Genomic DNA, 90,559 nt, shown 5'->3' with positions numbered 1-90,559 from the left:
CAGCCTTAATCGCAGTATCAACATTTGCTATGGCAGCTAACAAACCAGTATCAAAAACTGAAAAAGCAAACGTAAATCTTTCTACCGCAGACTTCGCACTAGATCACTATGTTGCAGTCACTACCGAAGGCGAGTCAGCTGGCGTAGAGCAATTATTCGCTGAAGATTTCAGCCAAAAGATCCAAGCTTCCAATGCACAGTCTCATAGCCGTAGTGCAGTTGTCAAATCCTTGAAAAAACAAAAAGGAGAGAAGCTAAACTGTGTGATAAGTACCGATATCATCGAAGAGTCAGCAGACTACATGGTTGCTAAAGTGACGCTAAAATTTGAAGACTTTACAAAGACTGATCTAGTGACTTTGGTGCGCGAAGGTAACGACTGGAAAGTGGTCAAATCAATCAACTCATATAAGTAGTTTCCAAACTAGTGGTGAGTCCAGTCAATTCAGGGCTGATCACTAGTGAATCATATGTTTATTAAGGCCACCTCGTGAGATGTGGCTTTTTTACGTCAAAAGGGTCTGATTCTCATCAGACCCTTTCTCTTAGCGTTTTTTGTACAGTAATTTTTATGTTTCCTATCGTTTCCTCATCCAATGTTTTTAAAGACAATTGGATTTTCACTGTACGAAGCCAATTTTTATGTTGAACCTTTCTTTCGAAAGGAAGCTTGTAGCCATTTTGTATAGTAAGAACAGCTGTCGATGTAAAATAGTTTTATTGGAGTAAATTATTTTTAATAACTTGAATTGGCTTATTACAATGGACAACGACTTATATCATCAAAAACTTTTAGCACATTATATCTCCAATTGGGGACAGGATTATAGAACGCTTACTTGGGAGAAAGGTCCATATCGGGACTTAGGCGATCATTTTCGGGTCTTGGAATTTCCCCCAACAGCCGAACGCAACATGTGGGCTTATGCCACTATGGGGATGTCCTGCTTTGAAGATGAATTTGCCCTCGAACTGCACATTTTTTCTGGTGAGCAAGACCAAACCCTAGTTGAGTCATTAATTGTAGTTGCTCATTTCCATAGATTCCGCTCGCGTTTAGGACACTGGCATACGATCAATTGGGGCAGAGGTTGGCGGCTGGATTCCTCCTGCGTTTATGGGCTGATTTCACTACCTTATCTAGATGGACCCCAACTAGAGATTCTTACCCTTGAAGACAATAGATCAGTCCATTTCTATTGGTTGGTGCCTATTACAGAAGAAGAAGTAGCCTTTAAAAAGGAATATGGTGCCGAAAAGCTTGAGGAAATATTTGAAGAAAGAGGGGTCGATTATTTGGATCCTTTGCGGGACAATGTAATTGACTGTAAAATTAATATAGAAGGCGAGTCGACCTGATCGTATTATAATAATGGGTAAAAAGATTTTATTACTAATTTGGATAATACTCGCTTTTGGAGGGTATTCATTTGCGCAGGCATCATTTGCTCGTAATGTTTCGTCCAAAATATCTAAAATTCAAATAAAGAATAAATTAAGAAAAAGAGGATATGATCTCGATGCAAATATTAGGCGACAAGTCATTGCTATCGATAGCCTGAATTTTATATCATCTTGTGACACTGTATTCTTTCTTGAGACATATGACTACCAAACTGGGATTTCTTATGGTTTGATATGGAATAAAATTAAATCAATGCATATGGATATTCGAACGATAATTTATTTTTTAATGCGCGCCCTATTTTTGACAAGTATATAATAGATTTGGTCGGTGTGTGGGATGTTGAAAAGATAAAAATAAATGGAGAAAAATCTGCTGTAATAAGCCCATTAACAATTTTTGCCTCAAGAGCTATCATCAAAGAAAAAGAAATATGGGTAGATTGTATCGCTTTTGACGATTTTTTGTCCCTTAGCAACCAATAGCCTATTCTTTCACCTCCCCATTCCCACCATTCACCGAGTTTTCCAGATCATTGGTCTAAAGCCCATAGGCTAGGGGCGTCTTGTGTTGTAGTTTTGAGTCAACAAATAAGAACAACAGAACTAACAATATAAAATAAAGACATTATGAACTCATTAGTAAAAACATTCGCAGCAGCAACCTTAATCGCAATTTCTACATTCGCTATGGCCGCAGAAGGTCCAGGTTCAAAATCAGCAAAAGCAAACGTTAACCTTTCCACAGCAGACTTTGCTCTTGAACATTATGTTGCGGTCACAACCGAAGGAGAATCAGCAGGAGTAGAGCAATTATTTGCCGAAGATTTCAGCCAAAAAGTTCAATCGGCAAATACAAAGGCCAACAGCCGGGATCAAGTCGTTAAATACTTGAAAAAACAAAAAGGGGAGAAACTAAACTGTGTGGTAAGCACCGATATCCTCGAAGAGTCAGCTGACTATATGGTTGCCAAGGTAACCTTGAATTTTGAAGACTTTACCAAGACTGACCTTGTGACTTTGGTACGTGAGGGGAATAGCTGGAAAGTGTCCAAATCGATCAATTCGTATAAGTAGTATCTCATTACTGGTGGTTTGCCAGTCATAAAAAGGCAAACCGAAGTGAATCATATGTTTATTTAAGGCCACGTCACGGGATGTGGCTTTTATATTTTCGTATTATTGTGAGTTGATAGCTATGCCTACCGAAATGAGTATATAATAATTAAAATGAAAAAAATACAGCACTATGGATTATTATAAAGTTTTCTTTGCTTATAGTTTCTTTTTATACACTTATAGATCTTATTTGTGGGAATATCAAGTGGTCTGAAATTCCGTCACATGTGCTAGATCTTATAATACGACTTTTTGTTAGTTTTTTTATGATCTCAATTATATATTTTATAATTGTTAAAGTATTCCGAATTAAATAGATTTTTAGTTGAGCAATATGGCACAATACGATATCAAATGGCTAACAGATAGATTTGAGAATGGAGATACTTTCAAATTTATCTTCTTTTGGGGACATACAAATAAGCAGAATCAAGAGGTTGGGAAATTTGTGTTTAGTCAATGGTATGAAAGCCCGTTTACGGTTAATAATATAACCTACAAGACTGCCGAACATTGGATGATGGCCCAAAAAGCATTACTTTTCGACGATATAAAGAACTTTGAGAAAATCATAAACTGCAATAAACCGGGAGAAGCCAAAGAATTGGGAAGACAAGTTGAAGGTTATGACGATCAGATTTGGAACGAACGAAAATTTGAGATCGTTAGGAACGGAAATATACACAAGTTTAATCAATATCCAGCGCTAGCAGAATATCTGTTAAAAACAGAACATAGAGTTCTTGTGGAGGCAAGTCCCGTTGACGTCATATGGGGTATTGGGCTTTCGCAAGATGACGTTGATATTCAGAATATATATTGTTGGCGAGGTCAAAATTTATTGGGTTTTGCACTTATGGAAGCACGGGATTTTCTAGGTCAATTTGGACAATTTCAAGTACTTCAGAATGCCCTCCCTCCCCCCTGGTCTAAGTTTCCGAGTAAAGATGCTATGGATACGTTTTGGAGAATGGGAACAGGGGAAGAATATATCATCGAATTCTCTAAGTATTATGGTGATTTGAATGAGCGAGAAAAGACAATTTATCAATTAACCAACCCTCAACCATATCAATGGGAAGGTTTTTATTCCTGACGAGATTAAGCACATTTCGAAGGATTTTTTATTAAAATACAATAAAAAATGTCCCAGTATTTAGATCTATATTTTTTAGTTGATAATCGAAAAACAAGTACTATCAGCGATTTTTTTAACAATTATGTCTTTATAAAAAGAGAGCTTGCTGATGAGTATCCAATACCTCATTTTTCTGATTTTGTCTATCAGACCTTTTATTCAGATAATCACCTTCTTGAATATCTGGAGGGACATGCTGATTGTGATTATATTATATATTGGCATAATCTTAATGAAAGATCAGATATTTATCAGTTTGTGGTCCAATATACCAGTGATGGAAAGATGATTGTAGGTATTACGGTTAAGGGTACACAACCATCAGACACCAAGGTTATTTCCACCTTTAAAGAAATGAAAGATTATTTTAACGCCTATTTTGGATGTATTACTTCGGAAGAAGCTCCTCCCGAAACAAGCGAAGCGTTTAAGCAATTTTGTAGGAAAAGATATTTTTATTGAGCTCAATTAGGTTGCGCCCAAAGTTAATTACTAATGAATCATATGTTTATTTAGGGTCATGTAGCGAAATAGGGCCTTAACTTTTGCGTATCATTGTGAGTGGATAGAGATTTCCAAGAATATATAGGAGATATCTAAATAATTAAAATGAAAAAAAATACGACACTACGGATTATTACAAAGTATTCTTTGATACTAGTTTCTTTCTATACAGTTTTGGACCTAATTAGTGGGGAATGAAGTTGCTAATATGTTATAAAATGGTCATTATGTTTCAGTTCTACCGAAGGCGAGTCAGCAAGAGTAAAGCAATTATTTGCACAGGATTTCAGCCAAAAGATCCAAGCGTCCAACACACAATCTAACGGTCATAGTGCAGTTGTCAAATCTTTGAAAAAACAAGGAGGAGAGAAACTAACTGTACAGTAACTACTGATATCATCGAAGAGTCCGCAGACTATATGGTAGCCAATGATAACGAAATTTGAGAACTTCACCAAGATTGACCTTTTAAAACGCGGATCAAGCCGGGGACAAAAGTCAAACTTCCAGAAGTTAGTGTTTCAGCGCCTTCAAAAAAATAAATAAAATGAAAAAAAATACATCACTATGGATTATTACAAAGTTTTCTTTGCTTATAGTTTCTTTTTATACGCTTATAGATCTTATTAGTGGGAAAATTAAGTGGTCTGAAATTCCATCACATGTACTAAATCTTATAGTACGGCTTTTTGTTAGTTTTTTTATAATGTCAATTATATATTTTATACTTGTTAAAGTATTCCGAGTTAAATTGTGATAGAATGAGGATAGAAAATGCCCTCTTCGTTTTCGTAGTCTTTCTAATCTGCCGGTGCATCGACTCGATAGCATTTGTCGTATATATAGCTCTGCGAATCAAAATCAAGAGGTTGGGTTCTTATTGCTGTTTTTTTTCATAGCTATGCCATACCCGATGAGCCCCAATATAATTGAACATGCGATCTGTAAAATGATGATAAACATCCATCCGATAATACCATATTGGTATAATTTTTTCTCAAATCCGCTGAAATTTGCTTCCAGCCATAGTGACAGAAGTAATCCGACTACACTATCATAAAGCCCTAGCTTGATAATAGACCAAAGGGTTGTTTTGAGATTTTGCTTCAATCCGATTAAATATGCTAGGCCGATATAAATAATTATCGATATGATGGAAAACCAACTGTAATCAATTTTGAGCCATCTGGATAGGAGTGAACCCACTATTGCCACTAATGTGACGGTAAATATCCCCTTTTCTAAGATTTTTTTATGTGGTTTTTCTATTGGTGTCAATTGGCTTTCCATTAGTATTAATAAATAGTAAGACAAAGATAGAAATTTCACCCGGCCATTCCCGCCATTCACCGAGTTTTCCTGATCGTTGGTCTAAAGCCCGTAGACTATAGGCGTGTTGTGTTGTAGTTTTGAGTCAACAAATAAGAACAAAAGAACTAACAATATAAAATAAAGACATTATGAAAACTCTAGTAAAAACATTCGCAGCAGCAGCTTTAATCGCAGTATCAACCTTCGCTATGGCCGCAGATAAAAAAGTTTCAAAAACTGAAAAAGTAACCGTTAACCTTTCTACAGCAGACTTTGCTTTAGCGCACTACGTTGCAGTTACTACCGAAGGAGAGTCAGCTGGTGTAGAGCAGTTATTTGCCGAAGATTTCAGCCAAAAGGTTCAATCGGCAAATGCCAAGACCAACAGCCGCGATCAAGTCGTAAAATACTTGGAAAAACAAAAAGGAGCGAAGCTAAACTGTATGATAAGCACCGATATCCTCGAGCAGTCGGGAGATTATATGGTCGCCAAAGTGACCCTAAAATTTGAAGACTTCACCAAGACTGATTTGGTGACTTTGGTACGTGAAGGTAATAACTGGAAAGTCTCCAGTTCAGTCAACTCCTATAAATAGTCTCTAATAACTAGTGGTCAGCTCGATTACAAAAGCTGGCCACTAGTGAATCATATGTTTATTTAAGGCCACCTCGTGAGATGTGGCTTTTTTACGTCAAAAGGGCCTACGTTAATCAGGCCTTTTCTCTTAGCGTTTAATTGTACAGTAATTTTTATGTTTCCTATCGTCTCCTTTTTTTGCTTCGTCATCCATGTGTTTTGAATACTATTGAATTTTTACCGTGCTTTATTCAAAGCTGAATCTGTAACGCTTGATACAGCTCGTCAGATGTATTTGCGGCCCTCTATTTGTTTGCATCATAGTTATAGCTATATCCGAGTATTAAGCTGCTATATTCGTTATATGAAGTTAAGATTCGTATGATATTTTGTTGGTCCAGATAACCTTTACTGCTGATAGGGTGGGGAGCTCAAGGCGTTGGTCCGTCAATAAGGCAAAATTATTTTTGGTATAAAATCCAAGCGGTGAGCGATAAGGTTTCTTATCCTGTTTGATTCCTAAGTCGTTATCGATTACCCATCCATTGAGCTCCTGCTCATCTTTTTTCAATTTGTTCATTAAGTCTAATCCCAAACCTCTTCCTTGTATAATATTTGAAAGTATGATTGCAAACCAACGCTGATTGTCGCGGTAAAACTTTACTGCCCAACCGATAAGATGATTATCTTTTCTAACCAAGATATGTACTGGCGCTAGAAGACTGCTTATATAGTCTTCAAATTCTGCTAAATTAGCGTAGGATAAACTCGCAGGATATTCTTGGTTCCATAAGTCCATGATTGCCATGCTTTCCTCTTCGCTAAGAGCCGTTACAAATTGAAAGTTTAACGTATTATTTACCATAACCAGTTAATATATTACAATATACCAACATATAAATTAATTCCAGATGATTGCATAAAAATAACTTATCTCTATATTCCCGCCATTCACCGAGTTTTCCTGTCCGTTAGTCTAAAGCCTATAGGCTAGGGGCGTATTCTGTNNCAGCCTTAATCGCAGTATCAACTTTCGCAATGGCAGCTGAAGGCCTAGGTTCAAAAACAGTAAAAGCAAACGTTAACCTTTCTACTGCAGACTTAGCACTTGACCACTACGTTGCAGTCACTACTAAAGGAGAGTCGGCAGGCGTAGAGCAGTTATTCGCGACAGATTTCAATCAAAAAATCCAAGCATCCAATGCACAAAATCATAGCCGTGATGCGGTAATCAAATCCTTGAAAAAACAAAAAGGAGAGAAACTGAATTGCGCAGTAAATACCGATATTATCCAGGAATCAGCTGACTACATGGTTGCTAAAGTAACTTTAAAATTTGAAGATTTTACCAAGACTGATCTTGTGACGTTGGTACGTGAAGGTAATGACTGGAAAGTGTCCGGATCAATAAATGCTTACAAATAATTTACCGAAGCTAGTTGTCAGCTCGGTCATATCGAAAGCTGACAACTAGTTAATCATATGTTTATTAAGGCCACGTCGTGAGAGGTGGCTTTTTTATGCTTGGATATTTTGATAGGGAGCATTACTGTTTTTGCATGAACCCATTTTGCTTATTCTCGATTTTTTGGCCTGCGTAGGTTTCAAAAATGTATTTGGTAGTTGCTTTGAGTGAGCGTCGAGGTTGGATGGGGTGATAACCCGGAGCGGTAAAAAACTCGATTTCGTTGTCAATCTTTGAATACCAAATATTACCCAGATCTTTTAAACCTAGTGTATCGGGCCGGGTTATTTTGCGGAACTGTTCCAGTTTTACTTTATCTAAGCCAACCACTTGATAACGTTGTGTTTGATCTTGACAATCCACTTGGATATATCTCTCACCGTTCCAGCACATACAATCTTCTGGAGTTAAATAATGCACTGCAAAAAAAATGGCAATAATCAGCGAAGCAATACCGGTGAATCTTAGGACATATTTATTATTTCCTATAAAAGATTTTTTTTCTGGTTGAATGATAATCTTTTCTCCTTGATCCAATTCTTCTGAAACAACTGCCTGATCATTTTCACTTAGCAATATTTCATCTATTTCGTTATTTTCCTCTTCATTTGTAGCGTAGGAATGATTGTTTTCATCTTTCTTAATTGTTGTTTCAATTGGCAGTTCTTCATGGTTGGTCAGATCATTTGAACTAGAATCTTTGCCATCATCTATACAATCTTCTTTATTTGCCTTAAAAGCTTTTGATCCTTCGTCTTGAGGTAAGTCATGTTTGCTTGAATTCGTTGTCTCGGATTGAAGTGAATTCCAATAATCAAAATTGTAAGGCCGCGGTTGAAAATTAATCAGTATAGCGAGGAATTTTACGACATCTCGTTCCGGGCTACGTTTTGTATCACCAATTATAAAATTTCTTAGTGCTCTAAATTTATCTGTTTCCGAATTTTTTATTATTTCCTTGAGTGACTTACCAAACTGCTTTTGTTGTTTCTTCTCATCTTTTTCTCTGAAATAGTCTGTGAATACTATTTCATCTTCAGTAGATAACCCCCTCTCGAAACATTGCATGGACCAATTCTTAAGATCTCCTGTCGAAGGCCATTCGCGGGAAAAATCAAGTCGTCTGTTCTCCTTTAAATCTAGGTAGCCGTTTCTTACAGCCTTTTGAAAATACTCAAACATGATTCCAAAATTAACGTCAATTCATTATTGGAAAATACGGGAAACCGTACTCAAAAACATCTTAAAAACAATCTCGATCATTTGGAAAATTTTGGAAAACCGTTGAAAACTTTTGAAACACTATGAAATGTTATGAAGCGTTGGAAACGTTTGATAAAAAGGGTTTTAACGGCTATAACTTTGTTTTCGAAATCAGATGATAGTCGATTAGTTTATGAGGCTAAGATACTAAACAGATTTCACAATGAGAAGATCTCGCGGTAGACATTAGCCGGTTTGGGAAGCAGCTTCTGCCTCCCGCGATTGACACTCTTACTTCCCAAAAAATTCAGAAGGCCTTCTGAAAACATTTGTAGCAATCCGGTGCATGGGGCACGCGGACCTACCAAGTTTTTGACTTTTAATTTTTTGAGTTATGTGGAGTTTAATCTTATATTTTTTGTTTGGAATCGGTCAACCTTCCAATGGACAACAAGGTAATCAAAATGGTTCAACTACTGTACAACCTTATGGAGACCACGGTGGAGAAACCGAAACTCCTCGTCCTCCTAAAGGATAGATAATTAAGCAATATTTTTTATTGAAAAGGTAGCCTTTGGCTAGTCATGGTCGGAAGATTTTTCTTCCGACTTTTTTGTTTTAAAAGATGTTAATTTTCACAGTTTAAATATCTGATAATCAATAATTTATATTGTTTTTCCTATTTATTATTTGTATCTTAAAGGTTGATAATCAACAAGGTATGGCAATATTTAAGAATCACAACGTCACCGTAAAACAACTACTTGGTTTCATTCCCGAAGCACTTTTGTCAAATTTATCGCTTAATACCCGAATCGACCATTACGCAAAAGTTCTGCAGGGCAATAAGCTGTTCTATTTACTGCTCTACGGTATTCTGGACAATGACAGGCTGAGCCAGCGGACACTGGAAGATACGTTTAATGATTCTGTCTTTAAGATGCTTTTCAATCTTGATGAAAGTGAGACTATACGCAGGAGTTCTATTTCTGAGCGACTGTCCAAAGTTGATCCTGACTATTTTAAGCAGATATATGATTGTATCTATGAGCAGTTTTCCAGGGCATATACATCAACAGAGAGAAAGAAGAACAACCTGATCAGGGTAGACAGCTCCATGGTCAGTGAAAGTGTTGGTAAGCTCATGGAAGGCATCGATAACAAAAGTGGTAAAAAGGCGGTAAAATATAGTATTGCCTTTGACGGTGTTTTACCCTGTCATTCAACTGTATTCACTAGTCCCGACTATGTAAACGAAGATAATGCGTTGCCGCAGGTTGTCAGGGAGCATGTAAAAAAAGACCCCGGCCACCAAAATATCTATGTGATGGACAGAGGGTTGCAATCAACCAGGACGATAGCTGCTTTCAGCAAGGAGAAGATCACCTTTCTCTGCAGGGCAAAGGAAAACAGGAAACTGGTCGAACTGGACTCATTTATTACCGAGGGCATGAAACTCGATCTGGGTGAATCTCTCCTAGTCAGCGACCGTAAGGTCCAGCTCTATACCGGTATCCCCATCAATAAAAACGGTAAAAAATATTATAGCGAAGAATTGGTAGATACCCCTTTTAGGCTTGTAATAGTTAAGAGCAAGGGGGAAGATCAGAAGGAGTATTGGTTATTGACCAATGACTTCCAAAGCTCAGCAGCAGAGATTTCCCAGGCATACAGAAGACGTTGGGACATAGAGGTCTTTTTTCGATTCATCAAACAGGAACTCAATGCAAGCAATCTGATATCACTTAACAAAAACGGTATACAGGTAATGTTATACATGACCTTAATCGTTGCCATGTTGGTACTCATCTATAAAAAAGCAAACAACATAGGGTATAAAACCGCCAAAAGGAGATTTGCATTAGAAGTAAGAGACCTTGCTATTGCCATGATCGTTGTCCAATGTGGCGGAGATCCAGGGCTATTTTTTAAAACATAAAATAAAAAATGGCCGGAATTTCTTCCGACCATGATTGGCCTTTGGCTACCTTTTTTTATTTATTATTTTATTAGCTCAAAATTGTCAATATCTTAGATAGAAATTAGCCAGATTTGAAATATCTATATTTATATTGTATTAGCGTCTTTCTGCTTTCTTGTGTTAGTCATGAAGAGAGGCAAGAAAATACGGTTAGTAGCCTAGACTATGACAAAGCTTATGAGTACATTGATGCAGGTAAAACGGACAGTTCCTTTTTCTTTTTCGATAAAGCGAGACAGGTGTTCTTGGATAATAAGGACAGCCTTGGAGTAGCCAAATGCCTTGTTAATATGGCAATTACATTAAAAGATCAAAATGATTTTTTTGGTGCCCAAGAAACTGCACTTCAGGCAGTTTCCTATATGAATACTAATGATCCCAAGCATTATATTTACTTAAGTACAAATTACAACAACTTAGGGGTTGCCAGTAGTAAACTTGGTCAGTATAAATCAGCATTATCTTTTTATGAGTTAGCGCTCAAATTTTCGAATGATTCGTCCAATACATTCAGTTATCAAAATAATATAGGGATTTGTTATCAAAATCTTAATCAGTACAATAAAGCGATTGAAATATATAATAGTCTACTTGGAAAAACAAAAAACAACCCAAAACGCTATGCGAGAATATTATCTAATTTGGCAAGAACTAAATGGCTCCAGAATTCAAGATATCCCGCCGAAAACGAGCTGTTAAAAGCTATGACTATTAGGGTGAGAGAAAAAGATCTTTGGGGATTAAATGCAAGTTACGTACACTTAACCGATTTTTATACTAAAAATAGTCCTAATATTGCACTATTATATGCAGAGAAAATGTATGAGGTTGCTAAGGAATTAAAAAGTGCTGATGATCAAATTTATGCCTTAGGTAAACTCGTTGAGCTAACTCCCTCAAATCTGGCCAAAAAATATTTTAGTATTTACCAGCACATGGCTGATAGTGTCCAGAAAACCCGCGCCGCAGCCAAAAACCAGTTTGCCCTGATCCGCTATGAAGTTGAAAAAAACAAGACCGAAAATCTAAGGCTCGAAAAAGAAAATGCTGAAAAGCAGAATCGCCTCATTAGGCAACGCGTTATCACTGGTGCAAGTATCTTTTTGCTTGTTCTAGTTGCAGGCGGTGGTACCCTCTGGTACAAACGTCGCAAGCAACGGCTCGAACTCGAAGCAGAGAACAAGGTCAAAGAAACCCAGCTTCATCTTTCGAAAAAAGTGCATGATGTCGTGGCGAACGATATTTACCACGTGATGACAGAAGTTGAATATAGAGATGATCTAGATCGCGAAGGACTGCTTGATAAACTGGAAATTATTTACAACCAGTCCCGGGATATTTCACATAATGTCGACCAACGGCCTACTGTTGAGGTACCATACAACGAGCAAATTTCCACTTTACTTAAACCCTATAGCTCGAACTATCGTCGTATATCGATAGCAGGGAATGATGCCGATCAATGGGACGATGTCAGTAAACGTATTAAAGAAGAAATAAAACATGTACTGCAAGAACTAATGGTCAATATGAAGAAGCATAGCGGAGCTGAGCAGGTGGTCGTGCGCTTTGAAAAATCGGGCCAACAGCTCAAAATTTTTTATAAAGATAATGGTGTTGGCCTGCCGACAGAGGGCGCCCAGGGAAAAGGTGTAGCCAATACGGTTTCCCGTATTGAAAACCTGGGTGGTGAAATTATCTTTGCCAGTGAACCGGGAAAAGGGCTCAGTATTACCGCCAATATCCCATTAATATAAAGATGATTATTGTATGTTTAAAAAAGTACTCATTGCCGAAGACCACGATACAGAAAACTTTGCCGTACAAGTAACATTGCGTGACTTGGGAGTAGTCGACCCTGACTATGTTTATTATTGCGATCATGCCCTCGCCTGGATCAAGAATGCCATCCGAGCTGGAGAACCATACGACCTTCTTATTACCGATATTAATTTTAAAGATGATGGTTCAACCCAAGAAATTAAGGATGGACTTTCCTTAATCAAAGCTATTAAGTCAGTCCATCCCGATATCAAGGTTGTTGTGATGACAGTTCAAGAGATAACTAATACAATCCATGAAATGTTTAAAGCTAAACAAATTGATGGTTATGTCTTGAAGGCACGCAGAGGAAGAGAACACCTTAAAGAAGCACTCCAGATGGTCTACCAAGGGAGAACTTATCAATCTGTGGATAACAAAAAACCTCTCCAAGAGCTAAATGCGTTCGAATTCACCCAGCTTGACCTACAGATCGTCAATTTATTATATCAAGGTATTCCCCAATATCAGATGCCCGAAAAGCTTAAGGCATTGGGTGCAAAAGCTTCCAGTTTGAGCACGATTGAGAAGCGCCTTAATTTGATGAAAGAATCCTATGGATTTACCAACAATGCGCAGTTAATTGCCCACTGTAGAGATGCTGAGCTGATATAATCTTATTTTAAGATTCCCTGTAGGATCATTTTTGTCGCGCATTATCTTCGAGTGGCGGATTTGTAGCAGGAATTATAGTTGTCGTTACACAAACGTAGCTGACGCATTCAAGATATTAGTGCCATATGTTAACCAATTAATGAACAGAAAAGGCTATCCTCCGATAGCCTTTCTTTTTTTATTGTCGTTTGAGATTTTAGCCTTCGGATAAATCCAAGTCTAGCACTTGAATAATGTTTAATCAGCCTTATTCGAAAACGTATTGATTGAATTTAGTGCATAATAAGCGATTCCGTTGTCAGGGTATTCTTCCAAAATTTCTTTGTAAAGTGTCTTCGCTTTTTCGGCTTGCCCGGTCTGGGAATAACTAAATGCGATATTACAAAGTCCCATTTCTCTAAAAGACATTTTTGAAGAACTTAATACCGTAATTACACGGTACTTATCTACCCATCTATTTCTTGTAAAATAATCAACACTCTCTTTAAAATGAGCTATTGCCGTTTCAAAGTCGTTTTGTTTGAATGCTTTCATTCCTTTTCGATGGCTTCTGGGGACAGTCATTCGCAGTACAATCGCTAAAATGGAAAAGATAATGACACCAATGAAAACATCATCTGTCTGAAAGATATATTCGAAAGCGAATAAAAAAGCCAAGGTTATCGCAAATACAATTGCGAATGCGGGCCAGGATATTTGTCGAACAATAGGGACATTTGAACTCATATTATCAAGATCTAATTAGTTGCCATCTGCTGCTAAATATAGTGAAACCCTCGCAAAGTCTTCCTTCTCAGTGTTGTTTTTATATTAAGTTTTGCCTAAAGACCAATCTGACCAATTCTTAAGCTGCGCTTTACGGGAAACCGTAGAATTAGCCCGTAATCATCCGCTAGATTTGTATCAACCATTAGGAGTTAACGATTATTAATTGCATATTTCAATGAAAAGTTATTTTTACATATTTGATGACAGAAGGGTAGGTCCCTTATCCTTTGATGAAATCAAAGCAGCCAATATTTCAGCAGAAACATTGGTTTGGTACGAAGGATTGGAAAATTGGCAACCTGCAGGGGACCTCGAAGAGTTTCTGTATTTTTCTAATCCTACTGAAGAGATTGAGACGCTGGTTGAGGATGATGATGCAGTTATCGAGGAAGTTACTATCCCTGTCCAGGAAGAGGCAATTTCAATTCATCCTGTTACTCGCGGAGATAATCCGGATTCAGCTGGGATAAGTAGCCCCATAGTTCAGAACAATAGTGTAGAAACCCAACTTAAGGCCTATTCCTCTCCTTTGAATCAATACCATGGGATTGACGACCCATTCGGTAGTGGACAACAGCAATTGATTTATCCAAAGCAAGCTATGTTTTCTGCTCCCTTTAGTTTTAAGGGAAGAATCAGGAGGACTGAATACTGGCTCAGTATTGTTATTGGCTACCTATATCTATTTTTTGTCATAGGATTGGTAGGATATAGTACTGGCTCGAATAACCTAGGTTCCGTAGGCTTCTTATTTTTAATCCCTTTTTATTGGTTTCTTCTTGCCCAAAATACCAAGCGCTGTCACGATCGTGGGAACTCCGGATGGTTCCAGATTATTCCATTATATGGACTTTGGATGGCATTTGGCGAAAGTGACAGATTCGTGAACGAATATGGCCCCAATCCCAAAGGCGATAATTTCCAAACAAGATTTTAACAAAACCATATTAGATAGATGAAAAGGATTTCTTTGATTGCTAATTCGAGTATTCAATATTACAAGTATGAGGTAAATATTGATCTCGAGTTTGGCAAGGAAAACAGATTTTATTACCACCAACCGTTCGATACCAATTTTTTTGATTTTATTCTCGATCCGATATTTAAAATTACAAAGGATGGAAACGAAAATTATTATCGGTTACAGGAACTGATTGACAAAGGTTTTGTGATCAATAAACGATTAAAGGATGAGGCCGATTTGAGTACCTGTAGTGATACATTGACAGAAGTTTACGAAGAAAGTAACCTCAAGCAAACACTCAAACAATACCAAAATAAATGGATTCCATTACCGGTATTTAAAGAAAATGCAATCAACCGTGATCTGCTGTACCCCACAGATTGGGTGCGCGTATTTTTTACCTGTGATGAGGAGTTCTCAACGGCAAAAATTGTAATTGCTGTGGATACATCCCTTGCCAGAAATGAAAACGATAAAACGGGACCTCAACTAAGTAATAATCCCGACGAGAATATTTTCCGGATTCAGTCCGATGAAATCAATCTCAGTAATTTTTTGTTCACCCAAGACAATTCGATCGGATGGATAGATCGGTATTTAGCCGATTTATTTTATGATAAAAACGAAGAAGACCGGTATACACACCCTATCAAGAAATATATAGCCAAATATATCCTTTTGGTCAAATGGTTGGCAGCGCAAGCCGAGTCTCCCGAGATCCAACTTTTTACGGACAATATCCGAAAAAAAACTGTTGACCTCGTAATTGATATTGGCAATTCGGCCACCTGTGCGCTATTATTCGAAAATAAGGATCACGATAGTTTTGACTTTGATAGTGTCAAGAAACTTATCATTCAAGATTATACCAATCCGCATTTGGAGTACAATAATTCATTTCCGATGAATATGTTGTTTAGCGAATCGAGCTTTGGAAACATTGATAAAGATAATTATCACAACAATAAATTTATTGTTCCCAGTTTGACGCGTATCGGTTTTGAAGCAGAAAAGCTGATCAATTCTGCGAGCACAAATCTGGATCTTGGCTACGAACTTAAGACCTATAACTCCAGTCCGAAGCGATACCTTTGGGACGATCAGATGAGCGACCGGGAATGGGAATTTCAGCCGATTAAATCCAGTCGGGTAAAGAAAGTATACCTGAATGGGATATCTGAACAATTGAGTTTAGACGGCAGTTTAAAGAGCGCAGGGTCGGCATTTGGAGCTAAATCCATGTTTTCGAGGGCTTCCTTGATGAAATTTGTGTTCCTGGAAGTATTGATGCATGCCCATGTACAGATCAATTCCTATAAGTTTAGAGAAGAACATGGCGAAATGACCATGCCTCGAACAATCAAACGGATTACAATATCATGCCCTACTGGTATGATTCAGCATGAGCAAATCGCGCTAAGGCAAGCAGCGGTAGAAGCGTGTGAATTGCTGGATGGTTACCAACGTTTCTACTTTGATCAGGATGAAAATACAAACTGGTTCAAAAAACCAGAGATTATTCCATCTATTCAGGATATCTCCAAAACCCTCAGCCAGCTGGAAGATAAAAAAGATTGGATGTATGATGAGGCGACCTGTAGCCAGCTTGTTTTTGTTTACAGCCTCTTTTCGAAAAAATTGAGAAGCAACAATTATGTGATTGACCATTTTTTATTCAATAATAAGAATGCGTTAAAGATTGCTTCGATTGATATCGGTGCGGGGACAACTGATATAATCATCAATCAATATCAACTTAAGACCTCAAATAAGATTCAGGAATTGATTCCACAACCGCTATTCTGGGACAGTTTTAAATTGGCGGGAGATGACCTGATGAAGGAGCTAATCCAAAAGCTGATTATTCGTAGTCCCTTAAAAATGGATGATTCAACCATTGAAGGATTGGAAAATTATGGGAGATCAAAGGGGATTGTAGACATCCAAAGTCGGATCAATGGATTTTTTGGAGAGAATTCCAATAACATGGGCTATCTCGCAAAGATGATGCGTAAGTCATTTGTTCATCAGGTGGCGCAGCCTATTGTACTTAAATATCTCCAGCAAGCAAATCATCAAGAATGCTTGGAAATGTCTTTCGAAGAAATCATTGGACGTAAATTTGAAAATAGTGCACTTGTCAACTATTTTGAACGGGTAATCGGTTTCAATTTTTTGGAAATTCGATGGACAATATCGGCTAAGGTCGTCAATGAGATCGTTTCGAGTGTATTTGAGGGACTGGTTCGTCAAATGTGTCTGGTGATTAACCAGTTTGAGTGTGACTTTGTGGTCTTGTCCGGAAAGCCTGCATCCCTGTTTAGCTATGAGGAGCTGTTCAAAAAATTCCTATTTGTTTCGCCGACCAATGTGATCAATCTCAATAATTATTGGATCGGAAAATGGTATCCGTTCGCGGACAATATGGGGAATATTGAAGATCCCAAGACGATTGTTGCTGTAGGTGCAATTATCGCTTTGATGGCTGCCAAATTGAAGAAGATACAGGACTTCAATTTAAATACGATAGAGTTGATTAAAAATCTGAATTCAACAGCCGACTATATTATTTCCAAAGAAGAAAATAGAAAAGAAGTCATATTGACTCCGCAAAAAAATGAACAAACCTTTCTACTTAAATCACTTCCTTTTGAGTTTGGCTATGCTAAATATCTATCGCGAAACTACACCTATTCTGGTCTCTACAGATTAAGTATAGATCATAGACAGATGGAAGAGATTGTCAAAAACCGTTTTGTTGGTCGCGATGCATCATTTTATGAAGAGCAAGTGGATAAAGAGCGCGGTGAAATTCTACGGCATCTGCCGCTGAAGGTGACCATTGCCAGAGATTGGGATGAAAGTAAGGAAATATTGAAGATCGAACATATCGAAGATAATGAAGGGAATGAGAAGCCGGGACGTTTCTTTCAGCTCCATTATCAAACCTTGGATAGCGTACAGGGATATTGGTTAGATACTTGTGAATTCGTTTTATAGCAAAGAAATGTCGAATAATTATTCTGAATTAGAAATCAAGCTTATCGAGGAATTTATTTCTGGTAAGATCGATCTTATACAGGGATCGATTCAATGGGCAGACAAAAATCTAAAATATGAAGAACGCAATAAAGTGCTTCTCATGTTGAAGAACAGTCTGAATACAATTAAAAAGGTTCAGGGCAATATCGGTAACAAACCGGTCATCGCTGTCTTCGGGGCAAGCCAGGTGGGAAAATCCTACTTAATCAAAAACTTGCTGAGTGATAAAAGCAAGCCTTTTGAAATTGAAAATGATGGTAAACAATATGATTTCCTAAAGCAAATAAATCCCCCGGGAACTGGAGCCGAAAGTACAGGATTGGTCACTCGATTTACGGTTGACCAAGATCCTTCGTTTCCAGATTTTCCGATAAAAGTGAATTTGCTAGCACCAAAAGACCTATTGTTGGTGTTACTTGATGCCTTTTTTCTGGATCTTAAGAAAATTACATCTTTTCCCTCAAAAGGAGATTTTGAAGCACATCTTAAAAAACTGGAACTTGAGCAAACGGAAGCCCAGCAGGATTTTTTAACTGAATTTGATGTGCTTGAGATTAAGGAGTATTTTGAGAAGAATCTTTCGCAACATACCATTTTGTTTGAAGGTCTCTATGAAACAAGGTTCTTCGAACGGATAGGACGTATCATCCGCCACTATGGAGTCGCAGATTGGTCGCGCATATTTGATATCCTTTGGAACAAGGAGATCTTATTGACAGAACTATTTATCAACTTGATCAATAAGCTGAAATTGGTACAGTTTACACACTACGGTTATATTAAGTTCGATAATGTCCTGCGCGAGGGGGGAGCTATTCTCGATGTTAAACGTTTGGGAGAACTCAGTGCTGATTCTGAAACGGGCATGGCAACTCTCAAATTGAGTAACGGTTCTGAGATTCAGATCGAAGTACCTGCATTGTCAGCTTTGATTGCCGAACTTGTTTTTTCGATTCCCGAAGGGCTTGTTGAATCCAAAGAATTTTTAAAATACAATGATTTATTGGACTTTCCGGGAGCCCGTAGCCGTCTGGCATTGGATCAATCGGATATTTCTACAAAGAATATTGATGCTTTGTTATTGCGGGGCAAGGTTTCTTATCTTTTTAATAAATACTCCCTTGACTTCAATATCAATAACCTTTTGTTCTGTACCAATGACAAGCAGCTGGAAGTTAACGAAATTTCTTCCCTGTTATACAACTGGATTGAGAACAATGTCGGGGGAAGTCTAGAAGAACGGTCAAGATCACTTCAGGAAGCCATTCTTCCACCACTGTTTGTCATCTTTACCTTTTTTAATAATCAGATTAAGTTTGATACGACAAACGATGGAGAATACCTGGAATCCCCTGAGAAGTTAAACTATAAATGGCATACGCGTTTTGAGCGTTTCTTCGAGCAGGAGATCGTTACGCAATCGCGCAACTGGCATACAAAATGGACATCCCAAGAAAATCTGTTCAAAAACTTCTATCTGTTGCGGGATTACAAGTATTCGAACGATACGTTTATGGGGTTTGAACAAGAAGGGCAAGAGATCGCAATTCATCCGGAAAGGGAGAATTTTTTGAAAGTCATGAAGCAGTCGTTTACACGATATGGTTTTGTCCAAAATCATTTCAAGGATGTCGAAAAAACATGGCAACAAGTCGCTTCCATCAATCATGATGGATCTGCGTTGATTATTGAGTCCTTGGCGAAGGTGTCAGGAAACAAAACCAAAATAAATCATAACCTTCAAAAGTTAAATACAATTCTAACTAAGATACAGCGGGATCTTGAACGTTTTATCCATAAAGACGATGTCACTATCATGCGGGAGACGCAGATGCGTCAGGTAAATCAGTTTCAGTTGGCTTTTAACAGTGCCTTAGTCAAAGATCTTGGATTGTTTAACGTTTTTATTGACAGTCTTTCGATTAACCCTACCGATATTTTTCAGTTGCTGAATGAACATATGGTGGTTGATACCAGTCGCCGCATATTGGATGAAACCACACAGGAGTCCATCTTATTGGTTCAGTATCCGGAGTTGAAACAAGCAAAAACGAAAGAAGAAATGCTGACCATCCTGCAAAAGCATCTTTGGCTTTCATCGCATGAAGCCGTTGAAGACTTTTTAAAGGATAGTGGTATCACAATCACTGATTTATTTCAACCGGAAGAGACCAATTCATCGAAGTCTGAGTATTATGTTCAATTGATTCTCGAATCTTGGTTAACGAAGATTAACAACTTGGATCAGTACAAAGATTTCATTGCACATGGTCTGAATAGAAACAGTTTGATTTTCGTTGTAAGTTACTTTAAGGAACTGCTTAAAAAGCGACATGTTGCTGCCAAAATAGTCATATTGCTGAATGATATCATTTCTGAGATAGATGTCAACCATGGTTATGAAATATTTTTGACCGAAACCTTCTCCCTAGTGATCAATGAATTAATTTTCAATTTTGATGTCAACTATTTTACGGAAGAAGAGAAAGAGGAAGCCAGAAACATCTTGGCTTCTAACCCCAATCGTTTTTTTGAACGACAATTTGATACATCAGCCAGCGCGGTATCCGCTTTGTTCGACGCCGAACATATTGATGTACGCGTAGTAGCCTTACAGAAATATAATAAGTGGATTGAATACCTACGGCTTTCTTTACTTGTCAACGCAGGATATATCGATTACGATGAGCAGGCCAATCAGGAATTAAAATTATTGGTCGAACAGTATTCACCTTTTCAATTGGTTTAAAAATGCAAAAATTTCACTCAATAGCAACGGATAGGTACATTCCATTATCGTTTGACAATGCTTACCTTTTTAATCAATACGATAGAATCAGTAATTTTTTAGTCTTTAACCTGGATAAAAAGTATCGGAATTTTTTGGCTAAGCCTGTCAAAAACAACTATGATATTGATTGGTACAGTGTGCATATGGAGCTTCAACCGGTAGAGCAGTCGCCTTACCGGGAATATGGTCTCAAACAATACTGGCTGGTTATGGAGGAACTCCAAAAACGTATAGAAGATCTTATGCGCAATAAAGACTCCAATGTTCAGTATTGGGGAGCAATTCTCCAAGCAGTCTTTAATCCAGAGGACAATCTTATTTTCACCAACGGACAGGATATCTGCATCATCTGGGGGTGGAAGTTTGAGAATAGCCACAATCGGAAACCTCAGCTTCTTGGCGATAGCTTTCAGGAGACAATGAACACGCAGGATACACCATTGCCACCGCAGATTCCAGATCTTGATCACTCAATAGCTGACATCGTTGCACCCAAAAAGCCCGAAAGACTGGAGTCTCCGCCTGCTATTGAAGTCCCTACTTCCTCTCCGGATATCCCAGAGGAATATTTTATGGCTGATGTCAAAGAGAAAAATATTGCTGTAGAAACAGCCAAGAAAGAAAGTTTTCTGGCCTTTCTAAAATATATAGCGGTGACTTATTGGTGGGTGCTGATCGTACTACTGGTATTGATCTGCTTTGTCTTCTTTTTTAAATCTCTAATCCACAGGTCGTAATGGAACATGTAAAAAACAAATCTCTCACCAATTATTGGTGGCTTTTTTATCCTCTATTGTTTTTGCTTATCGGTCTCCTTATTTATGCGTTGTTTTGGAACCCAAGTAGTTCGCTAGAAGTCCTAAATCAGCAATTAAAGGATTGTAGAGATAGCCATGCCCATACAGCTGCTCCAAAGGGCCAGTCAGGAGAAATTGAAAAACCGGGGGAGATTATGCAGACGCCAGAATTGTCAGACGAAATAGAAAATAAAGAAACACAGCTTGATCCGCGAGAACCTCCAAAAAATGCTGTTGTTAACTGCGATGCAAAGGTAAAATCCGGTGGTCAGGGAGTCACCAAGACCAAACATATTATGGGTGACCAATCAGGCAGGGTTATTTTGCAGTACGATACCAGAGAAATACCGGATGAGATTAAGGTATATTATAATGGAAAACTCATAGCAGAGACAGGGGGGCTTGTTGCTGGAGCGGGTCAGTTAGAATGGGCCTATGAAGCTATATCGGGCCAACCTAATTATTGCTATGTGGAAGTTTCAGCACCTACACCCCGTACTGTCTGGGATTATATCGTCAATTGTCCACTTTAATAATCGATCCATGAAAAAGTCGAAATACCCCTATTATTATTACTTGGCTCTCGTAGCTTTTGTATTGTTAAGTATTCTTTTTTGGATGTTCTATCTGACAACAGCAAACGGTTTGCGACAAGACCAAATGCAGTCTTCGCCAAATGGGCAAGATGAAACAGCCAAACCGGTCAATTTACAGACAACCTTGGTCCTGGATTTTGATCCACTGTTGATTGCACCGAATACCTACAAAATTTAAGTCTAGAAAAAAAGAAAATTTAGTCTATATGAAACAAGAGAATTTTTTGTTTGTGGATGTGGTTTCATCCATTTTCCTGCTCGTCCTGTTACTCTGTAATTTCTTTGGAATGCTCTATATGACAGAGGGTAACATGTTGCTTAGCCTAGCCGTCAGCCTGATTATTGTAGTCTGTTATTATTTTGTTTTGCAGTTGCTGAAACGGAATAAAGAGCGTATGCTCAATCAAGGGTATCTGAAGAGTACCGCCAGTTTGTTTTTTATTGTATTCGTTGTTTTTGGCCTGATCAGCTATGTCTTTATGATCCATTTGGTCAATATTGAGAAAAACAGCAAAAAGGCAATTCAGAAAGAAGCAGATGAAAAAGTGTTGCTTGTGAAAGATTTAGCCACACAATACGATAAACGCGCAAATGAATCTATGCAGACTTTTGAGGCGCTGTTTAAAGGTAAGTTACAAGCCTATAAAAATCAGCGCACAAACGTACTGCGCAATGAATTAGGAAATCCACCTTTTAGCCTTCCCGAAGCTATTTTGAACAGCCCGTCTGCAAGTATTGATGTGTCGGCCAGTACCAATGCTATATTGAATGCTTATCAAATTAAATACAACAACAACCATAAGTTGTTGGACAGTCTGGTATTCAAAAAGGCCGATAGTTATAATCAGATTTTTCAGCAGTGGGATAGGCTTAATCTGGCGGCGAACTATCTTGCTTTGAACGATTTTGTGAAAAGTAGTGCAAATCTTGTGAATGAAAAAATCAAGGAGCTACCCGTTGACAATGAACCGATCAAAGTTACGATCAGTGAACGCAATTTGCCCTTGGACAGCCCGATTGCATTAGCGAAGATCTATTCGCCCGATTATCTCCTTCCACTGATTATTATACTGATTATGCATGCCTTTATTTTGATCCCTTACTTCACGTATCGGGTGCGCAAATATAATAGCCCTCGTGTAAAAGATCCTGAAGCGGAAATTATTAATCGAGGTGGAACAATAGAACTTTAATACCTAAAAAGATGGATAAGCATAAAAAACAAAATATTTTATCGAACTGCAACATGGTTCCATTGCCTGCTTTGGACCAGGCAATAGTGGGCGGATTTATCGCATTTGATGAATTGGAGCAGCACGGTCTGACCAGGGACAAACTGAAAGAGTTGCAGCTTTTGGATGATAGCCGGAATGGCAAAATTGTTTTGCCACCACCAATCCCCGGTTTACCAAATATTGATGTCGAGCTGCCGCTGATGCCACCAATACCAGGAATGCCGCCATTACCTACAATGACCAGTCCAAGTGCTCCGATTCAGACCAGTGAAACATTGCTGGAACAAATCAAGAACAATGAAATTTCTGCCGACGATATCAAAAAACTTATTACGGAGAAGAAACTGACGTTTGACTATCTTGAAAATATTGGTATCGAAAAGAGAGTCGTTCAGGCATTGAAATTCTATAGCAGTGCTTCGGCCTTTACAATTTTCAAGAAAATTGAGGACTTGCCACCTATGGAAAATGGACGGACAGATCTTTATATGGTCGGTATGCCCTTTTCGGGTAAATCAACGATCTTGGCAAGTCTCATCAAACATTCCAATAAGCAGGGTATATTAATGCACGATAGCTATAATCCCGATGGTAATAAGTACCTGGAGACGCTGAAGAGAAATTTAGACTATGGGATACTTCCTATAGCGACGGACAAGGCAAGCTACAATTATATTGCTACTTCACTTAAAGACCCAATGGGTACCACTCATCCATTTAATATTGTGGAGGTTCCGGGTGAGAATTATGTGAAGATCTTTAACCAAGGCTTTGAAAATTCGGAGATCCCGCAATTTATCAACTATGTCAAAAGCAACAATAAAAAAATACTGGTTTTTATTATTGATGCCATGTCACATGACAAACGTTTTGATGATGAACAATTCTTTGGAGCGTTAGACCAAAGCATCGCCTATACCAATATCATTTCGATTTTTAAGGATTCCAAAGTGCTGGAGAATACCGATGCAGTTTATTTTGTAGTCAACAAGTTCGACTATATCAAACAGACCAGGTATCTGCATGATGAGCGCGCCGATAGCGAATTGGCATTGGATTATATGAATCAGGAATTTCTTTCCCTTATTGAAAATTGCAAAACCGCACGAGAGAATTCCAGAAACCAATTTAAGATCAAAATATTACCCTTCTCCATTGGTGAAATAGTTTATGATAAGATTGTCACCACTATTGAGGATAAATATCCACAGGAACTGGTAAAGAATATGTTGGAGGATAGTTTTGTCGTAAAAGGCGGCGCATTTTGGAAAAGATTTTTTTAAGAAATATTTATGGATACTATACACTATAGAAGCAGGGTACATCTTCTGATCGAGCGTACTTTGAATGGGTTGGATTATGATTATATTTCATCCGGGTTGAATCAAAATGAGTTAGAGAGGCTGCAATTGTCATTTGATGAGAGAAATCAAGTAGGTCAGTTTAATGAGGGGTATTGTTATTCTGTAAAGCGGACCGCCCAGCATTTGATTTATTCGGTTATCAATACGAGTATGAAGGATAATGCAAAGCGCAATGGCTTTCTGGCGGTTCGGCTGATCGTTAAGCACAATGAGCATATTACCAGTGTCATGCAATATTTATTGCAGATTACAACACAATATATAAATCATATAAAAGATAGCAGTTTAAACAATCAGAACTACGATCTCATTTTGGATGAAGCGGCAAAGAGTATTAAACAGAACAATAGTATTAATCCGAAGATTACACCAGACAAGACTATTTTTTATCAGTTTTTAAATCTCTCCCTAGATCAAAGCGAAGCATTCAACAATCCAAAATTGGTTTACGCTACAAAAGTCTACTTTCTGGACGAACAGTCATTACATAATGAAGCCGTAGCGAAGCAGTTTGGTTTTCAGCCCGTAGAGGATTTATTTGCTCAGGTCCGTAAGATTACGTTTAACAATACCACTACAAACGGGTTGCGCCTCAAGATCAACGAGGAAGAGGAACGTAGTTTATTAAAAGATCAATTCTTGATCTGTATGAAAGGTGACCGTATTCAATACAAGCTTACCTTTGATACACGTTATAAGGAAGTATCCATTTTCGAGGGGGAGATAGAAGTGCGCCCTGAAGAACCCAGACCGCCAAGACCTTCAAACCAAGAGCCTGAACGAAGCTCAAGTGGATTGGTATGGGCCTGGATTATTGGGCCAATTCTGGGAATTGCTATCGGTTACTGGGGGATTGAATTTGCTATGAATTTAGTAGGAATAGGACAAAAGGCTGAAGTAAATGTAGCTGTAGAAATTGTTAAACCGGTTGAGAATTTTAGCTTCAAAATTGATACTGCCAAGAGTAGGGTACTTTACCTTGAATTTGCCGATTCTACCTTGCAAAATTATGTTTTCAGTTATAAAGGAAAAGCTGAAGGCTGGAAGTTTTACAAAAAAGGAGAGGAGAAGAATGCGAAGGCTTTGACCAAATCCGAGTTACGATCTATTTTCCAGGACGAGGATCGAGTTCTTAATTTTTGTGATCAGCTTACGTCGCAGATAGCAAGCGATATTCCGGAGGATAATCCTGCTACTACTAAATCAAGACCGATAGATAGCGAGGAGATTACCGCCGATAAAAATAATAAATCACAGCCGGAGAAGCCTGAAAAACGATCTAGCCAGCCAGCAAAAGGAGGGACTAAAAGCCATGAATCAAAAGTATAGGGGACTTTATTTTTTGGGAGCTACCCTAGGGGTTGGTTTACTGATTGTTGGTTCAATGAAGCTTATGAGTTCATCCCCAGCTCAGCATGGCGCTACGAAGCAATCGGATATCACAACATCAAGTGGGCATAAAGTGTTGGAAAATAAGATCAAGGAGCTTTCCGAAGACAACGTTAGTCCGGCACAGTACAACAATTTGCTGATCGAGATCAATAATGCGGCTTCGCAGAATCTATTTAATAAAGCGATTCAGGACATGCTGCTCCAGCAACTCAATGACAGATATACTCAACTGAGCATGGACCGCATCAATAAATTGCTTCTTTCAGATCCTGTAAAACAAGCAGAACTTAATATTCTGGTCGCTCATCTGGAGAGTACCTTTGGTGCGACGCCAGAGGTTACTACAATTAAAAAGAAAGTCAAAGCTTTGAATCACTATACGGAAGTCCTGCCACAGAGCGTAAACTTACTGATTAGTCAAGGTTTCGCGGAGTTTGATGAAGGGCGGTATAGGGCTTTAATGAACGAACTGGAGCGGATGCCAAACCTAGATGCAAATCTCAAAAGAAAGAAATCTGTTCTTGCCGTTAGAAATGCTGGCGTAAGCAAGCTGCAGCAATTTCATCAGAATTACGAAAACTGGAATTTAAACATGAATTTATAAAACAAGGATCCTTCCGTTAAACAGTGGTTGTATCAGATAAAACCTACATAGATTAAATCTAGCAATATGAAATATTTATTAACCCTTTTTTTAATGGGGCTGGTCACTTTTTGCTTTGCTCAGGCGACCAACGATGACTTATTGGCCCAGGCCAAAGCACTAACGGACGACGGCTTTTATGAAGAGTCCATAAATACCCTAAATAAAATTCACGGAAAGGCAAAGACAAAAGAATTTGTGGACTACTTCCTTACCGTAAACTATTTCAAATTATTGGATAATGGTGACTATCCATCTTTTGAACTCATCAATAAGGTCCGTAGCCAAGGCAATCTGTTTTTGAAAAATTACCCCAAATCAAGCAACCTCGGTAATGTAAAAAGGATAGTCGACAAAATGTATGATTATCCAAAGACACAGCAAAGCTATGATGATACCAAGAATCGAATCTTACAGGAAAAAAAGACCGAAAGACAACAGCTCTTGTTAACAGCGATCAGGAAATCCTACGAGGTACAAGATTATGCCCAGAGTTTAGCCACCATTAAGGTTGCTAGAGAATCAGGATATGATGAAAGCCCTGTCCAATATTATGATTTTATGGTGAAGTACAAACTATATGATCAGAGTCCCTCGCAAACATACCATGAAGTAGAATCTATAGTTGCACTTGGAAATGCTATTTTAAGCGGTGATGATAATTCATTAGCGAGGTTAAGTATGGCGGAAACGCAGCAGATAAAAAATATAGTTGGCGGATTACCAAAGTCTTTGGATGATTTTCGAAAAAGAGAAGAAGATAAGCGTGCAGCAGCTTTGGCCCTGCAACGGCAAAATAAATTTGCGGCTATATCAGCCGACTATGATGCACAAGAGTATAACAACATAATATCAGTTAAAAACGATTTTCCTGAAAATTCCCTTGAATATCTAAAAGTAAGCTATTTTCAGGCAATGAGTCGTTATCGACAGCTAAAAAGCCAATCCGACTATGAGTTTTCAGAGTTATTAACCGTGCGATCCAATTTGCAAGTTTATCTCGGTAAATATGCCGATGCTAATCAGACTTATAAGAATGATGTCATGATAGCAATGGATGATTTGAACAAAAATTATCCTACCTCTCAATATGCTTATGATGCGCTGTTGAAGAAGCGGGAGAAAGAAGAACTTAAAGCTCTTCGTAGGGCCAATCGAAAAATGTTCACCAATATTGGCTACGAGTATGGAAAATTAGCACCCATCGGTGTACGGTTTGAAGTCGGCGGCGGTTTTGTGGGTTTTTTCACGACGATACGCTATGGATTAAAAACAGACCGTCAGCTCGACGAGTATTATTACAATACCAATCGCTCCCAACCGAATAAAACCGAACTTATAGTGGGGCCCAATTTAAAGGTGGCTGACTGGTTGCTGTTGAATATCGGTGGCGGCTATGGAGTTTATTCACATCTATATCGCAATGACTATGCACAACGTGAAGGTTATGGCAGAACAGGTTATTTTGCCGGTTATGGAGGCCTGACTCTTCGCCTCGGTACTTACGTCAATCTCATTGGCGGTGCCTCCTTGATGGCTATCGATAAACAATTTTCATCTAAAAAATTTACGCAACCTGAATTTACTGGCGGCATAACATTTAATATCCGATAATAATGAAACCTACCAATTTTATACTACGAAACCTTTATTTGCTGTTGATTTTGACCGTTCCATGGGTATCCTGTGATGACAAAGATCAGTTTGATTTTAATCAACATAATAAAGTTGCTGTGACAACACTGCAGGTAATGGGAGTAACCAAAAACGATGCTACTTTAAACGGAAGGGTGAATACCGAAAATGGAGAGGCGCTAACAGAGATAGGTATTTGTTATTCTACACAATCTAAACCAACAATTTCCAGTGAAAAAGTGATCATGACCAGTAATTTGGATACCGGAGCTTTTACCTTGCATATCCAAAGTCTTAAACCTTCAACGACCTATTATTATAGGGCATTCGCAACCAATGCCTCAGGAACAGCCTATGGCGATCCGTTGAGCTTTACCACCCAAAGCGGTTATGTCTCCAAGCTAGAAACAGAAGCTGCGACAGCTATTACACGCGTGTCAGCACAGCTAGGCGGAAAGATTACCGATGATGGGGGATATCAGGTCACCAGTAAAGGTATCTGCTATAGTTATACCACATCTTTTCCAACAATTTCCAATGATAAGCTCGCAGTGGATACACAAAGCACATCATATAAAGCCAGCCTAACTAAATTAAAGGCCGGTACAACCTATTATGCACGTGCTTACGCAACTTCGTCAGTGGGGACAGGCTACGGTCAGATTATAAGTTTTACGACGGCATCACCCATTGTAGCCTCAGGGATATCAACAGCAGCAGTCAGTTCAGTTACCTATTCTTCGGCTGCGGTAGGAGGCGCTGTTCTGGAAGACAATGGGGCATCGATTACTGTACGGGGCTTGTGTTATAGTGCCACCAATAGCCTGCCCAGTATTACTAATGGATCCGTCGTGAATATCGGTTCGGGGACGGGATCATTCTCTGGCCAACTGACAGGATTGGCAGTAAATACAACCTATTATGTACGTGCTTTTGCTACCAATAGTGCCGGTACAGCTTATGGGCCAGTTGTAAATTTTAAAACCTTACTGCCAGATTTGCCCAGTGTTTCTACAATGACTCCAACGAGGGTAACGATGATTTCCGCCTATACGGGCGGTTATATTGGAAGTACCGGTGGCGGAAAAATCAGTTCAAAGGGTGTAGTCTATAGCAGCAGTAATGCCGCGCCAACATTGAACAGTGGGACAGCTATTTCAGGTGGGGCAGGTCCCGATAATTTCTACATGACACTTTCTGGCTTACAATATAACACCACCTATTATGTTAGATCATACGCAACCAATGAGGCTGGTACGTCCTATGGAAATATCTATACTTTTAAAACCTTGTTGCCAAGCTTACCTTCCAATCTAAATACCTACAGTGCTTCGAATATTCAGCAGAGTTCGGTCTATGTGTCTGGTTATGTGGGGACAGCGGGGGGTGGGACTATTACTTCAAGAGGTATTGTATATAGCAATACAAATTCGTTACCGACGGTTGGCAACAGTAACTCCGTTAGCTCAGGAACCGGTACTGGAAGTTTAAATGTCATGCTGACGGGCTTGGTTGCAGGTAGGACTTACTATGCCCGAGTATATGCAACCAATGAGGCAGGTACCGCCTATGGAAACATAATTTATTTTACCACCTCTTCACCTTATACGGCACCTACGGGAGTGACCACCTCATCAGTTAATGGAATTGGCAGTTCCTATGCGACCTTCAATGGTTATGTCGCAACAGATGGCGGAAGTACAATGACCGAAAGGGGATTTGTTTATAGCACTTATTATACCGCGCCAACGCTGTCCACAGGAACCAAAACAACCATAAGTGGTAGTGCGACGGGGTATTTTTCTAAAAGTGTGATAGGACTAACTCGATATACCACCTATTATGTCCGGGCATATGCTACTAATGCTTATGGTACCACGTACGGATCGGTCACTGCTTTTTACCCCTATTAAATAACAACTGAAAAGAGGAAGGACGTTCTAAGATAATAGAACGCCCTTCCCCTTTTTGCCACACGTTTTATTCGTCACTACTTATTTTGATGGCGTTACTGCTTACAAACCCGACAAGCCCTTTGTCAGTTTGTACCTTTGCCCAGTTACCGATATTTGAAAGACAGGTTAGTTTTTGAGTCCGATAGATAATCGTAATAATTGGAAAATCTAGCGCAGGCCCCTTTCTCAAGTCTGCTTTTTCAATTTTTAACTCCACTTTTTTTAGGTGGTAGTCTTTATTTCCCGATGATGTGTTGTCACTTGGTTTTGCAGGTGCTTTCACCGGATCTTTTTGTTTCTTGATTTTAGGCGTAGATTTCTTTTTCATATCAAGATTACATACACCACAGGACCCACCACGCGTACAGTGTGCACATTTACTGCAATTGCGACAGGCGGTACAGTACGCAGAGCCTGTGCATCTTCCGAAAGCGTGTTCATGATCTACAACAGCATAGGTATTTGCTGCGGTCTGGCTAAATCCAAGCTGTGCTGATAAAGCTGTTGCCAACAGTATGTTAATAATTTTTATCATAATAATGCTTTTATTCTTTACTGGTTCCATAGTCCAAGTTGATGCTCCCTCGCATACTGCTGGGCATCAACAAAGCGTTGCTGATGTTTTACATTTGGTGGGATAGTCATTAATACAGCATACCCCTCTTTAATGATTTTTTCATTGATGAGGGTGCCATCTGCAAAGTATGCATAGGCCAGGGTACGCCCGTATTGATCCAGGGGATTAACATCGAGTTCTAATTTAACAGATTTATTCAACAGCAGCTTTTGCGCATATTTTGATGCTTCTTTTCCAAATGGTTGCTCTTTCTTATGAAAGTAATTGCGGGGTTCTGGCGCGTCGATACCGATCAGTCTAACTTTAATCCGTTTGCCATTGTCATCTTTGCACCAAAAAGTATCCCCATCGGATACTTTGGTGATCTTATAGTTCTTGGCTGTTGTTATATTTAGGTGATCAGGACTACCGCTAACGAAAGCCGCAAACCGATTGGTTTGAACTTCTTTTTTCTGGTTACAGCTAATCAGCGATGTTGAAATTAACATAAGCGAGCTGAACAACATGGTCCATTTTTGATTGATACTTTTCATTTGGTGATCTTGTTTTCTGTTACCTTCTTTTTCCTTTTCTTCGCTTATTACTCTTCTTTTGTCTTCCGGGCTGGATTTCTTTGTTGCACCATGCGCATTGATCCTACAGTTTTAATTATTTATAGATGAATAATATGATTCAAAATTAGGATTTACATTTTCCCGGATTTATGGTTTCCCGTAAAAGGCCCTGGTCGTTAGTTTCTACTTTTGAATTATCAGAAAAAAGTAATAACATAATCGCTTTATAGTAAAATCAAATAAGCCATTATTAAAAATTAAAAAATATGGATTTTAAAGATGAGATTCGTCAATTTGCCAAGCGTGTTGACCGACTTTTACCACAGATCAAAACAGAAGAAGCTACAAAGACATCCTTGGTGATGCCATTTTTGAAGATATTGGGGTATGATGTTTTTGATCCTTTTGAGGTGCAACCTGAATTTATCGCTGATATCGGAATCAAAAAAGGGGAGAAGGTTGACTATGCCATATTACGTGAAGACAAGCCTGTAATCTTAATCGAATGCAAACATTATGCGGACGGGCTTGATCCGCACAATTCACAGTTGTTCCGCTATTTCCACACCACAGAAGCTAAATTTGGTTTATTGACCAACGGCGTAGAATACCGCTTCTACACAGACCTTGTTACGCCAAACAAAATGGACGAGAAACCATTTTTTGAATTTAAGATTATGGATATCAAAGACAATGAGGTATCCGAATTGCGTAAATTCCATAAGACAGAATTTGATCTCGAAAGCATTTCCAGTGTTGCGAGCGAATTAAAATACTTTAATGAGCTGACAATTTTAGCTATGGCAGAAATGCAGAATCCGAGTGACGATTTCGTTCGTTTTTTTGCGAAGCAAGCCTATCCAAGTGTTGTCACAGCAAAGGTTTTGGAGCAGTTTACACCATTGGTCAAGCGTGTTTTTACACAGATCGTCAATGATCAGATTGCAGAGCGCCTTAAAAGCGCGCTAAAGAAGGAAACTGAGGCAGAGGAAAAGAATGCTGCGATAGCTCCTGTTGAACCAGATGCGGTGATCGTCACTACCGAAGAGGAGATTGAAGGGTACTTGATCATTAAATCAATTTTACGGAAGGATATTGAGGTGGGGCGTGTTTTCATGCGGGATAATCAGTCCTATTGCGGCATCCTACTCGATGATAACAATCGCAAACCGATCTGCCGATTCTATTTTACGCCCAATCGCCTGCGTATAGGTTTGTTTGACAAAGATAAAAAGGAAGCCAAATATGATCTGGACTCTTTGGATGATATCTACAAATATTCAGAGCAGATTGTCGATACAGTCGTTAACTACTAATTATCCCTATGATGATACGTGGAAACCTTAAGAAACCAAATATATTTTAAAAATTATTTTATCGCCTGGAAATTATGAAAAGAACAATTTATCTAACAACACTTGTGCTATTGATGTTTTCATGCACAAAACCTTCTGAGGAAGAAAAGGCTAAGGCTCTAATCAAAGAATATATACTTAAATATGCAAATGATCCTAAGAGTTATGAGGCAGTAGAGTTTGGGTCTTTAGATTCATTGCAATCAATCGACATGATCGGGACCGGGGCAGAGTATTTTAATCTGCAAAATGAATTTTCAAAAAGTACTGACATGGAGGAAAGAAAAAGAATTATGGTAAAGCAAAATAAGTTATTAAAGGATCGGCAGGGATTTCAAATGACCCATCGATATAGAGCTAGTAACGCATTCGGAGCAAAAGTGCTTTCGGATAATATTTTTTACTTCAATGCGGGCATAGATTCAATACTCGCGGTAAGAAAACCTGGGGAATAAAAAAAGTACATTTTTTTTCCCCCACGTACTGTTACGGAATTGGAAAGAAAGGTTACAATTTTGTAATCTTTCTTTTATGTTTTCAAAAGAAGAGAAAGAGCAATATTAACCTCTCGGTTGTTCCCCACCCAAAGCTTCATGAGCCGTTAGGATATTTTGAAGTGCTTGTTTTTCCCTTTGGGTTATAGTTCTATCCTTGTAATATTGTTTTCCTTCGTGACGTATTTTTACATTTTTTGATTTTATTATATCTAATATCATATTGTATTTCTCCTGATCGACCGGTGCATTGTACCATTCCCAAATTTCACCCCCGTCGTGATCCGTATTTATCTCACCATATGCAGGTGTTATTGTGTACGTTTCGTTATCTGTTTTTATAATATATCTTTCAATAAAAAGCCAATCGTCAGCGGTATATTGAATAGATAAATTTAGCCAAGGTTTAGCACCTTTCTGAGTTCCAAAGTATAAATGAAAACTATTATAATTACTGTAATTAGGCGTAGACTTATCGTAATACCAAGTTATATTTTTTATGTCGTCCGTCTTTTTTCTAAGATTTTTTATTGCCTCATTTTTTGCTCGTTCCGCTTGAGCAATGGCTTTTTCTTTAAATTCTTTTTCTTTTGCGATGTTTAAATCAATATCCTTTAATAATTCTTTAACTTCGTTGGCTTCTTTCGAATCAGGGTGTTTTTCCAATAGAGAGGATAGCTCAGATTTCGCATTCTCAAACGATTTTCCTGCAATCATCTTTTTTGCATTTGATAACATGTTTGATGATCCATATTTGAATTCATTTAATTCAGATTTTAGGGTTTCGTTTTCAGCTTTTAGCCTTTCATATTTTTCTTGTGAAATATTATTACACCCATATACAACCAACAGTGAAGTTATAGTAATCAATCTTTTCATAATCTTAATATTTTTTATCAAAAATATCTATCAAGCATCGTGGAGAAAAAAGGGAAACCGTAAAACATGGACGCAGTCTGTGATACTGATCATCGATATGTAAATAACATTAGTAAAAGAAAGTGTAATTAGGTGATCTTGAATTATACGGAAACCCGTAAAGAGCTACATAATAATTTGTTTTAATTTGCTTTTAGTGGCTGTGGAAGGGTTTGCTAAATTTTTTGTAACTTATTGAAGCTATATGGTAGATGCGCCGCACATAAAACTAATTATTCAAAAATATTAATCTAATTAAAGCTATGAGTGTATTCATTGACGGTTTTTCACATCTCCATCTTTTTTCAGAGAACGGGGGAAAGCAAAGTTTATATGATAATCAAATCGCTGCTGTTGGAGCTGTTGTAGCTCATTTTAGTACTAAAATTCAACCTGCGTTAGTCACGATGCCGACAGGAACGGGGAAAACAGCGGTAATGATTTTGCTTAGTTATGCACTCAAAGGGAAGAAGGTATTGGTTATTACACCCAGTCAATTGGTAAGAGAACAAATCGCGAATCAATTCAGAAATCCGGAGATACTTGTTTCAAAAGAGGTTATTAGCAAAGATTTCCTACCTAAGGTCTACGAAGTTGTTGGCGAAATTGAAGATAACATTGACTGGAAAAGAAAATGTGAAGAAAATGATGTCATTGTTGGGATTCCTGCAACATTAAACAAAATCCTACTTAACGAAGATCCGATGAATGCCGCCAATTTTGATCTATTATTCGTAGATGAAGCACATCATAGTCGTGCTAGTTCTTGGCAGGAAATTTTAAATAGATATATATCATCTAAACAGGTGCTGCTAACAGCGACACCTTTCAGAAGGGATAAAAAAGACATCAAAGCAAGATTAGTATATAGTTACCCCCTTAAACAAGCGTATGAAAATAAGCTTTTTAGTAGAATTGATTTTATTCCAGTAAATACAAATAATTTAGAAACACCAGACGACAAGAATATTGCTATAGCTAAGAAAGCAGAAGAAATATATTTAAATAGAGCAAACGAAGACCATAGGATAATCATTAGGACAGATAGCAGGTCAGCTGCAAACAAATTAAATACAATTTATAAAGAGCATACTGATTTAAAACTAGAAGTAATACACAGTAATCTTTCGGAAAAATTTATTAAAAGCAGAATTGCTAAGTTACGATCTGGAAATATTGATGGAGTTATCTGTGTCAATATGATGGGGGAGGGGTATGATTTTCCAGCATTAAAAATAGCTGCGGTTCATGTTCCTCATAAATCACTCGCTATTACTTTGCAGTTTGTTGGCAGAATATCAAGAACAAATATCGATGAAGGAAATATCGCAAAAGTAATTGCCGGACAGCATGAATTTGAAATAGAATCTTATCAACTATTTAGACATGATACAAAAGACTGGTCTATTGTTTTGCCTGATTTACATAAGGCTAAAATTCAAAAAACAGAAGAAGAACAGGATTTTTTTGATTCGTTTCAAGATCTAACAGAGGAAGTTCCCTTATTTGATTATGATGTGGAGGAGACTCTTCAAGTAGATGATGATGACTTACGCCCCTTTTTCCATGTCAAAGCATATGAAATAATTGTGCCACCGGAAAAAGCAGTTTTCGATAAGGAATTATTAGAAGAGCTTATTGACATTGCTGCTGAAGTTGATTTTAAAGGAACAAGTTTGTTCAAAAACCCGGTAGTTCGTCATCACCATATAAGTACTGAACACGACGTGGCTATCTTTATCGTTTCCGAATTAAAGACACCTTCCTGGTATTTAAAAGATGATCAATTAAAGGATGTAAAAAATGAATTAATCATAATCTATTTTAATCGGGATAATAGATTATTATATATCTGTTCTACAATTAAAGAAAATGAACTTTATGAGCATATTGCTGAACAATATTTGTTAGAAGGTATATTACATGATAAAATTCCTCTTCCATTATTGAAACGAGTAATGGCTGGGTGGAAGGAGGCGAAGTTGTATAATGTTGGAATGAAAAGCCGTAAAACAAAAGGGAATACCGAATCATATAAAAATATTCTCGGGTCACAGGCTCAAAAAAGTGTTCTCAATACAGATAAATATAGTTACACTAGGGGGCATTCTTTTGGAGGAGGGTTTGATCCAATTTTTAAGAAAGAAATAATGATTGGAATTAGCCCTGCTTCAAAAATTTGGACCTTAGAAGATAATAAGATCAAATATCTTACTGAATGGCTTAGTATTGTGAGTAGGAAAATAGGTGATTCTGAAATGGATAATTTAGCAGCTCCTTTATCTGATCTTGATAGTGGTAAAGTAATTGACTATTTTTCAGATGAAAGTGTATTTTTCGCGGATTGGGCACCAAGTTTTTATCATAGGTTAACTACAGTCTATTTTCTAAATGAATATGAAGAACCTGCAGAAATGGCACTTATATGCTCTTGCGATATCTCTGTCATTGAAAAAAGTAAAGATAAAGTTCTTATAAAGATTTCTAAGAATGGAAACAATGCTACAATTATTTATTCCTTAAAGCCTAAGATTAAATTTGAATATGATCCCGGGACGGAGCACACTTTAGCAATAAAGAAGGGTGAAAGATTTACCTTGGATCAAGTTTTTCTTAAACTCTTGGCCGAAGATCCTATACAACTTTATTATGAGGATTTATCTAAACAAGATGGACGTGTACTGTATGAATTTGGAAAGGAGATTGGAACGCTAAATGAAAACAGTATAATTAGTCATAACTGGCCAGATCATGTGAACTTGAAAAAAGAATTTTTCTCAAAAGAAGATATTGCAAAGAACATTGAGGAAAATGATAAGCGGGTTTCTATACATGACTATATCATTGAGGAGGCAAAGAAAACATTTGATGTCGTATTTTATGATCATGGCTCATTAGAAATAGCCGATGTCATAGGATTTAGAAAAGACAAGATCCAATTTTTCCATTGTAAAAAGCAGAGTGGCAATGTTCCGAACTGTAGTATTGATGATAATTATGAAGTAACTGGCCAAGCAACCAAATCAGTCAATTGGGCAAATAGAAAACTTCTGCTTAAGCAAATTTGTGAAAGAGCAGATAAGAATGAAAGTCATCAAAAATTGAAAAAAGGTACTTTAGAGCAAATCAAAGCTATTCTTAATTCTTTTGAAACTCCAGTCATCCCTGTTGAAATAACAATAGTTCAGCCAGGATTGAAAACAAAAGGTTTAACGAAAAACCAGGAAGCTGCGTTTAAACGAATTGTTATTTTATTGTCTGGCGCTGAAGCTTTTTTAAAGGATGTGAGCTCCTGTCAGTTGAGTGTTTGGTCTTCTTGATTCCCTTGCCGAGCAGTCAGCAATGAAAATTAGAAGTATTGTCTTCCGAAACGATTCAACCAAAGCTAAAGCCTTTTATGGTATTGCAGAATAAACAAGGGGTAAGATTTTCAAATCCATAGCGTTCAGTGTATTGGCCTCCAACCTCTACTAAGTCACGAACGAACAGTTCAATGCTCGCCCCATCTTTGACCAAAGTCGAACTTGCAATAGATGTAGCCCCGAGTATTTTACTCGAAGCATTTTTCTGTTTTAAGGATAAAAGGCGTAAATTAGTGAAAAGGCGCCTGCTTGGTATAATGCTTGGGGAATAAAAACTCCCTAGTTATTGACTTATTAATTTAGAAACATTAGGTTTTCCATCTTTTGTTCGTCCTAATTTTATAAGTTTTAGATTACCTTGTCCTGATGAAATATTCTTATTAAAATAATTAATGTAATAAATCTCACTGTGTCCATTAATTTTGTTCAAAGATTGATTAATCTCATTTTGATCAGACATATTGTATACTGTAAAGTCAGAAAGATGAAGTGACTCTTTAAAATTTGAAGAGAAATTGCTGATGTTCCAATTGTCATTTGGTCTTTTTAAAGTGTTATAAACTAAATGTCTTTTGTTTGTAAATAAAGGGGATAGATCTTTTCTTATTTTGAAATTCATTAAGCCTTTGCTAGGGTTTATCAATACATTAATATCGTTTTCTAAACAAAACTTTACAATATCTATTTCATAAGATTTATCTCCTCTTAGTAAAACGCCTATATTTTTAAAGTTTTTTATTTCATTTAAAATTTCATATAATACATATTTTTCTTTTTCTGTTGGATTTTTTGAAGATATAATATTCAAGATTTGTGTATCCCCATCTAACAAATTAATATCTCCCATATAGAAGAATGATTTCGAAGTTTTTCCTTTAAGTTTTTTTGGAAAAGTATTATTATCAGGTTCTATCACTTGAATATTTTGTTTATTAAGACTTTCGACATTATACAAAGGAATGTTTTGTGAAGATTCTGGCTCAAATAATAGTATTCTGTGATTTATATTGTCTAACTTATTTAAAATGATTGGTTTAACAATTGTCCAGTCTAGGCCCCCATGCCCACAGCCCAATGCAGGTAATGTCACAATTTTGTCATCTATCGATTTTAGGTAGACTACTAACGCATCTAAACCCATAACTATATATTCGTATTCAGATGGATTTTTCCAATCACTCTTCGTTGGGAAATTTATAATAGTTATTGGGTTAAAAATGTCATTTGATTTCCAAATATGTAGTTTTCCTGGAAATAATTCACCTTTCTTGCAGATATCCTTGTACTCCGAAAACATTTCTGGAAACATATTTTTGAATTGAAGAGCAACTCCTGCACCCATTGCTCCGACACAATTAACAGTATTAATTCTTATATCAGCCCCGTAATCAAAAAAATTTCCATTCTTTAATTCAATCATACTCCAAGCACTTTACATTTAATACTTGCAAAGTTAGCGTTTAAATTTTTATACCAGTCTTCTCGAATTGCTAAAATGTCAGCTTGCGATAATATGTATAGAAGTTCTAGATCTTTTTCCGAGGTTATTATATTTGTTAGTTCAATTGTATTCCTTCGGTCTTCAGAAAGGTCTCCTAAAATGTCATGGTAACCGACTAAAAGTGTAATTATTCTTATATCCTCATTATCTAATTCTTCAATTTCTTCAATTAAAATTCTAGTAAGCTGTATAAGTGAGTCGTAAGGGTGATCGGGGTAATTTGGCTGTATTCTATCTGGCCACTTATCATGTGGTCCCTTTCCGATATCATGTAGGTATGCACTAAAAATTAAGATATTTTTCTCACGTTCATTTAATTCTTTAAATAAAACGTTATCATGCAAATTTTTTAGGACATGCAACGTATGTTCTGAAACTGTACAAGCATGCAAATCGTTACTTGTTTCTAAATTAAAAATACCCGCTGTCTCTGGCAAATAAGAAAAGTTGTTTTTTAATTCCTTTAGAAGAATTCCGAGATTTTTATGATTAAAATTATTTCTTTTTTTCCTTTCATTAATAACTTGTTCATTAACTAAATCATATTTGTATTTCAAAAATTTAGGACCAAATACTAAATTTTCGTTTTCTTTACCATTCGTAGTGAATTTTGTGAAATAAAAATAATTCTTTTCCACTGGGGAATATTTTATAGATGGAATCTTCTCTAAATCATATTGTTTTAAAGTCTCTATTACTTTGTTTCTATAATATTCATTAAAAACTACAATGTGATCAACATCGGCAAAATCAAAGCTTTTAATAAAGACTTCGGCCATTTTCTTGTGTTTATCATTTTCGTTATAACCCCATTTTCTGCTGTTAATAATATCCCAGTTAAGTTTACTTAGATTATCAAAATTTTTAAAGAAATTTGGTGGCTGCTGAGTATTGGCGGAGGCGTCCGAAAATATTAGTTCCTTTGTTCGTATCAATTCAGTTTTTATACCAAAATATATGATTTCGGGTTGATCGACTTTTTTTTGATTGATTAGGGATAGTAACATCGGCGTTCTAGTACTGAAATAAAAAGGCACATAGTCGTGAACATAACCATAAGATTTTTCGTCCTCACAAATAATCTCCATTGTTGAGCGTCTTGTTTGTATAGATTTATTTGCTATATTATAATGAGCAATTCCAAGCGCTTGTTTTTGATTGGTGCATATTAAACCATTTTTTAAGATAGACTCTAAATTGTCTATGTGGGTAAAGTGATAAAAATACTTATTCATAATAAAGAAATAATTTTTTGATTTTGTGTTTCGAAATCTAGTAATAAATTACGGAATCAAAGTTCTTCCCAAATAATAGGAGTTTTAGTTTTTTTTTTTTTTTTTTTTCGCAGTTTAGATATGGACGATAGCATGATATATTATTAATTACATGTATTCATTTTGCTTTCTCTAACCTACATAAATCTTCTTATTTCTATTTACGGTTTTCCGTAAGAAACTGAAATTTGAATTTGGTAATACTTAAGATATCCCCCTATAGACACCGCGCCATTTTCAACAATCTTAATTCATAAATTTGAGATGGGGCCAATTTTGGAAATTCCATGGATTTTCATTGTCATAGATTTTTTCGAAATAGTTTCCAAAAATGGGTTGGCCTATTATTTGGCAATCAATGACCATTTTTGTAAAAATTTTCGGTTTATTATAGGCTACATACTAACTAAATTCAAGATTAATTATATTTTATTAGAATTGTCTCTTACGTTTTAGACTCTAAAATTTTGTATTTCTATAAAGTTAACAAACTAAGCTATCTAAAACAATATGCGAAATTCGATTATTTTAGAATCTACGTGCTGAGTGTATCAATATTAGTCCTTCCTCTGCTTCAACAACCACTCATAGATCTCAGGCTTAGTTTCATAAAGATATTGGATACCATGCCCTTTACCTGTGAGGCGGTGGAAGATGATATTGCCGTTGCACTTCTTTAGAGATTCTGCTATTCGTTCTGTTTCTTTTATGGAGATTTCGTCATCGGCGGTTCCGTGATATGTCAGGATGGGAATATCTTTGAGTGTGCAGATTCGAGAAGTATCGCTATCATTTACACCTCCGCATAAAGGAACAATTGCTGCGATTCTTTCGGGGTGATCCAATGCTGTAATGTACGTTCCGTAGCCGCCCATACTTATTCCGGTTACATAAACACGGCTTTTATCGACGCGGTATTTTGCGGTAACTTCATTATATAGCGAATCAAACCAATTTTCCGTGGACCAATATTTTCCATCTGGGCATTGGGGTGCGACCATAACAAAATCGAAATCCTTTCCCTTGTCTACTAAATAGGGGAGACCATAGATCTTTAGCTTTTCTAGGTCATTACCTTTTTGAGACCCTCCATGTAGATAGATAACAAGTGGATATTTGGACGTATCTGTATTATAATTTTTCGGAAGATAGGTTAGCTGTTTATAATTTACTTTTTGTTTTTCTTGTGCAATTGACTGCGAGATAAAAATGCTAAAAATGATGATTGAAAGAATACTCGCAAACAGATTATCTTTTGAACTGACCATTTTGATATATCATTGAATTGGTTCCAAATATTCTCTATTTCGATTTACTAAATTTATAATAATTTATATTGCGTGCTTTTCTGCTTTCTAACAACCCCTCTTTAACCCAATTGCCTAAAATAGTAGAAATGGATGAGCTCAATTTAGAATTTTTTTCGACACCTTTTTTTTCAATCAAAAGATTTGCAATTTGCTCCACTGTAGTTTCCTCTTTGAACAACCCTTCAGAGGAAATCATGTCTTTAATTTTTGCAGTCAAGTTTATACGAGCCAGCCTGTCAGGGGGCAAAGCCAATCTAGGACCTACGGAATAAGTAATCATTGCCTCTTTAAAAAGAGTATGAAATCCTCTGCCCATGGTAGACGCGTATTCCATGTACTGGTCAATATCATAACTTATTCCTTCTTCAACATTCCAAACTGCAGATTTGGACAAATTAGACATAAATGCTATATCATCTAAAGAGAAGTTATCTTCTTGCCGTAATTTTCTCAAGTGTTGACCTAATATTTTTCTTATTTCTGGAAACATATCCTTTCTAGGTTTCCTCCCTGTTGAGCTCTTTCCTGTTAATTTAGTCATTTTGTAGGGTTTTAGTACTATTTCCATTCAAATGACTTAAATTGTATTAGGCTTATTGTTTTTAAATAAGAAACAAATTTTGTTTTACAAAAATTTACAACTATATTTGTGTTAGTATATAAGTATACTGAAATGTAGTATGTAATAAAAAATAGAATATTTAAGAGTCTCGTAGATCGAAGTTGACACCCAAGGCGCGGGACGGCAAGATTTTAACCATTGCCCTGCTTTTGCTATATTTGATAAATGGCAGGGGATGGTCTTGCTGTGAAGCCTTTGTCCTTGGGTGTCACTAAGATCTCAAAGTGTGGAGCGGGCCATCTTCCTGCCTATATTTCATAGAGACTCGTTACCAATAAAACGAGTTATGAACAAAAAACAACAATCAAAAAACATTATCACTGCTCCCGAGTAGCTCGGTGAACAAAGTCATACGATGACTTTCCTAGCTGCTGAAGACGTATCGAACCAATTATGAATTACTTGAAACTGTTATTTTAACGTCTTGCGCTTCCCGCATTTACAACAATTTTTTTATTTGTGACCTGAGCTAGGCTTAGGAACATTGGATGCGTTTGTAAGTATCGTCAGGAGTTCTAACCCTATAGGTCACAACCTTCAACACCTTTAAAAATGAACAGTTTTTACAAGGGTAGGAGAGAACTGCCCAATGGAAAAGATTTCTCCCGCTCACCAGAAATTAAATCAAAAAAAATCAGGGTTCAATTACCTGAGTTACTAGCCAGTTTTCAACTGTATTTTACCCGTATATTCCAAGTACGTGTTAAGCACTACTTAAGCACAGATATAGCACTATTTACGCAATCGTTGCGTAAGAAAATTGACAATGGAAAAATGTACTATAAAGGTACTTGTCCAGTGCTACAAAAACGCTTGCAGAGCAGCGATCAAAAAATAACTAAGCAGGAGATTTCTTCGAGCAGCCTTCGAGCTTTGTTCGGCTGGCCTTCGGGGCTGCTCCGTATCTGCGTCGGCCCTTCTTCGGGAGTGCTTCGGCTGCTGTTCGGCTGTTCTTCGGGACGTTCCCGAAGCGCAGTCGAAGCGGACTCGAAGCCGAGCCGAAGCGTAGCCGAACATGTCTCGAACAAGCTCCGAAGAGATCCCGAAGCGTTGCCGAAGAGCACTCGAAGGGGAGCCGAAAGACCACCGTCTTCTGACAATTTTCGAATTAACTTCGCCCTTTCTTCTACCTTTTATGCAGGGGGCTCTCAATTTTCTTCGAATTTTCATCGGTGTGGCTCGGCGGAAAACCTGAGCCAATTCGAAGAAAACCTGCGGAAAGGGCGAAGTTGGTCAGGAGTTGGCAGGGAGTTAAATGGTCTATTCCTCGCCACGAAAGGTACCGTTAGTTCACCGTTAAGCTACCGGGAGTGTACCGAAAAGGCACCAAAAAGGTACTGGGGATGTACTAAAGAGCTACCGGAGATATACCAAAGAGGTACTAAAAAGGTACGAGCTGTCGGTAGCTCGCTGGTGGCTCTTGGGTATAAGTCTGATAGTGCGACAGCACAGTCTGAAAAAGGAGAGGATGCCGGATTGGATAATGGAAGAGAGGGAATTCGTTTTAAATTTGATGCTTTTAAGACGTTTTATGAGTGCGTTGTCTCTGCTATCGATTCTTTTGTTGTTGATGATATTTCAAAGGCACAGAGGGCTTTAAAATGCTTTGCTTATTTGTCCGATTATAAAAATACTTTTCGCATGTCGCTGACATGCTTGGCTTTAGTTTTTCGATCATCTAATTTTTCTTTTAAGTCATTAAAGAGCATCAGAGCTCTTATAGTACTAGCTCTGATGGTTTCTATGTTTAGTTTATCGGCTCAGACGCCCCGCAAGGACAGCGGGGCCGATGGGCTATCTCAAGTCGGGGCAATGTCTATTGGTGATCGTGTAGATGATGAGTTCTATAGCCGCATGCACAAATCTGTTGACTGGAAGTCAAAAGTCGTTAAAGAGATAAATCTCAAAGCACATAAAGATAAGCTCATCATACTGGACTTTTGGGCTTCATGGTGTAGCCCTTGCCTGAGCTCTTTAAAAAAATTGGATTCGCTCAAAAAAACATGGGACGCGGATAAGGTGATCGTAATTCCTGTTGCCTACGAGCCGTTGAAAGATATCGCTCGAATATTAGCATATTTTAAATGGGATTATAATACCATATTTCAGGATACTTACCTTAAAACACGTTTTCCTCATCAGGGATTGCCGTTTATGGTATGGATTAAAGATGGCCGGGTAATAGCTACTCCAAAAGCTGGATACGCAACAACAGAAAATGTAAACGCTGTCTTAACGGGCAAGAATCTGGAGGTATTCAATAAAACCGATGTTAAACTGATCGATACATCTCGAGTGTTTTTTACGAAGGGAAATGGACAGCCAGATCGGAGCTTTTATGATACTAAGGATGCGAAATTGGTCGGATATATCCAAGGCTATAGTGAGACGAATTTTAATGTTTTTAAAACCAAAGATTCTTTGACTCTATATGTCATCAATTCGACCATAGACCGAATCTACAGGGAAGCTTATAAGGATATAGTCTATCCATATCAGTCCAAAAAACAATCGCTACAATGGGAAATAGGGGCTGATTTTCTGCCATATCTGGAAAAAAGTAAACCGAGGGAAAATTGGACAGGGGATCTTTCTAAAGATAAACAGCTTCAGCAGTGGAAGAGCATGCACTGCTTTAGTATGATGGTGACTGTACCACGCGATAGCGGAATCACTGGGGCTAGGTCAAAAGTGCGTAAACTATTGGCTAGTTCGATTGAACAGAAATTTGGCTTGTCACCGAAGGTCAAATTCGCAATAACGCAACGTTATCCGGTTTTGGCACTGACAGAAACGAAACAGTCTGCGGAAATAAAGCTTTCTCAGCTATTGCGAACACCTCCAAAGAAAGGCTATGAAAACTATGCTGTTCCTTTTGGCGACCAGCCACATTTTAAATTATTTATAGAGACTGCGCTCAAAAATATAAGTTCATTGAGATTGACAGAATACCGGATCTGGGATCGTACAGGAATAGCGCCTGATTTTCCGGTTAAATTTTCTTTTCCCGTGAATCTTGCTCAAGAGCGGAAGTTTGCCAATGTGCAAAATCTGCTGAAACAATATGGCCTACAGGTCCTGGTCGAGGAAAAGCCAATACCTTATTTATGCATCGGTCAGTTAGCTGATAATTCAAAATCCAATGGTCATGAAAATCTGTAGATGTTTGTTTGTGTTCATATGTAGTATATGGACTTTAGGATATGCTTATGCTCAACACAGGGTGACGGGCATGGTAAAAGACAAATCGGGAAATGGGCTCAGTCATGTCAGCTTAAAGCTTATCGGATCTGGGAGATTCATACAGGCTGATGAGCTCGGGCAATTCCAATTTTTATTGGTCAGACCCGATACCTTATTGGTGACCCGAACGGGAAAAATAGCACAACGCTTATTTGTCGACCCCAGTAAAAATAGTTTTTTTGAAATAGTCCTACAGGAGAGCATCAACATGCTTCAGGAAGTTGAGGTCTCAACAGGATATTATAGCATTCCAAAGGAGCGGGTGACAGGCTCTTTTGAGATGATTGACAGCGATTTGTTGAATAGAAACCCTGACCCTAATATTATTGAACGGCTCGAAGGGATAAGCTCGGTATTACAATTTGACCGCTCAGTTAATTCGGGAGAATTTTCAACAGATCCTAAATTGCGGTTGCGAGGGCTGAGCTCGATCAATTCCCAAACCGAGCCATTGATCATTTTGGATAACTTTCCGTATGAAGGCGCATTGAATTCGATAAATCCAAACGACGTCGAATCAATAACTCTACTGAAAGATGCCTCAGCGGCATCCATATGGGGAGCTAGGGCAGGGAATGGTGTAATCGTCATTACGACAAAAAAGGGAAAGTTTGAGAAATCTAATAACCTGATATTTGGCAGCACATGGCAGTTGTCCCAGCGGCCTGATCTTTCGTATTCCAGTGGTTACCTTCCTTCGGCTTCGATGCTTGATGTAGAGGATAGGCTCTTTGAACTGGATAATTTTGATGTCTCGGATTATTCAGCTTTGCCGGAATATATCTCTTTGCTGATTGATCGTAGAAATAATGCCATTTCTGAAAAGGAATTTGGTGTGAAAAGGGATTGGTTAGCACAACGTGATCTTAGAAAGGATGCGAGCAAATATCTCTACAGGCCCGCATTATTGCAGCAATATGATCTGGCGCTTAATGGTGGTGGATCTGTATATAACTATTGGCTTTCCTCATCCTTCTATAAGAACAACTCTACCGTAAAGGGCAATAGCGATAAGAGAAACACACTGGCTCTGCGCAACCAGATCAAACTGACAAAAGGTCTAAATCTTTCTTTTGGCATTAATTACGCCTGGATGGAGGGGCAGAATAATGGTTTGACATTGCAGGGACTAAAGGTTGGGAGTAGGGAGCTCCCAAATTATACCGCATTGGTCGATGAAAATGGTGCTCCTGCTGCGATAACAGGACGATATGCCAAAGATTATATAGATCAGGCGATAGAAAATGGCCTCCTAAACTGGAACTATATACCGCTTGAGGAGGTTAAACTCCGAGACAAGCGAGCAAATACAAAAGATCTTTTGATCAACTTGGGGATGGATTATACCATCCGAGAGGGCTTGAAGCTTTCGTTGAAATATCAAAATCAACGGCTCCGTACAGATCAAACCAATGTTTATGATGCTGCCTCTTATTATGTTCGAAATCTGGTAAATCAGTACACGCAACCCGATCTAAAACGCATTATTCCCGAGGGAGCCATTAAAGAAGGGCTTAACAACGAGGTATCATCGCAGTCTGGAAGAATTCAGTTGGATTTTAATGGGCGATATGGCGAGAAGAATGTGATTAATGCCATTGCAGGGGCAGAGCTCCGCGAGACAAAAAGCTTCTCCAACCCCGGATATAGACTGTATGGCTACAACGACGATGTATTGACTGCGCAGGCAAATCTGGATTACACCACATTCTATCCCTTGCGGCCCTTGGGTTCAGCGACTGTACCTACTGCTCCAATTGGGATGGTCTCGTTGACAGATCGATTTTTATCTTATTTTTTCAATGGTGCCTATACTTATGATTCAAAGCTATCGCTTACAGCTAGCCTGCGTTGGGATGCGTCCAACTTATTTGGTGTCAAGACCAATCAAAAAGGAGTGCCGCTTTGGTCTGCGGGTGCTGCGGTTAATTTGGATCGTTTTGGTTGGATGAAATCAGATTGGATAGATAATTTAAAATTAAGGACAACTTATGGCGTAAGCGGCAATGTAAATAATACAGTTAGCGTCTATCCAATTACTTCATTTTTTAGTGACGTCAATTTTGTTACTCAAAAAAACTATGCACAGCTAAAAAGTGTTGGGAATCCGGGATTGCGTTGGGAAAAGGTTCGTATGGTCAATATCGGGCTAGACTTTGGGCTGTTTAACAATTTGCTGTCCGGTTCAGTGGAATACTACCAAAAGAATGCAAGTGATCTGATCGGTGTAAATTTTATGGATCCTACCACAGGGATTTTCGAAACATCGGGTTTCTATCAGATCAATAATTTGATGAATTATGCTAAGCTGCGTACCCGCGGTGTAGATCTGATATTAAATACCAGCATTGGTAAGAATCGTTTGAAATGGAATAGCGCTCTTTCCTTAAGCTATTCGGCAAACGAAGTGCTAGATTATAAGGCAAACTCCAATGTGACTATGTCTACAATGGTCTCCACACCCATTCCTATTGTGGGTAAGAGTCTTGATCTTAATTATGCATGGCAATCAGGTGGTTTGGATCCTGCGACAGGTGAACTCTTGGCTCCGGATGGTACGAAGGAATACAATGCTTATATAAATAATGCAAGGATGGAGGACCTCAAAGATATGGGGGTGAAATTTCCACCCTATACAGGTGTATTTCGCAATACGTTCTCTTACGGGAACTTCTCCTTGAGTGCGAGTGTGGACTATAAATTTGGTTTTTATTTTCGGCGAAATACGATCAATTACAGCCAGTTATTTACCGGTGGTGTAGGACATACTGATTATTTAAAAAGGTGGCAAAATCCAGGCGATGAAATTGGAACATCTGTTCCAGTATTTCCTGCCGATAAAAACCTTAGCCGTGATGAACTCTATGTCAATTCGGCCCTGATGTATGAAAAAGGTGATTTTGTGAGATTGGCGGATCTCCAGTTTTCCTATCGCACATTTCCGGTCTTTTTAAAAAATAAAGAATGTCGGCTGTTTGCAACAGTCAGGAATGTAGGATGGATCTATCGGGCAAATTCTTTGGGGCTCGTTCCTGACATGCCTAATGTTACTTACCCTAATCCGAGAACATGGATTATGGGCTTTCAGATTAACCTTTAATACGATGAAAATGAGAAATATGATTTTAGCTATGTTGCTTTTTATAACGGGCTGTAACCCTGATTTTTTGGACTTGAAAAGGGACAAGTCTCAGGTAATCCCGCAATCGTTGAAAGATTTGGATGCGTTGTTGAATGACTATGCGACAATAAATGTCGGTGCAGGAAAATCTTTGGGCACAATTGCAGCGGGTGAGTTTTATGTCGAGGATAATACCTGGAATATGGCAAGTTCGGAGCTGCAGAAACTTGCCTATAATTGGTCTGATGGAATCTTGGACGTGGAAGAGAATGTGCCGGATTGGAACAACGCTTATAAACGGGTACTCTACACAAACGTAATCCTCGAAAGATTGGATCAGATGCAAGCTTCCAATCAAAATGCGGACTATAACAGAATAAAAGGCAGTGCTTTGTTTATCCGTTCGGATGCTTTTTTTAACCTTGCCCAACAATTCGCTGCTCCTCCGGGTTTGCCAGAATGGGATAGATTTGGCATACCACTTAAATTGGAAAGTGATATTAATCTGATGACAACACGGTCAACGGTAACACAGACCTATAATCAGATAATCAAGGACCTGCTGTCGGCCATAGATTTGTTGCCAAGTAGAAGTGAAGATGTGTATTCACCTAATAAAGTGGCAGCGTACATATTATTGATGCGGTGTTATATGCAACTTGGCGACTACGAAAAATCGTTGGATTGTGCCATCAAGGCCAGAGCTATTGGCGGTGTTTTATTAGACTACAATACAATATCCGGTACCAAAGCGTATCCCTTTCCTACCTATGGAAAAGGGAATGAAGAAATAATCTATCTGGATGGATCAAATAGTGCTAATTTTTTCAGTAAAACAAAGACTTTAATACCAATGGAATTCTATAACAGTTATGACGATAATGACCTTCGGAAAAAGTTGTTTTTTGAAAAGGATGCCAAAGGTAATATTCTTTATAAAGGGTCTTATTTGGGAAATGCAACTTATTTTGTTGGATATGCTTGGGATGAATTACTGCTCAATGAGGCTGAATGTGCAATCAGATTGGGGCGCTATGACAAAGGAATAAATGTACTAAATGAGCTGCTATCTAAGAGATTCATTACAGGTAAATTTCAGCCGATAGCAGATGTCTCTCAGCAGCAAGCATTAGCACTAGTTTTATTGGAGCGACAGAAAGAATTGTTCTTACGAGGGATAAGGTGGTCTGACCTAAGGTGTTTGAATAGAGAACAAGGTCATGTAGTGATATTGAAGCGTAATGTGAACGGTCAGGAATACAAACTACTACCAAATAGTGCCCGATATATTTTTCCTATTCCTAAAGAAGTGATGCTAAAAAGCGATATTGAACAAAACCCTTAGTTATTAGTCTATTATCCAGCCCCGACCAGGGCTGGATAATAGGCATAAATTAGTTGTTTGGATCATCTCTGTACGTGTAATCAATTATGGTTACACCAGATAATGCCAAAGCTTGAGCAACGGTTTTGTTTGTAAGATCGTGATTGTTCGGATTGTTAAATTGTACGGCACAACGAATGTCTTCTTCAGGGAGATCACATTCTCCACCCGAAGTCGGATCAGCTGTTGAACTTCCCAATTGGTCGTTGTTTGGATTAGATGCCATACTGGTAATTTCATACCAAGGCGTACTGAACATCGATTTTGCATAACTATAACCTCCATAACCTAATAAGAGTGTCATGGCAAAGACGGCCAAGCCGTGTTGTTTAATAGAATTAACTGAATTTTTCATGTTATTAATTTTTAAGTTTTTACTTTAGTTTTTTAAATTTCTTTTTATCCCTTCGATGTGTCGGTTTTCTGTACGTAGCCATCGACAACAGCGCTGGAATACAGTAAGTGTCTTTTGGCAGACGCGCCCTTCACCCAGATTAGCCTTGAATCCAAGTTCCGCCGTTGATGTGGTACACTATTCTTTTTGTAACCTAGGACTGGTTTTCAATTTAGTCGCAGTTGGTGAACCTGAATCCATTTGCACAAGTCCATTATGATGACTGGCGTTATTTCCAATGTTTCGATTGATCGAAGATTGATTTTTCACTACCTTCATCTCAAGCCATAACCCGAGCAAGCTGACGATCAAAAATCCCATATTGAGCCAGAGGTGGACTGTCCAGCCTACTTGGTGGAATACCAATCCGCAGCCGCAGGGGAATTTACCCCAGACTTTCAGAACAGCTAAGCCTACGTATGCTACGAAGGCTATCATCAGTAGCGATGATAGGCCAAATGCCCAGATTCTCGTCTTTGGCCTTATAAAAAGTAGACCAACGGCGAGCTCGAGAGGAGGCAAACTATAGGCTAAGTACATACCCAACTGATCGCTAAAAGGCTGTTGTATCATGGCTGATCTGAATAGTTCAAAGTTGATAAACTTGTCCAGACTGATCGGGATCCAAAGAGCCATCAGTGTAATGAGGATGATCTGGTATATAATCTTTTTCGCTTTCATTATCATACTGTGTAAGTCTGAAAGCAAAGGAAGGACAAAGCGGCTCAATCTTATCTAGAAGGATTGAGCTAATAAATCAGCCTTTAAAGTACTTTAAACAATTGTACGTTTTAAAAAAGGGGAGATGGGATATATTCTGTGGATAGATGCCAATGGAGGAAAACCGCACTGAAGGGGAGGAGTATTCAGTTTCTGGGACAAGGATAGTGATCTGGAGTTTAAACCAACTAGGGGGATAAAGTGGAATCCCCCTAGTTTTTCTAAAAAGACGTTTTAAGCTGTTTTAAAAAGGGTTTTAAATCCTAAATTATTTTCTTAGCTCGACTTCTTCAATATCTTTTTTTATGAAATGGAGCATTTCCTTGAGCTTATCTTCAACGAGGTATAGGCTGAATATATGTTCAAATTTGTTGAATTTGGACAGCTGATTGGCTGTGATTCGGTTGCCCCGATTGGTGACCATATGCTGGGCTACGCCTACGGCAGCATCACTTTTATGCTTATTCTTAAAAAGGCCGACTTTGTTGGAATAATGGAACAGGCAGGTAATTCCCTCCCCTGTGAGCGTCATATGGATTCCGCTGGAAGAACTGGGAATCTGGTCTAGTGTATCTTTGCCCTCGGCTTCCAGGTGCGAGATTTTTTCCAGATAATCCAGTTCAGCACAAATGTATTCATTCATCATAGTCTTGAGCTGGGGCTGTTCGATATCATAGTGACTAGTAGGAAAGGGGAGGAAGTGGGTGATTTCCTTTTCCAGGAGCAAGAGGGCAGACAGCTTCTCAGCTCGGGATAGTGGATTCAATTGTCTTTCAATACTCTCTTTCCATCGGTTTCGAAGCCCTAGATAGTTAAAATTGTATCGGACCAGCAATTCAATAAACCGCTTCGGGTAGGATTTGTCTCGTATATCGTAGGCAATGCTTTCCAACGCCATAAGAAAGCTGTTGAGCCATTCGCAATGATAGAAAAGTAGTCTGGGCGGCTTGTGCTCATCAAACAGACTGTCCATCCCATATTGGATTTCTAAGAGATATTCTTCATCGAGTTGCTTCGCGCGTAAGTGGGCGAATAATTGATTCAGTTTTGTGAGGCTGCTCTCTGTGAGAAGCTGCTGGTCGTATATGGGGAGCTCCTCCAAGGGATTCATATGCTCTTTAAAATGCTGAATGCTCTGCCAGATACTTTCGTGAAGTTTGACAATGGTGCTGTCCGACTGATAGACTTTATAGGTATATAACCTATCAAAAAGCAGCCTGAATTTGGTATAATAGCGTCTAAAAGATTCCTTGGCCATGTCTGATTCGGAATGGCTAATATAAAGCTGTTCGGAATCGCGGATAAGGGCATCGCAGGCCATTACAATAGACTTGTCACTCGGGATGGCACTGCCTTGAAAACTACCTTGCAATATGCCGTACGCATTGATTGCGTCTTCCAATTGGTTTAACGATCTGATCATGACTACCTATTTTATTGTTGTTGACTGCAGGTTATCTCCAGTTGTAAAATGGCACGGCCCCGATCGTTTAAAATATAAAATTGATCAAAGTCTTTCTCATCCGTTAAGGAGTGAAAGTCGATCGTATCGATACGGTAGAATGCCGAGATCCAACCGATATTTAAAGCGAGTTCCAATCGCTCTTGCCACAGCATAATATTTAAAAAAGTAGCATCATGCGCTAGGCCATCCCTTGATCGCTTAGTCTGTACACTTAGGCATATTAAGAGCAATTCTAGCAATGCATAATCATCCAGCTGATCGAGCCAAAGCTGTCTTTTTTTGTCGTGAAGCTGCTGCCGCAGGGCCGGAAGATCGTAGAGCTGTAGCGTTTCCAGAATAGGGTTTGAGGCAAATGGCTGTAAGGACTTATTAATTAAATTGCGTAGATTAATAATTATCGTGCTTAATAAGTGGTAGGGTATTTTTTTATAATTCTGTTCGTGAAAATGGGCAATTTTTAGTTTGCTCAGAAAAATTTCAGGCTCATCGTTCGCCTTGGTATTATTGCAGCGGTGACAGCTGAATACAATCAGCCTTGAGTCAGGATGTTTGGAGATAGGGCGTACATGATCACGTGTGATCTGACTACTGGGATCTTTCCGGGAAATGTCTAATGGTCTGTTGCAGTAGTAACAGGTGAGGGTTGTATTGATTTGTGCTGTTGCTTCATTGACGGACTGTGCGCTCGTTACTTCTTGATATTTTAATTGCGGTTTTTCGGAGTCCGTTTTCTTGACAATTGAGAGATTTCGTTGATTGAGATTCGGTTCCAGTTGGTTCAGGATATACGACACGTTTCTGATTACGGTCTGGATCCGTGATACATCAATATATTTAAATTCCAGATGCTTGTCAAAACACTCTTGCAGTATTTCTAGGAATTCTTCAGGCTCAAGTCGCGATTTGGCTCTTTGGCAGGTATGGCACACGGTGACCCGGATCTTATTTCCGCACCATTTTGTTGACGGCCGGAATAGCTCATTGCATCGCTGCAGGTTAGTCCAGTTATTATAGCCACTCAGATGGCGCTCGCAGTAAAAACATTGGTCTACGGAGGAGCGGTAGAACGATGGCCCATGTGTTATTCGTAATCTTCTCATAATTATATTCTTTATTGATAAATAGTCAAATAATAGCTTGCGCTAACCGTCTTATAAATTTGGTCATTCTTAAAAATCCCCCTACTATAAAATTAACAAGGTATTACCTAGAAGGCAAGGCAAAGTGGATATCAAGGGATGAACCGTAGCAATAGTTAGATGTAAAACTTGCTTTTTAGCCTCGCAGAAGGTCTTTTGCACCGATGGATGAAAACGAAATTATTGGATGAACGGTTCGTCGGATAGGAGGTGGGCTGAAAAATAAAACAACTTTCTGTAAATTTTTACCAAATCTTGCAGCACTCTTTTAAGAATCTGCCTATTTTTTATTTAGTAAATTAGTTATTTTTACCTGCCTTAACCAATGTGACAACTTTATGCATACAAAAAAACTAACGGAGAGATTTCATGCTGAGATTCAAGTCAACTACTTTTCGATCAGACTTCAATTATTTTTGTCTATACTGATCGGTAATTTCTTCTGTTCACCCAGCAAGTTTCTAGTTTTCGATGAGCGCTATTCAGAGTTTAGGTTTTATCTCTATTGGTTCCTTTCCTCAATTATTAGTTTCTGCGTATTATATGGACAGCAGCTATTGAATAAATACATGGATAGAACACTATCTTGGCAGGCAGGTTTTAAGCGGCGTTTGATCGGGCAAATTGTATATGGATTATTTTTGCCGGCATTGCTCACAACGATTGCGGTGTTACTGGTGTTTTTTCCGTTAACCTCAAAGGGAACGGAAGCTATTGGCCAATATCTGCGCGACGAATTCAGGTTTGTATTTTTGTTCATGTTCATATTAAACCTATTATTTTTACTGATATACATTACCCGTTTTGCCCGATTCGTTAAAGATCAATATGTAGAGGTGGAAATTCAAAGGGCAGGACTCACAGAGTTGCTTCATGAAGTTGAAAAGTTGCAGCGGAAATTGGAAGACCAAAGGATAGAAGACTTTTCCGATGCAGTTATGCTCGCTCCTTGTCTGAGGGTAAAATACGGATATGAAGATAATTACGTCACACTTGACAGCATTACATTTATCAAAAGCTCAGCCGACGATAAAAAGCTTTTCACCTTAACGAATAGCAAGGAGTATACACACAACTATAGTCTCGATGCATTGATGAAAGTACTCGACCATGATCAATACTACCTGATGTACAGGCGTTATATCGTCAATCGGAGTATCATTAAAGGATATCATGCTCTAGAGAATGGTGTATTAACGATCGAACTGAAACCGAATTTTGAGCGCCAAGAGGATATTTTTGTCAGCCGTCAAGATGCGGCTGAATTTAAACGCTGGTTTGACATGGAATGAGGTGTACTTCTTTCTCACCTCGATATCCTGTGGCCTTTTGGATTCGATAAAGCTTCTGATCTGAACTTCCGCTATGGAGATAACGTCTTTGTTGTCTATCATTTTCTTATTTGATCTTTAATGTTCTTTGAGTCTTAAAGATAATATTTCTGCCTTGAGGTACATCGTATACCCGAATATTTTTCGGTTTACAGAAGAGGCCGTGGGCCTGCCCCAGTTTGAGAATATACGTCATAAAATATGTTGTAATAGTTTATTCAAGAGATATTTTGTTAAATTTGAGACTATATTTATTTTATTTTGAAAAGAGAACAGATATTAAAGGCGGGCCTTAAACTCTTCGTTACCCAAGGCTTACATGCAGTGACCATTGCGCAGATAGCAGCTGAAGCAAAGGTAGGCATCGGTACGGTGTACCGTTACTTTGGCAGCAAGGAAGAGATCGTACAGCAAATTTGGATACGTCAAAAATCCGAGGAATCCGCTTATATTTTTAAAAATTATACACAACAGGGTAGTCTCCGTAGCCAGTTTGATTTTCTTTGGGAAAGGGTGATTCGCTATTTTCTTGAACACCCCTTGGAATTTCAGTTTTCTTATCAATTTGCAGCATCACCGATTTTAACAAAAGAAATCCATGAAGTAGCTATGATGGACTTTCTGAAATTTGACGAATTATATGCGCTGGGCCTGGAGCAGAATTTGTTCAAACCTTTAACAGCAAGACGCCTGAGACTATTTACTTTTAGTACGATTAATGGATGGCTTTTGTGGGCCATGGATGAAAAGATGGATATAGACGATGCTACAATAGCCCTATTTTTACAAATGTGCTGGGACTCCATAAAAGCATAAATTTTTTTTCATAAAACTGACGGAATATTCCGTCAGTTTTTGTAGCTTTAATTACACAAGAAACAAAATTATGGCACACAACGATTTAAAAGGAAAAGTAGTCCTGATTGCCGGAGGTGGAAAAAACCTTGGCGGCTTATTAAGCAGAGATTTTGCAGCAAAAGGAGCAAAGCTGGCTATTCATTTTAATAGTGAAAGCTCAAAAGCAGAAAGCGAAAAAACATTGGCTGATGTCAAAGCCTTGGGTGCTGATGCATTTTTATTTCAGGGAGACCTGACCCAGGTAGGTAATATCACCAAATTTTTTGATGAAGCCATAAAGACTTTCGGTGGAATTGATATCGCCATCAACACCGTGGGTATGGTTTTGAAAAAACCATTTGTCGAAACGACAGAGGCGGAATATGATACCATGTTCGGAATCAATTCAAAATCGGCGTATTTTTTCCTGCAGGAAGCTGGTAAAAAAATAAATGACCATGGTAAAATCTGTACGATTGTGACTTCCTTGCTGGCTGCATATACTGGATTGTATTCAACATATGCGGGGGCTAAGGCACCGGTAGAGCATTTTACAAGAGCGGCCTCGAAAGAATTCGGAGGCAGGGGCATCTCTGTGACGGCAGTAGCTCCGGGTCCTATGGACACACCTTTCTTTTACGGACAGGAGAGTGATGACGCGGTAGCCTATCACAAATCGGCATCTGCGTTGGGCGGACTGACAGATATCAAGGATATCGCTCCTTTGGTAGAATTCTTGGTAACGGATGGTTGGTGGATCACCGGGCAAACTATTTTTGCCAACGGCGGTTATACCACAAGATAATTGTTGATTAACCAGAAATAATTGATCAGATAATGGATAATGGTAATTTTAAATAAAACCCATTATCCATTTTTACTTTTAAGCCTAAAATTATGATACTCAGACTGATTAATTCGATATTGATCCTCATCGCTGTATTTATGGGAATAAAACAGGGCTATGCCATGCTGATGGGGAAACCCGCAATGATGGACATGTTCAGTAAATGGGGATTTAACAAAACAGCACTGGCAGTAAACGGTGCGGTTACGATGATTGCCGCTTTAATGATCTTGTTCCCGAAGACTTTTGTCTGGGGAAACTTTTTAATGGCAGCGGGGATTTTGCTGATCATTTGTCTGCATCTGCTGGATAAAGACCTGAAAGGGGTGCTGATCGAACTGCCGTTTTTACTATTGAACCTGGTGATTATCTACCTGCAACATCCCTTAAAAAATACATAGTCATGAGAAATATAATGACGGCGATCGCAATCTGCGCTACTGGATTTACAGCCTGTGGACAGCAGCCCCCTTCTTCGGCTAATAAAACGATCAAAACACAACAAAAGAATAATAATATGGATACCAATAAACTAACAGATAGCATCGTAAAAAAGGCCTTCGACGCATGGCAAAATGGAGACGGCCAAGCTTTTTTGTCTTTCTTTACCACGGATGCAAAATTGTACGATGACGGAAATCCGAGGGACTTTCAGAAATTTGTAAAGGAAGCCTGTGGGCATGAACGCTTTACCAGCATTGATAAAGTAGAGAATAATGGAAAAGATATCTATGGGAACTTCCATACAGATAGCTGGGGCGACTTTAGAACCTATTTTAAATTTCATTTCAATACAGAGGGAAAAATCTCGCGTCTCGATATAGGACAAGCGGATTAGCTCTCCAAAATATAAGGTTATGAGCAATTATCAATCAATTTTTGATGTACAGAAAGAATTTTTCTTTACAGACGGCACCAAAACTTATGAATGGCGCATTGATCAGCTCAACAGGTTAGAAAAAATGCTTGTCGAAAATCAGGAGGCATTTTGTCAGGCATTGAAGCAAGATTTTAATAAACCGCCTTTTGAACAGCTATTTGAAATTACCGTACCGCTGGGCAATATAAAATATTACAAAGCAAACCTCCAGAAATTAATGGAGCCGGAGCCGGTTGCCATACCGGAAGGACTTGAAAAAACTGGTAATAAAGGGATCATTTATAAAGAGCCTTTTGGCGTAACATTGGTTATTGGACCGTTTAATGCACCTGTCCTACTGCTTTTGGATCCTGCCATTGCGGCCCTTGCAGCTGGCAATCCGGTTATTCTCAAACCCGCCAATACCACGCCTACCGTGGCTGCACTTTTTGCGGAGCTGATCCCCCAATACTTTGAACCGCAGGCGGTCAATGTGGTGACAGGGGGGCGGGAGGAAATTACGGAACTCCTGAAGCTGCCCTTTGATTTTATCTTTTTTACCGGAAGTTCATCCGTGGGAAAAGTGATCATGAGGGCTGCGGCAGAAAACCTTACTCCGGTTATTTTGGAACTGGGCGGACAGAACCCTACCGTCGTCGATGAGAATGCCAATCTTGATATTGCCGTAGACAGAATCGCATGGGGGCACAATGCGATTTCGGGACAGTGGTGTATTGCGCCGGGCTATGTATATGTCCATGAAAGTATTGCAGACCAATTCATTGATAAATTGAAAAAGTCGACCCTGAAAATGTACGGCGAAGATCCGCAGCAAAGCCCTGATTTTGCACGAATGATCAGTGAGCATGACACGGAAAGAGTTGCTTCTTATATCATTCCCGAAAAAGTAGTTTTGGGCGGCAGATATGACATCAAAGCGAGGTACGTCGAGCCCACAATATTGTATCCAAGTACTTGGGAAGATCCAGCTTTGCAACAGGAAATCTTTGGCCCGGTTTTACCTGTGATGGTCTATGCTGATTTTAAAGAAATGGTGGATATCATCAAAAGAAAACCTAAATCGCTCGCTGCTTATATCTTCAGCAAAAACCAGAAGAATATTGACCATTTCCTGAATTCGGTTTCATTTGGCGGAGGCTGTATCAACCAGACAAACCTGCACTGCTGGATCGACAGTCTTCCGTTTGGCGGAGTAGGATATTCCGGGATGGGAAAATATTACGGCAAAGCGGGCTTTGACGCATTGAGTAACACCAAAGCCATGTTGATCGGGAATCCTGATCTTGAATTGGATGTTTTTCCGCCCTATGCCAACAAGGATATTGCTAAAAACCTGAGTATCTTCGGTTAATAATGACCAGCTTTCAATTTTTATTAAAATCGCCGATGATCATTCAAAAGTTGCAGAAAAGAAAATATGAAATTCTTCTGCTCGTCCTGATGCAGCATTTATTTGTAGGAATATTTCTTACGGATCTGGATTTTTATACCCGTGTCATATGGCCGGTCAACATGCTCATATTGGGAATAGGGTCTATCTTGTTGTTTACCGGAAAACATAGCTGGGGCAACTGGTTCAGAAATCTGCATTTCATCATCATTTTGTTATTACCTGTTGGCATCCCATTTTTTAAGGACCTATCCTGGTATTTTACCTTTTTGAATATCAACTATGTGGTGTTCTTTAGCTTTCTTTTTATGGAGGTACTCCGGTTTCTGATAAAACCCGGATATATCAATACGGATATTATTTCGGCAGCCATATGCGGGTATATGTTGCTGATAGAAATCTCGGTGTTTGCACTGCAATTTTTCCAGTACCGCGATCCTACATCTTTTAAAGGAGTTGATCTGTCCTCCCCCGCACTTACATTTATGGATCTGGTCTACTTCTGTTCGATTACTTTCACCAGTATCGGATTTGGAGATATTACGCCCAATACCCATGTTACCAAATTGGTCACCGCATTTGTGGGAATAGCCGGTCAATTTTACACGGTTGTACTCGTCGGGATTCTGATCAGCAAATTTTCATCAAAAAATTAATTTATTTATGAATATAGGCTCACATTACAAACTTTACCATTTCATTCCCTGGACCCGGATGAAGATCTATAAAATGCTTATTCTGAGTGTTATTCCAACCGTGCTTTTTTATTTTATGGGCTGGAAATGGCTGGCTATCCCCTGGGTTCCGGTCGCATTGCTGGGGACGGCGGCGGCATTCATTTCGGGATTCAAGAATACGCAGACGTACAACCGGAGTTGGGAAGCCCGTCAGATCTATGGTGCGATCATCAACAACAGCCGCAGTTTGGGGATCTTGGTACGCGACTTCATACGAATGGACGATAAGGTACAGGAGCAGGCTGTGCATCAGCAGATCATCTATCGCCATTTTGCCTGGCTTACGGCATTGAGGTTTCAGCTCAGGGAAACAAAAAGCTGGGAACATGTAAAGACAAAAAGCTACAATAAAGAATTTCTCAGGCACTATGAAGTTCCTGAATGGAAAGGTAAACTTGATGAGGAACTCATGAACTTTTTGAGCGATGATGAGCTTACCTATGTGCTTTCCACAAAAAACAGGGCGACCCAGATCATTGCCTTACAGTCTGCGCAGTTAAGGGAATTAAATGAAGCAGGTAAAATTTCGGCTTATAATTATACTGCACTTGAAAATCAGTTCAAGGAATTGTATGATCAGCAGGGAAAATGTGAAAGAATCAAAAATTTTCCTTATCCACGCCAGTTTTCGAGCATCAATCTCTATTTCACAAATGCACTCTGCATTTTGCTTCCTTTAGGGTTTTTGGGGGAGTTTTCTAAAATGATCGAGAAATTTGGCGAACCTATCGTCTGGCTTACCGTTCCTTTCAGTATCCTATTGGGCTGGGTGTTTCTGGTACTGGAACAGATCGGGGAGAGTACCGAAAATCCATTTGAGGGTAATGCCAATGATATTCCGATCACACAGATCAGCAGGAACATCGAAATTGACCTACGTGAAATGTTGGGTGAAAAGGAGCTCCCTCCTGCGATACAGCCCGTTAATAATATCGTTATGTAAAAAAAATAATAAAATTATGAGTATAGAATCTGTAAGAAAATGGTATCCAAAGGCCTTAACGTCTATTGATACGGTCAATCGTTTATTGGACACGATTGAAAAACACCTGCAATTAAAACCTAAGCAGTTGATGCATGCAGACAGTATGTGCTGTGACGACGTCAATGCCATACAATATCCACCTAGAGCTTATGAAATGCTCGGTCCATTTCATTTGGGCGGACTAGACGGTTTTCCTTTTGCCGGACTGACAGGAATGGGAGCTTTTGCGCACCATGTCCCTGAAGATGGGGCTGTAATCATTTTTTATGCGCCGCACATCGGGATTACCCGGGATGGGCAGATAGGAGAGATCAGCAGAATAGGACAGGCCGCCAATTCTGCCTGCTGTGGGGCAGCAAAAGGCGCTCTTGCCAAACTGGCCGCCGGACAGATCATTGAAGGAAATATCACTTCGCTGGATTTTCAGATGAATACCATTGAGCAGATTTTTCTCCACAGTAAAGAAAGAATACTGAATGCGGAGAACCAAATTTTTGAAGCGACAGAAGTCATGTATGAAGCGATAGATGAACGCATCGAAGTATTGGTAAAAGAAACCCGATACCCCTGCAAATATGTGATTCTGGTAGGTGGTATCTTTATCAATGGAGATAAGGATATGGGATCATTCTGTCAGTATAAAAAGTTTGAATATATCAACGTTGCTACAATGGAAAGGAAGAATCTTATGGATGCCTATTTTTCTTCTTAAATTTTCGGCCATACCAGATGTAGAAGCCTGTAACCGGCAGGGAGGCGCAGATTAAGCTTGCTATAAATGCGATCCACATACCTGTCCTCCCGGCTATTTTTCCGACATGAATGTCGTAATTGGAATTTCTCCATTTCATGCCTAATGTTTTATCATTTTGTAGCCTCTTAAAATAGTGTTTTCCATTACGGAGATCATAAGCATAGGTATCCGAGGCCGACCATAGGGTGTTTCCCTTATTATAGATGGTTACATTCGCTTGGGAAACCTCATGAAGCAAATTGATAAAAACGCCCTGATGTACCGTGTGCTTATTTACAACATCGGACCATATCAGGTCTACCGAAGCGACACTGGCCTCACGCATCGTATTGTTTGGTGCTTTTGGCTCTTCGATCTGCGTATTGGGTCGCTTACCATCCATAAGCCAGTATATGCTCGTTTCCCACCACTTGAAGGACCAGACTAAACCTGTTGCCGCTATGATCATAGCAACGAAGAAAGCGTAAAAGCCTAGTACTTGGTGAAGATCATAGTTGAGACGCTTCCATTTAGCGCTGAAATTGATCTTGAGCCGTTTAACAGCGACCTTACGGTTTTTGGGCCACCAAAGGAAAAGACCCGAAAGTAGCGTAATGATAAACAGCAGAACGCTGCTGCCCACGATGGTGCTTCCGATGTCGCGCCTGAGATATAAAAATTGATGGATCTGCCTTACAATCCAGAAGAAATCAGTCTCGACATCTATTTTCCCTAAGACCCTTCCGCTGTAGGGATCTACGAAAATACGGTCCCAATAGCGGATTTCTTTATTTACAAATACGCCCGCAATATCGTTCTTTGGACGGCGTTTAAGGGATTCAAAAACATAAGCTTGTTGCTGATCGGTGGTAGCGGGAACGCGGATAATGTTAATGGGATGATCGGTGACATGCTGTGCATTTGCCTTCATGATTGAAAGGGGAAGGATTTTTTCGCCTTTCTGTGCCGCTAGCGTCACATAGCTGGGATGAAATAGCGCAAACAGTTCCTTCTCAAAGACATAAATAGCGCCTGTAATGCTCACGATGAAAACCACCAGACCGGACAATAATCCGATCCAGCGGTGTAAAAACAACATTATCTTTTTGAAAGTCATACTTAAAAGGTATAGCCTAGGGTAAATAGGAAATTGCGTGGTGCACCCGGGAATAGACGGATATAATCATAACCACCTACCCAATGTGTTTTGTTGGTGATATTATTCAAGTTGGCCTGCAGTTGCACCTTCCCAATGGTATAGTACAAGGCTGCATTCAGTAAACTGTACGAGGGTACTGTCTGGTTTTGGTTAATGGAAAGGTTTCTCTTATCTACGTAATTCGCACCGACACCTATTCCCAAACCTTTTGCTTTTCCGGAAGGAATGGAGAATCTGGTCCAGATATTTGCTGTATTTTGAGGCGCGTTTGGTTTTTGTTTATTCAATTCTTCCTTATTGCCACCTTCGGTAATCTTGGCGTCATTGTAAGCATAGGAAGCGATCACGCTCCAATAGGGTAGAATCTGGCCCTGAATGTCAAACTCTATGCCTTTGGATCTTTCCTTTCCGATCTGCTCCATTAAGTCGGCATTATCATCAGTAGGCGCTGGGTAAAGGGTATTCTTTTGATTGATCTGATAGATAGCTGTACTCGCCTGCAGTTTTCCATCCAGCCAGGCAGTCTTCAAACCAAATTCAGTCATATCATTCTCGAGCGGATCAAATGGGCCGCCTGCATTTGGATTTGCCAGTGCCGAAGCTGTTTGTGGGTTATAGCCTTTGACATAGGTTCCGTATAAATTGATCTGTGGATTAATGGTATACACTGCACCGAAGCGTGGCAGTATGACATCTTGGTGTACATTCTCCGCTTGGTCGGTTTTATAATTGGCGATATCCTTGTAGTTCTCATACCTTAGCCCCAGCAATAACTGAAGAGGCCCCAAGGTGAGCTGATCCTGCACATACAGGGCATTCAGATGATAATAAGTCGGTGCGACCAATGTAGATGCATAAAAATATTTACTTCCGTCCTGCAACTGCTGACTTTTCAAGGGATTGCTGAGGTCAAAACTGGATACGTTGGGCACTGGGTTGCCATTTTTATCGAGCAGATAATCTCCGATTTTTTTTGGATCAAATCGTGCAATGGTTCCTGTATTATCTTTATTTCTGTAGCCACTTGCTGTCAGCTGCGAACCACCTACTGGCAAGACTTCCTGCGCATAGTCATACCCTGCAATGAGTTTATGTGCTAACACACCTGTGTTTAGGTTGTAATTGAAGAAAGCAGTGATATTATCGACAAACCGTTTTCTGTTTCGGATGAAAACCTGTCTCGCCACCATATTTTCAATATTATTTCCTTTCCCGTCTACAGCATAGGCATTGGCTGATCGGTGTTCGGATAGGTCCTCTGCGTAGCCTGTTTTCATATAAGATGCATTGAAACTCAGCTTTTCATTGAAACGGTGATTTAACGAAGCGGTCACCATATAGGTTTGTTCATTCAGAAAATCATTGGCTGTGCTCATGGATTGGCTGATAGGGGTCGAATAGAGATCGCCGTTGGCAAAGACAGATTGTCCGCGGTCGAGTCTTGACTTCGAATCATTATAGACCATATCAAAATTGATACGCGTATTTTCTGAAGGAATAAAGGAGAATGACGGTGCTAAGACCAAGTTTTTATCGAACTGAAGATCCCTAAAATTTTGCGCATTTTCATAGCCAATGTTGAGGCGATACAGGAGCGTTTTGTCTGTCGTCATAGGCCCGGTAAAGTCGGCAAGGGCACGGAGGTTGTTGAAGCTTCCTACAGAAAATTGCAGCGATTTTCGTGCCTCATCGAGCGGTTTTTTTGTGACACGATTAACGACACCCCCGGGACTTGCATTTCCGAAGAGGGCCGACGATGGGCCTTTCAATACCTCTACCCGTTCCAGATAATTGGCCAGCGGTTGTTTCCAGAATCCTGTTGTGGTGCGCATGCCATTGACCAGCTGGGTATTGGATCCCCCGTTGATCCGAAAACCACGGATCGTAATATCGTCGTAAAAGGTAAACTGATTGACACCACTGAAATTTTTAACAATTTCACCTACACGCATCAATCCTTGGTCGGCAATAAGCTCTTTGGTCGCATAAGAAACAGACTGCGGCAAATCGCGTAATTTGGTTTCGGTCTTGCTACCGATAAAGGACTGTGTGTTTCGATAAGACTTTTCTTTGCGCCCATAAATTTCCACGGTTTGTAAAGACTCTTCTGCACGAGACATGGGAAATGCTAAGGTAATTGGATGTGCCGGATCGATCGAAATTTTCTGCTTAATTGTTTTGTAACCGATTGCATTGATTCGGATATCATAAGTGCCTTTGGCTAATGTAGACAATATAAACTGGCCATGATGGTCTGTTGCAGTATGCTGGTTGGTTTTAAGTACGGTGATTGTAGCTCCAGCTAGCGGAGTGTTGTATTCATTCAAGACTGTCCCATTGAATGGCTGTTTTTCTTGCGCATGCGTATGAGTAAGTTGTAAACTCCATATTGTTGCGACAAGCATAGGTATTTTTCGCATTTTATTTAAATTTAATCTTAATAAGGAAACAAAATTCGATGATTAAACTTATATTTGGGGGAGAAAAAATATGCAATTCGGGAATTTTATACGTTGGCATGCACAGGGATAGTTTAGAAAAAGTCCTTTCCAATAATGCGCATCTGCGGGATACATGGTCCCTGGATGAACAGGTAGCGCAAGAAATGGCAGGCGCCCCGCCCCGCTATTCGTTTGATATCCGAACATTTATGAATGAGCCTTTTCAAATTCGGAAAAACTCCTTGCAGCAGTATTCTTCGCAGATGGAAATAGCTGAGATCGTCATGCCACAGGGAATTCATATGATGCATGGGGAGCTAACATCTCCCAGTGATGGTTATATCTGTATTGACAATGCGGTTCCTTACATTCATGTTTTTTTCGCCTTAAACAGCGACCGGCAGTACTACGTGGACGGTAACCTGTTGGGACGGTCTTCACCTGGGTATGTACAAAGTTACCTGTTTGCAGCACCTCAGATTTTAGGGTTATGGCATCGTCGCCCAGCAGAAAGTTTTTTTGAAATCAATATGCCAATCTCCTTGTTTGAGGCATATTTGCCCGTAGATAGCTCATTTCGGGTGAAGTTACGCCGACTTCTGGAAAAGTCACGAACGGGTACGCTATTTGAAGACTCCATATTGATCAGTGAGCAGCAGAAGAAAATTATAGTGGAATTGCTTAATCCGGAGCTTGATAAAGAATGGAAACCCTTGTTTTGTTCTGGCAAGCTCCTGGAGCTGTTGGCGCGGACATTCGACCAGCACAAGTTTGGCAATATGGTCACCAGGGCCGGTAATAACCTGAGCCCGGAAATGAAAAAACTTATGGCCGAAGCAAAAAATATAGTGGAGAGCAGGTTAACAGATCCGCCATCTTTATCGCAATTGTCGTCCGAATTGGGAACGAATGAAAACTATTTAAAGAAATATTTCAAACAATGCTATGGAACGACCATTTATGGCCATGTTACCAAAGTTAGAATGCAAAAAGCTAAGACGCTACTTACACAGGGCGATCGGCCAATAAATGAAATTTCACGCTTTTTAGGTTATAACAATCCTGCGCATTTCTCAGCGAGCTTCAAGAAGCATTTCGGCGTTAAACCAAAGGTAGTACAATCTTCTTCGAAAGAATAATGCCTCAGGGTAGGTTTCGGGAGATTTTAAATGTTTGTAATTTACAATTTCTGTATGAACAGCCTACTTCGGCGACATAGGCTTCCTTATTGTTCAAAGAAACAGCGATACCATCAATGCCGATTTCAGTCAGGAGCTCCTGTAGATAACAGATTCCCGGCATGGATATGCCGGGAATCTGCTTGTGTAAGGGGTAAAATTTTACACGCTTTATTTTGGTTCAATCTTATACACATAAATCGGTATACTCGGGTCTTTGACAGTTGGTAACACAAGTGCTAGCGTATCTTGGTCCTGCGTCCATTTCACCTTTGACGGGCTGCCAAGGAGGCTGATCGAGCTGATCACAAGTTTGTCTTTGGCAAGTTCCGGAATGGCAATCGCTTTTGATGCCGGACTTCGCACAAAGAGATAAACAACATCATCCTTCTGCGTAAAACGATAGTCTGATACAATTTCTTTTGGGGTTGCATCATTGACAGCGTCCTTCATGCTGACTTTATCTTTGTCGGATTCTTTTTTTGCCACTTGCGCTGTAGCGACTTCCTTATTGCCGTTCCAGACGCTGCTGCCGTATATGGCTTCGCCGTTGACCTTTATCCAGGCGCCTATCGCCTGTAGGTTTTCCTCACTCTCCACCGGCCAACTGCCGTCGCCTTTCGGACCGACATTGAGCAGCAGATTGCCGCCTTTGCTGACTACTTCAATCAGGTTACGGACGAGCAATTCGGGGCTTTTCCATTTTTGATCATGCCGGTTGTAACCCCAATTTTCACTCATCGTAATGCAGGCTTCCCAATCCTTTCGTGCCGTTGAAACCAAGGTTTGCTCGACCACGGCATAGTCGCCCAGACCATTCCCGATCCGGCTATTGATAATGCACTGGGGTTGAATGGAGTGGATCAGGTCGCGAATCTCCTGACTCTGTTTTTTGGTAATCAGTTCCGGTGTGTCAAACCAGATAATACCGATGGGGCCGTACTGGGTCAGCAGTTCACGAAGCTGCGGTTTGACTTTGTTTTCAACATACTTGTTCAGGTCTTTGGCATCTTCATCGGGATAGTCCCAAGTATTGCTGCGGCCGGCTTTGGTCGGCCAGTTGGTCGGTACATCGGGATCTGCCCAATCGCGGCCCAGGGAATAATAGAAGCAGAGCTTTAACCCGTACTTCTTGCAGGCCGCCGCGAGCGCGAGCATGGGGTCTTTGGCCCAGGGGGTTCTCCTGACGATATTATAGTCACTGACAGCCGAATTGTACATCGAAAAACCATCGTGATGCTTGGCGGTAATTACAATGTACTTCATCCCGGCATCATGGGCCATCTGCACCCAGCGGTCGGCATCGAAGGCGGTCGGGTTAAACTGATCGGCGATCTTCGCATAGGTCTTGACCGGGATCCGTTCATAGAGCATAAAATGTTCACCCCCCTTGGTCGGGTGTCCGTCCCAGTCGCCGGCCGTCTGCGAATACAGACCCCAATGCAGAAATAGCCCAAATTTGTCCTTGGTAAACCAGGGAGCGGGCTGGCCAAACAGGTTCAATCCTGCCAAAGCAAATAGCAGAAGCAGGATTGTTTTTGTTTTTCTAAAAAGTAATGTCTTCATCTCAGCGCTTTGGTCTTTCTAACGGTTTTGTACTTTCATGGATGAAACTTTATCGTTGAACGTAGAGAGATAGGAAGACGTAGATGTAACGACGAGGCTATCGCCGGTAAAATTATTTCCGTTGTATAAGGTGACTTTAACATTGGCTCCAACTTTAATGGAAGAGATGCTATTGTCTGTCACGCCTTTTGCCAATAAATCCGAGGTGGTATACTGTCCTTTACCAAAGCTTCCTTTCACACCGGCATAGGAGGCATTGGAATAGGTATACACCGAATCTTGATTGGTCGTCAGGAGTCCGTTGACATAGTTGAAATCGTAAACATTGGACGTAGTGTATCCATTTTGCAGTAATAATTTTACTTTAAGTTCGTAAGGTGTATTGCCTTTGTAATAAAGTTCATTGAGGTCTATGGTTCCTTGGATGCTACCCGAAGAAAGCGGCGCAAATTTCCATGTGACTGCATTGTAATCTTTGTTGGCCCCGGTACCTTCGTTGTTCACGTTTGGATCCATATAGACCAATATCTCGCTCACAGGCAAATTAGAAGTATAATTTCCTGTAATAAAGATTTTTTGCTGACTGTTGTCAATGGCAAATTGAGGTTGTACGGTATAACTGGGCGCCTGATAAGGACTGGCTGTTGCTACTGCTGATTGAAAAACTTCATTTCTGCTGAGAATTGCTGCATCAGAGCCCGTTAGGAAAGTAGGCAGCCCCTTGCTAAAGCTCACATTGCCGCTTCCCATCAGTGATGTGCCCAAGGTAGGTTCTTCACTGACATATTTAGCACGGTTATGGGGCAGGTTTAATCCATGTCCCAATTCATGGAGCATACCGCCGAGATAGTTTGAGCTCGGATTCGGAATTCCATTGACGGACATGGAGGAATTGTCCACTGCAAAGCAGTATTTTCCATAGCCATAGAATGGCTGGCTGCCATCGCCGTCTGTTCTCGCCGGCAAAAGTACCAGGTAGTGATTGTTGGATGAAAATTGGCCCGGATGGCTGGTTTTGTAGGCATTGATCTCATTTATAATTTTACCGGCTGATATAGCTGAGCTATAGGGATAGTCCGCTTGTGCTCCTGCCGCCGGAATTTCAATAATGTTAACCAGGCCGGTGGAATCTTTTGCCAGGCCCAGATAATTGCTGTAGCCATAGCGTTCCATTTCATTATGTAACCAGTCCTGGAAATGGACAAACAGCTGAGATAGCCGGGTTTTGTAGCCGGGTAATGCTGGATTGTCTGTGGGGACAAACATAATGATATTGAGATTGACCGGATTCGTGACAAATGTAAGGTTAGATAGTGATGTGTCTATGACGCCATTCGAGGAGGCCTTTGACCTTCGGATTTCTGTCGTACCTTGCTCTGACAATGGCTTTGAACAGGCGAAAAAAAGTGTTAGGATTGTGGTGGACAATGCAATTCGTTGAATGATTTGCATCCATCTTTTTGTTGGTTTTTTCATAATTTTTGAAATAAATAATCTATAATTGTTAATGGGTATTGGTTACTTAGGGGCAACCAAAACACATATCTATAGTAGAGAATATATTTTGATTTATAGCGATTTCCGTTTAAGTCAAACGTTTGCGTAACTTACGAAAACGTTTCAATTGATATACTTTATTCAGAGGATTTGCGTGTGAGGATAGACGCTTGTAATTCAATGTTTTGGTACTGTGTTGCAATCTCGTTGTCCGAACTGTCCAAAATTTTATGGAGAATAGCGAAAGCCTGAGATCCAATTTCACGCGAAGGCTGTACAATGCTTGACAATGACGGCTGAAAAATATTGGTGTATTGGAAATTAGCAAAACCGATAAGGGCTAAACGATCCGGTACGGAGATTCCGATTGTATGTAGAGCCTCTAAGGTTAAATAGGTAAGTTGATCTGATGCGGTAAAAATTGCTTGGGGCGGGGTACTTGAATTAACGAAATGTGTGAGGTGATTTTTTAGCTGGTCCAGCACATCTATTCTTCTTCTATTCGTTTCTATCGATAGTACGTAATTCGAATTATAAGCTATGTCAAAATCCCGTAGACATTGGATATAACCACGCCGACGCTCCGATGATGTTCCTGGCGATAGATTGGAAATAAATAGAATTTTTCTTTTACCGCGATTGATTAACTGAGAAATACCTTCGTAAACGACTTTGAAATTATCTATTCCGATCTTATACGTATTTATATCGTAATTGGTCCGGTCGATAAGGACAATAGGGGTGCCCTCATTTTTTAATTTTCGGAGATATTTTAATGAGATACTATTTCCTGTTGCTGCAATGACGATAGCATCCGCCCCCTTTTTAGATAACATTTCTAAATGTTTCAATTCAAGCTGGGGGTCGTCTACGCTCTGCATAATAATGAGGTTATAAGCCGTTTCTGACATTTCTCTTTCAATACCTTCGAGAATCTGCGAGAAAAATGGATTGCCGATCGAAGGAACAATCATACCGATAATATTTGTTCGCCCCTTACGCAATAGTTTGGCATATTGATTGGATTGATAGCCGTTCTCATGAGCAAAATTTTGAATTTTAACTTTAGTTAATGAGCTGATTTCGTGACTATTTGAGAGCGCTTTGGATACGGTACCTACAGAGTAGCCTAAAGCCTTGGCAATATTTTTTATAGTTATTCTTTTCATGTTTTGGAATTGCTTTTATTTACTATTGGTGGCCTATTGAAAGTTTTATCTGTACTATCCCGGTATATGAAAGAAGACTACCAGGCGGTTTTGCCTGATAGTCTAAACTAAACACTAATTAACACATGGTCATCTCTTACCATTATTTTTTGAGCTTGTCGATCGTTGGCTTTTAGTTGGTTACATTGACAATATACCATACATTGAGTTCGCCAGATCGTATGGTGACAGTGTCCTTGCCGACGGCTAAGCCAGTAACCAGCCCGGTATTGCTATACGTGGCAATTTCAGGATGTTTGTTGCTATAGGTCGCGTCTGTTACAGTACGGTTTCCGGGATTGACTGCCAGATTGATCTGGAGCGGTGTACCGATTTTAACAGGGATCTGCATAAAGCCCCCCGAATTTACGGCCTCCCGAACAGTTAAATTGTCTTTGATCGGACCAAGATCTTTTTTGCAGGAATGAAAAACTAAACTTCCGCACAGGCAGCTTAGCAACAGGTATATATTTGATCTAATTTTCATGATATTATTTCTTTTTTATCCTCATTATTTTGCACCCAACCATCCGGGGTTCTGAACCAGCTGGCTACCGTCCAACGTGAGGTCATATAAAGGTAATGGCCAATAGTAGCGGTAGTCTGCCCATAATGCGACGCCGTTTGTGATGGTGGCACTCCTCGGATATGCGATAATAAATCCATTATTATCCAAAAAGATGTCTTTATTGACTTCTTCTTTGAGGGCGATAATAGGTTTGGCGGTATGCGAACCATCGTATAATTTTCCTTTTTCGGCTGTAAATTTCATGCCGCGCAGGGGAACGGTCATCAGATTGCCGGCTTTCCAGCGCATCAAATCCTCATAACGACGGTCTTCTAAGACCATTTCTATACGACGCTCCCGTCTTATTTCACGGATGATAGGGCTAACGGTGTAATCCAGTTTGGTTGCGTAGATTTCATCGAGCCTTGGGTCTGCCGGCGGGTTGCCAAGCTCGAGCTTGCTGCTGGGGTATTTTGCAAAGTCAAATCCTGCACGTTGGCGCAACAGATTGATCGTCCGATCGAGGTCATTCTGAGTCAAAGTGCCTAGGATAGCTTTAGCTTCTGCCAACATCAGCAATACCTCTCCATAGCGGAATTCAATAGCCGTTTGTTGTCCGTTTGTCGTCGCTTCATTTTCGGTACGGTCTCCCATCCAATGTTTAATGGGAAGGTAACCGGTTACCGTGCTGCCTCCACTGACATTGTAGGATAGTCTAGGGTATGTGATACCATTTTTTTCGAGACTGGTGGTTCCATCCGTTCTGTTAAACAGGGATCGATTTTCACCCGGATAATTAATGGTTTGCTTCAGGCGCGGATCGCGGTTTTCAAGTTCGGACCATAGGCCATCATATCCTTTGAATAGGGGGTTGGAGGTATAGTTGCCAGCTGCGCCCGAGGTATAGATCGGTTTCCCGTCAATACAGAGGTATTCGTCAATAAGCCCACGTGTTGCACCTCCCGCTGGTCGCCCGCCTGAGACACTGTTGTTCTGATCCCAATACCGTTGAGTGGCATGGCCCACCACAGTACCGTTGTATACCCTGGCTAAAATAGCCTCTTTATTACCGTCAGAATTTGGGTCTTTTTTAAACGTAAATAATTTCCAATAAGGGCTGTCGCCTGTGGCATAGAGCTGATAGCGACCAGTGGCTATGATTTTTTCACAGGCATCTACAGAAGCTTCTAGGAAAGATTTTGCTGTACTTTGCAAGGATAGCTCGTTGTGATAGGTTCGAAAGGAACCTTCGAACAGGCCTATCCGTGCTTTTAAAAATAGTGCCATATCCTGATTGATGCGTCCATCGGGACGGCCGGTGACGCCTTCCAGTCCCGCAATGGCCATATCGATCGTCTTCATTAAGGAATCAGCGACCACGTTGCGCTTATCCCTAGGATTGAACAATTCCTTACTGTCGATATTGAAATCACTAGAAATCCAGGGTACATCGCCAAACAACATCAGTTTGCGATAATAATCCATGGATTTAAAGAAATACGCCTCCCCGATATATTTGTTCAGTCGGGTAATGTCATTATTGACCGCGGGCAATGCATTTGTGTAGTTTTGGATGAAATAATTGACCGAGCGCAGATTTTCCCATGTCCAGTCGACCGAAGCGCCTCCATTTGGCGGAATAAATGTGTTATCCAGGATACTGCTGATATTGCCATAACGGACCATATTGTCGGTCATAAAATCGCTGGCCAGCAGATGGCTGCCGCCAACCACATTGGGATTGACTTTGGCATCTGCCCAGACCGTACCATGCCCTAGAATATACCGGCTATAGAGGTTATTCAGGTAGAGTGTCAATTCGGTTTCAGTATATAATGAGTTGTCCTTCGATAGTTCGGTTTCGGGACTTAGCTGTAAAAATTTATCGTTACAGGACTGGGTCAGCAAGAGGGATGATGCTGCACCAATCAGGATTAATCTGAATATGTTCTTTTTCATAATAGTTTAGTTAGAAGACAATTTGGGCACCAAAAGCAATGGATCTCTTTTGTGGATAATCGGCGGATATCTGGTCGACGTCAAAAATTGTTGGTATTTTAGTCACTTCAAAGATATTGTAACCGGCCAGTGTGAAGCGTAACCGCTCGACGCCAAATCGTTTGGTCAGCTCTTTGGGCAGGGTATAGCCTAATACGGCTTGTTTGAGTCTGAGGTAGGCACCGTTGATCAGATATCGGTCCTGAACGTCGACCGAAAGGCCATACATGGGAAATTCGGCATCGGTACGATCCGGAGTCCAGGATCTTTCGTACATCCATTTTGAGCCAGCGCCACCGCCCCAGTAGGACGATAAGCCAGTCCAGATATCACGTTTCAGTACGCCCTGGAATAGGAAATCAAGATCGAAATTTTTGTACTGCACATTTCCAGTGATCCCAAACCGATAACGTGGTGTGGAATTTCCGATGACGACACGGTCACCCGGATTTGCCAGCGTATTCAAACCAGCATCTATTTTACCGTCCGGAATTCCCTCAGGTCCGCCCAGATCCTGGTACCAGATATAGCCTGGAAATACCGTTCCCTGATAAGCACCATTGTAAATCCAGTTGCCATTGAGTGGATTTTTGCCGGCAAAATCACTTTCCTGCAGTATCCCGCCGGTACGGTATCCCCATATTTCGCCAACGGTTTTCCCATCATACATCACTTCTCTGTTTGATTGATTGACAATCATCATGGTCGTATTAGAAGCATAATGCTGTACCTTGGTCAGGTAGTCGGAGAGGTTAAGACCGACACGATAGCGGAGCTCATTGTTAATCGTCTGCTTCCAAAGGAAAGAAAGTTCGAATCCTTTTGTCTCCAGTATCCCTGAATTTTCCAAAGGTGCAACCGTACCCAAAACGGATGGGAACGCGGCACTGCCATCAGTCAGGATATCCGTGGTCTTTCTGTTGTAATACTCAAAGGTAACATCGAGTCTGTTTTTGAGCAATGTACCATCTAAACCGATGTTCCAGGTTCTGGCCTTTTCGAAAGTCAGATAAGGGGAAACTAGGCCAGGCGGATTGATATAGACGATCTGTTCCCCATTGATCAGATAAGGAGCTTTTCCTGTTTCCATTGTTGCCTGATAAGGATAGATGGAGGAAGGCTGATTGCCTAATTTTCCCCAGCTTCCGCGCAGCTTAAGTTCGTTGAGCCAGTTTCTTGTACCTTCCATAAAACCCTCCTGCGAGATCCGCCAACCAGCAGAGAAAGATGGAAAGGTAACAAACCGATCATTCTTTGTAAATTTGGAACTACCATCATAACGCAGATTGCTCTCAAAGAAATACTTTTCGGCATAGTTGTAGTTCACCCGTCCGAATACGGCACGGCCGGCAAGCGTATATGCATTTCGGGATACGGTATGCAAAGATGGATCCTCTGCAGCATCAGGATTTTGTATATCTGCTGAGATCAGTTTCCGGAATTTATTGGTGATCTGATTAAATTTTGTCTGTTCCTGATTATATCCCACGACAGTGGAAAAATTATGTTTTTCGGCCCAGGTCTTTTTGTAATCAGCATAGATATTAACCAAATATTTATTGGTGTTATTGTTATCAAAATAAGCCTGATTCTCTCCTGCGTCGGCTTGTTGGGAGGAATACTTCCAGGAATCTATTATTTGGTTGAATTTTGGACTATACCGATTCAGGCTATAAGATTGTGGTTGATAGCTCAGGTCGGCCTTTAGTTTCAGTGCATTGGGTATAAGGGTAAATTCGGGCGAAATCAATAATGACACTCTTCTGTCCGTGGACTGGTTGTTAGCACCATAACTCAACCAGGCAAGAATGTTATCGGTGTAGGTATTGGGCAAAGGATCATTTGGCCCCGTTTGGATGGGCATATTGATGTTTTTGTTTGTCTCGCCCATCATGGCAGACCAGATGCTTCCCTTTCCGCCAACAATATAAGGGCTGTTGAAATTGGTCTGGTCAAAACCTATTTTCCCAAAAACGCTGAACCAGCTATTCACTTTGGCATTGATATTCATCAGGGCATTGTAGCGTTTCAATTTATCGGTGTTGATCTTATACATACCCGATTGATTCTGTAAGCCTCCGGAAATATAGTAGTTAATGGATTCGGCACCACCGCTGAGGTTAAGCGTATGTTTTTGCATCGGGGTCCATTTTTTGACCGCTTCCTCAAATGGATTGACATTGGCTACCCAAATGATGTTGTTTCCCTCCTGATACCAAGCATTTTCAGGCGTTGGATTATCCATATATTTTTGGATCATTTCCAGCCTTTTTTCATCCGATGTGTTGGGTTTACCATTTGTCCATAGTGTTCGGTCCATACCTGATTTTTGGATCTCATAGGCGTTGAGGATGTCAGGAAGGCCAGAAGGCGTATCAAAGTTGGAATCGAAGTTGTAGGCTATCCTGCCTTTTTGATTGAACTCCCCACGTTTGGTGCGGACCAGGATGACGCCATAGGCTGCTTTTGTACCATAGATTGCAGCTGCAGAGGCATCTTTGATAAAAGACATGTCCATGATATCATTCGGGTTGAGTTGATTCAGGGCACCTGTGGAGCTCTCGACACCATCGATGATCACCAAGGGGTCGCCATTGACGGATTCAAAAACTTTTGTATTCGTATTATAACTCATGGACGTACCGCCTCTCAGGTTAAACCCCGGTGTACTGTTTGGCGAACCATTGCCAAAGGTAATGTTCAAGTTGGGGACAAGGCCCTGTAAAGCCTGGCCGATATTGGCGACCGGACGATTCTCAAAAGCTTCTTTGCCGACATGTGAAATAGCCCCTGTTAAGTTGACCTTCTTTTGTGTACCGAAACCCACAACAACAACTTCTTCCAAAGCGCTGTCATTTTCTACTAGGGATACGGTTAAGCTGCCAGCCGTAGCACTGTTAAATTTGACAGTCTGTGAATTGAAGGAAAGGTGGGAGATCGTCAAGCTACCTTCTGATAGTGTGGATTTTAGCGTAAAGTTTCCGTTGCTATCAGAGGACGTTCCGGTATTCGTTCCGTTTAAACTGATTGTTGCATTTTCAATGGGGGCACCGTCTTTTTGGGCAATCAACTTGCCTTTAATAGTGTATTGTTGTTGGGCCTGAACGCTATTTTTTGGCGCACTTGGCAGGACGATAATATGCTTCTTGTGCATTTCAAACTGAAGCGGCAGCTCGTCCGAAAGTTCTTTGAGTACGTTTTCCAGCTTTTGGTTGGAGACGTTGACGTTCACCTTTCTTAGATCGTTAAAGAGACTTTCATCATAAAAGAAATGATAGCCGGTTTGTTTCTTGATTTCCTGAAAGATCGTCTTCAGGTCGCCTTTGTTGAGATGCATGGTGACTTGTTGGGCTTCCGTTTTACCGTATACGCCATAAGTAAATAGTAAACCAAGAAATAGGGTTGCTTTGACTTTTTTTGAAATAAGGGGTGCAAAGCTAGGTTCGGTCATACGACTCCCGAACAGGTAATCTTTACATTTGATAAAGTAATTCATATATTCAGCAATAAGATTGGTTTTTTGTTTTTCATTCAGGTACTTAGGTACCTTTAATTAGCATCGACTGATGCGGTACCACCAAGGTTGGTTACGTAAATCTCTAAATCATAAATAGGTCCTCCTTTAATAATTGCTTGTCTTACTTGTTTTTGTTCTTGACGGTGACGGTTTTCTTGTCGATGGCGAATTCAACACCAGCGCCACGTTTTATCAATTCCAATGCCTCGGCCAGGCTCACGCTTCGGCTGATGCTGCCCCCAAAGGTTTTCTTGGTGATGGGCCCCTGATAAATGACTTGGATATCATACCATCTTGACAGCTGTTCCATAATATCCTGGATCTGGTCGTGCTCGAAGTAAAAGTAGCCCTGCTGCCAGGCAATTTCCTTTTCAATATTTGCCCGTGTGACACGCATGTCGTTGCCATTGAATTCAACTTTTTGTCCAGGAACGACCTGTTTTGTCGTTTTATTGGTATTGGTCAGCTGGATGCTGCCATTGATCAGGGTGACATTGGATGATGCACTGTTGTATGCTCTTAGGTTGAAAGCTGTCCCCAATACTTTTATATCACCATGAGCAGTGGTGACAATAAAAGGTCGATTTTTTTCATGGGCCACTTCAAAATAAGCTTCTCCGCGTAGTTCTACTTTGCGGACTGATTTGCCGAAGGCTAGCGGATAGCTCAGTTCAGAAGCTGAATTGACCCAGACTTTGGTGCCATCGGGCAGTACCATGCGATAGAACCCGGATGCGGGGACTGTCAATGTATTTTTTAGCGAAGCAAGTTCTGCCTGCGCACTGTTGGGTTTATAGTGCAGTTGTCCATCGGTAATCCGGAGCTGTTCACCATGTTGTTCCTGCAGGGTAGCCTGCTCTTGCGAAAGTTCTACAATCTTACCGTTGGAAAGGGTGAGTGTGGCTTTCTGTCCACCTGGTAAAACATCATTTTTATAATGATACACCTGATCGGCGACAATCTGTTTATCCTGCTGTGTTTTATTCAGGAACAGTGCGGCACCAATAATAAGGAGCAGGCTGGCGGCCAAGCCCACATAGATTTTTAGGTTTCGTAGGCGGCCATTGCCTACGGACCGAATTGCTGCCCTGGTCGGCTCGTAGTTTAAGATCTTTGTTCTTGCCCGATCAAGGTCCAGGTTACTCCAAAACTGGGCATCACTTGATTTGACTCCCCGACTGATGGATTGCTCCCATTGATCTCGCAGGGTAGGATCATCTTCAAAGATCTTTTGGAGAGACTGCAGATCTGTTTGACTTAGTGTTCCGCTAAAATGCTTTACTAAGTAATCTACGAGTATAAATTGGTGGTCCTTCATGTTCTTCAATCGGCTGTTTGATTAAAAGAGCCACAAAGACTGCAAAAGGATGGAAGGAAAAATAAAAAGAATCGTAAAATATTATTAGTCAGGAAGTAAAAATAATAAGAGCGCTAGCATGCGGCTATCCAAACGCGTACGTAGGAGCTGTATCGCTCTTTTTTTCTGGCTTTTGACGGTATTAATGGAAATGGTCAGATTGTTGGCGATTTCATCGTTGGAGAGTTTCTCAAAAATTGCCATGTGCAGCACCTGCTTGCAGCCCTGCGGTAATTGGTTGATCGCTTCCATCAGCTGGTTGATAACTTCTGCCTGCATCATGGCATCCATGATCGTCTGTTCTTCGATCATGTCCTTATCGAGTTGGTCGAAGTATTTGCTTTTTACTTTTTCGCTCCGGATCTGTTTGAGGCAATTGTTTCGGATGGCGATAAAGAGATAGCCTTTTCGGGCATGCTCCTCCTGGGGCAGGGTATTGCGCCCTTCGCAAAGTCCGGCAAAAAAGCTCTGTACAACATCCTCAGCCTGTGCTTCGTCATGAAGGATATTATTTGCAAACAGACAGAGCTGTTTGTAATACTGCTGAAAGAGCGATTCAATATCATAAGGTAGCGATCTCTGCAAATTTTCCAAGTGATTTAATATGTATTAAGAAATTGACATAACAGGAGCTCTTGGAGCATCGCATAAATATAGGAAAATATGCTAAGTTTTTGAATCGGTAGAAAATTAGACTTAGATAGTCGTGTTGGGATCAACCGAAGGCATCAATATTCCCTTCGCTGATTTTCCTTTATCCGCTCAAGTACATATGCATAGATATAAGGCAGCGAAACAACAAAGCCTAATGTAGCAATGGTTTTTAAAAGTATCAGGAAAAGCGGAAGTGAACCCAAGAAGGTCAATATTCTTTTGTAGATTGGGATCAAATAACAAAAAAAGAAAATTAGAAAAAATATTTATGCAAATCGTTAAGTACGCACCGGCTTTCAAAGCGGACTGTATCGCAATTTTCAAAAGTAATCTGCCTAAATTTTTTGCTGCGGAGGAATTGGAATTCTTTGAAAATTTTTTGGATCACGTAATTGATGGACATTACTATGTGGCTAAAATTGATGACCTGCTTATTGGCTGCGGCGGAATATTTTTTGATAAAAACAATGATGAGGCTGGATTAGCTTGGGGTATGGTGGATGTTAAATACCATAAGCAAGGGATAGGTAAGTTGTTGACTCAGTTTAGAATAGATCTGTTAAAAGAAATGTATCCTGAGAAAAAAATAAAAATTGAGACCTCTCAACATACGGCAGAATTTTATAAAAAGAATGGCTTTCACATTGTGGATATTTTGCCCGATGGCTTTGGTACTGGAATAGATAAGTATACGATGCAGATGGAATTTCGAAGATAGCTGAGTTTAGGCTTACTAAGCCATCTTCTCTTAGCTTTTGACCACTCATCCTGCATATATTACCATTCAAATAAATTATTTAGACGAACGCTGCTATGCGAATACATTCGTGGTAAATTAAAGAACACGAATAATGACTAAAAAATTTATTTATATGCAATTTGCCATTATGCTATTTGCTTCAGATGCAGCTTATGGGCAGATAGGCGATTTGTTACAGGATACAACGGCCAATAAGAATATAAAGCTGAGTGAGGTCGAAGTATCACGACGATTCAATCCGATTAAAATTGTTCCTGGCAAATTGAGTTATCAAGTGACTAAAAATTCTATAGGTTCCTCGGGTAATGTTTTGGAATTACTGCGGAAAATGCCCGGAGTAACTGTTTTACCAAACGGTAAGATCAGTTTAAACGGGCAATTGGGGGTACAGCTGTTGATTGATGGCAAGACAAATTTTATTGAAGGTGAGAATCTAATTAACTTTTTGAGTTCTATGCCGGCCTCATCACTTGATCTTGTCGAACTTATTACTCAGCCAGATGCTGGAATGGATGCCAATGGTGATGCTAGGTTTATCAATTTAAAACGGACTAACCACTCTTCAAATGGCATGGATGTTTTTCTTTCGACCAACGCTGAGCAAGGCAGATATAACAGAAACTATCATACTATAACTGTCGCGGCAAATATGCGTAAGTTGAATATTTCAAATACCTACTCCTATGCGAAGGGAAGTGACTTCGTTGATGTTAATTCAACCCGATATCTCGGCAATACCATCAATATGGCCAATGAAACAATAAGATTGGATATGGATGCCATTAGAAAGAAAAAATACAGCAATCATTATTATAATGCGGCCCTTGATTATAGGCCAAACGATAAAATTAAAATGGGGACCTATGTGCTTCTCACCGATCAGGAAAGAACGAAGGAAGAAACCGTTGGTTCAGCTTTTTACAGCCGATCCAGGACAGACTCTACCATTGCTACAGGCAATGATCTGCTTCATAACTTTAAAAATTTTAGTACGGGAGCACACTTTACAGTACAATTTGCAGGTGGATCAAAATGGGAAAATTATCTTGATCGACAACACTTTAAACAAGCCGAAAAACAAGAACAAAATTTGGATAAATTTATGGGGGACGGATCTCCCGTATCATTGCAGCAGGAACTCAGCGGCGAGACCGGAGGAAGGGTAAATATTATGACCATACAGTCGAAATACATGCTCGATATCCGGCCAGATATTGCGGCCTCCTTTGGCGGCAAATTTACTCAGGTTGGTATGCATACAAATTCATTTTATCAGGAATTTAATAACAAAAATTGGCAAAAACGGCCTGATCTGACGAATGCATTTGATCATGAGGAGAGGTTAAAGGCACTTTTTATGCAAGCGCGCTACAGCGCTTCGGAGGTATTTCAGATTGATCTGGGATTACGTTATGAGGATGCGGCGTTTAATAGCAAGACAGCAAATGAGCTAAGTACAGATCTTATTATCGCAAGATCATACAAGAATTTTTTTCCAAATCTGACAATGACCTATGCGCTGGAAAACAAACAAAAGCTTTCGCTCAATTATCATCGTAGAGTCAACCGGCCTAATTTTAAAGACCTGAGCCCTTTTGTTGAAGTCAATGACCCTTATTTGTATGAGAGAGGAAACCCGACCTTGAAGCCCGAATTTGTAAATAATATGGAGCTTACTTGGTTATTTAAAAATTCCTATTCGCTACAGCTATTCTATAGCCTACGGCAAGACGCGATCAGCAAGAGCTATAACTTGGATGATTATAAGCGGACTGTAGTCATGCCTATGAATCTGAAGCGTGCATCCGGTATTGGATTACGCCTCCATGCGACCAGTATCTCTCCTTTGCAAAATTGGAATATACAGGTTAATGGCAATCTGATCTATAGGTATTTTGAATGGGTGACGGTAAATGATTTCCATCGAAACAGGCAATTGACCCCTGCTTTGCAATTGCAAAATAATATAAAACTGCCTTTTAAAATAAATCTGGACGTCAACTGTTTTTGGAATGGATCCACTGCGGAAGGACAGGCTACTATTGCGTCATTGTGGGCGATAAACTCTGGTTTGCGTAAAACCTTCTTGCAAGATAAATTTACTTTGTATATTTATGCCAATGATCTTTTAAAGACTAACCGACCTAAAATAATTTTTAATAGTGATTTTATGGAAGGTAGGTACCGGGAGTCATACGATAGTAGAACAGTGGGGATCAATCTTTCTTACAGACTACATAGTGGAAAGAGAACTAATCTTAAGAGTGATCATGCCAATGACCGTTTGGAGGAAAATAGCAGGATTAATTATTGATACCATGATAGCTAGCATTTCAAAACTAAGGGTAAACCCCATGCTTTATCTCGGTCCGGCGCTCTGGGGAATCGCTTCGTTCAATATTTTGCGTGTCGTGACCGATTTAACTAAGAAAGATGAATTTTGGTCAGGCGGGATTAAGATCCATTCTGTCGGACTTCTGATCTCTGTCATATTTTGTTATGTGATTACAGTTTTGTGGCGGCAGAGGCTTGATAAGATCTTTGGTACTATGTCTACCATGGTGCCCAATGTACCACTGGAGTATATGATTGCCATCGTTCAAATCGTTGTGATATTTAACCCTACAGTATTTGTTGCCGAACATTTTGGCTGGATCTACATGGGTGATGGATATATAGATTATATGTTGGTGAATGCTATTTATATTCCATTGTTTCTGCTCTACTATATGTTGTTGCGGAACGAGCATATAGCTAGGGATATGGCAAACAATCGCATCTATGTTGAAAAGATCAAAGCAGATAAATTGAATACCGAATTGCAATTGCTGAAGAGCCAATATCATCCGCATTTTCTTTTTAATGCACTTAACACGGTATATTTTCAGATTGATGAATCGAATACGTTGGCAAAAAAAAGTGTAGAACAGCTTTCGGAACTATTGCGCTACCAGATCTACAATGTGGATGAAAAGGTATCCATGGAACAGGAACTTGCATTTTTAAAATCTTATATAGCATTTCAGCAGCAGCGATTGACTGAAAGACTGACTGTCAGTACAGACATTGACGAGGATTGGACGGGAGTTAAAATTTTTCCCTTACTGTTTCAGCCACTGATAGAAAATGCATTTAAATATGTGCGTGGTCAATATGAGATAAATATTTGTCTAAAACGCCAAGGTGAGAAAATATACTTTAGTATTTCGAATAGTTTATCCCAATGCAATGCGGTTAAACCAGCAGTTCCTAGAGCAGAAATCGCTGGATCAGGAGCAGGCCTGTCCAATTTGAAAAAAAGGTTGGCATTGGTGTATCCGCAGAGCCACAGCCTGAATACAAAGGCTGACATAGCGCATTTTTCGGCTGAATTAATGATAGATATTTAAACGTATATGATGGAGATCAGATGTGCAATAATTGATGATGAGCCCTTTGCGCGGAGGGGAATCGCATCTTATATAGAGAAAATAGACTTTTTGAAACTCGTCGTTGAGTGCGAGGATGCTATCGAATTGAGTCAGTACCTTCGTTCGCATCCCATTGATCTTATTTTTCTTGATATCGAAATGCCCGAAATTTCAGGACTGGATTATATTGCGAGCCTGCACAACCCACCCAAGATTATCGTGGTGTCTGCTTATGAAAAGTATGCGCTACGCGGATATGAGCTGGAGATTGTCGATTATCTGTTAAAGCCAGTCCCCTTTGACCGGTTCTTTAAGGCGGCCAATCGGGCATTTGATGTGCTCAATTCAGCTGGTTTACCGACTGGCATGCCGACAAATTTTCAAGAAGGGCATATCTTTCTCAAGGTGGATAAACAATTAAAGAAAATTTTTCTGCAAGATATCCTATTTGTTCAGAGCATGGGTAACTATGTGATCGTGCAGACTGCTCATTCCCGAGAAATTACCTATTGTACGCTCCAACAGATGATGACAACGTTGCCAGCACAGAATTTTATATCCTGTCACCGATCTTATCTTGTCAACAAGAGTAGAATAACGATTATAGAAGGAAATCAATTGCACATTGCGGATTATAAAATTCCGATAGCCCGAAATCTAAAGGAAGAAGTCCTGGCCTCAATCTTAAATCGTAGTTGATTGGCTGAAGCGGTAATGCTCTGGTCAACCATCCGATGACGATTGTCCTGATCCCTTCAGGTAATAATATCAAAATGATCAATGGCTTTCTGAAACTTTGTGGCGGTCGTATTTTTACGTTTAGTTAATCATTCATTCCGTCGGTCGTACTCCCTTTAATATAGGAGACACTGCCTGCTGATACTGGAGCAGCAAAGCCGGTAGCTTCGGAAACAGTTTCTATCGTCGGAACTTACCGTACTTTTGGCGGTTCGGCTGTAACCTCAACTTTAGGTGGCGGTATTTGCTTTTTCTTTTTTCTGCGCGAAAGCAGTGATAGCGATTTCATATGTATTAAGAAATTGACATAACAGGAGCTCTTGGAGCATCGCATAAATATAGGAAAATATGCTAAGTTTTTGAATCGGTAGAAAATTAGACTTAGATAGTCGTGTTGGGATCAACCGGAGGCATCAATATTTCCTTCGCTGATTTTCCTTTATCCGCTCAAGTACATATGCATAGATATAAGGCAGCGAAATAATAATGGCCAATGCTACGATGATTTTTAGAAGCATGAGGATAATTTGAAGGGGGAGAGCGACCCAAAAGCTAAAATAATCCAAAGGAATAAATAGTCTGGAATCATCTGTTCTATTGATCAGTATTTTATAATTTTTAGCGTTGATGTACTCCTTTATCTGCTTGTCCAGTGCTAAATTATGGCCTTCGATATCGCAGTCTGTATTCCATAAGTTATTGGAGTAACGGCGGGTTGCCTCCGAAGCGTAAACTCGCTGCTCTTTGTCCCCGACCCTGTACGTGTAGGTAATGGATGCGGTAGATGAAGCTGCGGAGTGCTTTGTCGTTGGCGTCCAGCGGATTTTATAATCAATAATTCTGCCCTCTGCTTCCGTCCAGCTGGGATGAAAAAAAAGAAAGCTCCGGTATTGAAACCACGGTAAGCAGGAATAGATAGTTGATCCGGTCAAATAGATCACAAACGAAAAAATAGCGAACTTCTTACTGAAGAGTTTACGGTTAAAAAATAGTATAAACAGCAGCGGGGATAAGACTATCGTAAAGATAAGAACAGGTGGCGGACTGACGCACAGGAATACAATATATAGCACTGGCATCAGAAATTTGTACGTAATTTTGTCGTACAATTTCCTTGTCTCTTTTAGATAACTTTCGTTTGAGTTATTCATCGCTATTGATCATCATATTAGATTATTGGCTGTTTGACTTGCGGCCAGACTGCCCAAAGAGGCGCTAAATCTTAGTCATTCATGCCGTCGTAATACACATCGATTTTGCTCAGGATCTTCTGGAGCTGTTCGTACTGTTTTTTGGTAAATCCTGTTTCGTACAGGAAGAACAGTCCTCGCCATTGTATTTTTTTGATAGAGGCCAGGAATGGCTCCCATTGCAGGGGATTATCGTCAAAGGGAACATAGACCAGCTTGGGATTTGTAGCAAGTACTTCGGGAAACGACTTAAATTGATTGTTGGAAAGATTTGCGTGATCCAATTTTTTTAATGTCGCGATAGATCTGGGCAATGAAGAAAGTTCTGCATTTTGTATACCCAGCTCTTTTAGTTCCGGCAGTTGCTGAAACAGGTCAGGTAGTTCCTTCAGTTTCGTTTCACTTTTGTAATTGCCCGATAGATATAATATGGAAAGTTGGCTCAGGCTAAAGATTTCTGCTGGAAAGGCTGTAAATAGGTGGTTGTACAGTCCAAGTTCTTCTAAGTTTTTGAGTTGTGTGAATGATGGCGGCAGTTCGGCAAGAGGGTTGTCACAGTCGAAAGCTGTTAACGCGGTAAGATTGGAAATGCTTGCTGGCAGTGATGTTAGCTTGTTTTGTCGTAGTGCCAGTTTCTTTAGGTGATGATGAGCTGTCTTGATTTCAGGAAAAACAGCTAACTCGAAATTGTCAATACCTAGTATTTCCAGTTGCGTAGCACGTTCAATAATTTGCTGCAAAATGCCGCTGTCGATAGACTTGCCGCTACCCACCGATTGAAATGACAGTTCTTTCAGTTTCGATAAGTCTGTCGTCGTCAGTTCTTCGATATTCTTGAAACGGATTTCTTTTCCTTCGATGGTTGTGGCATGGATAGGAACGGGGGCGATTGTGTAAAGGATAGGAACAGAGCTGGTTGTGGGCATCGGCACAGAGAGGGCATCTGCGGCCGAACCGTTGGTAATATAGTCTGGTTTAACGACAGGGATAAACTCCTTTGGTGGGGGTACCTGCTTTTTTCTTCTTTTCTGCGCAGCGACAGTTAACGTGAGTAGCGAAAGACTGAATACGATAATATATTTTTTCATGTTTGAATCGACGTTGTTTACATGCAAATGTGCATATTAAGATCGAATATTTTTTTACTGATTTATATCTGTCCTGCCTGATTTACGATTCGTCGACTTTGAAGCCATAGTCGACTTTGACCGCGGAACTTTAATCCTTGGCATTTCTATTATCGATGCTCATCTCATTGCACCTTTCGATCAAATAGGTCACTGGTCTTTGTTCAGCCATTGATCTATTTGATCGAATGATGTCTATATCCGAAGCGTCAGCTGATAGACTAATTTTTTTGGACATTGTTGTTAAATATCTTGATTTTCATTATTTTCATTTGGAGTTCGGTATTTGCTTATTTTAAGTATAAAGCTTATCATAATTTATGCAATACTTTTATAGTAATGGAATAATCTAAATACATGTATGGAACTGGATACGCTCTATATCAGCATTCAAATTGAAAGAGAAAGATTAAACGCTTTTTTCGCAGCGAGACCAATGCAGGCAGCCATTGATAAGAATTGGTTGCAATGGTGGGAAAGCCGCCAGATGTATAATAAATTAGCCTTGGAAACCATTCCTACCTATTCAAAACAGTGTATCCGTGATGTCTTGGATGATTTGCTCAGAACAGCATCTTACGGAGCTATGGAACAATACGATGACACAAATCAGCGCTGGACTTTTGCAGCACTCCATTTCAGCGAAAACTATCACGAAATACTGCCAATGCTGGCTCTTTTTAAACAACTGGGCAGCTATACCGAGAGCGGTTTTGCATTGATCTTTGACTGGATGTGGGGCGGTGATACAGTGATGGCTTACGTCGATTTTAAGGGAGGCGAAGCATCACTTGAGCCTGTGACAGCATCTTATGAGATCGAACTCAAACGTTTTGAAGAAGCGGATAGCTACTTACAGGTTCTTTCAGAAGCCCTTTACGGAAATGGGCAGGATTGATGTGTATTCCCAAAGGCGTTTCGATTGTTATGTAGCGGCATAAATACAAGCAGACTTTTGTTTATTGTGTCTGAATCAGCGCGTTAGATCTATTTAAATATCATTATTTTAATTTTAATGGGTTAATTTTAAATACTTTGTAACAATAACCTGTAATCTTTAAAACTTCTATATTCAAATTCCTTGCATCCTTTTTAAAGTTTAATTACATTTGCTTTAACGATGCAAGGAAGATTCCATCAATATCTATTCAGCGTTCTGTGTGCAATACTTGTCAGTTTGGGCTGGTATTATGCATCAGCGTCAAATGAGCCTGCATCAGCTAAGCGGAATGCAGTCGAACATTACAACAGACAGGTAAAAACTGAGGCACAGGATGTAGATGTCATCCGTAAAGGTGAACACCACCGCCATGAAAAACTCAGAGCTTTTGTCGCGGAGAAAGATGGTGAAAACGACGAGACAGGAAGTGATTCGGATACCACTAATTTATTTGCGCTTGCCAAAGAGGGTTTTGGAAATCTGAGCGCCTATATCCATCCCGCTTTTCACAATACGTGCACCGCAGTTTCGCTTGCCAATGCGCAAAACCTCAGCCCACTAAAAAACGCCCTTTATATCCATTACAGTGTCTTCAGGCTGTGATTTTTAACTAATTTTTTTAAAAGAATATCAAAATGGCTTTCATTTATTTTGGAAGCTGGTCACACTATTGTTCAAATTTTTCAAAAATTATTATAAAAATATACGATCATGAAAAGCTTCATGTATATCAGCCTGTGTTTTATTGTGCTATCAACGAGCTGTCAGTCTGAAAAAAAGGAAAAGAAGGAAGCCGCAGTTTTCAACGTGACAACACCACTGGTGAAAGACACCATTGTCAATAAAGATTATGTTGCCCAGATCCGCTCAATCAACCATATTGAACTGCGTGCGCAGGAAAAGGGCTACATCCAGTCCATATTTGTGGATGAAGGACAGTTTGTACAAAAAGGGCAGCCGCTCTTTAAAATTATGCCCAACCTCTATGAGTCCGATGTCAACCGCGCAAAAGCAGAGGTCAAATATGCCGAAATCGAATATCAAAATACCAAAAATCTCTCTGAAAAAGATATCGTTGCGCCCCAGGAAACTGAGATGGCCAAAGCAAAATATGAGAAAGCTAAGGCCGAACTGGCGTCGATGAACACCCACCTCAAATTTACGGATATCGCAGCCCCATTCTCGGGTATCGTCGGTAAACTACATGTGCGCAAAGGAAGCCTGGTGGACGAGGGGGAATTGATCACCGAACTCTCCGACAACAGCAAAATGTGGGTATACTTCAATGTGCCGGAAGTGGAATACCTCAATCAGATGGAAGCCAAGAAGGACAACAGCCCCATGCATGTCCGCCTGAACATGGCCAACGGCAAGGAATTTGGTCAGGAAGGTATTGTTGAAACGATCGAATCGGACTTCAATAATGAAACCGGAAATATTGCCTATCGGGCCACGTTCCCAAATTCAAAGGGGTTATTACGCTTTGGGGAGACGGGAAATATCGTCATTACCTCTCCTTATGTGAATGCGATGATGATCCCGCAGAAAGCCACATTTGAGGAGCTTGAAAAGAAATATGTATATGTCGTCACAAAAGATAATAAAGTAAAAGCAAGGGAAATAAAGGTTGCTGCCGAACTGCCCCATATCTACGTTGTCTCTTCGGGACTGAACAAGGACGAAAAGATTCTGCTGAACGGTCTTCGCATGGTACAGGAAAATCAGACCATTGAAGCGAGGTACCAGACCCCGGAGAAGGTCATGTCAAACCTGGATTTATATGCAGAGTAATTAAAACGCAGCACTATGTTTAAAAAAGTAATTCATCGACCGGTATTTGCTATTGTCATATCGGTTGTCATCCTATTTATCGGGGGACTGGCGATCAAGCAGCTTCCTACCGAACAATTTCCGAAGATCGCACCGACCACGGTGGCGGTTTCCATTGCCTATCCGGGCGCCAGTGCGGATGTACTTGTCAAATCTTCGCTGATTACCTTAGAAAATGCCATCAATGGGGTGCAGGGCATGCGTTACATCGCCACGGACGCAACCAGTGCCGGGGAGGCGACCGTCAACGTGATCTTTGATCCGGGAACGGATCCCAACGATGCGGTGGTGCTGGTCAAAACCAGGGTGGATCAGGTGATGCCCCTCCTGCCTGAACTGGTGCAAAAGGAGGGGGTGATCGTCAATCCGATCCAGCCCAGTATGTTGATGTATGTTAACCTGTACAGTACCAGCAAAAGCATGGACGAAAAGTTTCTGTACAACTACGCCACGGTTAATATCATTCCTGAAATCAACCGGATCCATGGGATCGCCAAATCCCAGATCTTGGGTAGCCGTCGTTATGCCATGCGGATCTGGTTAAATCCCGACCGCATGCGGGCCTACAACTTATCGGTGGATGAGGTAATGAAAGCGATCGGAGAGCAAAGTATCATCGGCCGGCCGGGTCGATTGGGACAGAGCTCGGGTATCGCCGCCCAATCCCTGGAGTATGTATTGACCTATAAAGGACAGTACAATCAACCCGAAGAGTACGAAAACATTATTGTTCGCGCGAATTCGGAAGGGGAGAATATCAAACTCAAAGATGTCGGCAAAGTCGAATTGGGCAGTGAATTTTTTGATATCTACTCCAATCTGGACGGACATCCTTCGGCTTCCATTGTGCTCAAACAGAATTATGGTAGCAATGCCAATGATGTCATCAAAGATGTCAAAGCGAAGCTGGCAGAGATGAAGGGCAATTTCCCGCCAGGCATAGACTATAAGATCAGCTATGATGTATCGCAGTTTTTGGATGCTTCAATCGAACAGGTAATGCATACCCTGCGCGATGCCTTTATTTTGGTAGCCATTGTGGTGTTTATTTTTCTTGGCGACTGGCGCTCTACCCTGATCCCGATTATTGCGGTGCCGGTGTCGTTAATAGGTACATTCTTTGTCATCCAGTGGTTCGGCATGTCGATCAACTTGGTCACGCTGTTTGCACTCGTTCTGGCGATCGGAATTGTGGTGGACAATGCCATTGTCGTGATCGAAGCCGTGCATGCCAAGATGGAGGAGAGTGCGATCTCACCTTACAGTGCCGTCAAGGAAGTGATGGCTGAAATTGCAGGTGCGATCATCGCCATTACGGCGGTCATGGTGGCGGTATTTATTCCGATTTCTTTTATGACAGGCCCGGTGGGGACGTTCTACCGTCAGTTTTCAATTACCATGGCGAGTTCCATTGTGATATCGGCCGTGGTGGCGCTGACACTCACACCGGTGCTTGCAGCCATGCTCTTGAAAAATAACCATGGAAAACCTAAAAAATCAAATCTATTTACCAAAGCGCTCGATACCTTTAACCGTACCTTCGATCGGGTGACCGGCTCTTACGCTTCTTTTCTCCGAAAAATCGCCAGCCGTAGGATCATCACCTGGGGAATATTGATTGCGTTTTGTGTGGGCACGTTCCTGATCAACCGAACGCTTCCGGGCGGTTTTATACCGAGTGAGGATCAGGGGACGATCTATGCCATTATTCAGACGCCACCGGGATCGACACTCGAACAGACCAATAAACTTTCCCGCGAGTTGCAGAAGATCTGTCAGGGGGTGGACGGCGTGGAGTCGGTCTCTTCCCTCGCCGGTTATGAGATCATGACCGAAGGCCGGGGTTCGAATGCCGGAACTTGTCTGATCAACCTGAAGACTTGGAGCGAACGGGAACATTCGGTGAAAGAGATCATGGAGGAACTGGAAGAAAAATCTAAAAATCTGGGTGCAACCGTGGAGTTTTTCGAACCGCCGGCTGTTCCAGG

General features: G+C 40.0%; 75 protein-coding genes (1 of these 75 only partly in view). 48 read left to right on the top strand and 27 right to left on the bottom strand.

Annotated features, from left to right (window positions below; all coding sequences use genetic code 11):
- The 6 genes from B4G94_RS13250 to B4G94_RS13225 all read left to right on the top strand — a co-directional run.
- On the top strand, positions 1–416 hold a 416-nt coding region (locus tag B4G94_RS13250; RefSeq protein WP_286859462.1), incomplete at its 5' end, for a nuclear transport factor 2 family protein.
- 346 nt (positions 417–762) lie between these two features.
- Entirely contained in the window at positions 763–1,359 is a 597-nt protein-coding gene (locus B4G94_RS13245; protein WP_286859460.1) for a suppressor of fused domain protein, read from the top strand.
- 13 nt (positions 1,360–1,372) lie between these two features.
- Complete coding sequence (locus tag B4G94_RS13240; protein WP_286859459.1) at positions 1,373–1,723, top strand: hypothetical protein; 351 nt, start codon at positions 1,373–1,375, stop codon at positions 1,721–1,723.
- Between the two features lie 311 nt (positions 1,724–2,034).
- Positions 2,035–2,481 carry a nuclear transport factor 2 family protein gene (locus B4G94_RS13235; RefSeq protein ID WP_286859457.1) on the top strand — a complete coding sequence of 149 codons (447 nt, stop codon included), beginning with the start codon at positions 2,035–2,037 and terminating at the stop codon, positions 2,479–2,481.
- Between the two features lie 376 nt (positions 2,482–2,857).
- A complete protein-coding gene (locus B4G94_RS13230; protein WP_286859455.1) occupies positions 2,858–3,619 on the top strand; it encodes an NADAR family protein in 762 nt (253 codons plus the stop codon).
- Between the two features lie 48 nt (positions 3,620–3,667).
- Positions 3,668–4,123, top strand: a complete 456-nt coding sequence (locus B4G94_RS13225; protein ID WP_286859453.1) for a hypothetical protein — start codon at positions 3,668–3,670, stop codon at positions 4,121–4,123.
- A 903-nt stretch (positions 4,124–5,026) separates the two neighbouring features.
- Here the strand turns inward: B4G94_RS13225 and B4G94_RS13220 are convergent.
- On the bottom strand, positions 5,027–5,455 hold the full coding sequence (locus tag B4G94_RS13220) for a hypothetical protein (RefSeq protein WP_286859452.1): 429 nt from the start codon (positions 5,453–5,455) through the stop codon (positions 5,027–5,029).
- A 170-nt stretch (positions 5,456–5,625) separates the two neighbouring features.
- Between B4G94_RS13220 and B4G94_RS13215 the strand changes: the two genes are divergently transcribed.
- Positions 5,626–6,072: a nuclear transport factor 2 family protein gene (locus tag B4G94_RS13215; RefSeq protein WP_286859451.1), complete on the top strand. Its 447-nt coding sequence runs from the start codon at positions 5,626–5,628 to the stop codon at positions 6,070–6,072.
- A gap of 351 nt (positions 6,073–6,423) precedes the next feature.
- Here B4G94_RS13215 and B4G94_RS13210 read toward each other — a convergent pair whose 3' ends face one another.
- Entirely contained in the window at positions 6,424–6,918 is a 495-nt protein-coding gene (locus B4G94_RS13210) for an N-acetyltransferase (RefSeq protein WP_286859449.1), read from the bottom strand.
- A gap of 173 nt (positions 6,919–7,091) precedes the next feature.
- On the opposite strand from B4G94_RS13210, the gene B4G94_RS13205 reads away from it, so the two are divergent.
- A complete protein-coding gene (locus B4G94_RS13205; RefSeq protein ID WP_286859447.1) occupies positions 7,092–7,478 on the top strand; it encodes a nuclear transport factor 2 family protein in 387 nt (128 codons plus the stop codon).
- A gap of 121 nt (positions 7,479–7,599) precedes the next feature.
- On the opposite strand, the gene B4G94_RS13200 is transcribed toward B4G94_RS13205, so the two are convergent.
- Positions 7,600–8,700 carry a hypothetical protein gene (locus B4G94_RS13200; RefSeq protein ID WP_286859446.1) on the bottom strand — a complete coding sequence of 367 codons (1,101 nt, stop codon included), beginning with the start codon at positions 8,698–8,700 and terminating at the stop codon, positions 7,600–7,602.
- A 415-nt stretch (positions 8,701–9,115) separates the two neighbouring features.
- On the opposite strand from B4G94_RS13200, the gene B4G94_RS13195 reads away from it, so the two are divergent.
- The 4 genes from B4G94_RS13195 (at position 9,116) to B4G94_RS13180 (ending at position 13,138) form a co-directional block, all read left to right on the top strand.
- Positions 9,116–9,259 (top strand): hypothetical protein, encoded by a 144-nt coding sequence (locus B4G94_RS13195; protein WP_286859445.1) that lies wholly within the window; start codon positions 9,116–9,118, stop codon positions 9,257–9,259.
- 183 nt (positions 9,260–9,442) lie between these two features.
- Positions 9,443–10,660, top strand: a complete 1,218-nt coding sequence (locus tag B4G94_RS13190) for an IS4 family transposase (protein ID WP_286859443.1) — start codon at positions 9,443–9,445, stop codon at positions 10,658–10,660.
- Between the two features lie 113 nt (positions 10,661–10,773).
- The gene (locus tag B4G94_RS13185; RefSeq protein ID WP_286859442.1) at positions 10,774–12,459 is read left to right on the top strand and encodes a tetratricopeptide repeat-containing sensor histidine kinase; all 1,686 of its coding nucleotides are present in this window, start codon (positions 10,774–10,776) and stop codon (positions 12,457–12,459) included.
- A 13-nt stretch (positions 12,460–12,472) separates the two neighbouring features.
- Positions 12,473–13,138, top strand: a complete 666-nt coding sequence (locus B4G94_RS13180) for a response regulator (RefSeq protein ID WP_172393581.1) — start codon at positions 12,473–12,475, stop codon at positions 13,136–13,138.
- Between the two features lie 237 nt (positions 13,139–13,375).
- Here B4G94_RS13180 and B4G94_RS13175 read toward each other — a convergent pair whose 3' ends face one another.
- Positions 13,376–13,864 carry a tetratricopeptide repeat protein gene (locus B4G94_RS13175; protein WP_286859440.1) on the bottom strand — a complete coding sequence of 163 codons (489 nt, stop codon included), beginning with the start codon at positions 13,862–13,864 and terminating at the stop codon, positions 13,376–13,378.
- A 217-nt stretch (positions 13,865–14,081) separates the two neighbouring features.
- On the opposite strand from B4G94_RS13175, the gene B4G94_RS13170 reads away from it, so the two are divergent.
- From B4G94_RS13170 to B4G94_RS13115, 12 genes are all read left to right on the top strand, one after another.
- Entirely contained in the window at positions 14,082–14,843 is a 762-nt protein-coding gene (locus B4G94_RS13170; protein ID WP_286859438.1) for a DUF805 domain-containing protein, read from the top strand.
- 18 nt (positions 14,844–14,861) lie between these two features.
- Positions 14,862–17,870: a virulence factor SrfB gene (locus tag B4G94_RS13165; protein WP_286859436.1), complete on the top strand. Its 3,009-nt coding sequence runs from the start codon at positions 14,862–14,864 to the stop codon at positions 17,868–17,870.
- Between the two features lie 7 nt (positions 17,871–17,877).
- Positions 17,878–20,661, top strand: a complete 2,784-nt coding sequence (locus B4G94_RS13160) for a virulence factor SrfC family protein (protein WP_286859434.1) — start codon at positions 17,878–17,880, stop codon at positions 20,659–20,661.
- 2 nt (positions 20,662–20,663) lie between these two features.
- The gene (locus B4G94_RS13155; protein WP_286859432.1) at positions 20,664–21,440 is read left to right on the top strand and encodes a hypothetical protein; all 777 of its coding nucleotides are present in this window, start codon (positions 20,664–20,666) and stop codon (positions 21,438–21,440) included.
- Positions 21,440–22,033 (top strand): hypothetical protein, encoded by a 594-nt coding sequence (locus B4G94_RS13150; protein ID WP_286859431.1) that lies wholly within the window; start codon positions 21,440–21,442, stop codon positions 22,031–22,033. The genes B4G94_RS13155 and B4G94_RS13150 overlap by 1 nt, the downstream gene beginning before the upstream one ends.
- A gap of 10 nt (positions 22,034–22,043) precedes the next feature.
- A complete protein-coding gene (locus tag B4G94_RS13145) occupies positions 22,044–22,274 on the top strand; it encodes a hypothetical protein (RefSeq protein ID WP_286859429.1) in 231 nt (76 codons plus the stop codon).
- Positions 22,275–22,302: 28 nt separating this feature from the next.
- A complete protein-coding gene (locus tag B4G94_RS13140; RefSeq protein ID WP_286859428.1) occupies positions 22,303–23,289 on the top strand; it encodes a hypothetical protein in 987 nt (328 codons plus the stop codon).
- 11 nt (positions 23,290–23,300) lie between these two features.
- The gene (locus tag B4G94_RS13135; protein WP_286859426.1) at positions 23,301–24,614 is read left to right on the top strand and encodes a hypothetical protein; all 1,314 of its coding nucleotides are present in this window, start codon (positions 23,301–23,303) and stop codon (positions 24,612–24,614) included.
- Positions 24,615–24,623: 9 nt separating this feature from the next.
- Positions 24,624–26,024, top strand: coding sequence for a hypothetical protein (locus tag B4G94_RS13130; protein ID WP_286859424.1), 1,401 nt, complete (start codon positions 24,624–24,626; stop codon positions 26,022–26,024).
- The gene (locus B4G94_RS13125; protein WP_286859422.1) at positions 26,008–26,691 is read left to right on the top strand and encodes a hypothetical protein; all 684 of its coding nucleotides are present in this window, start codon (positions 26,008–26,010) and stop codon (positions 26,689–26,691) included. Before B4G94_RS13130 ends, B4G94_RS13125 begins: the two co-directional genes overlap by 17 nt.
- A 66-nt stretch (positions 26,692–26,757) precedes the next feature.
- Complete coding sequence (locus B4G94_RS13120; protein WP_286859421.1) at positions 26,758–28,344, top strand: hypothetical protein; 1,587 nt, start codon at positions 26,758–26,760, stop codon at positions 28,342–28,344.
- 2 nt (positions 28,345–28,346) lie between these two features.
- Positions 28,347–30,278, top strand: a complete 1,932-nt coding sequence (locus tag B4G94_RS13115) for a hypothetical protein (RefSeq protein ID WP_286859419.1) — start codon at positions 28,347–28,349, stop codon at positions 30,276–30,278.
- 67 nt (positions 30,279–30,345) lie between these two features.
- Here the strand turns inward: B4G94_RS13115 and B4G94_RS13110 are convergent, their stop codons facing one another.
- Positions 30,346–30,855, bottom strand: a complete 510-nt coding sequence (locus tag B4G94_RS13110; protein ID WP_286859418.1) for an SH3 domain-containing protein — start codon at positions 30,853–30,855, stop codon at positions 30,346–30,348.
- A 17-nt stretch (positions 30,856–30,872) separates the two neighbouring features.
- Positions 30,873–31,430, bottom strand: coding sequence for a thermonuclease family protein (locus tag B4G94_RS13105; protein WP_286859417.1), 558 nt, complete (start codon positions 31,428–31,430; stop codon positions 30,873–30,875).
- Positions 31,431–31,717: 287 nt separating this feature from the next.
- Here B4G94_RS13105 and B4G94_RS13100 point away from each other — a divergent pair, with 287 nt between their 5' ends.
- Positions 31,718–32,767 (top strand): type I restriction endonuclease, encoded by a 1,050-nt coding sequence (locus tag B4G94_RS13100; RefSeq protein WP_286859415.1) that lies wholly within the window; start codon positions 31,718–31,720, stop codon positions 32,765–32,767.
- A gap of 74 nt (positions 32,768–32,841) precedes the next feature.
- Positions 32,842–33,261, top strand: coding sequence for a hypothetical protein (locus B4G94_RS13095; RefSeq protein ID WP_286859413.1), 420 nt, complete (start codon positions 32,842–32,844; stop codon positions 33,259–33,261).
- A 105-nt stretch (positions 33,262–33,366) separates the two neighbouring features.
- On the opposite strand, the gene B4G94_RS13090 is transcribed toward B4G94_RS13095, so the two are convergent.
- Positions 33,367–34,179 (bottom strand): hypothetical protein, encoded by an 813-nt coding sequence (locus B4G94_RS13090; RefSeq protein WP_286859412.1) that lies wholly within the window; start codon positions 34,177–34,179, stop codon positions 33,367–33,369.
- A 302-nt stretch (positions 34,180–34,481) separates the two neighbouring features.
- Here B4G94_RS13090 and B4G94_RS13085 point away from each other — a divergent pair, with 302 nt between their 5' ends.
- On the top strand, positions 34,482–37,538 hold the full coding sequence (locus B4G94_RS13085) for a DEAD/DEAH box helicase (protein ID WP_286859410.1): 3,057 nt from the start codon (positions 34,482–34,484) through the stop codon (positions 37,536–37,538).
- A gap of 325 nt (positions 37,539–37,863) precedes the next feature.
- Here the strand turns inward: B4G94_RS13085 and B4G94_RS13080 are convergent, their stop codons facing one another.
- From B4G94_RS13080 to B4G94_RS13065, 4 genes are all read right to left on the bottom strand, one after another.
- Positions 37,864–39,000, bottom strand: coding sequence for a macro domain-containing protein (locus tag B4G94_RS13080; protein ID WP_286859409.1), 1,137 nt, complete (start codon positions 38,998–39,000; stop codon positions 37,864–37,866).
- Positions 38,997–40,316, bottom strand: coding sequence for a DUF4433 domain-containing protein (locus tag B4G94_RS13075; RefSeq protein WP_286859407.1), 1,320 nt, complete (start codon positions 40,314–40,316; stop codon positions 38,997–38,999). Before B4G94_RS13075 ends, B4G94_RS13080 begins: the two co-directional genes overlap by 4 nt.
- A 596-nt stretch (positions 40,317–40,912) precedes the next feature.
- Complete coding sequence (locus B4G94_RS13070; RefSeq protein WP_286859406.1) at positions 40,913–41,623, bottom strand: alpha/beta hydrolase-fold protein; 711 nt, start codon at positions 41,621–41,623, stop codon at positions 40,913–40,915.
- A gap of 34 nt (positions 41,624–41,657) precedes the next feature.
- Positions 41,658–42,206, bottom strand: coding sequence for a hypothetical protein (locus B4G94_RS13065; RefSeq protein ID WP_286859404.1), 549 nt, complete (start codon positions 42,204–42,206; stop codon positions 41,658–41,660).
- Between the two features lie 633 nt (positions 42,207–42,839).
- On the opposite strand from B4G94_RS13065, the gene B4G94_RS13060 reads away from it, so the two are divergent.
- The 3 genes from B4G94_RS13060 (at position 42,840) to B4G94_RS13050 (ending at position 49,996) form a co-directional block, all read left to right on the top strand.
- Positions 42,840–45,449 (top strand): TlpA family protein disulfide reductase, encoded by a 2,610-nt coding sequence (locus B4G94_RS13060; RefSeq protein ID WP_286859403.1) that lies wholly within the window; start codon positions 42,840–42,842, stop codon positions 45,447–45,449.
- 70 nt (positions 45,450–45,519) lie between these two features.
- A complete protein-coding gene (locus tag B4G94_RS13055) occupies positions 45,520–48,630 on the top strand; it encodes a SusC/RagA family TonB-linked outer membrane protein (protein WP_286859401.1) in 3,111 nt (1,036 codons plus the stop codon).
- A gap of 4 nt (positions 48,631–48,634) precedes the next feature.
- The gene (locus B4G94_RS13050) at positions 48,635–49,996 is read left to right on the top strand and encodes a RagB/SusD family nutrient uptake outer membrane protein (RefSeq protein WP_286859400.1); all 1,362 of its coding nucleotides are present in this window, start codon (positions 48,635–48,637) and stop codon (positions 49,994–49,996) included.
- A gap of 49 nt (positions 49,997–50,045) precedes the next feature.
- On the opposite strand, the gene B4G94_RS13045 is transcribed toward B4G94_RS13050, so the two are convergent.
- From B4G94_RS13045 to B4G94_RS13030, 4 genes are all read right to left on the bottom strand, one after another.
- Complete coding sequence (locus B4G94_RS13045) at positions 50,046–50,390, bottom strand: hypothetical protein (RefSeq protein ID WP_286859398.1); 345 nt, start codon at positions 50,388–50,390, stop codon at positions 50,046–50,048.
- 177 nt (positions 50,391–50,567) lie between these two features.
- Positions 50,568–51,110, bottom strand: coding sequence for a MauE/DoxX family redox-associated membrane protein (locus B4G94_RS13040; RefSeq protein WP_286859397.1), 543 nt, complete (start codon positions 51,108–51,110; stop codon positions 50,568–50,570).
- Positions 51,111–51,417: 307 nt separating this feature from the next.
- Positions 51,418–52,572, bottom strand: a complete 1,155-nt coding sequence (locus tag B4G94_RS13035) for a hypothetical protein (RefSeq protein WP_286859396.1) — start codon at positions 52,570–52,572, stop codon at positions 51,418–51,420.
- A gap of 11 nt (positions 52,573–52,583) precedes the next feature.
- Positions 52,584–53,714 (bottom strand): HNH endonuclease, encoded by a 1,131-nt coding sequence (locus B4G94_RS13030; RefSeq protein ID WP_286859394.1) that lies wholly within the window; start codon positions 53,712–53,714, stop codon positions 52,584–52,586.
- 608 nt (positions 53,715–54,322) lie between these two features.
- Between B4G94_RS13030 and B4G94_RS13025 the strand changes: the two genes are divergently transcribed.
- The 9 genes from B4G94_RS13025 (at position 54,323) to B4G94_RS12985 (ending at position 61,472) form a co-directional block, all read left to right on the top strand.
- The gene (locus B4G94_RS13025; RefSeq protein ID WP_286859392.1) at positions 54,323–55,045 is read left to right on the top strand and encodes a LytTR family DNA-binding domain-containing protein; all 723 of its coding nucleotides are present in this window, start codon (positions 54,323–54,325) and stop codon (positions 55,043–55,045) included.
- A gap of 300 nt (positions 55,046–55,345) precedes the next feature.
- Positions 55,346–55,900, top strand: a complete 555-nt coding sequence (locus B4G94_RS13020) for a TetR/AcrR family transcriptional regulator (RefSeq protein ID WP_286859391.1) — start codon at positions 55,346–55,348, stop codon at positions 55,898–55,900.
- Positions 55,901–55,970: 70 nt separating this feature from the next.
- Positions 55,971–56,726, top strand: coding sequence for an SDR family oxidoreductase (locus B4G94_RS13015; protein WP_286859389.1), 756 nt, complete (start codon positions 55,971–55,973; stop codon positions 56,724–56,726).
- A 92-nt stretch (positions 56,727–56,818) separates the two neighbouring features.
- Positions 56,819–57,169 carry a DoxX family protein gene (locus tag B4G94_RS13010; RefSeq protein ID WP_286859387.1) on the top strand — a complete coding sequence of 117 codons (351 nt, stop codon included), beginning with the start codon at positions 56,819–56,821 and terminating at the stop codon, positions 57,167–57,169.
- Positions 57,170–57,171: 2 nt separating this feature from the next.
- On the top strand, positions 57,172–57,606 hold the full coding sequence (locus tag B4G94_RS13005; RefSeq protein WP_286859386.1) for a hypothetical protein: 435 nt from the start codon (positions 57,172–57,174) through the stop codon (positions 57,604–57,606).
- Positions 57,607–57,625: 19 nt separating this feature from the next.
- The gene (locus B4G94_RS13000; RefSeq protein WP_286859384.1) at positions 57,626–58,999 is read left to right on the top strand and encodes an aldehyde dehydrogenase family protein; all 1,374 of its coding nucleotides are present in this window, start codon (positions 57,626–57,628) and stop codon (positions 58,997–58,999) included.
- A gap of 35 nt (positions 59,000–59,034) precedes the next feature.
- Positions 59,035–59,694 carry a potassium channel family protein gene (locus tag B4G94_RS12995; RefSeq protein WP_286859381.1) on the top strand — a complete coding sequence of 220 codons (660 nt, stop codon included), beginning with the start codon at positions 59,035–59,037 and terminating at the stop codon, positions 59,692–59,694.
- A 7-nt stretch (positions 59,695–59,701) separates the two neighbouring features.
- Positions 59,702–60,718: a bestrophin family protein gene (locus B4G94_RS12990; RefSeq protein ID WP_286859379.1), complete on the top strand. Its 1,017-nt coding sequence runs from the start codon at positions 59,702–59,704 to the stop codon at positions 60,716–60,718.
- A 16-nt stretch (positions 60,719–60,734) separates the two neighbouring features.
- Positions 60,735–61,472, top strand: a complete 738-nt coding sequence (locus B4G94_RS12985; RefSeq protein ID WP_286859377.1) for a hypothetical protein — start codon at positions 60,735–60,737, stop codon at positions 61,470–61,472.
- Here B4G94_RS12985 and B4G94_RS12980 read toward each other — a convergent pair.
- Positions 61,447–62,610: a PepSY-associated TM helix domain-containing protein gene (locus B4G94_RS12980; RefSeq protein WP_286859376.1), complete on the bottom strand. Its 1,164-nt coding sequence runs from the start codon at positions 62,608–62,610 to the stop codon at positions 61,447–61,449. The genes B4G94_RS12985 and B4G94_RS12980 overlap by 26 nt on opposite strands.
- Before the next feature lie 2 nt (positions 62,611–62,612).
- The gene (locus B4G94_RS12975; RefSeq protein WP_286859375.1) at positions 62,613–65,072 is read right to left on the bottom strand and encodes a TonB-dependent receptor; all 2,460 of its coding nucleotides are present in this window, start codon (positions 65,070–65,072) and stop codon (positions 62,613–62,615) included.
- A 38-nt stretch (positions 65,073–65,110) separates the two neighbouring features.
- Here B4G94_RS12975 and B4G94_RS12970 point away from each other — a divergent pair, with 38 nt between their 5' ends.
- The gene (locus tag B4G94_RS12970; protein WP_286859373.1) at positions 65,111–66,232 is read left to right on the top strand and encodes an AraC family transcriptional regulator; all 1,122 of its coding nucleotides are present in this window, start codon (positions 65,111–65,113) and stop codon (positions 66,230–66,232) included.
- A 210-nt stretch (positions 66,233–66,442) separates the two neighbouring features.
- On the opposite strand, the gene B4G94_RS12965 is transcribed toward B4G94_RS12970, so the two are convergent.
- From B4G94_RS12965 to B4G94_RS12930, 8 genes are all read right to left on the bottom strand, one after another.
- A complete protein-coding gene (locus B4G94_RS12965; protein ID WP_286859370.1) occupies positions 66,443–67,837 on the bottom strand; it encodes an alpha-L-fucosidase in 1,395 nt (464 codons plus the stop codon).
- A gap of 18 nt (positions 67,838–67,855) precedes the next feature.
- The gene (locus tag B4G94_RS12960; protein ID WP_286859367.1) at positions 67,856–69,313 is read right to left on the bottom strand and encodes a hypothetical protein; all 1,458 of its coding nucleotides are present in this window, start codon (positions 69,311–69,313) and stop codon (positions 67,856–67,858) included.
- A gap of 158 nt (positions 69,314–69,471) precedes the next feature.
- A complete protein-coding gene (locus B4G94_RS12955; protein WP_108635594.1) occupies positions 69,472–70,503 on the bottom strand; it encodes a LacI family DNA-binding transcriptional regulator in 1,032 nt (343 codons plus the stop codon).
- A 172-nt stretch (positions 70,504–70,675) separates the two neighbouring features.
- Positions 70,676–71,029, bottom strand: coding sequence for an Ig-like domain-containing protein (locus B4G94_RS12950; RefSeq protein WP_165308552.1), 354 nt, complete (start codon positions 71,027–71,029; stop codon positions 70,676–70,678).
- Between the two features lie 24 nt (positions 71,030–71,053).
- The gene (locus tag B4G94_RS12945) at positions 71,054–73,009 is read right to left on the bottom strand and encodes a RagB/SusD family nutrient uptake outer membrane protein (RefSeq protein WP_286859363.1); all 1,956 of its coding nucleotides are present in this window, start codon (positions 73,007–73,009) and stop codon (positions 71,054–71,056) included.
- 10 nt (positions 73,010–73,019) lie between these two features.
- Positions 73,020–76,544: a TonB-dependent receptor gene (locus tag B4G94_RS12940; protein ID WP_286859361.1), complete on the bottom strand. Its 3,525-nt coding sequence runs from the start codon at positions 76,542–76,544 to the stop codon at positions 73,020–73,022.
- Between the two features lie 142 nt (positions 76,545–76,686).
- Positions 76,687–77,883 (bottom strand): FecR family protein, encoded by a 1,197-nt coding sequence (locus B4G94_RS12935; protein WP_286859360.1) that lies wholly within the window; start codon positions 77,881–77,883, stop codon positions 76,687–76,689.
- A gap of 84 nt (positions 77,884–77,967) precedes the next feature.
- On the bottom strand, positions 77,968–78,507 hold the full coding sequence (locus B4G94_RS12930; RefSeq protein WP_286859359.1) for an RNA polymerase sigma-70 factor: 540 nt from the start codon (positions 78,505–78,507) through the stop codon (positions 77,968–77,970).
- A gap of 337 nt (positions 78,508–78,844) precedes the next feature.
- Here B4G94_RS12930 and B4G94_RS12925 point away from each other — a divergent pair, with 337 nt between their 5' ends.
- The 4 genes from B4G94_RS12925 to B4G94_RS12910 all read left to right on the top strand — a co-directional run bounded on the left by B4G94_RS12925 (position 78,845) and on the right by B4G94_RS12910 (position 83,445).
- On the top strand, positions 78,845–79,294 hold the full coding sequence (locus tag B4G94_RS12925) for a GNAT family N-acetyltransferase (RefSeq protein WP_286859358.1): 450 nt from the start codon (positions 78,845–78,847) through the stop codon (positions 79,292–79,294).
- Between the two features lie 133 nt (positions 79,295–79,427).
- On the top strand, positions 79,428–81,650 hold the full coding sequence (locus B4G94_RS12920; protein ID WP_286859356.1) for a TonB-dependent receptor domain-containing protein: 2,223 nt from the start codon (positions 79,428–79,430) through the stop codon (positions 81,648–81,650).
- 4 nt (positions 81,651–81,654) lie between these two features.
- A complete protein-coding gene (locus tag B4G94_RS12915) occupies positions 81,655–82,725 on the top strand; it encodes a sensor histidine kinase (protein ID WP_286859353.1) in 1,071 nt (356 codons plus the stop codon).
- A 6-nt stretch (positions 82,726–82,731) separates the two neighbouring features.
- Positions 82,732–83,445, top strand: a complete 714-nt coding sequence (locus tag B4G94_RS12910) for a LytR/AlgR family response regulator transcription factor (protein WP_286859350.1) — start codon at positions 82,732–82,734, stop codon at positions 83,443–83,445.
- 452 nt (positions 83,446–83,897) lie between these two features.
- Here B4G94_RS12910 and B4G94_RS12905 read toward each other — a convergent pair whose 3' ends face one another.
- Both B4G94_RS12905 and B4G94_RS12900 read right to left on the bottom strand, forming a co-directional pair.
- On the bottom strand, positions 83,898–84,635 hold the full coding sequence (locus B4G94_RS12905) for a hypothetical protein (protein ID WP_286859348.1): 738 nt from the start codon (positions 84,633–84,635) through the stop codon (positions 83,898–83,900).
- 71 nt (positions 84,636–84,706) lie between these two features.
- The gene (locus B4G94_RS12900) at positions 84,707–85,762 is read right to left on the bottom strand and encodes a leucine-rich repeat domain-containing protein (RefSeq protein WP_286859345.1); all 1,056 of its coding nucleotides are present in this window, start codon (positions 85,760–85,762) and stop codon (positions 84,707–84,709) included.
- Positions 85,763–86,162: 400 nt separating this feature from the next.
- Here B4G94_RS12900 and B4G94_RS12895 point away from each other — a divergent pair, with 400 nt between their 5' ends.
- The 4 genes from B4G94_RS12895 to B4G94_RS12880 all read left to right on the top strand — a co-directional run.
- On the top strand, positions 86,163–86,699 hold the full coding sequence (locus B4G94_RS12895; protein WP_286859343.1) for a hypothetical protein: 537 nt from the start codon (positions 86,163–86,165) through the stop codon (positions 86,697–86,699).
- Between the two features lie 222 nt (positions 86,700–86,921).
- The gene (locus tag B4G94_RS12890; protein WP_286859341.1) at positions 86,922–87,344 is read left to right on the top strand and encodes a hypothetical protein; all 423 of its coding nucleotides are present in this window, start codon (positions 86,922–86,924) and stop codon (positions 87,342–87,344) included.
- A 108-nt stretch (positions 87,345–87,452) separates the two neighbouring features.
- Positions 87,453–88,532 (top strand): efflux RND transporter periplasmic adaptor subunit, encoded by a 1,080-nt coding sequence (locus B4G94_RS12885; RefSeq protein WP_286859338.1) that lies wholly within the window; start codon positions 87,453–87,455, stop codon positions 88,530–88,532.
- 15 nt (positions 88,533–88,547) lie between these two features.
- Positions 88,548–90,559, top strand: partial view of an efflux RND transporter permease subunit gene (locus B4G94_RS12880; protein ID WP_108635605.1) — the 5' portion only. Its footprint extends 1,150 nt past the window's final position; the window shows 2,012 of its 3,162 coding nt (coding positions 1–2,012); it begins with the start codon at positions 88,548–88,550; its stop codon lies beyond the right edge, outside the window.

The sequence above is a fragment of the Sphingobacterium sp. UBA7625 genome (assembly GCF_002484085.1).
GTDB classification, from domain to species: domain Bacteria; phylum Bacteroidota; class Bacteroidia; order Sphingobacteriales; family Sphingobacteriaceae; genus Sphingobacterium; species Sphingobacterium athyrii.
This window is presented reverse-complemented; position numbering and strand designations above follow the sequence as displayed.

What these genes read in the sequence shown, in the direction of transcription:
- B4G94_RS13245 (WP_286859460.1), top strand. Translation starts at nt 763, where the DNA reads ATGGACAACGACTTATATCATCAAAAACTTTTAGCACATTATATCTCC.
- B4G94_RS13240 (WP_286859459.1), top strand. Translation starts at nt 1,373, where the DNA reads ATGGGTAAAAAGATTTTATTACTAATTTGGATAATACTCGCTTTTGGA.
- B4G94_RS13235 (WP_286859457.1), top strand. Translation starts at nt 2,035, where the DNA reads ATGAACTCATTAGTAAAAACATTCGCAGCAGCAACCTTAATCGCAATT.
- B4G94_RS13230 (WP_286859455.1), top strand. Translation starts at nt 2,858, where the DNA reads ATGGCACAATACGATATCAAATGGCTAACAGATAGATTTGAGAATGGA.
- B4G94_RS13225 (WP_286859453.1), top strand. Translation starts at nt 3,668, where the DNA reads ATGTCCCAGTATTTAGATCTATATTTTTTAGTTGATAATCGAAAAACA.
- B4G94_RS13220 (WP_286859452.1), bottom strand. Translation starts at nt 5,455, where the DNA reads ATGGAAAGCCAATTGACACCAATAGAAAAACCACATAAAAAAATCTTA.
- B4G94_RS13215 (WP_286859451.1), top strand. Translation starts at nt 5,626, where the DNA reads ATGAAAACTCTAGTAAAAACATTCGCAGCAGCAGCTTTAATCGCAGTA.
- B4G94_RS13210 (WP_286859449.1), bottom strand. Translation starts at nt 6,918, where the DNA reads ATGGTAAATAATACGTTAAACTTTCAATTTGTAACGGCTCTTAGCGAA.
- B4G94_RS13205 (WP_286859447.1), top strand. Translation starts at nt 7,092, where the DNA reads ATGGCAGCTGAAGGCCTAGGTTCAAAAACAGTAAAAGCAAACGTTAAC.
- B4G94_RS13200 (WP_286859446.1), bottom strand. Translation starts at nt 8,700, where the DNA reads ATGTTTGAGTATTTTCAAAAGGCTGTAAGAAACGGCTACCTAGATTTA.
- B4G94_RS13195 (WP_286859445.1), top strand. Translation starts at nt 9,116, where the DNA reads ATGTGGAGTTTAATCTTATATTTTTTGTTTGGAATCGGTCAACCTTCC.
- B4G94_RS13190 (WP_286859443.1), top strand. Translation starts at nt 9,443, where the DNA reads ATGGCAATATTTAAGAATCACAACGTCACCGTAAAACAACTACTTGGT.
- B4G94_RS13180 (WP_172393581.1), top strand. Translation starts at nt 12,473, where the DNA reads ATGTTTAAAAAAGTACTCATTGCCGAAGACCACGATACAGAAAACTTT.
- B4G94_RS13175 (WP_286859440.1), bottom strand. Translation starts at nt 13,864, where the DNA reads ATGAGTTCAAATGTCCCTATTGTTCGACAAATATCCTGGCCCGCATTC.
- B4G94_RS13170 (WP_286859438.1), top strand. Translation starts at nt 14,082, where the DNA reads ATGAAAAGTTATTTTTACATATTTGATGACAGAAGGGTAGGTCCCTTA.
- B4G94_RS13165 (WP_286859436.1), top strand. Translation starts at nt 14,862, where the DNA reads ATGAAAAGGATTTCTTTGATTGCTAATTCGAGTATTCAATATTACAAG.
- B4G94_RS13160 (WP_286859434.1), top strand. Translation starts at nt 17,878, where the DNA reads ATGTCGAATAATTATTCTGAATTAGAAATCAAGCTTATCGAGGAATTT.
- B4G94_RS13155 (WP_286859432.1), top strand. Translation starts at nt 20,664, where the DNA reads ATGCAAAAATTTCACTCAATAGCAACGGATAGGTACATTCCATTATCG.
- B4G94_RS13150 (WP_286859431.1), top strand. Translation starts at nt 21,440, where the DNA reads ATGGAACATGTAAAAAACAAATCTCTCACCAATTATTGGTGGCTTTTT.
- B4G94_RS13145 (WP_286859429.1), top strand. Translation starts at nt 22,044, where the DNA reads ATGAAAAAGTCGAAATACCCCTATTATTATTACTTGGCTCTCGTAGCT.
- B4G94_RS13140 (WP_286859428.1), top strand. Translation starts at nt 22,303, where the DNA reads ATGAAACAAGAGAATTTTTTGTTTGTGGATGTGGTTTCATCCATTTTC.
- B4G94_RS13135 (WP_286859426.1), top strand. Translation starts at nt 23,301, where the DNA reads ATGGATAAGCATAAAAAACAAAATATTTTATCGAACTGCAACATGGTT.
- B4G94_RS13130 (WP_286859424.1), top strand. Translation starts at nt 24,624, where the DNA reads ATGGATACTATACACTATAGAAGCAGGGTACATCTTCTGATCGAGCGT.
- B4G94_RS13125 (WP_286859422.1), top strand. Translation starts at nt 26,008, where the DNA reads ATGAATCAAAAGTATAGGGGACTTTATTTTTTGGGAGCTACCCTAGGG.
- B4G94_RS13120 (WP_286859421.1), top strand. Translation starts at nt 26,758, where the DNA reads ATGAAATATTTATTAACCCTTTTTTTAATGGGGCTGGTCACTTTTTGC.
- B4G94_RS13115 (WP_286859419.1), top strand. Translation starts at nt 28,347, where the DNA reads ATGAAACCTACCAATTTTATACTACGAAACCTTTATTTGCTGTTGATT.
- B4G94_RS13110 (WP_286859418.1), bottom strand. Translation starts at nt 30,855, where the DNA reads ATGATAAAAATTATTAACATACTGTTGGCAACAGCTTTATCAGCACAG.
- B4G94_RS13105 (WP_286859417.1), bottom strand. Translation starts at nt 31,430, where the DNA reads ATGAAAAGTATCAATCAAAAATGGACCATGTTGTTCAGCTCGCTTATG.
- B4G94_RS13100 (WP_286859415.1), top strand. Translation starts at nt 31,718, where the DNA reads ATGGATTTTAAAGATGAGATTCGTCAATTTGCCAAGCGTGTTGACCGA.
- B4G94_RS13095 (WP_286859413.1), top strand. Translation starts at nt 32,842, where the DNA reads ATGAAAAGAACAATTTATCTAACAACACTTGTGCTATTGATGTTTTCA.
- B4G94_RS13090 (WP_286859412.1), bottom strand. Translation starts at nt 34,179, where the DNA reads ATGAAAAGATTGATTACTATAACTTCACTGTTGGTTGTATATGGGTGT.
- B4G94_RS13085 (WP_286859410.1), top strand. Translation starts at nt 34,482, where the DNA reads ATGAGTGTATTCATTGACGGTTTTTCACATCTCCATCTTTTTTCAGAG.
- B4G94_RS13080 (WP_286859409.1), bottom strand. Translation starts at nt 39,000, where the DNA reads ATGATTGAATTAAAGAATGGAAATTTTTTTGATTACGGGGCTGATATA.
- B4G94_RS13075 (WP_286859407.1), bottom strand. Translation starts at nt 40,316, where the DNA reads ATGAATAAGTATTTTTATCACTTTACCCACATAGACAATTTAGAGTCT.
- B4G94_RS13070 (WP_286859406.1), bottom strand. Translation starts at nt 41,623, where the DNA reads ATGGTCAGTTCAAAAGATAATCTGTTTGCGAGTATTCTTTCAATCATC.
- B4G94_RS13065 (WP_286859404.1), bottom strand. Translation starts at nt 42,206, where the DNA reads ATGACTAAATTAACAGGAAAGAGCTCAACAGGGAGGAAACCTAGAAAG.
- B4G94_RS13060 (WP_286859403.1), top strand. Translation starts at nt 42,840, where the DNA reads ATGAACAGTTTTTACAAGGGTAGGAGAGAACTGCCCAATGGAAAAGAT.
- B4G94_RS13055 (WP_286859401.1), top strand. Translation starts at nt 45,520, where the DNA reads ATGGTAAAAGACAAATCGGGAAATGGGCTCAGTCATGTCAGCTTAAAG.
- B4G94_RS13050 (WP_286859400.1), top strand. Translation starts at nt 48,635, where the DNA reads ATGAAAATGAGAAATATGATTTTAGCTATGTTGCTTTTTATAACGGGC.
- B4G94_RS13045 (WP_286859398.1), bottom strand. Translation starts at nt 50,390, where the DNA reads ATGAAAAATTCAGTTAATTCTATTAAACAACACGGCTTGGCCGTCTTT.
- B4G94_RS13040 (WP_286859397.1), bottom strand. Translation starts at nt 51,110, where the DNA reads ATGAAAGCGAAAAAGATTATATACCAGATCATCCTCATTACACTGATG.
- B4G94_RS13035 (WP_286859396.1), bottom strand. Translation starts at nt 52,572, where the DNA reads ATGATCAGATCGTTAAACCAATTGGAAGACGCAATCAATGCGTACGGC.
- B4G94_RS13030 (WP_286859394.1), bottom strand. Translation starts at nt 53,714, where the DNA reads ATGAGAAGATTACGAATAACACATGGGCCATCGTTCTACCGCTCCTCC.
- B4G94_RS13025 (WP_286859392.1), top strand. Translation starts at nt 54,323, where the DNA reads ATGGATAGAACACTATCTTGGCAGGCAGGTTTTAAGCGGCGTTTGATC.
- B4G94_RS13015 (WP_286859389.1), top strand. Translation starts at nt 55,971, where the DNA reads ATGGCACACAACGATTTAAAAGGAAAAGTAGTCCTGATTGCCGGAGGT.
- B4G94_RS13010 (WP_286859387.1), top strand. Translation starts at nt 56,819, where the DNA reads ATGATACTCAGACTGATTAATTCGATATTGATCCTCATCGCTGTATTT.
- B4G94_RS13005 (WP_286859386.1), top strand. Translation starts at nt 57,172, where the DNA reads ATGAGAAATATAATGACGGCGATCGCAATCTGCGCTACTGGATTTACA.
- B4G94_RS13000 (WP_286859384.1), top strand. Translation starts at nt 57,626, where the DNA reads ATGAGCAATTATCAATCAATTTTTGATGTACAGAAAGAATTTTTCTTT.
- B4G94_RS12995 (WP_286859381.1), top strand. Translation starts at nt 59,035, where the DNA reads ATGATCATTCAAAAGTTGCAGAAAAGAAAATATGAAATTCTTCTGCTC.
- B4G94_RS12990 (WP_286859379.1), top strand. Translation starts at nt 59,702, where the DNA reads ATGAATATAGGCTCACATTACAAACTTTACCATTTCATTCCCTGGACC.
- B4G94_RS12985 (WP_286859377.1), top strand. Translation starts at nt 60,735, where the DNA reads ATGAGTATAGAATCTGTAAGAAAATGGTATCCAAAGGCCTTAACGTCT.
- B4G94_RS12980 (WP_286859376.1), bottom strand. Translation starts at nt 62,610, where the DNA reads ATGACTTTCAAAAAGATAATGTTGTTTTTACACCGCTGGATCGGATTA.
- B4G94_RS12975 (WP_286859375.1), bottom strand. Translation starts at nt 65,072, where the DNA reads ATGCGAAAAATACCTATGCTTGTCGCAACAATATGGAGTTTACAACTT.
- B4G94_RS12970 (WP_286859373.1), top strand. Translation starts at nt 65,111, where the DNA reads ATGATTAAACTTATATTTGGGGGAGAAAAAATATGCAATTCGGGAATT.
- B4G94_RS12965 (WP_286859370.1), bottom strand. Translation starts at nt 67,837, where the DNA reads ATGAAGACATTACTTTTTAGAAAAACAAAAACAATCCTGCTTCTGCTA.
- B4G94_RS12960 (WP_286859367.1), bottom strand. Translation starts at nt 69,313, where the DNA reads ATGAAAAAACCAACAAAAAGATGGATGCAAATCATTCAACGAATTGCA.
- B4G94_RS12955 (WP_108635594.1), bottom strand. Translation starts at nt 70,503, where the DNA reads ATGAAAAGAATAACTATAAAAAATATTGCCAAGGCTTTAGGCTACTCT.
- B4G94_RS12950 (WP_165308552.1), bottom strand. Translation starts at nt 71,029, where the DNA reads ATGAAAATTAGATCAAATATATACCTGTTGCTAAGCTGCCTGTGCGGA.
- B4G94_RS12945 (WP_286859363.1), bottom strand. Translation starts at nt 73,009, where the DNA reads ATGAAAAAGAACATATTCAGATTAATCCTGATTGGTGCAGCATCATCC.
- B4G94_RS12940 (WP_286859361.1), bottom strand. Translation starts at nt 76,544, where the DNA reads ATGAATTACTTTATCAAATGTAAAGATTACCTGTTCGGGAGTCGTATG.
- B4G94_RS12935 (WP_286859360.1), bottom strand. Translation starts at nt 77,883, where the DNA reads ATGAAGGACCACCAATTTATACTCGTAGATTACTTAGTAAAGCATTTT.
- B4G94_RS12925 (WP_286859358.1), top strand. Translation starts at nt 78,845, where the DNA reads ATGCAAATCGTTAAGTACGCACCGGCTTTCAAAGCGGACTGTATCGCA.
- B4G94_RS12920 (WP_286859356.1), top strand. Translation starts at nt 79,428, where the DNA reads ATGACTAAAAAATTTATTTATATGCAATTTGCCATTATGCTATTTGCT.
- B4G94_RS12915 (WP_286859353.1), top strand. Translation starts at nt 81,655, where the DNA reads ATGATAGCTAGCATTTCAAAACTAAGGGTAAACCCCATGCTTTATCTC.
- B4G94_RS12910 (WP_286859350.1), top strand. Translation starts at nt 82,732, where the DNA reads ATGATGGAGATCAGATGTGCAATAATTGATGATGAGCCCTTTGCGCGG.
- B4G94_RS12905 (WP_286859348.1), bottom strand. Translation starts at nt 84,635, where the DNA reads ATGAATAACTCAAACGAAAGTTATCTAAAAGAGACAAGGAAATTGTAC.
- B4G94_RS12900 (WP_286859345.1), bottom strand. Translation starts at nt 85,762, where the DNA reads ATGAAAAAATATATTATCGTATTCAGTCTTTCGCTACTCACGTTAACT.
- B4G94_RS12895 (WP_286859343.1), top strand. Translation starts at nt 86,163, where the DNA reads ATGGAACTGGATACGCTCTATATCAGCATTCAAATTGAAAGAGAAAGA.
- B4G94_RS12890 (WP_286859341.1), top strand. Translation starts at nt 86,922, where the DNA reads ATGCAAGGAAGATTCCATCAATATCTATTCAGCGTTCTGTGTGCAATA.
- B4G94_RS12885 (WP_286859338.1), top strand. Translation starts at nt 87,453, where the DNA reads ATGAAAAGCTTCATGTATATCAGCCTGTGTTTTATTGTGCTATCAACG.